Raw genomic sequence first — 113,758 nt, forward strand, 5'->3', positions numbered from 1 at the left:
GGGGGCCCCCCCCGGGGCGCGTTCCCGGCGGGTGACCGTGGGCGACGTCGGCCACGTCGGCGGATCGCGGCGATGCCACGCGCATCACGAGGCATGACAGGCCAAGATGGGGGCATGACCCGGTTCGTCGTCGTTCCGCAATGGCAGGGCTCGCCCTCGTCGCGCGCCATGCTCCTCATCGACGGGGCGGAGGCGATCGCCGGCGACCTGCCGCGCGCCGCGTGTACGCGCGTCGAGGTGCCGCTGGAAGCCGGCGAAGCACTCGGCAGCGCAGTGCAGCGGCTGAGCGCCCTCACCCGCATCCAGACGCTCCTGGCCGAGACCCTCGCGCCGATCGCCGAACCCGCGGTCGTCGTGGGAGGCGACTGCGCCGTCGCGGTGCCGGCGATCGCGCACGCCGCCGCGCGGCATCCGAACCTCGCCGTCGTCTGGTGCGACGCGCACGGCGACCTGCACGACCCGGCATCCTCCCCCTCCGGCGCCTACGCCGGCATGGCCCTGCGCGCCGTGCTGGGTGAGGTCGAGCCGCTCGCGACGACCGCCGTCGTCGCGCCCGAGCGCATCGTGCTCGCGGGGGCGCGCGACCTCGATGCCGCCGAGGAGGCATACCTGCTGAGCTCCCCCCTCACGTTCGTGCCCGCCGCGTCGTTCGACGACCCCGACGCCCTCGCCGACGCGGTCGCCGCGACCGGGGCCGATGCCGTCTACGTGCACGTCGACCTCGATGTGCTCGACCCGGCATCGATCACGGGCGTGGGGTCGGCCGTGCCGTTCGGGGTCGACGTGCCGGCGCTCGTGACCGCGATCGCGCGGCTGCGTGACCGGATTCCTCTCGCGGGCGCGTCACTGTCGGGATTCGCCCCGTCGTCACCGCGCGCCGCCGTCGACGACCTCGGCGCGATCCTGCGCGTCATCGGGGCGCTTGCGTGAGCCCGATCCCCACCCCGCCGGCCGACTGGCGCGAGAGGGCCGACCGGGTCGTGGCGCGCGGAAAGCGGCAGGACCGGTGGATTCCGGCGTTGCTGCGAGACTCCCCCCTCAGCCGTCTCGGCTACCTCTGGGGCACGGGGTTGGGTTGGATCTGGGGCGGCCTGTGGTCGACCGGCCGCGTGGAGCGCCGCGGTGGGCTGTGGGTCTTCCGCGGCATGCCGTCGTGGACCTACCGCCGGGGAGGTGTGTGCGTCGGCGGCTGCTTCCTCACCGGATCAGGACGCATCCCCGAGAGCCTCCTCACCCACGAGGCCGTGCACAAGCGGCAGTGGCAGCGCTACGGTGCCCTCATGCCGGTGCTGTACCTGCTGGCGGGACGCGATCCGCTCACCAACCGGTTCGAGATCGAGGCGGGCTTGGCGGACGGCCGCTACGTTCCCCGCGGGGCCTGAGTCAGCGGGCGGTCGCGAGCCCGAAGCGCTCGGGGGTGCGGATGCCGTCGGCGGGCATGCCGAGGTGACCGGTGAGGTGGTCGACGATGTCGGCGGTGCCGAGGTACCCGCCGAGCAGGAACACCCGGGTGGCGTGGTCGTCGGTGCACAGCATCTCGTCGGCCCAGCCGGTCACCGCACGGGTGAGCGCGGCGCCGGGTGCGCAGCCGCGGCCGGTGCCGGGTGTGCCGGAGCGACGGGATCGGTCGAGCCAGGTGACGATCATGCGCGGGGGCACCGCGAGGTCGGTGGGCCAGGTGTCGTCGGGCACCTCGATGAAGACGCGTCCGGTCGAGCACAGCGGCAGAGTCGCGATGAGCGCCTCGAGCTCGGCGAGCGAGTGCTCGTCGGCGGCGATGAGGTGCTGCACGCGGGTGTGCCGGGTCGCCCGGCAGGCGGCGGCGTTGTGATCGGCGGAGGTCATGGCACCACCACGGTACCACTGATGAGGGTTGCCTAACCTGAGTGGATCGGCCGAATCAGTCGCGGCGCACGAGCACCGCGGTGAGCTCCGCGATCTCGTCATCGCCCAGCCCGTGGGCCCGCAGGAACTCCACCGGTGCTCCGTAGCGCGCGCGGAGGTCGGCGAGGAGCGTCCGCATCGCGGCGGCGGGCGATCTGGTCGCCAGTTCCTCCAGGTAGCGCGCCTCGGGATGCTGCGCGCGCAGGTACGCCAGCACGCGGGCGTTGCGCTGCGCCGGCAGCAGAGCTTCGGTGCGTGCGTAGTCGGCGACGACGGCGTCTTCGTCCACCCCCGCGGCGGCGAGGGTGAGGGCGACCGTCACCCCGGTGCGGTCTTTGCCGACGGTGCAGTGCACGAGCACCGGCTGGTCGGCCAGCACCCCGCGGACCACCTCGACCACCCGGTCGGCGGCTTCGTCGAGCATCGAGCGGTAGAAGTCGTCGAGCCCCACGTCACGCTCGAAGAACGAGGTCGCCGAACCGAGGAACAGCGGCACCCGCTGCGTCTCCAGGTCCAGCCCGTCCACGAGCGAGGGTTCCAGGGCGATCTCGTCGTCGGCGCGCAGGTCGATCACGCGCCGCAGCCCCAGTTCGCGCAGCGTGGCCCGCCCGGCGTCGTCGAGCCGGGCGAGGTTGCCCGAACGGAACAGCACCCCCGACCGGGAGACCCCCGCCCCCGCCGGCAGCCCCCCGACGTCGCGGAAGTTCAGCGCGCCCGAGACGCTCCAGGCGGCATCGGTCACGCCTGCTCCCCCTCGCGCGGCGGCACGTCGTAGCGACCGGCGATCGCGACGCGGTTGAAGGAGTTGATCGCCACCAGGATCCAGCTGAGCGCGACGTACTCCCGCTCCGAGAGGATGCCGCCGACCCGGTCGTACACGTCGTCGGGCACGCCCGCCTCGTGGATGAACACGTGCGCCTCGGTCAGTTCGAGCGCGGCGCGCTCCCGCTCGGTGAAGACCCCCGAGTCACGCCACACCGCCACCTGCGCGATGACGTCGGCGGTGGCCCCCGCAGCTTCCGCACGGTCGACGTGCACGCGCACGCAGAACGAGCAGCCGTTGAGCTGCGAGGCGTGGATCTGCACGAGCTCGCGCAGCCGCGCGTCGAGCCCCGCGTCGTCGGCGATCGCCCCCACCGTCTTGGCGAACACGTCGAGGGCACGGTAGGCCTCGCGGGCGGACCGGGAGAGGTGGACGCGGGGAGCCTCGGTCATGGTCCGACCCTATGCCCGCCCCGACGCGAGCGGGCAGAATGTGCGGGTGAGCGATCCCGACGACGAGTTCTCGTTCCTGGCCGCCCAGGCCGCCGACCTGGGCATCGACGCGGTGCCGCAGGTCGACCGGCTGCGGCTGGCCCTCGACGACGGTCGCACCCTCAGTGCGCTGCGCTACGGCGCCCCCGCCGATCCGGCGGTGACGCTGCTGCACGGTGCGGGCCTGAACGCCCACACCTGGGATGCCACGGTGCTGGCGCTCGGCCGCCCCGCCCTCGCGCTGGACCTCCCCGGTCACGGCGACTCGTCGTGGCGCGACGACGCCGACTACTCCGCCCACACGCTCGCCCCCGATGTCATCCGCGCGATGCGCACGTGGACCGACCGACCGCAGGTGCTCGTGGGGCAGTCGCTGGGAGGTGTGACGGCGGCGGCCGTCGCCGCAGCGGCACCCGAGCTCGTGCGCGCCCTCGTCATCGTCGACATCACCCCGGGCGTCGAGCCGTCGGCCGGTCCGTCACAGCTGCGGGACTTCTTCGCGGGCCCCACCGATTGGGCCTCCCGCGACGAGCTCGTCGACCGGGCACTCGCGTTCGGCTTCGGCGGCGGCAGCCGCGAGGCCACCGCCCGCGGTGTCGCCCTGAACTCGCGCATCCGCCCCGACGGCCGTGTGGAGTGGAAGCACCACTACGCCCACCTCGCCGCCGCCCGCGCCGCCGACCCCGACGCTGCGGCCGCCGCGCGCGCGGGACGCGCCACCGCCGACCTCCCCCGCGATGTGCTCACCGCGGCGAGCTGGGGCGATTTCGCCGCGGCATCCGTCCCCCTCACGCTGGTGCGCGGGGAGCGGGGCTATGTGACCGAGGCGGATGCCGCAGAGTTCGTCCGCCGACTCCCCCACGCCGCGGTGATCACCCTCCCCGCAGGCCACAACGTGCAGGAGGAGCTGCCCCGTGAGCTGGGCGTGCTCGTGGCCGATGCGGTGGCGTCCTCGTGAGCGCGACGGCATCCAAGACGTCACCGATGCCCGACCACGGCCGCACGGAGCCTAGGCTGTTACGCGCACAAGAGTACGCGGGAGGCCCCGGACAGCGATGATGCCTCCCGCCCTTGCGAAAGGACCCCTCCACATGCTCCGCCGCACCTCCCTGGCTGCCGCGGCCCTGCTGGCCACCGGCGCCCTGCTGCTGACCGCCTGCAGCGCCGCCGAGGCCCCCGCACCCACCACCAGCGCCGTCGCCGACCCCGACGCGTCGGTGGCGGTGCGTCTGGTCTCCGAACCCGGCAACCTCGACATCCGCGAGACCGCCGGCGCGGCGCTCGATCAGCTGCTGATCGACAACGTCTACCAGGGGCTCGTCTCCCGCACCCCCGAGCAGGACATCGTCCCGGCGCTCGCGAGTGACTACGAGGTCTCCCCCGACGGCCTCACCTACACCTTCACGCTCCGCGAGGGCGTCGTCTTCCACGACGGGCAGCCGCTGACACCGCAGGACGTCATCTGGTCGCTCACGCAGGTGCGCGACACGGCGTCGTACCGCGACTCCGCGCGCCTCGCCGGTGTCACCGGCATCACCGCGAACGGGCAGGACATCGTGCTGACCCTCGCCGAGCCCGACTCGAGCCTGCTGTGGAACCTCACCGGGCGCGCCGGCCTCATCCTCAAGGAGGGTGACACCACCGACCGCAAGACCGCAGCCAACGGCACCGGCCCCTTCACCCTGGCGAGCTGGAAGCAGGGCGACAGCGTCACCCTCGCCCGATTCGCCGACTACTGGGGCGACCCGGCGGGCGCGGCGGAGGTCGTCTTCGCCTACATCCCCGAAACCCAGGCCGCACTCAACGCGGCCCTGGCGGGCGAAGTCGACGTCGTGACCGGATTCGATGCGAACCTGACCGAGCAGATCGAGGCGAACGGCGACTTCACGGTCGAGATCGGCGCGTCGACCGACAAGGGCACCCTGGCGATGAACGCCGGCGAAGGACCCCTCGCCGACGTCAAGGTGCGTCAGGCCATCCGCCAGGCGATCGACCACGACGCCATCGTCGAAGCCCTCGGCGCCGGGCAGACGATGTACGGCCCCATCCCCGAGCTCGACCCCGGCTACGAGGACCTCTCGGAACTGGTCCCCCACGACCCCGAGGCGGCGCGTGAGCTGCTGGCCGAAGCGGGCTACGACGAAGGGGACGACCTCGAGCTCACCCTCACGCTGCCGTCGTTCTACGGCACGACGGTCTCGCAGATCCTGGTGTCGAACCTGCACGACGTGGGCATCACCCTGAAGGTCAACGCCGTGGAGTTCTCGTCGTGGCTCAACGACGTCTACATGAACCGCGACTACGAGCTGAGTTTCGTCCTGCACACCGAGGCGCACGACTTCGAGAACTGGGCGAACCCCGAGTACTACTTCGCCTACGACGACGCCGAGGTGCAGGAGCTGTTCGCGCAGTCCCTCGCCGCCACCGACGAGGCCGAGGCAGCCGATCTGCTCGCCGAAGCCGCCCGCATCGTGTCCGAGGACCACGCCGCCGACTGGCTGTACAACGGCGCATCGGTCGTCGCGGTCGGCGCTAACATCACCGGTATGCCCACGGTGAACGTGAACGAGCGTCTCAACCTCGTCGAGCTGACCAAGAGCGAGGGGTGATCCGCTACGCGCTGACGCGGCTGGTCCTGCTGCTCGTGGGCCTCGTCGTCGCCAGCGCGTTGATCTTCGTCACCCTGCGGGTGCTCCCCGGCGACGTCGCCCAGATGGTGGCGGGCGTCGGGAGCACGCCCGAGCAGGTCGAGGCCATCCGCGCGCGCCTGGGTCTGGACCGGCCGCTGCCGCTGCAGTACCTCGACTGGATCGGCGGGATCTTCGGCGGCGACCTCGGCACGTCGCTGCTGACCGGGAGCGCAGTGACCACCGAACTCGCCGAGAAGGCGCAGGTGACCGTGCCGCTCGGCATCCTCTCGCTCGTGATCGCGCTGGCCTTCAGTGTGCCGCTGGGCGTCGTCTCGGCCCTCCGTCGCGGTCGTGCCGACGGCACGCTCATCACCGTCGGGGCGCAGGCGGTCGCCGCAGTACCGGTGGTGTGGGCCGGCATGATGCTCGTCGTCGTCTTCGCGGTGTGGCTCGGGTGGCTGCCGGCGCAGGGGTTCCCGCGTTCCGGCTGGGACGACCCGGCGACGGCGCTGCGCTCTCTGCTGCTGCCCGCGATCACGATCGGCATCGTCGAAGGCGCCATGCTGCTGCGCTTCGTGCGCTCGGCGACGCTGCAGGCGGTGGGGCAGGATTACGTGCGAAGCGCCGCCGCGAAGGGTCTCACCCGCACGCAGGCTCTGGTGCGCCACGGACTGCCCAACGTCGGGCTCTCGGTCATCACGGTGCTGGGCCTGCAGGTCGCCGGCATCATCGTCGGCGCCGTCGTCATCGAACAGCTGTTCTCGCTCCCCGGGATCGGCCGCATGCTCGTGGCAGACGTCGGCGCACGCGACCTGCCGATGGTGCAGGGCGAACTGCTCGTGCTGACCGGGTTCGTGCTGGTCGTCGGGTTCGCCGTCGACCTCTTCCACCGGGTCATCGACCCCCGGCAGCGGGAGGCGGGATGAGCGCTGACAGCGGGCGCCGCGCGTCCGAGGGCCGGTGGGGGTGGCTGCGCCGCCTGACGCAACTGACGACCGGTCGGGTGGGGTTGGCGGTCTTCGCCGTCGTGGGCGTCACCGCGCTCATCGCGGCGGTGTGGACGCCGTTCGATCCGCAACAGGTCGACATCGCCAACCGCTGGGCGCCGCCGGGCTGGCCGCACCTGCTCGGCACGGATGCCACCGGCCGCGACATCCTCAGCCTCATCATGGCCGGCGCCGTCACGACGGTGTGGGTCGCGCTCGGCGCCGGGCTCGTCGCGACGCTCATCGGCATCGTGCTGGCCTCGCTCGGTGCGCTCACCGCCCGGTGGCTGCGTGAGACGGTCGCCGTACTCGTCGACATCCTCATCGCCTTCCCGGTGCTGCTCATCGCGATGATGATCTCCGCCGTGTGGGGCGGGTCGCTGTGGGTCGTCATTCTGGCGGTCGGCATCGGCTTCGGGGTCAACATCGCCCGCGTCACCCGGCCGGAGCTGCGCCGCGTGCTGCAGAGCGAATTCGTGCTCGCCGGGCGCGCGGCAGGCCTGACGCCGCTGCAGAACCTGCTGCGTCACCTGCTCCCCAACGTCGCTCCGGTGTTCATCGTCCAGCTGTCGTGGGGCATGGCCGTCGCGGTGCTCGCCGAGGCGGGCCTGTCGTACCTGGGCTTCGGCGCCCCCGTGACCCAGCCGTCGTGGGGCGTGCTGCTGAGCGAACTGCAGACCTACATCACGGTGCACCCGCTGTCGGTGGTGTGGCCGGGCCTGGCGATCACGCTCACCGTGCTGGGGCTGAATCTGCTCGGCGACGGTCTGCGCGAGGCCACCGACCCCACCCTCAGCCGCCGCGGCAACGCCGCCCGCGCGCACGTGCCGGAGGTGGTGGCATGAGCCTCGAGGTGCGCGACCTCGCGATCGAGGTGGGTGGGCGCCGCGTCGTCGACGGCGTCTCGTTCGACGTGCCCGACTCCGCCCGCGTCGGGCTCATCGGCGAATCCGGGTCGGGAAAGTCCCTCACGGCGTTGGCCATCATGGGGCTGCTGCCGGATGCCGCGACGGCGACCGGCAGCATCCGCTGGAACGGGCGCGAGCTGATCGGGATGCCCGACCGCGACATGGCCGAGCTCCGCGGCGACGAGATCGGCATCGTGTTCCAGGAGCCGCGCACGGCGCTGAACCCCATCCGCACCGTCGGGCGGCAGATCGCCGAGTCGGTGCGCATCCACGAGCGCATCTCCCGTCGCGCGGCCAAGGAGCACGCGGTCGCGGAGGCCGCACGGGTGGCGCTGCCCGATCCGCAGCAGATCGTCACCCGCTATCCGCACCAGCTGTCGGGCGGTCAGCGCCAGCGCGTCGCGATCGCGATGGCGCTGGCGTGCCGCCCGCGGCTGCTCATCGCCGACGAGCCGACGACGGCCCTGGACGTGACGATCCAGGCCGAGATCCTGCAACTGCTCGGCGACCTCGTGACCGGCGACGGCATGTCGCTGGTGTTCATCACGCACGACCTGGCGGTGCTGTCGCAGATCGCGACGCACGGCATCGTGCTCGAACGGGGTCGCGTCGTCGAGTCCGCCCCGGTGGCGACGCTGCTCACCGCGCCGTCCTCGGCGGTCACCCGCGGGCTCCTGCGCGACGCCACCGCGACGCTGTGGCGCCCGGGAGGACGCGCATGAACGCGCTGCTGCGCGGCCGCGGGCTCACGCGGCGCCACCCGGTCCCCCGCGGGGGCCTGTTCGAGCCGCGCCGGTGGACGACGGCGCTGGAAGATGCCGACGTCGACGTCGCCGAGAATTCCGCCCTCGGCATCATCGGCGAATCGGGTTCGGGCAAGTCGACGCTCGTGCGGCTGCTGCTGGCGCTGGACACCCCCACGGCGGGCACCGTCGAGTTCGACGGCAAGGCGGTCGTGGCATCCGCGCCCGCCACGTCGCTGCATTGGCTGAGACGCCAGACCGGCATCGTCTTCCAGGACCCCTATGCGTCGCTGGACCCGCGCATGAGCGTCGGGCGCATCGTCGCCGAGCCGCTGTGGGCGCTCGGGATCGAGGGCGATCGCCGCGCCCGCGTGCGCGAGGTGCTCACCGATGTGGGGCTGGAACCGGCGATGGCCGACCGCTTCCCGCACGAGTTCTCGGGCGGCCAGCGCCAGCGCATCGCGATCGCCCGCGCCATCGTGCACCGCCCGCGCCTGCTCGTCGGCGATGAGCCGCTGTCGGCGCTGGATGTCACGGTGCGCGCCCAGATCCTCGAGCTGCTGCGGGACCTGCGCCGCCGCGACGGCCTGGCGCTCGTGCTGGTGTCCCACGACATCGGCATCGTGCAGAACCTGTGCGACGACGTGATCGTCATGAAGGACGGCCGCATCGTGGAGGAGGGCCCGACTGAGAAGGTGCTGCTGACCCCGCAGGTGGCCTACACGAGGCGTCTGCTGGCCTCGATCCCGGTGATCGATCCGACCGGTGGCGTTCCCGATGTCGGCGGCGGGCCCTAGCCTCGTGCCATGACAGCCATCGTCCCGCCGTACCTGCTGGCCCGCATCGCCGCGACCGATGCCCCGCACCTGGCGCGGGCGGCCCGCGCGGCGCGGGCGACCCTCGAAGCCGGGCACGGCTACGACCCCGACCTCACCCGCCTGCAGCTGTCGATCGACGAGGACGGAGCGCTCGTGGCGAGGGCGACCCCCTCGCCCGACCGCGTGATCTCCGACGCGCAGAACCGCGAGACCCTGCCCGGTGTGCAGGTGCGCACCGAAGCCGACCCGCCCGCCGGTGACGAGGCGACCGATGAGGCGTTCGACGGGCTCGGGGCGACGTTCGACTTCTTCTGGGATGCCTTCGGCCGCGCCGGCATCGACGCCGCGGGCGGCACACTGGCCGCCACCGTGCACTACGGCGTCGACTACGACAACGCGTTCTGGAACGGTGAGCGCATGGTGTTCGGCGACGGCGACGGCGAGGTGTTCACGGGGTTCACCAGCTCCCTCAGCGTCATCGCGCACGAGCTCGCCCACGGGGTCACCGAGTTCTCCGGCGGCCTCGTGTACGAGCGGCAGTCGGGCGCACTCAACGAATCGCTGTCCGATGTGTTCGGCGCTCTCACCGAACAGCACAGCCTCGGACAGACCGCCGATGAGGCATTGTGGCTGATCGGCGCCGGGATCTTCACCGACGCCGTGCAGGGCAAGGCGCTGCGATCGCTCGCCGCACCCGGCACAGCGTACGACGACGATGTGCTCGGCCGCGACCCGCAGCCGGGGCACATGCGCGATTACGTCGAGACCGAGGCCGACAACGGCGGCGTGCACATCAACTCCGGCATCCCGAATCGCGCGTTCCACCTCACCGCGATCGCCCTCGGCGGCAGAGCATGGGAACGCGCCGGCCTCATCTGGTACCGCACCCTCACCGCCGGCACCCTCTCGCCGACGGTGGACTTCGCCGGGTTCGCCCGGGCCACCCTGGAGACGGCGACGGCGGAGTACGGTGAGGGATCGGAGGAGGTCGACGCCGTCCGGGCCGGCTGGTCGGGCGTCGGCGTGATGGAGGATGCACCCAGCAGATGAGTCGACCGTTCGGGTGACCGTCGTGCGCACCGGCGGCATCGCTGGACTGCGCCGACGATGGGAAGCCTGTCCCGACGGTGAGGCGGCGCGCGAATGGGCGAGCCTCATCGATCGGTGCCCATGGGACGATCCGCCGAGCGACCCGTCGGGTGCTGACCGCTTCTGCTGGCGGGTGAGTGCCGAGGCAGGACCCCGGCGGCGCGAGGCGGAGCTGCCCGACGCCGACGTGCAGGGCCCGTGGCGCGCGCTCATCGACGCGGTGCGCGCGTGGCCCGCCGTCAGTTCTGACGGATCCGGCCGAACAGGCCCCGTTTCTTGACGGGGTTCAGCGACTTCTGCAGGTAGATCGTGCCGAGCCACCGCCCGAACTTGTGCCCGACGCGTCCCATGCGGCCGACTTCGACGAAGCCGAGCTTCTCGTGGAGGGCGACGGATGCCTCCGCTCCCCGATCACTGATGATCGCGACCATCTCGCGGATGCCGGCCTGCTCGCACGCCTCGATGAGCGCGACCAGCAGCGCCTTGCCGAGACCCTTGCCGGTGGCCGCCTGGCCGAGGTAGATCGAGTCCTCCACGCTGTAGCGGTAGCCGGATTTGCTCGACAGCGGCTGCACGTAGGCGTACCCGAGGATCTGACCCGACGGCGACTGCGCCACCAGGAACGGCAGCCCGAGTTTCTGCGCGTGGGACAGCTTGTCGCGCCATTGCGCGACCGACCACTTCTTCTCGTCGAAGGTGACGACGGAGTTGGTGACGTAGTGGTTGTAGATCTCGCGGATGTCGGCGACGTCACCGAGCTCGGCGGGGCGGATGTCGAACGAGAACGGCGCCTCGGGCTCGGCACGGCGCCGCAGGTGCCAAGGCAGCCGGCGGCGGTCGCGGTCGTATTCGTCCTGCAGCATGATCGTCAGCCTAGAACCGCGGCGGTCGGCAGACGCCAATCCACCGGTGCCGCACCCTGCTGCGCCAACAGCGCGTCGACGCGGGAGAACGGGCGGGAGCCGAAGAATCCGCGGGACGCGGACAGCGGCGATGGGTGCGACGACTCGACCCGCGGCGTCGCGCCCAACAGCGGCCCGAGGCCGGCGGCATCCTTGCCCCAGAGCACCGCGACGAGCGGTCCACCGCGCTCGACGAGCACGCGGATGGCATGCTCGGTCACGCTCTCCCATCCCCAGCCGCGGTGGGATCCGGCAGCCCCCGGCGCCACCGTGAGCACACGGTTGAGCAGCATGACGCCCTGGTCGCTCCACGCCGACAGGTCGCCATGGTGGGCGGGAGCGATGCCGAGATCGTCGGAGAGCTCACGGTAGATGTTGCCGAGGCTCCGCGGCAACGGGCGCACGTGCCGCTCCACCGCGAACGACAGCCCGATCGGGTGCCCCGGTGTCGGGTACGGGTCCTGTCCCACGATCAGCACACGCACATCGGCGAGAGGCCGCTGGAATGCCCGCAGCACAAGGTGGCCGTCGGGAAGGTAGCCGCGGCCGGCGGCCGTCTCGGCGCGCAGCCGCTCGCCGAGCACCGCGATGTCGTCGGCGACGGGCGCCAGGGCATCTGCCCACCCGGCGTCGATCAGACCCGCGTCGGCGAGTTCGGGCAGGGTCATCGCCGTCCGGTTCGCATCGTGCACCGGTCCAGCCTACGGACGGTGCGCGGCGATCCTCGCGCTCGATGGCGGCGGGTGGCGGCCGGTGGCGGCGGGTGGCGCCGCTCGGCGACGGGTGGGCGTGCGGGCGGGCGGTGAGGCTGCGGGTTCTGCGGGTGGGGGTGCGGGGGCGGCGGGTGCGTGGGCAGCGTGGGGCTTCCTCCCCAGGCAGACTCTTTCGAAGTTGTCCACCGTTTTCTCCGATTCTTACCTTGGTCTGGGGTTTGCGCGGCTGCAATGTCGGAGGGGGTCGGCAGGATTAGAGGTATGAACACCTCCTCGGTCAGCCCCCGCAGCGACACCCGGTCTCCGGGTGCGGTGCTGTCCGACCTGGCCGCGGCGCGGCGCCGGGTGGCGGCGGCGGAGGCCGATGTGCTGCACGCGCTGGCGCGGATGGATGCCATCGCCGCCGAGCAGACCGCCCGGGTGCCGTCGTCGGCGGGTCGGGAACGGGAGATGCCGTTGCGGGCGATCGCGGCCGAGGTCGGCGCCGTGCTGCAGCGATCCGACCGGGTGATGCAGGACCGCCTGCACCACGCCACGGTGCTGGTGACCGGGTTCGCGGCGACCGTCGGTGCGTTGCGGGCGGGGCGGATCGACATGGGGCATGTGCGGTTGATTCAGGATGCCGGGGCCCGCATCGCCGACCCCGAGGCCCGCGCCCGGTTCGAGCAGGCGGCGCTGGTGGTGTGTGAGCGGGAGACCCCGGGGCGGGCGAAACCGATCATCGCGATGATCGCCCAGAAACTGCACCCCGTTCCGCTCGAGGAGCGTCACACCGACGCCGCCACGGGCCGGCGGGTGTGGGTGCGGGACCTCGACGATGGCATGGCGGAGTTGGCGGCGGTGCTGCCGGCGGTGCTGGCGTACGCGATCCGCGACCGGTTGACCGAGTACGCGCGGGAGATCACGACCGCGCGGCGGAAAGCCGCTGCGGAAGCGAGTGCCGCGGGCCACCGTGGTACTGGCGCCGGCGCTGGTGCCCGCGGCGACGACGGTGCGAGCGTCGATGGTGCCGAAGCCACACCGCCCGACCCCGCCGAGGTCGTCGCGACCGACACCCGCACGACTGACCAGGTCCGCGCGGACGTCCTCACCGACCTGCTCCTCACCGGCGGCGCCACCGCACCCGCCACCACCGGTGCCGTCGCCGACGGCGGTGCGATCACAGCCCAAGTGCAGGTCATCATCCCCCTCGACACCCTCACCGGCACCGGCACCGCACCCGCCGAACTCATCGGATACGGGCCCATCGACCCCGACACCGCCCGCCGCCTCGCCGCGACCGCGGAACTGTGGGAACGGATCTTCGTCTCACCCACCACCGGAGCCGTGCAGTCGGTCGACACCTACCGGCCCAGCGCTGCACAGCGACGACATCTCGACGCCCGCGACGAACACTGCCGCTTCATCGGGTGCCGAAGACCCGCCCGCCACTGCGACCACGACCACACCCACGACGCCGCGCACGGCGGACCGACCGCGCTGTGCAACCTCGCCAACCTCTGCACAAGGCACCACCCGATGAAACACGCCACCGCGTGGTGCGTGATCCAGAAACCCCACGGCATCCTCGAATGGACCAGCCCCACCGGCCGGGTCTACCCCGACATCCCCCGACGCGTCCTCGAATTCACCGCCCTCGCCACCGCCACAGCCTTCGAACCCCCGCCGTTCTGAGCAGTCCGCTCCTTGCGAGGCGGCGCCCGCGCATCCGGGTGATCATCCGGCCTCAGCGGCCGGACTCACCGACTCAGTCCATGGGCAGGCGGGGCCGCAGCGGCCCGCGCGCCAGCAGATGCTGCGCCGACTGCGCCACCGGGCGCATCGTGACGAGATCGAGGTTCACGCGCCCCGGTGCATTCAGCGCGTAGGCGATGACATCGGCGACGTCGGAGGCCACGAGCGGCTCCGCTACCCCGTCGTAGACCTTCTCGGCCGCGGCACGGTCACCGCCCAGGCGGTTGAGGGTGAACTCCTCGGTGAAGACCATGCCCGGCGCGATCTCGACGACCCGGATCGGTTCGCCGTTGAGCTCCAGCCGCAGGGCCGCGGCGATCATCGACTCCCCCGCCTTCGCGGCGTTGTAGCCGCCACCGCCGGGGTAGGCACGCTGCGCCGCGGTCGACGTGACGAACAGCGTGTCGGCGTGACCATCTGATGCCGCAGCGCGGCGCAGCTGCGGCAGCAGCGCGGCCACCAGCATCTGGGCGGCCAGCACGTTGACCTCGAACATCCAGCGCCAGTCGTCGGCTCTGCCGTCTTCCACGCGGTCGGCACCCCGCGCGCCGCCGGCGATCTGCACGAGCGCGTGGACGGGACCGGTTTCGGCGAGCCAGGCGGCGAGCGCGTCGACGTCGGCCTGCTGCGTGAGATCTGCGGCGTACACGGCCGCACCGGTCTCGGCCTCCAGCGCCGCGAGACGGTCTGCGCGACGGGCCACCCCGACGACATCCCAACCCGAGGCGCGCAGTGCGCGCACCGTGGCCTCTCCGATCCCCGAGCTCGCCCCGGTCACCACCGCACGTCGTGTCATGCGTCCCACCGTACCCCCGCGCGTTACGTAACATTTCCGCGCCGTTGTTGACAACCAGCCTTGTCCGTAGCCTCGGACCAGGTCGCGGCAGCCGCGGTCCACCCGACATTCAGGAGCCATCATGTCCGCACCCGAGAACTGGCGCTTCGAGACCAAGCAGATCCACTCCGGCGCCCAGCCGGACCCGGTGACCAAGGCCCGCGCCACGCCGATCTACCAGACGACCTCCTATGTGTTCGACAACGCCGACCACGCGGCCAACCTGTTCGCCCTGTCGGAGTTCGGCAACATCTACACCCGCATCCAGAACCCCACGCAGGATGTCGTCGAGCAGCGCATCGCGGCGCTCGAGGGCGGCACCGGCGCGCTCGTGGTCTCCAGCGGCCAGGCCGCCGAGACCTTCGCGGTACTCAACATCGCCCAGGCCGGCGACCACATCGTCTCGTCCAGCTCGATCTACGGCGGCACGTACAACCTGTTCAAGTACACCCTCGCCAAGCTCGGCATCGAGACGACGTTCGTCGAGAACCAGGACGACCCCGAAGAATGGCGCCGCGCCGCCCGCCCGAACACCAAGCTGTTCTTCGCCGAGACCATCGGCAACCCGCAGATCAACGTGCTCGACATCCGCACCGTCGCTGACATCGCGCACGAGGCCGGTGTGCCGCTCATCGTCGACAACACGATCGCGACGCCGTACCTGATCCGTCCGTTCGAGCACGGCGCCGACATCATCGTGCACTCCGCGACGAAGTTCCTCGGCGGCCACGGCACCACGATCGGCGGTGTCATCGTCGACGGCGGCCGCTTCGCCTGGTCCGAGAACGTCGAGAAGTTCCCCGGTCTGACCGAGCCCGACCCGTCGTACCACGGCGCGTCGTACACGACCGCGGTCGGCGACTCGCTGGCCTACATCATCAAGGCCCGCGTGCAGCTGCTGCGCGACCTCGGCTCGGCGATCGCGCCCATCAGCGCCTGGCTGCTGCTGCAGGGCATCGAAACGCTGTCGCTGCGCATCGAGCGTCACGTGCAGAACGCACAGGAGATCGCGGAGTGGCTCGAGAACCAGCCCGACGTCGCGACCGTGAACTACTCGGGCCTTCCCACCTCCCCCTGGTACGCCGCCGCCAACACGTACGCCCCGAAGGGCGTGGGCGCAGTGCTGTCGTTCGAGCTCAAGGGCGGCGTCGGCGCCGGTCGCGCGTTCGTCGACTCGCTCGAACTGTTCAGCCACCTCGCCAACATCGGTGACGTGCGCTCGCTCGTCATCCACCCCGCCTCCACCACCCACTCGCAGCTCACGCCCGAGCAGCAGCTCACCGCCGGCGTCACGCCGGGTCTGGTGCGTCTGTCGGTGGGCATCGAGGCCGTGGAAGACCTCACCGCCGACCTCGCGCAGGCCCTCGCCGCCGCCCGCCGCGTCTCGGAGGCCGCCCGCGCCTGACCTGCCACCCCGACACCCCGACGCCCCGACGCCCCGGTCGACCCCTCACGGGGCGACCGGGGCGTCGTGCGTGGGACGGACGTCTCGGGCCGTCGCCGGGGCTACGCTGACCGGCGTGATCGAACGCATCGCCGCCGGCTACGACGACTTCGGCCGCCGCTGGGCGCACGGCACCTCGCCGCTCTATGAGGACTGGGCCACCGGCATCGCCGCCGACGACGACATCCTGCGGCGCCTGGACGCGCTCCCCACCGCCCAGCAGCAACCCAACCGCATCTTCGCGGCCGCCCGCTGGGCGGGTTGCCCGCTCACCCCCTACGCCTCGTGGCGCGCGTGGCTCGCAGACAACTGGGCACGGGTGATCGCCATCGCCGCCGACCGCACCACCCAGACCAACGAGCCCGCCCGGTGCGCGACTCTGCTGCCGCAGCTGGCGGCGATCCCCGGCCCCGTCGCCCTGCTCGAAGTCGGCACCGCCGCCGGGCTGTGTCTGCTCCCCGACCGCTATGCGTACGAGTACACCTCGCCGCGCGGCATCCATCGCCTGGGTGACGGGCCGGTCGTGCTCCGGTGCCGCATCGACGACGCCGCCGCGGTGCCGACGCGGCTGCCCGAGGTGGTGTGGCGGCGCGGCATCGACCTGGCGCCCATCGACGCCGCCGACGCCGCCGCGGTCGACTGGCTCGCGACCCTCGTGTGGCCAGGGCCCGACCACGATGCCCGGGTGACCCGGCTGCGGGCGGCCGCCGCGGTGGCCGCCGCCGACCCGCCCGACATCGTGCAGGCCGACCTGCTCGACGCCCTCCCCGACGTCGCGGCCGGCGCTCCCCGCGAGGCGACCCTCGTCGTCTTCCACAGCGCCGTGCTGCTGTACCTCGACCCAGCCCAGCGGCGCCGGTTCGTCGAGACCGTCGGCGCCGTGCGCAGCGCACACGGTGGCGACGTGGTCTGGCTGTCGAACGAGACGAGCGGCACGCTGCCCGGGATCGATGCGCGCCTACCCGAAGGCCTGGAGAGCGCCCACCGATTCGTGCAGACGCTCGACGGCACCCCCGTGGCCCTGGCCGGACAGCACGGTGCGACGTACGAGACGCGACCCTTCCGCGCACGCTGAGCCCGGCTCCGCGTGACACCGCCCGCGTAACACGGGCCCGGCCGCCGCCGCCGACCCACGACAATGGGGAGATGGACTGGCAGACCTCCGAAGACACCGTGCCCTCGGCACCGGTGACCGAGGCCGACGCCCGCCTGCTGCTGGGCCGACCGCCCGCCACCGGTGCGTGGCGTGACGGCGACCCCGTCGGCGACCGCCACTTCGCCGCATTCGGCGCGTTCCGCACCGAGAGCGGCCGCGAACTGCCGTCGGTGCGGCTCGCCTACGAAACCTGGGGCGAACTGAATCCCACCCGCGACAACGCCGTGCTGATCCTGCACGCCCTCACCGGCGACAGCCACGTGCGCGGTCCCGCGGCACCGGGACACCCGACCGCCGGCTGGTGGAGCGACATCGTCGGCCCCGGTGCGCCGATCGACACCGACCGCTGGTACGTCGTGGCCCCCAACATGCTGGGCGGATGCCAGGGCTCCACCGGTCCCGCCAGCGTCGCGCCCGACGGCTACGAGTGGGCCGCCCGCTTTCCGTACCTCACGATCCGCGACCAGGTCGCCGCGCAGACGCGCCTCGCCGATGCCCTCGGCATCGACCGGTGGGCGGCGGTCGTCGGCGGATCGATGGGCGGCATGCACGCCCTCGAGTGGGCCGTCTCGCTCCCCGACCGCGTCGAGCGCCTCGCCGTGCTGTCGGCGCCTCCCGCCAACACCGCCGACCAGATCGCCCTGAACTCCGTGCAGACCGAGGCGATCCAGATCGACCCGCGGTTCCAGGGCGGCGAGTACTACGACTCGGGCGACGGCGACGGTCCGCATCGCGGCCTCGCGCTCGCGCGGCGCATGGCGCTGCTGAACTACCGGAGCCCCACCGAACTCAACCAGCGCTTCCAGCGCTCCTGGCAGTCGGGCAAGAGTCCGCTCGGCCACGGTGGCCGGTTCGCGGTGGAGTCCTACCTCGACTTCCACGGCAACAAGTTCACGCGGCGCTTCGACGCCAACAGCTACCTCGTGCTCGTGGAGGCGATGGACTCCCACGACGTCGGCCGCGACCGCGGCGGCATCGAAGACGCCCTGGCGCGGGTGACTGCGACCACCCTCGTCCTCGGCATCGACAGCGACCGGCTGTTCCCCGTCGACGGCCAGCACCGCATCGCCCGCGGCATCCCGGCGACCCTCGACGGCGACCAGGCCGTCGTGCTCTCCAGCGACTTCGGCCACGACGGATTCCTCATCGAGACTCCCGCGGTCGGCCACCACCTGCGGCGACTGCTCGCCACCTGACGCGGCGGCGCCGTCAGTCGGTCGCGTCAGCCGCGGTGGCGCCCGCCGCGGCATCCAGTGCCGCTTCGAGACGCTGCACCTTGCCGTCGAGTTCCCCGGTGCGGCCGGGGCGGATGTCGGCTTTGAGCACGAGCGACACCCGCGATCCGAAGGGCAGCACCGCCTCGGTGGCGCGCTTGACGACGGCGAACACCTCGTCCCACTCGCCCTCGAGTTCGGTGAACATCGAGGTCGTGCGGTGCGGCAGGCCCGAGGCCCGCACGACCGCGACGGCGGCGGCGACGGCGTCGTGCACCGAGCCGTCGGCGCGTCCGGTGCCGCTGGGGGCGACGGAGAAGGCGATGAGCATGGGGACCTCCGGAGATCAGGGAGCGGGAGCGAGGATGCCGCGGCGCGCGGCGCGAGGCACCGGCACGCGTGCGAGGCGCACCAGCGCCCACGCGAGCAGCGCCACGTACAGCACGTTGCGGACGGTGAGGACGGCGATGGCGAACGGCTGGGTCGCCAGGACGCCGCCGTAGAGCACGGGATACACGAACTGCGTGAGCCCGGCGATGAGGAGCCCGAGCGTCGCGGGTCCCCACCAGCGGTGCCGGTCCAGCACGAGCCCGAGCACGAGGGGCGCGGCGATCCAGGCGGCGAACTGCGGGGAGCCGACCTTGTTCACGACGATGAAGGCCGTGACGAGGGCCAGCGCGAGCGGCGGGAACAGCACGACGTAGCGGGCCCCCAACCAGGCCTTTCGCACCCCGATCGCGGCGATCGCGGCGACGACGGCGGCCAGCAGCGGGGTCATGAGCGCGATGACCACGTCGACCTGCGGGCCGGTCACCTGGAAGGTGAGCAGCTCCCCGTCGTAGAAGACGTGGGACCCGGGCTCCCCCAGCGCCGCGCGCCACAGGTAGTACGCGCTCACCGGCGCCTCGATCTGCAGCCCGCGGTCGGTCTGCCCCGTGACGAACCCGAGGGCGTGCGCGCCGCCCCCGGCGACCACGACCACCCCGAGCACCGTCACGGTCACCGCGGCCGCACCCAGGACGACGGGCAGGCGCCGACGCCCCGCGATCAGCGCCGCGGCCAGCAGCGCCGCCGGCCACACCTTGATCCAGGTGCCGATCGCCAGCAGCGCTGACGCCAGCACGGGCCGACCGGCCAGCCACAGGCATCCGGCCACGGCGAGCGCGGCGGTGAGGCCGTCGAGCCGGTACAGGCCGACGGGCCCGAGCAGCCCGATCAGCGCGAGCCAGAACCACGCCGCCGTCGTACGCCCGCGGGACCGGGCGCGCCCCACGAGCAGGGCGAACGCGCACGCATCGACGAGGGTCACGAGCACGACCCACCCGACCGTGTACCCACCGGCCCACGCGAACAGCCACGCCATCACCATGGGCACGAGAGCCAGCTGCGGATAGACCCACGGCTGGGTGATGCCCATGATCTCCCGCGCCCCCGGGCAGAACCCGTCGACGTCGCCCCACAGCACACACGCCGACCACGGCTGGTACACGCGGTACACGTCGCCCATGGGCTCGTTGGGCAGCACGAAACCGAGCCACGCGACGCCCACGTGCACGACGACGAACGCCACCCAGAGCACCGCCCGCCTCGACACGCTCCTCATCCTACGGACGGCCCGCCTCGCGCCCGGCGCGGGCGACCCGCATGCGGGTCACGCGCGTCCCGACAGCACGGCGGCGACCACGCGGGGCAGCGCCTCGGCCACGTCCAGCGCCGTGATGGGGCCGCCGCCGACGTCGCGGGCGGCGAGGACCCCCGCCTGACCGTGCAGCCAGGCAGCGGATGCCGCGGCACGCACGAGGTCCGCGCCCGCGGGGCCGTCGGCGGCGACGGCGCCCGCCACGAGGGCGCCGAGCACCCCACCGAGCACATCGCCGGTGCCGGCGGTGGCGAGCCACGGGGTGCCGGCACGCACCCGCACGAGGGTCCCATCGGGCGCCGCGACGATCGTCTCGGCGCCTTTGAGCAGCACGACGCCCCCGAGGGCGGCAGCGGTCTGCGTGGCGGCCTCGGCGCGGGCCGCCGCGTCATCGGCCGCGTCGAACTCCGCAAGCCCGAGCGCGGCGCGCAGCCGGGCATGCTCACCGTCGTGCGGGGTCACCACGAGCGGCGCAGTCGCGGCGGGCGCGAGATCCAGCGCACCGGCGTCGACGACCACCGGCTGCTCCCCCGTCAGCACGTCGCGCAGCGCCATCGTCTCCGCCGCGGTGCGGGTCGCGGCATCCGTCCCCGACCCGATCAGCCATGCCTGCACGGCACCGGGCGCCGTCACCGTCTCGGGGCGGCGTGCCAGCACCGCGGCGGCGGCTCCCGCAGGGCCGAGGTACCGCACCATGCCGATGCCGGTGCGCCAAGCGGCTTCGACCCCCAGCACCGCGGCACCGGGGAAGAGATCCGATCCGGTGCGCACCCCCACGACACCACGGGAATACTTGTGATCGGCGTCCGTCGGCATCCGCAGGGTTCCGGCCACGTCCTGACCACTCCACGCGCCCGCTGAGATCATGGGCGCCACCCTACCCGTGCGGAGGCACCGTGAGCCTGCTGTTCACCCCCCTGACGATCGGCACCGACCCGGCGAGCGCGGTCACCGCGCGCAACCGGCTCTGGGTCGCGCCCATGTGCCAGTACTCGGCAAAAGACGGTCTGCCAGGCGAGTGGCATCACGTTCACCTCGCCCAGTTCGCCTCCGGCGGTGCCGGACTGGTCGTCGCCGAAGCCACCGCCGTGACGGCGGAGGGTCGCATCTCGCCCGACGACACCGGGCTGTGGAACGACGCGCAGCGCGATGCGTGGGCCCCCATCGCGGCCGCCATCCGCCGCCGAGGCGTTATCCCGGCGGTGCAGCTCGCCCACGCCGGACGCAAGGCCTCGACGTGGTCGCCGTTCTCGGGCCACCGCGGCAGCGTGCCGCCCGAGCAGGGCGGCTGGACCACCCTCGCCCCGTCGGCGATCGCGTTCGACGGCTTCGCGACCCCGCAGGCGCTGGATGCCCGTGGCATCGACCGCGTCGTCGACGCTTTCGCCGCCGCCGCGGTGCGCGCCGTCGCCGCCGGGTTCCAGGTGCTCGAAGTGCACGCCGCGCACGGCTACCTGCTGCACCAGTTCCTCTCGCCGCTGTCCAACCGACGCGACGACGCGTACGGCGGCTCGCTCGAGAACCGGGCGCGCCTGCTGCTGCGGGTGTGCGATGCGGTGCGGGAGGCCGCCCCCGGGGTGCCCGTGATCGCCCGCTTCTCCGCCAGCGACTGGGCCGACGGCGGCTGGGACGTCGCCGAGACCGCGACGGTGGCGCGGTGGGTCGTCGAGCGCGGCGTCGCGCTCATCGACGTCTCCAGCGGCGGACTCGTCGCCCACCAGCGCATCACGACGGGCCCGGGCTACCAGGTGCCGTTCGCTGCCCGGGTGCGCGAGGCCGTATCGGTGCCGGTCAGCGCCGTCGGCGAGATCTCCGATGCCGCCCACGCCGAGGCGATCCTCGCCGCCGGCGAGGCGGATGTCATCATGGCCGGGCGCGAATGGCTGCGCGACCCGCACTTCGCGCTGCGCGCCGCCGACGAACTCGGCGACGACATCGGCTACTGGCCGCCGCAGTACCTGCGCGCCCGCCGCCGCTGACCGGCGAGGGGCGGCCCGGGACGCACCCGGCCCGCCCCTCGCCCGCCCTCAGCGCAGGCGACGGGTGGCGTCCTGCACCTCGCCGACGAGCTCCTCGATGATGTCCTCCAGGAACAGCACCGCGGTCGTGCGACCCGACGAGTCGCGCACCTGGGCGAGGTGGCGACTGGAGCGACGCATGATCGCGAGCGCGTCCTCGAGGTCGGTGGTCTCCGACACCGGCACCATCTGGTGGATGCGCTTGGGCTTGACGGGCTCGTTCGCCACCGCGGCATCGGGGCCCTCCGACTCGCGCAGCACGTCCTTGAGGTGGACGTAGCCCAGCGGCATCCCCTCGCCGTCGACGATGACGTAACGGGAGAATCCGTGCTTGGCGACCGCCCGCTCGATCTCATCCGGCGTCGTGGTCTCCGGCAGGGTCACCAGCGCCGACAGCGGCACGGCGACGTCCTTGGCCTTCTTGTCGGTGAACTCCACCGCCATCGCCACGGTGCCGGCGGTGTCGTCGAGCACCCCCTCGATGCGCGACTGGTTGACGATCGTCACGACCTCTTCGAGGGTGAAGGTCGACGCGGCCTCGTTCTTCGGCTCGACCCGGAACAGCCGCACCACGTGGTTGGCGATCCAGTTGAGGGTCACGATGATCGGGTGGAACAGCTTCGAGGTCCACACGAGCGGCGTCGCCAGCAGCAGCACGGCACGGTCGGGCAGCGAGAACGCGAGGTTCTTCGGCACCATCTCGCCGAACACGACGTGCAGGTACGACACCAGCAGCAGCGCGATGACGAACGCGATGACATCCACCGCGGCCTCGCCCCAGCCGGTCAGCCCCAGCGGCCCCGCCAGCAGGTGGTGGATGGCGGGCTCGGAGACGTTGAGGATCAGCAGCGAGCAGATCGTGATGCCGAGCTGGCACGTCGCCAGCATGAGGGTCGCATGCTCCATCGCCCACAGCGCGGTCTTGGCGGGGCGTGAGCCCTTCTCCGCCAGCGGCTCGATCTGGGAGCGGCGCGCGGAGATGACGGCGAACTCGGCACCGACGAAGAACGCGTTGAACACCAGCAGCACGACCAGCCAGGCGATTCCGGCCCAGTCACTCATCGCCGGCTCCTTCCTCGGCGGCATCCGCGAGGGGGCGCGGGATGAACCTCACCCGATCCACGCGGCGACCGTCCATACGGTGCACGGTCAGGGTGCCGTCCTCCACGTCGACTTCGTCGCCCACGACCGGGATGCGCTCGAGCACGCTCATGATGTATCCGCCGACGGTGTCGTACACATCCCCTTCGGGCACGCGGATGCCGGTGCGGTCGCGCACCTCGTCGGGGCGCAGGTCGCCGGGGAACGTCACGGCGTCGGCGGTGCGCACGATGCCGGCGCGGCTGCGGTCGTGCTCGTCGAGCACCTCGCCCACGATCTCCTCGACGAGGTCTTCCAGCGTCACGACGCCGGCGGTGCCGCCGTACTCGTCGACGACGATCGCCATCTGGTAGCCGCGGGCGCGCAGCTCCGAGATGAGCGCATCCAGATGCACCGCCTCGGGCACCCGCAGCGGCTCCGATGCGATCGCCGCGGCCGGCACGTCGCCGCGCCGCTCCCGCGGCACGCTGACGGCGGCTTTGAGGTGCACGACGCCGGTGATGTCGTCCATCGAGTCGTCGTATACCGGGAAGCGACTGTGTCCGGTGCGACGGGCAAGCTGGATGACCTCCTCGACGGAATCGGAGGCCGCGACGGCGTGCACGCTGGGGCGGGGCGTCATGACGTCGGAAGCGGTGAGGCGGGCGAAAGTGAGCGAGCGGTGCAGCAGCGACGCGGTGTCCTGTTCGAGCACGCCCGCGCTGGCGGAGCGGCGCACGAGGCTCGACAGCTCTTCTGCGGTGCGGGCACCGGACAGCTCCTCCTTCGGCTCCACGCCCATGGCACGCAGCACGCCGTTGGCGCTGCCGTTGAGCACCGTGATCGCCGGCTTGAACACCGTCGTGAAGCCCACCTGGAACGGCATGACGAGCTTGGCCGTCTGCCGCGGGATCGCCAGCGCGAAGTTCTTGGGGACGAGCTCGCCCACGATCATCGAGAAGAGCGTCGCGATCGACACGCCGACGACGGCGGACACCGGGCGCGAGACGGCCTCGGACCAGCCCCACGCCGAGAACGCGGGAGCCAGCAGGTTCGAGATCGCCGGCTCCATCGTGTAGCCGGTGAGCAGCGTCGTGAGGGTGATGCCCAGCTGTGCGCTGGACAGGTGCGTGGAGGTGATGCGCAGCGCCGCGATCGTCAGCGCCAGCCGGGATTCACCCGCGGCCTGGCGGGATTCCAGGTCGGCACGGTCGAGGTTCACCAGGGCGAACTCGCTCGCCACGAACAGGCCCGTCCCCACCGTGAGAAGCAGCCCCACGCCCAACATGACGTAATCCATCAGACGTCACCCCCCGTGGCGTGGAGGAAGGGTCGGTGGGGCGAGCGTCTAGAACTGGGAGGGTCGTCCATCGTTCGAAGATTCTACGGTACGCGGGCGCACCTGATCCTGGGGGATTCCCGTCACCAGCTGACCGGCAGCGCCTTGCCCTCTTCGTAGCCCGCGGCCGACTGCACGCCCACCAGCGCGCGGTCGTGGAACTCGGCCACCGAGGCCGCCCCGGCGTACGTGAACGAGGAGCGCACCCCCGACGTGATCATGTCGAGCAGGTCCTCGAGCCCCGGCCGGAGCGGATCGAGGTAGATCTTCGACGACGAGATCCCTTCGGCGAACAGCTCCTTGCGGGCGAGCTCGTACGGATCGAGCCTGCCGAACCGGTCGTGCACCGCCTTGGTGGATGCCATCCCCCACGACTCCTTGTACGCCCGCCCGTCCGCGTCGAGCTGCATCTCGCCCGGTGCCTCGATCGTGCCGGCGAACCAGGAGCCGATCATGACCGACGCCGCCCCGGCCGCGAGCGCGAGGGCGACGTCGCGCGGATAACGCACCCCGCCGTCCGCCCAGACGTGCGCGCCCTGCTCGGCTGCGGCCTGCGAGGTCTCGAGCACGGCGGAGAACTGCGGCCGGCCGACGGCGGTCATCATGCGGGTCGTGCACATCGCGCCGGGGCCCACACCCACCTTCAGGATCGAGGCGCCCATCGCGACGAGGTCGGCGACACCTTCGGCTGTGACGACGTTGCCGGCCGCGATGGGGATCCCCAGGCCGAGGCCCGACACGGCGTGCAGCGCCCGCAGCATGCCTTCCTGGTGCCCGTGGGCGGTGTCGACGACGAGCACATCCACGCCCGCGGCGGCGAGGGCCTGCGCCTTGGCCGCCACGTCGCCGTTGATGCCGATGGCCGCGGCGACGATGAGACGTCCGTCGCGGTCGACCGCGGGCCGGTAGAGAGCTGAGCGCAGGGCGCTGCGGCGCGACAGGGTGCCGACGAGGTACCCGTGGTGCAGCACGCACACCACATCGGTCTCCGCCGCCACGAGCAGATCGAACGCGTGCCGCGGCGTCTCGACGTCGTCGGCGTCGATTGCGGGGGGCGCCCCCCGCACGAGGTCGCCGAGCCGCGCGTCGGGGAGCGCCGTGGCGAGCCGCACGGCGGGCACGACACCGAGCACGTCATCGCGGGCGATCTGCCCCGCCTGCCCGCTCCCGGCAGTGCGTGCGACGACGATGGCGTGGCCCTCGGCGGCCGGCAGCAGCCGGCGCCCGTCGGCGACCGTCGCCTCGGGCGGCAGCACGAGCGGACTGTCCCACTGCACCGGCTGCTGCTTGACCCAGCGGATCGCGGCATCCAGCTCTTGCAGGGGCATGTCCTGCGGCAGCACTCCCAGCCCACCGCGTCGGGCGAGCACCGATGCCAGCCGCGCCCCGGTGACGGAGTTCATGTTCGCCGACACGATCGGAATGGTCGCCGGCGTGCCGTCGCCGGGCGCGAGATCCACTTCGAGCCGGCTCTGCACCGCCGAACGGCGCGGCACGAGGAACACGTCGGAGTACGTCAGGTCCACCTGGGGCCGCTCGCCGGAGAATCGCATGCGTCCACGCTAACCGCGCATCCCGGCAACGTCGCAAGGGTCCTCTCTGAGGAATGCGCGGATCGGCACCGGAAGTCGACGCGGAAAAGGGGATACCCTTGATACCTGTGTGCACGCAGGCGATGACGAGGCGGCGTGCGATCGAATCTTCAGCGAAGAAAGCAGGCGATCCAGCGTGTCCAGCCAGGTGACCGGCGTCGGAACCTCCAGCGAAGGCGAGTTCGGCGCAAACGCGTGGCTCGTCGACGAACTCTACGAGCAGTTCAAGGCAGACAAGAACTCCGTGGACAAGGCGTGGTGGCCGGTTCTGGAGGCCTACCAGCCCGAGAACGCCGCCCCGGCAGCGGGAGGTGAGGCCACGAGCACCGCCGCCCCGGCCGCTGATCCGCACCCCGTCACCGCCCCGATCCCCGTGATCGGCGCTCAGCCGGTGGCGCGCACGACGGCCAAGCCGGCCGCGCCCCAGCCCATTCCTGCCCAGGCGCAGGATCGCGCGCCGCGCGAACCCGACGAATCGCGTGAGGACATCGTCACTCCGCTGCGGGGCATGCCCAAGACGCTCGCGGCCAACATGGACGAGTCGCTGACCGTCCCCACCGCCACGAGCGTGCGCACGATCCCGGCGAAGCTGATGATCGACAACCGCATCGTCATCAACAACCACATGTCCCGCACCCGCGGCGGCAAGGTGAGCTTCACGCACCTCATCGGGTGGGCGCTCATCCAGGCGCTGAAGGTCTTCCCGAGCCAGAACGTGTACTACGCCGAGATCGACGGCAAGCCCGCCGTCGTCGCCCCCGCGCACATCAACCTCGGCATCGCGATCGACATCCCCAAGCCCGACGGCACCCGCGCCCTCCTCGTGCCGAGCATCAAGCGCGCCGAGACCCTCACGTTCGGGGAGTTCCTCTCCTCCTACGAGGACCTCGTCGCCCGTGCCCGCGCCAACAAGCTCACCGCTGCGGACTTCCAGGGGACGACGATCTCCCTCACCAACCCCGGCGGCATCGGCACCGTGCACTCGGTGCCCCGCCTCATGAAGGGGCAGGGCTGCATCGTCGGCGCCGGCGCCCTGGAGTACCCGGCCGAGTTCCAGGGGTCGAGCGAGAAGACCCTCGTCGGTCTCGGCATCGGCAAGACCATCACCCTCACGAGCACCTACGACCACCGCGTCATCCAGGGAGCCGGCTCCGGCCAGTTCCTCAAGATCGTCCACGAGATGCTCACGGGCGGCCACGACTTCTACCGCGACATCTTCGCGGCGCTGCGCATCCCCTACGCCCCCATCAACTGGGCGAACGACATCAACGTCGACCTCGCCGAGCGTGTGGACAAGACCGCCCGCGTGCAGGAGCTCATCAACTCCTTCCGCGTGCGCGGTCACCTCATGGCCGACATCGACCCGCTCGAGTACCGGCAGCGCACGCACCCCGACCTCGAGATCGAGAGTCACGGGCTGACCTTCTGGGACCTCGACCGCGAGTTCGTCACGGGTGGCTTCGGCGGCAAGCGCACCATGAAGCTGCGCGACATCCTCGGTGTGCTCCGCGACTCGTACTGCCGCACCCTCGGCATCGAGTACATGCACATCCAGGACCCGGTGCAGCGCAAGTGGTTCCAGGACAACGTCGAGAGCAAGTACCAGAAGCCCACCCACGACGAGCAGCTGCGGGTGCTGCGCAAGCTCAACGAGGCCGAAGCATTCGAGACCTTCCTGCAGACCAAGTACGTCGGGCAGAAGCGCTTCAGCCTCGAAGGCGGCGAGTCGCTCATTCCGCTGCTGGACCAGGTGCTGCGCGGGGCCGCCGAGGCGGGCCTGGACGGCGCCGCGATCGGCATGGCCCACCGTGGCCGCCTCAACGTGCTGAGCAACGTCGCCGGCAAGACCTACGGTCAGGTCTTCCGCGAGTTCGAGGGCTCCGTCGCGATCGGCTCCAAGAGCGGCTCGGGCGACGTGAAGTACCACCTCGGCACCGAGGGCACGTTCGTCGCCGACAGCGGCAAGGAACTCCCCGTCGTGCTCGCGGCGAACCCTTCCCACCTCGAAACCGTCGACGGCGTGCTCGAGGGCATCGTGCGCGCCAAGCAGGACCGCAAGCCCATCGGCACGTTCTCGTGGCTGCCGGTCCTCGTGCACGGCGACGCCGCATTCGCGGGGCAGGGCGTCGTGGTCGAGACCCTGCAGATGTCGCAGCTGCGTGGCTACCGCACCGGCGGCACCGTGCATGTGGTCGTCAACAACCAGGTCGGCTTCACGACCCTGCCGCAGGATGCCCGCAGCTCGGTGTACGCCACGGATGTCGCCAAGACCATCCAGGCGCCCATCTTCCACGTCAACGGCGATGACCCCGAGGCGGTCGTGCGGGTCGCGGAGCTCGCGTTCCGCTACCGCGAGGAGTTCCACCGCGACGTCGTCATCGACCTCGTCTGCTACCGCCGACGCGGTCACAACGAGGGCGACGACCCCTCGATGACGCAGCCGCTGATGACGAACCTCATCGAAGCGAAGCGATCGGTGCGCCGCCTCTACACCGAGGCGCTCGTCGGCCGCGGTGACATCACCGAGGAGGAGTACGAGCAGGCCAAGCGCGACTTCCAGTCGCGTCTGGAGGTCGCCTTCGCCGAGACGCACGCCGCCGAGACGGGGTCCTCCCCCGTCGTCGACGCGGATGCCGGCGCCCTTGAGCCCGCCAGCGGCGAGCCGGAGACCACCGGTGTGTCGCGCGAGGTCGTGCACCTCATCGGCGACGCGTTCGTGAACAAGCCCGACGGCTTCACGGTGCACAACAAGCTGCAGCAGCTGCTGGAGAAGCGCCTGGACATGAGCCGCAACGGCGCCATCGACTGGTCGTTCGGTGAGCTGTTGGCATTCGGCTCGCTCCTGCTGGAGGGCACGAACGTGCGTCTGGCCGGTCAGGACGCCCGTCGCGGCACCTTCGTGCAGCGTCACTCGGTGCTGCACGACCGCGCGAACGGGCAGGAATGGCTGCCGCTGGCCAATCTCTCGGACAATCAGGGTCGCTTCTGGGCGTACGACTCGCTTCTCAGCGAGTACGCCGCGATGGCCTTCGAATACGGTTACTCGGTCGAGCGCCCCGACGCGCTGGTGCTGTGGGAGGCGCAGTTCGGCGACTTCGCCGACGGCGCGCAGACGGTCATCGACACCTACCTGTCGGCAGCCGACCAGAAGTGGGGCCAGCAGTCGAGCGTCGTGCTGCTGCTGCCGCACGGCTTCGAGGGACAGGGCCCCGACCACTCCTCCGCCCGCATCGAGCGCTATCTGCAGATGTGCGCGCAGGACAACATGACCGTGGCCCGCCCCTCGACCCCGGCGTCGTACTTCCACCTGCTGCGCCGCCAGGCCTACGCCCGCCCGCGCCGCCCGCTCATCGTCTTCACCCCGAAGGCGATGCTGCGTCTGCGCGGCGCGACGAGCCCCGTCGATGACTTCCTCACCGGCCGGTTCGAGCCTGTGATCGATGACGGCCGCGGGTTGGACAAGAATGCCGTCAAGCGGGTGCTGCTGCACGCCGGCAAGATCCATTGGGACCTGAAGGCGGAGCTGGAGAAGAACCCCAACCCCGAGATCGCCCTGGTGCGCGTGGAGCAGTTCTACCCGTCACCCATCGACGAGCTCAACGCGGTCATCGACAGCTACCCCCACGCCGAGCTGGTGTGGGTGCAGGACGAGCCGGAGAACCAGGGCGCCTGGCCGTTCTTCGCACTGGAGATCGTCAAGCACCTGCACGGGCGCACCATCACGCGCGTCTCGCGGGTGGCGGCGGCCTCCACGGCCACCGGATCGAGCAAGGTGCACGCCATCGAGCAGGCGGAGATCATGCGGGCGGCGCTCACGCTGTAAGCCCGCCGCACACGAAGAAGGGTGGATGCCAGACGGCATCCACCCTTCTTGTGTGCGTGGGGCGGGTCAGTGGGACGCCTGCACGGCGCGCAGTCGCGCGAGCACCTGGTCGCGCAGCTCCTCGGGAGCGGTCTCCTTGCAGGCCCGCGCCACCACCTCGGTGAGGGTCGTCGCCACCAGCGCCTCGTCCTGGCAGGCAGGACAGTGCTCCAGGTGCTCCGCGATGTCGGCGTGCTGGGTCTTGCAGACCTCGTTGCGCAGATACTCCTCAAGGTCGCGGCGAGCCTTCTCGCAGCCGCAGTCGGTCATTTCGCACTCCTTGTCGCGGTCGTGTCGATGCCGCGCTCACCGGCATAATCGGCGAGCAGTTCGCGAAGCATCCGCCTGCCACGGTGCAGACGGCTCATCACGGTGCCGATCGGGGTCTTCATGATGTCAGCGATCTCCTGGTAGGCGAATCCCTCGACGTCGGCGAAGTAGACCGCGAGGCGGAAGTCCTCGGGGATGGACTGCAGGGCGTCCTTGACCACCGATGCCGGCATGTGGTCGATCGCCTCGGCCTCGGCCGACCGCGCACTGGTGGCGGTCGTCGATTCGGCCCCGCCGAGCTGCCAGTCCTCGAGATCGTCGATCGTGCCCTGGTAGGGCTCCCGCTGCTTCTTGCGGTACGTGTTGATGTACGTGTTGGTGAGGATGCGGTACAGCCACGCCTTCAGGTTCGTCCCCTGCGTGAAGCTCGCCCACGAGGCGAACGCCTTCACGAACGTCTCCTGCACGAGATCGGCGGCGTCGGACGGATTGCGCGTCATGCGCATGGCCGCTGCGTACAGCTGGTCCATGAACGGCAGCGCCTGCTCCTCGAACTGCGTGCGTGCCTCGGTTGCGGAATCGACCTGGTCGCTCATCACGAGCCATTCTACGTCCGCATCGTCCACCACCCGCTGGGGAGCATCGAGCGTGATCATGCATCTCCTATCGCCGCACTTGACCTGCGGTTCGTTATGGTGGAACGCGATGAGCATCGCAGAGTATTCCCAGACACCGCCCGCGGAGAGCGCCGGCTGGCTCGCGCCGACCGTCGACGGCTCGCTGGACGTCGTGATCGCCGTGCCGGGCTCGAAGTCGCTGACCAATCGCGAGCTCATCCTGGCGGCCATCGCCGAGGGCCCGGGGCGCCTGATCGGGCCGCTGCATTCCCAGGACTCCGCCCGCATGATCGAGGCGCTGCGCGCGCTCGGGGTGGACATCCAAGAGGTCGAGGGCGACGGTGTCTTCGGACCCGACCTCGTCGTCACCCCGATGTCGCCGCTCGCCGGCGACGTGGTCGTCGACTGCGGACAGGCGGGCACCGTGATGCGATTCGTCGCCGCCATCGCCGGGCTCGCGTCGGGCGAAGTGACCCTCACCGCGCACGAGACGGCGCTGCACCGACCGATGGGCGCGATGATCACGGCGCTGCGGGCGGTGGGCTCCGACATCGACGACGAGGGCACCTGGGCGCTCCCGTTCGTCGTGCGCGGCCACGGCCACGTGCGCGGCGGCGAGGTGGAGATCGACGCCAGCGGCTCGAGCCAGTTCGTCTCGGGACTGCTGCTGGCCGCCCCCCGCTTCGACGTCGGCATGACGCTGCGCCACGTCGGCGGCCGTCTGCCGAGCATGCCCCACATCGACATGACCGTGGAGGCGCTCGGCCGCCGCGGCGTGCACGTGGAACGCCCCACGCCGACCGAGTGGATCGTGCCGGCCGGTCCCGTGCGGGCCAAGGACGTCACGATCGAGCCCGACCTCTCCAACGCCGCACCGTTCCTCGCGGCGGCCATGATCGCGGGAGGCCGCGTCACGGTCGGCGGGTGGCCGGCCCACTCCACCCAGCCCGGTGCCCTGCTCACCGAGATCCTCCCGGTCATGGGGGCACGGGCGCAGCGGCGAGGCGGGGCCCTCATGGTCACCGCCGGCACCACCGGCATCCACGGTGTCGATCTGGATCTGTCGGCCGCGAGCGAGCTGACCCCGACGCTGGTCGCCCTCGCCGCCTTCGCCGACGGACCGACGACCCTCACCGGCATCGGCCACATCCGCGGTCATGAGACCGACCGCATCGCGGCTCTCGTCGGCAACCTGCGAGCCCTCGGCGGCGAGGCGCACGAGCTGCCCGACGGCATCCGCATCGTGCCGCGCGAGCTCACCGGCGGGGTGTGGCGGGCCCATCACGATCACCGCATCGCCACGGCGGGCGCCCTCATCGGGCTGCGGGTCCCCGGCGTCGTCGTCGACGACATCGGGGCGACCGCGAAGACCCTGCCGGAGTTCCCGGACCTGTGGTCCTACCTGGTGCGCCGCGCCGGGGTCGACACCCCGCGATGACGATGCGCGCGCGAGGGCGGCGATGAGCTGGCTGGACATCGACGACGACGACGAGTCGGAGTACGACGAAGCGAGCATCCGCACCCGGCCCAACCCCAAGGCGAACCGGCCGCGCACCAAGCGGCGCCCTGCGCACGCAGACGCGCGCATCGCACGCGTGCTGGGGGTCGACCGCGGGCGCTACACCGTGCTCGTGGATGAGGACGCCCCCGACGAGCACACCGCGCTCGCGGTGCGGGCGCGCGAGCTGCGCAAGACCCCCATCGTCACGGGTGACCTCGTGCGGATCGTCGGCGACACCTCCGGCGGCGACGGCACGCTCTCGCGCATCGTCGGGGTGCAGGAGCGCACGTCGCTGCTGCGGCGCTCCGCCGACGACACCGACCAGGTGGAGCGCATCGTGGTCGCCAACGCCGACCAGATGCTCATCGTCGTGGCCGCCGCCGACCCCGAGCCCCGTGAGCGACTGGTCGATCGGTACCTGATCGCGGCGCTGGATGCCGGCATCCGCCCTCTCCTGGTCGTCACCAAGACCGACCTCGCCGACCCCACCGCGTTCCTGTCGCACTTCGACGGCGTGGAGGGGCTGCAGGTGTTCACCAGCGCCCGCGGGGCCATGCCGGTCGACGAGATCGGGCGGCACCTCACCGGTCACGCCACCGTCTTCGTGGGGCACTCGGGCGTGGGCAAGTCGACGCTCGTCAACGCGCTCGTGCCTGAGGCCCGCCGCGCCACCGGACACGTCAACGTCGTCACCGGACGCGGTCGCCACACCTCCAGCTCCACGGTGTCGCTGCGCTATCACGGCGAGGACGGCAGTGGCTGGGTCATCGACACACCGGGCGTGCGCTCGTTCGGGCTCGGACACGTCGACCCCGCGAACATCCTGGCGGCCTTCACCGACCTCGCCGCCGTCGCCGAGGAATGCCCCCGCGGCTGCACGCACCTGCCCGACGCCCCCGACTGCGCGATCGCCGAGGCGGTCGCCGAGGGCCGGCTCGGACCCAACGGACCGGCGCGGTTCGATTCGCTGCAGCGGCTGCTCGGGACCTTCGCCGACCGGTGAGGGCGGCAGGCCTGTCTAGGCTGGAGCGATGACTCGTCTTCAGCCCGGCATGCCCGCCCCCGACTTCACCCTCACCGATCAGGACGGCACCTCCGTCGCCCTTTCCTCGCTGCGGGGCCGGCGCGTGATCGTGTACTTCTACCCCGCGGCCATGACCCCCGGCTGCACGACCCAGGCGTGCGACTTCCGCGACAGCTTCCCCGCGCTGCAGGCCGCCGGCTACACCGTGCTGGGCGTCTCGCGCGACGAACCGTCGAAGCTGCGGGAGTTCCGCGAGCGCGATGGCCTCACCTTCGACCTGCTGAGCGACCCCGACCACGCGGTGCACGAGGCTTACGGTGCATGGGGCGAGAAGATGAACTACGGCAAGGTCGTCGAGGGCGTCATCCGCTCCACATTCGTCATCGACGAGGCGGGCACCGTCGAGCACGCACTGTACAACGTGCGTGCGACCGGCCACGTCGCGCGGCTGCGCGATCTGCTGCAGGTCGGCTGAGCGTCAGGCGGGGTCGCGGTCGCCGTCGCCCCGTGCGCCGGCGGCCCGCACCGTGAGCACCAGCACGACGAACACGACGAGCGCGGGGATCCCCAGGGCGACACCGATCAACGGGTCGGCGTAGGTACCCGTCACGGCACCCGATGCGACGGCCAGCAGCAGCAGCTGGGCGACGATGCCGCCGGAGCGACCCCACGATTCTCCCCGGAAGACCGCGAACGCGAAGCCCCCCATCGCGACGGCGGCCACCACGGTGAGCAGCAGCAGCGCGATCGCGCTCGCCAGTGACACGGTGTCGCCGGCGGTGAGCGCCACGATCTGCCAACCCACGAGGGCCGCGACTCCCAGCGCCTCGAGGGCGAGCAGTGCGGCACCGAAGCGTTCGATGCGAGTAGGCGCGGTAGGCAGGGGCATCCGTGTGTCAGCTTCCGTTTCGAGCGGTTTGTGCGAATCCTCCAGGTTTCGAGCAGATACTCAGCCACTCTTGCCGAACGCGCAGGAATGACCTCTTGCCGGGCCCGCTGCACTGTGAAACCATTGAGAAGTTGTGTGCTCCCACAGCGACGTGGGGCGAGCAAGAGGCTCGCACACCCTCAGAGTACCGGAACCCGTATCGGCGCTCTGAATCGCACGTGAACATTTCCCCCCCACCAAGGAGCACCCCAATATGGATTGGCGCGACAAATCCGCCTGCCTCACCGTCGACCCCGAGCTGTTCTTCCCCGTGGGCAACACCGGACCGGCCGTGGAACAGATCGAAAAGGCAAAAGCGGTGTGCGCACGTTGCACCGTGACGGAGATCTGCCTGCAGTACGCCCTCGAGACCGGCCAGGACTCGGGCGTGTGGGGCGGTCTGTCCGAAGACGAGCGCCGCGCGCTCAAGCGCCGCGCCGCGCGCGCCCGCCGCGCCAGCTGACACTGTTCCCGATGCGCGCACCGCTGCGGCGGTGCGCGCATCTGTGTGTGCCGACCTCAGCGCGCCTGACGCTCGATGTAGCGCAGGGGGATGTCGATGGTCACCTCGGTGCCGCTGCCGGTGATGGTGTGCCAGTCGATCGTGCCCCCCAACTCGCCCTGGATGAGGGTGCGCACGATCTGCGTGCCGAGCCCGCGCCCCACCTGACCCTCGGGCAGACCGCTGCCGGTGTCGCGCACGATCACCTGCAGCCGCTCGTCGCTGCGCTCGGCGGCGATCTCGACATCGCCCTCCTTGCCGGCGAGCCCGTGCTCGACGGCATTGGTGACCAGCTCCGTCAGCGCCAAGGCGAGGGGCGTCGCGTACTCGCTCGGGAGGGTGCCGAACCGCCCCGTCGTGCGCGTGCGTGCGCGGGTGTTGGGGGCGGCGGCGACTTCGGCGACGAGCTTGAGCACCCGGGCGAACACTTCGTCGAACGCGACGTTCTGCGCGAGTCCCTCCGACAGCGTGTCGTGCACGACCGCGATGGCCGACACCCGTCGCATGGCCTGCGTGAGCGCATCGCGAGCCTCGTCGGAGTGCGTGCGTCGGGCCTGGATGCGCAGGAGTGAGGCGACCGTCTGCAGGTTGTTCTTCACCCGGTGGTGGATCTCACGGATCGTGGCATCCTTCGTGATGAGTTCCTGCTCCTGGTGGCGGATCTCCGTCACGTCGCGACACAGCACGATCGCGCCGATGCGCTGGTCGTGGTCGCGCAGCGGGATCGTGCGCAGCGACACGGTGACCCCGCGCGCCTCGACGTCGGCCCGCCAGGGCGCGCGCCCGGTCACCACGACCGGCAGCGACTCGTCGAACTGACGGTTGGCGGGCAGGATGCCGGTGGTCACTTCCACCAACGACTCGCCCTCCAACTCGTCCTCGAACCCGAGCCGGTTGAAGGCGGAGAGCGCGTTGGGGCTCGCGAAGGTCGTGATTCCGTCGGGGTCGAGCCGGATGAGGCCGTCCGACGCACGCGGCGCGCCGCGGCGGGGTGAGGTGGGGGCGTTGAGGTCGGGGAAGTCGGCAGAGGCCACCATCGCGAACAGGTCGTCGGCGCAGTCGTTGAAGGTGATCTGCTGCCGCGACGGGGTGCGCGTCTCCCCCAGGTTGGTGTGGCGCGTCAGCACGCCGAGCACGTGCGGCGGGGCGTCGTCCTGCGCGCGGCGATTCACGATCGGCACAGCCCGCACCCGCGTGGGGGTCTCCTCGAACCAGTCGGGCGAGGCCGAATCGACGATGCGCGCGCCGGTGAAGGCGTCGCGCACCTGCGTGCGCCACTGCGGTCGCACCCCGTCGCCGACGATGTCGCGGTAGAACATGGTCGCCGCGCCGCTCGGGCGGGCGTGCGCGACCGCGATGAACGAATCATCGGCCGTGGGCACCCAGATGACGATGTCGGCGAACGCCAGGTCGGCCAGCAGCTGCCCGTCACCGGCGAGACGGTGCAGCCACTCCACGTCGTCGGCGGTGGCCCGCCCCTGGGCATAGACGAGATCGCTGAGCGTCGACATCCTTTCACCCTAACCGGGCGGCTCATGCGGTCCGTGCGAAGACCCCTCGACCAGACCGCGCCCGGCGCGTGCGCGGGGCCGGAGCGACCGCCGGGGCCGCGGGTGCCACCGCCTCCCCCACCAGTCGTCTCACGGCCGCCGACAGGGCGCTGCGACCCGCGACGAGCAGCACCGGGCGGGCGGCGAGCATCGCGGCATCCGTCGCCTTCTGGTCGTGCGGCAGGAACCACACGTCGTGGATCGAGCAGAAACGATCGAGCGTCGCGCGCACCTGGCCGCGCGCGTCGACCCCCAGCACCCCGCCGCGCAGCCGATTGACCACCACGATGACGGGTGTCGTGCCGATCGTCGCCCGCAGCTCCGCGTAGCCCCGCACGAACCGGGCGATGCCGACCGGGTCGGCCGAGGCCACCGCGACCACGAGGTCGGCGGACCGCACCGCCGCCAGCGTCGCGGCGTTGCGGCGCGGGCCCGACAGATCGCTCACGATCTCCTCGTCGCGCTCCAGCGATGCCGCCACGTCGACGACCGTCTCGTCGGCCCACGTGCGGCACACCCCCAGAGCCGCCGTCACGCGCTGCTCGCTGAGTTCGGGCCAGCGGCCGGGGCGGTTGAGCCCGGTGAGCACCTCGACGCCGCGGTCGAGGGGCACGCTCACCCTGCTGAGCTCGGCGGGGGTGAGGGTGTCGTGCTCGGCCTGGCGGCACGCCGCCGCGAACCCGGGCCCTTCGTCGGCGATACCGAGCGCCAGGGCGAGCGACGGCGCGTGCGTATCGGCGTCGACGAGACCGACATGCCGGCCGTCGCGGGCGAGTTCCACCGCGAGCTCCACGGCGACCGTGCTGCGCCCCGGCGCACCGGTGGGTCCCCACACCGCGATGACGCGTCCCGACCTGGGCGGTGCCGGCTCGGGAACCGGCGGGCCGGCGCCGTCTGCGGCGAGGGCGTCGGCGATGTCCGCGGCGTCGGCGAGCGGCAGGGGGCCCGGCAGCCCGTAGAGCGCGGCGAGGCGGTCGTCTCCGGCGGTGCCGAGGAGCGGCACGATCCGCACCCCGTGGCGGTCGCACAGCGACACCAGGGCCGGGCCGATCGTGTCGCGGCGCAGCTCGAGCAGCAGCAGATCGGCGCCGGTGACGGCTGCCAGCAGCTGCCTGCCCTCGTCGCCGAGCAGCGCGTCGGCAGCGGCCGCCGCCGGGGCGCCCGCCGAGACCGCCGCCGCCACGTGCACCCCGACGCGGTCGAGGCCCAGCGCGATGTCGGATGCCACGGCGGCGTCGACGGCGACGACGGCCGTGCTCATCGTGCACCCCCCGCCACCGGCACCACCGACAGTGCCGAGCCGCCCGCGATCGCGGCGAGGGTAGCGGCGACGTCAGCGCGCGGGATGACCAGTTCGAGCGCGGCGCTGTCGTCGCCGACCATCGAGTCGTTGCGGGTGACGGTGGCCACCGTCGCGTCGGGCACGAGGATGCGCGGCTGCTCGTACTGCCCGTGCTCGAGGGCTGCCGCCGCCCAGATCTCCACGCGCGCCCCGGCGACGACGGCCGCCGGCACGTCGGTCGCCGAGCGCAGCACCACCGAGGTCAGATCGCTCGCCGATGCGGCGCCGACGGCGCTCAGCGGCACCAGCTCGCCGGCATCGATCGTGCGCATGGCGATGGCACCGGGCTCGAGCAGCCCCGGCGCCGCGTACGCGTCACTCACCGGGCCCAGCGCCACATCCACCACCCGCAGCGCTGCGGCATCCACTTCTTCGCCCGGGACGATCGTGCGGGCCGCGGCGAACACCGGCACCGTCTGGCGTGCGGCGGCCACGACGAACCACACGCCCGCGACCGAGGCGACGATGAGCACGAGCCCGAGGAGGAAGCGCGTGTCGGCCCAGAAGGCGCGCGGGCGCGCGGGCGGGGAGTCCGGTGCGGTCATGCCCCCATGGTGACCGAGACCGCCCGGTCGGGCGGCGGTTTATCCACAGCCCGGCGCGGGGCGGTCAGGCGAGGTCGGCGGCCCTGATAATGGGGGCATGCCCGGCCCCGTTCCCCCCGATGCGCGCCTGCTCGCCCCCGCGCAGGTCGCCGAGCTGTTGAGCTTGTCCGTCGACGAGGTGGTCGCCCTCGTGCTCGACGGCCGGCTGCGGGGCATGAAGGTCGGCTCCCCCGCACAGTGGCGCGTCGAGCAGGAGAGCGTCGAGACCTACCTCGACGATCAGGCGGAGGAGGCCCGGCGCATGGCGCTGTGGCGGCAGTCGAACGCCGCGAGCTTCCCGGAGCTGTGGGGGCGCGGTTCAGTCCGCCGCCCCGACTGAACCGCGTCAGGCGAGGGTCGCGGCGGATTCCAGCCGCACCCACACCAGCACCGCGATCGGGACGATGCGGTGACCGCTGACGGCATCGGCGCGGCGCGGCTGGTCGCGTTCGTGCAGCGCCAGGTCGAGGTGATCGGCACCGGCGCGGTCGATCGTGCCCGACAGCTCGCGGCCGGCGGTGAGGGCGAGCGTGACCGGGATGCGCCGGCGCGAGAGGTCGCGCAGGACGAACCCGAGGGTCATCCGGTCGGCCAGGCGCGCGACGGCGGGCTCGGGTCGCGCGGTGCGCAGCATCGCCTCGTGGGACATGCCGATCGCCGCCGCGCCCGCGAACGGGACCAGCAGCGCCCCGCCTCGTCGGGTGGCGACGGCGAGGGCGAACCAGTCGGCGCCGACAGCCGAGACGGTGCCCCGAGCCCCCGTGCCGTCCACGCAGTCCAGCGAGACCGCGGCATCCGTACCCGCCAGCGCGCGCAGCCGTTCGCGCAGCGACAGCCCGGCCAGCCGCAGCCGCTCGGCCTCGGTGTCGAGGGCCGCGCGCTCGGCCTCCCACTCGGAGGCGAGCTGGTCTTCGAGGTCCTCGAACAGGCGATCCCAGCGCATCCGGCGAATGTAGCGCCCCGTCCCCGCGCGGCCCGCACGTTGTCCACAAGTTGGAGGATTCTCACCCGGCCGCCGTACGAGCTGTGGTTCACTCGGTGCCACTTCCTCGCCGAGAGAACGGACGACGCATGGTCCCCACACCCGCCCCCGCGCCGCGTCCCATTCCCACCTCGGTCGCTGTGGACGACTTCCTCGCCCCGCAGCGCACCTCCGCCGCCGATCTGCCCGATCCCGAGCCGCTGCTGCGCAACCTCACCCGCGGCGTGCTCGAGGTGCTCGCCGGGGTGCGGGAGGTCGATCAGCTCGCCCGCTGGTTCACCGAGGAGCCGTTCCGCGCCCTCGTCACGCGGGCGAACCTCGCCACCCGTGCCCGCAGCGCCCGCGGGGTCCCCGCCGCCCGGCCGGTGCACGTCATCGGCACGATCCTGCAGTCCTCGCCCCTGGACGGCGTCGTCGAGGCGGTGGTCATCGTCTCCGGTCCCGCCCGCACGCGTGCCGTCGCGATCCGCCTCGAGGGCATGGATCACCGCTGGCGGGCGACGTCGCTCGCTCTGCTGTGAGAGCGGCTACTGCTTGTAGGACGCCAAGAAGTTGCCGAGCCGCTCGATCGCCTCGGTGAGCACCCGGGCTTCGGGCAGCGTCACGATGCGCAGGTGATCGGGCGTCGGCCAGTTGAAGCCGGTGCCCGGCACCAGCAGCACGTGCTCGGCCACGAGGAAGTCGTAGACGAGCTTGCCGTCGTCGCGGATCTCGTACACCTCGGGGTCGAGGCGCGGGAACGCGTAGAGCGCCCCCGCGGGTTTGTGGCACGACACCCCGGGGATCGCCTCCAGGCCCGCCCACGCGGCATCCCGCTGCTCGTGCAGCCGCCCCGTCGGCGCGATGAGCGCGTCGATGGACTGCACGCCCGACAGCGCCGCCTGCACCGCATACTGGGCGGGGACGTTCGGGCAGAGGCGGGTGGATGCCAGCAGCTGGATGCCCTCGAGGAAGCCCGCCGCGTGCTTCTTGGGTCCCGTGATGACGAGCCAGCCCGAGCGGTAGCCGGCAACGCGGTAGGTCTTGGAGAGGCCGTTGAAGGTGAGGCACAGCAGGTCCGGCGCGAGGGTCGCGAGCGGGATGTGCTGAGCCTCGTCGAACAGGATGCGGTCGTAGATCTCGTCCGACAGCAGCAGCAGCGAGTGCTCGCGCGCGATCTCCACGATCCCCGCGAGCACCTCGCGGGTGTAGACCGCCCCGGTGGGGTTGTTGGGGTTGATCACGACGATCGCCTTCGTGCGGGGCGTGATCTTCGACCGGATGTCTTCGAGGTCCGGCTGCCAGCCGGCGGTGTCGTCGCACCGGTAGTGCACCGGCGTACCGTCGGCGAGGCTCGTCATCGCCGTCCACAACGGATAGTCCGGGGCGGGGATGAGGACTTCGTCACCTTCGTCCAGCAGCGCCTGCATCGTCATGGTGATGAGTTCGGACACGCCGTTGCCGAGGTACACGTCGTCGGGGTCGAACGAGGGGAAGCCGGGCGTCTGCTCATACCGCGACACCACGGCGCGCCGCGCCGACATGATGCCGCGGCTGTCGCTGTAGCCGTGCGCCTGCGGTACGGCCTCGATCATGTCGCGGACGATCTGGAACGGCGCCTCGAATCCGAACGCCGCCGGGTTTCCGGTGTTGAGCTTGAGGATCGTGTGCCCGTCGTCCTCGAGCCGGTCGGCCTCGGCGAGCGCCTGACCGCGGATCTCGTAGAGGACGTTCTTCAGCTTGCTCGACTGGTCGAGGGTGCGCAGCGGACTCATCGGTTCAGGATATCGCCGGTCCGGCCGGGCCGATGCCCGGCCGGTGGATCGGCCTGCCCGCTCGTGACGGGCTACTTCTTCTTGCCCGAGGCGCGGCGCTGCGCGCGATTCTGCGCGGCCGCAGCGGGTGCGGCACCGGCCGCGTCGGACGGCGTGCGCTGACCGAACGCGCCGCGCGCCTGTTCGGCGGGCTCGGCCGTCGGGGCCGCGGATCCGGCGGCGGCTGCGCGAGCCTGACGCGCCTTGGCAGTGGCTGCCTGCTGCACCTGGCCGCGGTCGTTGCGCACCTCGACATCGCCGGAATCGCCGGGCGCGGAGTACTCCAGGCCCTGCTGTTCGGGGGTGACGAGACCCTTGGCCTGGACCTCTGCCTCCTGGCCGTCGGTGCGACGCACCTCGACCTCGAGGTTGTAGAGGAAGCCGACCGACTCCTCCTTGATCTGCCCCATCATCGCCTGGAACATCTGGTACCCCTCGCGCTGGTACTCGATGAGCGGGTCACGCTGGGCCATGGCGCGCAGGCCGATGCCGTCCTTCAGGTAGTCCATCTCGTAGAGGTGATCGCGCCAGCGCCGATCGAGCACCTGCAGCACGACGCGGCGCTCCAGCTCCCGCATGGCGGGGGCACCGAGCTCCTCCTCGCGGCGGGCATAGGCGATCTTCGCGTCGGAGAGGATCTCGCGCTTGAGCACCTCGGGGGTGATGCGCCCCTTGTTGCCCGCCTCCGAGACGACCTCGTCGATGGTGACACCCACCGGGTACAGCGTCTTCAGCTCGGTCCACAGGGCATCGAAGTCCCAGCTCTCGGTGTGACCGGAGCCGGTGTGGTCGTCGATGACCGACCCGATGGCGTCTTCGATGAAGTGCGCCACGCGGTCGGAGAGGTCATCGCCTTCGAGCATGTGCCGGCGGTCGGCGTAGATCGCCTCACGCTGACGGTTGAGCACGTCGTCGTATTTGAGGACGTTCTTGCGGATCTCGGCGTTGCGCGACTCGACCTGCGACTGCGCGCTCCTGATGGCGCGCGACACCATGGTGGATTCGATCGCGACGTCGTCGGGGAAGTTCGTGCGCGCGAGGATGGCTTCGGCTGCCCCCGACTGGAACAGGCGCATGAGGTCGTCGGTCAGCGACAGGTAGAAGCGGCTCTCGCCGGGGTCTCCCTGGCGGCCCGACCGGCCGCGCAGCTGGTTGTCGATGCGACGCGATTCGTGACGCTCGGTGCCGAGCACGTACAGCCCGCCGGCGGCGACGACCTTCTCGGCCTCCTCCGCCACGGTGTCGCGCACCGCGCGGTACACGTCGTCCCACTCCGCCTCGTACTGCTCAGGGGTCTCGACCGGGTCGAGGCCCTTGGCCTTCATCTCCTGCACGGCGAGGAACTCGGCGTTGCCGCCGAGCATGATGTCGGTACCGCGGCCGGCCATGTTGGTGGCGACGGTGACGGCACCCAGACGCCCGGCGCGCGCGACGATCTCGGCCTCGCGAGCGTGGTTCTTCGCGTTGAGCACCTCGTGCTTGACGCCCTTCTTCGCGAGCAGGCGCGAGAGGTACTCGCTCTTCTCGACGCTCACCGTGCCGACGAGCACCGGCTGCCCCGCGGCGTGACGCTCCGCGATGTCCTCGACGACCTGGGCGAACTTGGCCTGCTCGTTCTTGTAGACGAGGTCGGGCTGATCCTTGCGGATCATCGGCTTGTTGGTGGGGATCGGGACGACGCCGAGCTTGTAGGTCGACATGAACTCCGCCGCCTCGGTCTCGGCGGTACCCGTCATGCCGGCGAGCTTGTCGTACAGGCGGAAGTAGTTCTGCAGCGTGACGGTGGCGAGCGTCTGGTTCTCGGCCTTGACCGGCACCCCTTCCTTGGCCTCGATGGCCTGGTGGATGCCCTCGTTGTAGCGGCGTCCGACCAGGATGCGGCCGGTGTGCTCGTCGACGATCATGACCTCGTCGTTCATCACGACGTAGTCCGCGTCGCGCTTGAACAGCGCGAGGGCTTTGATCGAGTTGTTGAGGAAGGAGATGAGCGGGGTGTTGGCCGACTCGTAGAGGTTGTCGATGCCGAGGTAATCCTCGACCTTCTCGATGCCGGGCTCCAGCACGCCGATGGTGCGCTTCTTCTCGTCGACCTCGTAGTCCACGCCCGCTTCGAGGGTCTTGGCGATCTTCGCGAACTCCACGAACCAGCGGTTCGCCTCGCCCGACGACGGGCCGGAGATGATGAGCGGGGTGCGGGCCTCGTCGATGAGGATCGAGTCGACCTCGTCGACGATCGCGAAGAAGTGACCGCGTTGCACGAGGTCCTCCTTGCGCCAGGCCATGTTGTCGCGCAGGTAGTCGAAGCCGAACTCGTTGTTGGTGCCGTAGGTGATGTCGGCGGCGTACTGCTCGCGACGCACCTGCGGGTTCTGGCCGGCCACGATGGTGCCGTAGGTCATGCCCAGCGCCCGGTACACGCGGCCCATCAGCTCGGCCTGATACGAGGCAAGGTAGTCGTTGACCGTGATGACGTGCACGCCCTTGCCCGCGATGGCGTTGAGGTAGACCGGAAGCGCGGCGGTCAGGGTCTTGCCCTCACCGGTCTTCATCTCGGCGATGTTGCCGAGGTGCAGCGCCGCCCCGCCCATGACCTGCACGTCGTAGGGGCGCTGTCCGAGGGTGCGCTTGGCCGCTTCGCGGACGGCGGCGAACGCCTCCGGCATGAGCTGGTCCAGCGTCTCACCGGCCTGGTAGCGGGCGCGGAGTTCGACGGTCTCGCCGCGCAGCTCCTCATCGGTCAGCTGCGCGTAGTCCTCTTCGAGGGCCCCCACGGCTTTGACGACCTGCTGCAGGCGCCGCAGCACCCGCCCCTCGCCGGCGCGGAGCAGTTTCTCGAGAGGGTTGGCCACGGGGCATCTCCATCTATGGGTCGGGCACGGTTGCGCCTGCGCCCTCACGCTCGGGCGCGCGGGCATACATCGCCATGTTATCGGGCCGTGACCTCAGCGTCGCCTGTGGGGCGATTCCCGGCCGCTCGCCCTGAGCGAACCGGGGGTCGGCGCAGGGTCACGGCTCTAGGATCGTGGCATGGCTGGATTCTGGGGCAGACGCAAGCGCGAGCAGCAGGAACTGCAGGAGCACGACGCGGACCTCGCCCGCCGCGCGGGCGCCGCACTGGTCGCCACCGATGAGCGTGTGCGGGTCACGACCGACGAGCTGGTCTTCGCCGACGCCGAGCTCGGCACCGATGCCACCCAGGAGCTGCGTGAGGCGCTGGACGCCGTGCGCCACCACCTCGGCGAGGCCTTCCACCTCAACCAGCTCAACCACGACGAGATCCCCGACACCGTCGAGGAGCTGCGCACCCGCAACGCCCGCATCGTGCAGCTGTGCGAGTGGGCGGACGATCTGCTGGACGACCGCACCAGCGCGCTAGAGGCGCGCATCGAGCGCGCCCGTCGCGCGCCCGAGATCCTCGCCGGCATCCGTGCCGACGTCGATCGTCTCACCGCCCGCATCCCAGCCGCCCGCACGGTCGTGGAGCGGGTCGCCCAGCGTTACGCCCCCGAGGCCGTGCAGCGCATCGCCGGCAACCCCGACGAGGCGGCGGGGCTGCTCGACTTCGCCGCGCACGGCGCGGACGTCGCCGAGCGACGCCGCGAGGCCGGCGAGCGGGGCCCCGCGAATGTGGCGTTGGAGGCGGCGACCGAGGCGGTGCGCCGCGCCGGCACGCTGATCGACGCCGTCGACGACTTCGAGGTCGAGGCCCTGCGCGCCCAGTCGACGCTCGCCGCGGTCGTCGCCGATTCCCGTGAAGACATCGTCGAGGCCCGCAACGCCCCGCAGGTGCCGGCTGTCACGACCGCGGTCGCCGAACTCGAGCGTGCACTGGCGAGTCTGTCCCCCGCCGGCGGCAGATCAGATCCCTTCGCCGAGCTGACGGTGCTGCGCGAGAAGAACGCCGCGCTGGATGCCGTCATCGCCAAGGCACGCGAGCGCGCGGCCCGCCCCGTCCCCGCCGAGGCGCACGTGCGTCACGCTGTCGACGACGCCGATCGCCAGCTGTCGGTGGCTCGTTCGGTCATCGCCGGTCACCGCGGCTGGATCGGCGCCGACGCCCGCACGCGTCTGGCCGAGGCCGAGAGCCTGCGGCTGAACCTCGCCCCCGTGATCGCGGCTGCCGCGATCCCCGAGGACGACCGTGAGAAGGCGATGGCCGACGCCCGCCGCTGCGGTCTGCTCGCGTCGGAGGCGCTGCAGTACGCGCAGCGCGACATCGACTCGTCGCGTCCCGACGACCCGGGCTGGGGCGGTCCGCAGGGCGGCCGCGGCGGCCCCGGCGGGAACAACATCATGGGCGGGATCCTCGGCGGGCTCGTCATCGGAAGTCTTCTGGACGGCATGTTCGACTGAGCCGGCGGCGCCGCCCGGCGCACGGCGCAGAAAGCGGATGCCGCGTGGATTCCTCCACGCGGCATCCGCTTTCTGCTGCGTTCGCTACGACGCGAGCTTCGCGGCAGGCGGGGCCTGGGTCGCGAGCGAGATCACACCGTAATCCCAGCCCTTGCGCCGGTACACGACGCTCGGCTGGTCGGAGCGGGCGTCGATGAAGAGGAAGAAGTCGTGGCCGACCAGCTCCATGCGGTCGACCGCCTCTTCAACGGTCATCCACTCCGCCTCGAAGTTCTTCGTGCGGATGACGACGGGGGAGTAGTCCGGCTCTTCCGCGGTACCCGTCTGCACGGGGATCGTGCCCGTGGCGACGGCCTCGATCATGTCGACCGATGCCGGCTGCACGTCGATCCCCTCGAGCGCGCCGTTCGCCTTCTTGAACGTCGCCCCCCGCGGGTGGTCGCGCGCATCGAGGCGCTTCTCCTTTGCTCGGCGCAACTGCTCGGCGAGCTTGTCGACCGCCAGATCCAGCGCGGTGAACTTGTCGCCGTCGGTGGCCTCGGCCCGCACGAGCGGACCTTTGCCCGTGAGCGTCAGCTCGACGGTCTCGTCTTCGACGCGACCGTTGTGGTACGCCCGGTGGGTCACCTTGACATCGAGCCGCTGGGCCCGGGGAGCGAGGTGTTCTACACGGAGGGCCTTCTCTTCGACCACGGTGCGGAAGCGATCTGTGATCCCCACACCCACGCCGACGATACTGGTATCCATCCTTGACCTCCTTGTTCCGGTCCGCCCGGCCAAGGGCGGACCATCAGTCGCCTTGTGGTTGCCACGCTACTGCGCCGGGACGCTCGTGTCACTTCGCACGGCATGTCGCCGGCGCGGCGTCGCCGCGATGGTGGCCGCCCCCACCACGACCGCCCCCGCCGACCGCAGCGCCCGCGCGGCTTCGGTCAGCGTGGCGCCGGTCGTGACAACGTCGTCGACCACGACGACACGCACTCCCGCCGCCACGTCGCGCGCCCGCATGCTGCCGGTGATGTTGGCCACGCGTGCCTCGCGCGGCAGCCCCCGTTGGTCGGCGGTGGGGCGCACCGCCTGCAGCAGACGCTCGGGCGCGAGCCCGGCGCGACGGCACACCAACTCCACCGGGCGGTAGCCCCGCCGGCGCATCGCCGCGCGTGAGGCGGGGACCGGAACCACGATCGCCCCTCCCGCGCACGACCCCACGGCCGCCGCGAGGGCGGGAGCCAGTGCCGCGGCGAGCGCGGTGCGGCCGTCCTCCTTGAATGCGCGCACGACCCGCGCGACGACGCCGTCGAACACCAGCGCGCTGTGCACCCCGACCGTGTCGATGCGACGCACGCTGACGGTCGAGCTCAGCCCCTCCCGGCACGAGGGGCAGAGGACCGCGTCGGGCAGGTCACACCCCGCGCACCAGACCGGGAAGGCGAGCGCGAGCGCCGCGGCGAGCGCATCGCGCACCGGTGCCGAAGACATGGGTCCCAGTCTCGACTGCCGCCGGCGTGCCCGCACCGCGATCGCACGCGCCGGGGGTGCCGCAGGGCGTTTCCTGCGCTGTGGAGGAGGCGACGTCAGCCGGATGTGCCCTGCACCGTGCCGAGCACCCCGATGCCGCTGGCGCTCGTGGCCCAGTTGGTCCCGCGCCGCACGTACAGCGTCCCCTGATCGTCCAGCAGCCGCACGTCGGAGACCTGGTTGGTCGGTGCGATCGAGCGGGTGCCCGCCGGGGCGCTGATGACGGTGTTCCCGCCGCCCACGACCTGTTCCACGATGCGCGCGTCGCCGGCGACGTCGACGACGACGCCGAGGTGCGTGGCATCCAGCCAGCCGACATCCGCACCCACACCGGGGAGGGATGCCAGCGCGTGAGGCACCCCGAGCTCCACCGGCACACCGCCCTCGCGGATGATGCCGGCGACCCAGATCGCCGGCTGCCCGCCGTCGAGCACCGCCGCCGCGACCCGCGTGCCGTCGCGGGAGACCTCCATCGCGGTGATCCTCGTGACCTCCGGCCACGCCCCGGCGACGTCGACGACCTCGCCCTGCGGTCCGAACACCCGCACCGCGGTGGGTGTCGCCCGCGGCACGCTCCACACCCAGCCGCCGGTGTCGATCGAGGGGGCGACGAGCTCGGGCCGGGTGTCCACATCGCCCCAGCCTGTCGTGGCGTCGACGCGGGCCACAGCACCGGTGCTGCGCAGCACCGCCGCGGCATCCTGATCGGCGGCCACCTGAACCGCGACGGCACCCGAGTCGAGGACGGCATCCGACAGCGCCAGCGGTTCGAGGGTGTCTGCGGAGAGGTAGCCGAACCCCTCATCATTGAGCACGAGGGCCTGCGGGGGGACTCGTGTGGAGGCTGTGGGGACGACGGATGCCGCCAGCGGCTGCCCGTCGACGGTCAGCTGCACCGTGGTGACCCCGGCCCCGGCGAGGCTCTCCACGAGCTGCGTCTGCAGGCGGTCGAGCGTCGTGCGGTCGAGATCCAGGGCGCCCGCGGTGAGTTCGACGCGCGCCGTGCCGTCGTCCTGCACCGGCACGGTGCGGGCGGCGAGGGTGACGTCCCTCGGCACGGCGCTGGCCACCGCACCCTCCAGCCACGGACTCGGGTCGCCCTCGAGCAGGGCGCTGGCGACGCTCGTGGCGGGGTTGGTGGTCGTGAACCAGCGGACGTCGGGAATGAGGTAGGTCCAGGTCGGGTCGAAATACGCCAGCGTGTAGCTGCGGAAGACGACATCGAACCAGGCGTCGTCCAGCACGATGCCGTCGGGCGCCTCGCTGATGCGCCACTGCCCGTCCTCCTGGGCCAGCCGGAAGGGCAGCCCCAGCGCCGCGCCGTCGACGTCGTTGTAGGCGCCGGCCTGGTCGACGACCGCGTCGGCGGTGACGTTGAGGGTGATGGTGTCCTCGGCGCTCTCGACGTACTCACGGTCGGCGAAGTCGTCGACGGTCACCCCGGCGAACGGGTTCCACACCTCGCGCGCATCGGTCGTGAGGTACTCCCGGGCGGTGGCCCATTCGCCGCGGGTGCCGGAGCCGGCGCGGATGAAACCCTCCACGATCTCGCGCGGTGTCGCCCCGGGCTGCGGGGGGTCGGCGACGAAGGAGATGTCCGGCGGCCGGGTGTCGTCATCCAACGCCATGCCGGGGTTGACCGGACCGCTGGTGGGCAGGCCGGCGCAGGCGGACAGCACCCCGATGCAGGCCGTGACGGCGATGACGGCGATGATGCGGGCGGGACTCCTCATCACTTCTCCCTCCGGTCGGCCTGGGGGATCTCGATCGGCTGGGTGAGGCCCAGCGCGTCCAATGAGCCGTCCTCACCCGGGTCGGCGGGGATGGGCGAGGTCCCGTCGAAGTCGGTCCCCTGCCGCGGGATGGTCAGCACGAAGTGGGTGCCGCGGCCGAGCGCCGACCACACCGCGAGGGTGCCGCCGTGCAACCGTGCATCGCCCAGGGCGATCGAGAGGCCGAGACCGGTGCCCCCGATCGTGCGCCGACGCGACGGGTCGGCCCGCCAGAACCGGTCGAAGACCCGTTCGGCGTCGCCGGCGGTCATGCCGAGCCCGTAGTCGCGCACGCCCAGGGCGACGGCGCGCTGGTCGCTGTCGACCGTCACGACGATGGGCCGGCCCTCGCCGTGCTCGATGGCGTTGCCGAGCAGGTTGCGCACGATGCGGCGCACGCGGCGCGGATCCATCTCGACGAGGGAATAGCCACCGGGGGCGATGAGGCGCACGTCGGTGCCGTGCTGGTCGGCGAGCTGCTGCATCGAGGCGATGACATCCTCGGCCAGCTGCGCCATGCTCGTCGGCTCCGTCTCCAGCTGCACCGACCCGGCGTCGTAGCGACTGATCTCCAGCAGGTCGGTCAGCAGCGTCTCGAACCGCTGCACCTGGGCGTGCAGCAGCTCGGCGGCCCGCGCCGTGGTGGGGTCGAAATCCGCACGGTGGTCGTTGAGCATGTCGGAGGCGAGCCGGATGGTCGTCAGCGGGGTGCGCAGCTCGTGCGAGACGTCGGAGACGAACCGCTGCTGCACGAGCGAGAGATCGGCCAGGTCCTTGATCTGCGATTCGATGCTGTCGGCCATCGCGTTGAACGAGCGTGCCAGGGTCGCCAGCTCATCCTCGCCACGCACCTGCAGCCGCACACCCAGCTCGCCGTTGGCGAGCCGCTCACTGGTCTGCGCGGCCAGCGCGATGGGGCTCGTCACCGAGCGGAGCACGACCCACGAGATGGCGCCGATGAGCATCACCAGCGCTGCCCCCACGATCCACAGGGTGACCTGCACGAACGAGAGCGTCTGAGCGGCATCGGCGAGGTCGTACCCGAAGTACAGCTCGTACGGGCCGGCCTGCGGCACCTCCAACTGCTGGCCGACGATGATGCCCGGCACCGTGCCGCCGTCTCCGTCGGGGAGGGCGGAGGACTGCCACCATTGCAGGTCGCCGGTGTCCTGCACCGATGCGCGCAGTCCCGGGGACAGCAGGTCCTCGGTGAGCCCGCCGGTGGTGAACCCCTGCGGGGCCAACGGCGACGTCGTCTCGGTGCGCAGCGCCGCCGTCATGTCGGTGGCCGCCTGCCGGGCGACCGTGCTCACATTGACCAGCAGGTTGTCCACCGCGACGGCGTCGCCCTCGACCTCGGCCGAGTCCAGCGTCGCCTGGGCGGTCTGCGTGGTGCGGGCGGCGTCGCCCAGCACCTGCTCCAGCCGGGACTGGAACAGATCGTTCTGGATCGCCAGCGCCATGAACACGAAGGCCGCCAGCACCGCCAGCGCGGTGAGCCCGAGCGTGAGCAGCACGGTGCGGAAGCGCAGCGACCCGCGCCACGCGGACGCGGCCTCTTCGGGCCAGCGCCGCCAGTCGCGCAGCCGCGCGATCGCGCGTCGTGACGCGCTCGCCGTGGACAAGAGCCCCCTCAGACCACCGCGCCGGCACGATAGCCGACGCCGCGCACCGTCGTGACGATCTTGGGGTTGTCGGGATCGAGCTCGACCTTCGCGCGCAGTCGCTGCACGTGCACGTTCACCAGACGCGTGTCGGCCTTGTAGTGGTAACCCCACACCTGTTCGAGCAGCATCTCGCGGGAGAACACCTGCTGCGGCTTCGCGGCGAGCGCGACCAGCAGTTCGAACTCCAGCGGAGTGAGACCGATCACCTCATCGGCACGGCGCACCTCATGGGCGGCGACGTCGACGCTGAGGTCGCCGATGCGCAACGTGTCGCCCGACGACTGCGCCGCGGGGCGCAGGCGGGTGCGGATGCGAGCGACGAGCTCTTTGGGATTGAACGGCTTGACGATGTAGTCGTCGGCACCCGATTCGAGGCCGCGGACCACGTCGGCGGTGTCGGTGCGCGCGGTGAGCATGATGATCGGCACCCCGGATTCGGCCCGGATGCGGGTGCAGATCTCGATGCCGTCCATGCCCGGGAGCATGAGGTCCAGGAGCACGAGCTCGGGGCGTTCCGCACGCCACACATCCACAGCCACCGCGCCGTCGGCGCAGAAGACGGTGTCGAAGCCTTCGGTGCGCAGAACGATGCCGATCATCTCGGCCAGCGCGGTGTCGTCGTCGACCACCAGGATGCGTGAGGTCATGGGTACGTGCTCGTCCTCCGGGTTCCCCAGCCCGCGCACGAGGCGGTGGGGCTCCGCCCAGAGTAGCCGACACCGCAGGCAGGATGCCGCATCAGGTCCCTGCCGCGCCGCGGCATCGGTGCCGTATGACACGATAGTGACCACCTCAGCCGCTCAGGGAGAGTCATGACCGCGTATCCGGCCTGGACACCTGCCGCCCGCCCAGGAATCATTCCGCTGCGGCCGCTGTCGTTCGGGACGATTCTGGGCCGCTCGTTCTCGGCGCTGCGGCAGAACCCGCGCGTGCTGCTCGGCTTCGCCGTCGGCGTGCAGTCGGTCGCGACGTTCGTCGGGACGGTCGCGATCGTCGCCGTCACCGTCGCCTCCTTCCTGCGGCTCGACACGCTGCGCCCCGGCACGCCGGAGTTCGACGAGGTCGCGGCGGGTTCCGTCGCCGTCAGCCTCATCACCGCCGTCGTCATCGGCCTGGCCCTCGGGACCCTCGGCGTGCTCGTGCAGGGTGTGGTGGTGAGCGAGGTCGCCCACGCCGCCGTCGCCGAGAAGCTCACCCTCGGCGCACTGTGGGCCCGGGTGAAGCCGGTCGCCTGGCGCCTCGTCGGCTACACGCTGCTGGTGACGCTGGTGGTGCTCGTCGGCATCGCCCTGGTCGTCGTCGGCATCATCGCGCTGTGGGCGGCGGCTCCTGCCGGCGGCATCGCACTGACGATCGCGGTCGTGCTGGCCTCCCTCCCCCTCGGGCTCTGGCTGACGGTGAAGCTGCTGCTCGCCCCGGCCGTCATCATCCTCGAAGGCGCGACGATCACCGGCGCGATCAGACGGTCGTGGCGGCTCACGCGTGGCCGGTTCTGGTCGACGCTCGGCATCGTGGTGATCATCTCCCTCGTCTTCGGGGCGGTGGCGCAGCTGGTGAGCATCCCCTTCTCGTTCGCCACGACCGCCATCTCGACGGTCTTCTCCCCGACCGGCGAGCCGCAGACCGGCGCGATCGTGGCCCTCATCGTCGGCGGAGTGCTGACCCAGATCGTCACCGTGCTGCTGCAGGTGGTCGCCCTCATCGCCCAGTCCACCGCGACCGCGCTCATCTACATCGACTGCCGCATGCGCCATGAGGCGCTGGATCAGGACCTGCTCGCGTACGTCGAGCAGCGGGATGCCGGGGTGCGGGAGCTCGCGGATCCGTACCGGCAGCACATCGGTCGCGTCGCCGCGCCGCGAGCGCCCCTGGCCCACCCCGGCTACGGCTATCCCCCGCCTCCCGGCCCCGGCTACGGCTATCCCCCGCCTCCCGGCCCCGGCTACGGCTATCCCCCGCCTCCCGCGGGGACGGCGGCACCGCACGACGCCGGCGACCCGCCCGCACGGGCGACCCCGTGGGTGCAGCCCTGACCGTGGCCGCACCCCTGATCCCCGACGCCGACGAGGCGCGCGAGTGGGCCGAGCGCGAGCTCGCCGACCGCATCTACGAGATCGCCGAGCCGACCCCACTGGACCGGTTCGCGCTCGGGGTCGCACAGTTCTTCGAGGATCTGTTCACACGGGCGCTCCCCGCAGCATGGGGACCGTGGCTGGCGGTGCTGGTGACCGTCGTGATCGTCGGCGTGGTCGTCGTCGCGATCCTGGTGTGGGGGCTCCCTCGCGCCTCGGGTCGCTCCCGCGGCGGCAGCGAACTGTTCGGCGAGGCGCAGCGACGCACGGCCGCGGAGTTGCGCGCCGCCGCCGCCGACCACGCCGCGCGCGGCGAATGGGATGCCGCGATCACCGAGCGTTTCCGGGCCCTCGCCACCGGGCTCGGCGAGCGCGGGGTGGTCGACGCCGTCCCCGGGGCCACCGTGCACGCCTTCGCGCGCGACGCCGCCGCGGCTTTCCCCGGCTTTGCGGACGATCTCGAACAGGCCGCGACCGTGTTCGACGACGTCCGTTACCTCCGCCGGCCCGGAACCGCCGAGCGGTACGCCCAGGTCGCCGCCGTCGACGACGCCGTCGCCACCACCGTGCCGCGCCGCACCGACCTCGCCCCCGCCGCGCCGTGACCGCGCCGGCAGCGATCGACCCCGCCACCCGTCGCCGACGTGTGGGCGGCTGGGCCGTCATCGCCGCCGCGATCGTGCTCATCGGCGCAGGCTCGGCGGCACTGCTGAGCGTGGGTGAGTGGACCGAGCGAGAAGCGCTCGATCCCGACTCGGCGGGTCCGGGCGGTGCCCGCGCACTCGTCGAGGTGCTTCGCGACGAGGGTCTCACCGTCGATGTCGTGCGTGATCGAGCCGCCGCCGAACGCGCCGTCGCAGCGGGACCGGCGACGCTCGTGATCGGCGACACCACTCCGCTGGACGACGCCACCCTGGGCGAGGTGGCGCTGCTGGGCGACGACGTCGTGCTCGTCGACCCGCGCTCACGGGACCTCCGCGTGCTCGTGGACGGCTCCGCCGCGGCCGGTGTCGGCGACGACGTCATCGCCGAGCCGGGCTGCGCGCTGCCCGCGGCGCAGCGCGCCGGCGGCATCCTGCCGGGTGCCGTCTTCCGCGGCGCACCCGGGGTCACCGCGTGCTACCCGTCGGGCGAGGGGGACGCGCTGCTGGTGACGACGCGGGACGAGCGGAGCCTGGCTGCCCTCGACGCCGTTGACCTGTTCGCCAACGCCCACCTCGCCGACAACGGCAACGCCGCCCTTGCGGTGAATCTGCTCGGCGCACACCCGCGGGTGGTCTGGTACCTGCCCTCGCTCGCCGACGGCGCGCTGACCGACTCCTCGCCGACGCTGGGGGCTCTCACCCCTGACTGGGTCACCCCCTCGCTGGTGGTGCTCGCCGCCGCAGGAGTGACCGCAGCGCTGTGGCGCGCCCGGCGGTTCGGGCCGCTGGTGAGCGAGAACCTGCCGGTCACGGTGCGGGCCGCGGAGACCACCGAGGGCCGTGCCCGCCTGTACGCGCGCTCCCGCGACACCGTCCACGTCGCCGACCAGCTGCGCTACGGCGCGCTCGATCGCCTCGCCCGCGATCTGGGGCTCGGGCCCACGGCCGCCGCGGAAGAGACCGCGGACGCCGCCGCGGCGCGCCTGGGCATGGACCGCGCGCGCGTCCGCGGCATCCTGATCGATGATCGACCCACCACCGACGCCGAGCTCGTCCGGCTCGCCGACGCCCTGCAGCACCTCGAGACGGCTGTCCGTCTCGCCGTCCGACCCGGGAGGAACCCGCAGTGACCGACGCCGAAACCGCATCCCCCACCGCCGCCGCCGTCACCGACGATGAGGCCTTGCGCGACGCCATGAACCGCGTGCGGCTGGAGGTGGGCAAGGCCGTCGTCGGGCAGGACGGGGCGATCACGGGTCTGCTCATCGCGCTGCTCGCCCGCGGCCACGTGCTGCTGGAAGGCGTGCCCGGCGTCGCCAAGACCCTGCTGGTGCGCGCGTTCAGCCGCGCGATCGGCCTCGACACCAAACGCGTCCAGTTCACCCCCGACCTCATGCCCGGCGACCTCTCGGGCTCACTCATCTACGACGCCCGCACCGGCGAGTTCGAGTTCCGCCCCGGCCCCGTGTTCACCCACGTGCTGCTGGCCGACGAGATCAACCGCACGCCGCCGAAGACCCAGGCAGCGCTGCTGGAGGCCATGGAGGAGCGGCAGGTCTCCGCCGATGGTGTCACCCGGGCCCTCCCCGACCCGTTCCTCGTCGCCGCGACGCAGAACCCCATCGAGCACGAGGGCACCTACTCGCTGCCGGAAGCGCAGCTGGACCGGTTCCTGCTGAAGATCGTCATCGACATGCCCGCCCGCGACGCCGAGCTCGCGGTGCTCCGTCGCCACGCCGACGGGTTCCGGCCCGGTGACCTGCAGGCGGCGGGCCTCTCGGCCGTCGTCGGGGCGGCGCAGATCCGTGCCGCGCAGCAGGCGGCGGCATCCGTCGCCGTCTCCGACGACGTGCTGGCCTACGTCGTCGACCTCGCCCGCGCCACGCGTCAGGCCCCGTCGGTGCAGCTGGGCGCGAGCCCGCGCGCGGCGACGGCGCTGCTGGCCGCGGCGAAGGTGTGGGCGTGGCTGCAGGGCTACCCCGCCATCACCCCCGACCACGTGCAGGCGATGCTCGTTCCGGCCTGGCGACACCGGCTGCGGCTGCGGCCCGAGGCCGAGATCGAAGGGGTGTCGGTCGAGGCGATCCTCACCTCGGTGCTGCAGCAGACCCCCGTCCCGAAGTAGACCGTGTACATCACCGGTCGCCTCGCCGCCCTCGTCGCCCTCGGCGTCGTGCCCGTCGTGCTGCTCGGCGCCGCCGGCATCGCGCCGTGGCCGGTCGCGGTGTTCTGGCTCATGGGATGCGCGGCGCTGGCCCTGACGGATGCCGCGGCGGCCGCCGCCCCGCAGCGCCTCCACCTCACCCGCACCGGCCCCACCCGCACCCGCCTGGGTGAGGCGATCCAGACGCGACTGGTGCTGGAGAACACCGGCTCCCGCCGGGTGCGCGGCCGGCTGCGCGATGCGTGGCAGCCCACCGCGGGCGCCCCCGCAGAGCGCGCGGCGGTGGATGTGTCTCCCGGCGAACGGCGCACGGTCACCGTGCCGCTGCTCCCCCGGCGTCGGGGCGAGCTGCGCAGCCTCTTCGTCGCGGTGCGCTCTCACGGCCCGATCGGGCTGGCGGGGCGCCAGGCGCGCCTGGACGTGCCGGGCACCGTGCGCGTGCTCCCCGCCTTCACCTCGCTGCGGCAGTTGCCCTCGCGACTGGTGCGACTGCGAGAGCTCGACGGCAACACCAGCCTGCAGGTGCGGGGACAGGGCACCGAGTTCGACAGTCTGCGCGAGTACGTGCGCGGCGACGACGTGCGCTCCATCGACTGGCGCGCGACGGCCCGTGCCGGCACGACGATGCTGCGCACGTGGCGGCCCGAACGCGACCGGCACGTGGTGATCGTCGTCGACACCGGACGCACCGCCGCCGCGCGCGTGGGCGACGGCGTGCGCCTGGATGCCGCCATGGAGGCGGCGCTGCTGCTGGCGGCCCTGGCCGCCCGTGCGGGCGACCACGTGCATCTCGTGATGTTCGACCGGGTGCTGCGCGCACGCGTGACGGGCTTGGACGGTGCCGCGCTGCTGCCGGCGATGATGGAGGCGATGGCCCCCGTCGAGGCGCAGCTGATCGACACCGACTGGGATGCCGCGTTCGCGCAGGTGCGCGCGGTGACGTCCCGTCCCGCGCTCATCGTGCTGCTGACGGCGCAGGATGCGCCGGAGGCGTCGCGGGGGTTCCTCGGGTCGCTCCCGGCCCTCACGAGGCGCGCCCACGTGCTCGTGGGCACGGCGACCGATGCCGCACCCGATCCGTCCACGCCTGCGCCCGGCCGCCGCCGGACCGCCGACGACGTCTACCGCGCCGCGGCGGTCGAGCGCACCGCGCGCGACGCCGCGCGGGTCGCCGCGGCGGTGGCGCGCGCGGGTGGGGAGGCGCTGGCGGCGCCCGCGGAGGATCTCCCCCCGCGCATCGCGGACCGCTACCTCGCGCTCAAGGCAGCGGGCAGGCTCTAGCGGCAGGCCACCGGAATCCGCGTCGCGCGTGCGCTTCCGGCACGGCGGGCGTGCGGATACTGTGAGCGCGAAAGGAGCTGTCACCATGAGCAACGACCCCCGCCCTGCACAGCCCGTCGCCCCCACCCCCCTCGACCACACCCCCTCACCCACCGGGCCCCGCATGCCCGCCCGGCTCACCGCCGAGGCGATGGGGACGTTCCTGCTCGTGTTCGGCTCGATCAGCGCGGCGCTGTTCGCCGCCGACTTCGGCGTCGGCGCGGGGGGCACCTCGCTCGGCATCGGGTTCGTGGGCGTCGCGCTCGCCTTCGGCCTCACCGTCGTCGCCGGCGTCTACGCGTGGGGCCCGATCTCCGGCGGTCATTTCAACCCGGCCGTGACACTGGGGCTGGCCGCCGCCGGACGCTTCCCGTGGAAGGACACCGTCGGATACATCGTCGCCCAGATCGTCGGTGGCGCCATCGGCACGACCCTCATCGTGCTGATCGGGCTGTTCGGCCCCGACGGCTGGCTGCGTTCGGCGCAGGACGGCGGCTTCGCCAGCAACGGCTACGGCGCCCACTCCCCCGGCGGGTTCGGCATGGGCTCCGCGATCGTCGCGGAGATCCTGTTCACCGCGATCTTCGTGTTCGTCATCCTGGGCGTCACCCACCCCACCCGGGGGACGAAGCTGGCCGGTCTCGTGATCGGGCTGACCCTGACCCTCATCCACCTGGCATCCATCCCCATCGACAACACCTCGGTCAACCCCGCCCGTTCCATCGCGACGGCCATCTACGGCGGCGGAGACGCCCTGCTGCAGCTGTGGGTGTTCCTGGTGTTCCCGATCGTGGGCGCGCTCCTGGCCGGGTTCGCCAACCGGGCGCTGTTCGACGGACGCACGCTGGGGTGAGGGCCGCGGCGCGAACGACACGACGGCCCGCCCCTCGAAGGGGCGGGCCGTCGTTGCGTCAGGGCGCGGTCGCGCTCAGCGCAGGTCGAACCGGTCGAGTTCGGTGACCTTGCCCCACGCGGCGACGAAGTCGCGCACGAACTTCTCCTTCGCGTCGTCGCTCGCGTACACCTCGGCGAGGGCGCGCAGCTCCGAGTTCGAGCCGAACAGCAGGTCGACGCGGGTGCCACGGCCCACGCGCTCGCCCGAGCCGTCCTTGATGCCCTCGAACGCCTGCGAACCCGGGTCGAGCGGGCGCCAGGTGGTGCCGAGGTCGAGCAGGTTCACGAAGAAATCGTTCGTCAGCACACCGGGGCGGTCGGTGAACACACCGTACTCGGAACCGTCCCAGTTGGCTCCGAGCACCCGGAGACCCCCGACGAGCGCCGTCATCTCGGGCGCGGTGAGCGTGAGCAGGTTGGCCTTGTCGATGAGGTGGTGCTCCTGCGGGAGGAACGCCTTCGGGCCGTAGTAGTTGCGGAACCCGTCGGCCGCCGGCTCCAGGTAGCCGAACGACTCCACGTCGGTCTGCTCCTGGGTGGCGTCGGTGCGCCCGGGGTGGAAGACCACCTCGGCCTCGACACCGGCCGCCTGGGCGGCCTTCTCGACCGCCGCGTTACCGGCGAGCACGATGAGGTCGGCCAGCGACACCTTCTTGCCGTCGGTGCGGCCGTCGTTGAAGGCGGACTGCACCTGCTCGAGCTTGTCGAGCACGAGGGCCAGCTGCGGCGGGTTGTTGACCTGCCAGTCCTTCTGCGGCGACAGGCGGATGCGGGCGCCGTTGACGCCACCGCGCTTGTCGCTGCCGCGGAACGACGAGGCCGCCGCCCACGCCGTGGACACGAGCTGCTCGGTGGTCAGTCCGCTCGCGAGGATCTGCTGCTTCAGTTCGGCCGCGTCGGCGGCATCGATGAGCACGTGATCCACGGCCGGAACCGGGTCCTGCCAGATGAGCTCCTCGGTGGGCACCTCGGGACCGAGGTACCGGGCGACGGGGCCCATGTCGCGGTGGGTCAGCTTGAACCAGGCGCGGGCGAACGCGTCGCCGAAGGCCACCGGGTCGTCCTTGAACCTGCGCGAGATCTTGTCGTACTCGGGGTCGACGCGCAGCGCGATGTCGCTCGTGAGCATGCGGGGCTCCCGACGGCCGTCGGAGTGGGCCAGCGGCACCATGTCCGCGCCCATGCCGTTCTTCGGACGCCACTGGTGCGCACCGGCGGGGCTCTTCATGAGCTCCCACTCGTAGGCGTAGAGGATGTGGAAGAACTCGTTGTCCCAGCGGGTGGGGTGGTAGGTCCACGTCACCTCGAGCCCCGACGTGATCGTGTCGTCGCCCTTGCCGGTGGCGTGGTTGTTCTTCCAGCCGAGGCCCTGCATCTCCAGACCCGCGGCCTCGGGGTTGTCCTCGAGGTTCGAGTCGGGGGCGGCGCCGTGGGTCTTGCCGAACGTGTGACCACCGGCGATGAGGGCGACGGTCTCCTCGTCGTTCATGCCCATGCGTGCGAACGTCTCGCGGATGTCGCGCGCCGAGCCGAGCGGGTCGGGGTTGCCGGCCGGACCCTCGGGGTTGACGTAGATGAGACCCATCTGCACGGCCGCGAGCGGCTTCTCGAGGTCGCGCTCCCCGGTGTAGCGCTCGTCACCGAGCCACGTGGTCTCGGGGCCCCAGTACACGTCGTCGTCGGGCTCCCAGACGTCGGGGCGGCCGCCGCCGAAGCCGAAGGTCTCGAACCCCATGGACTCCAGCGCGACGTTGCCGGCGAGGATCATGAGGTCGCCCCACGACAGCGACTGACCGTACTTCTTCTTCACGGGCCACAGCAGCCGGCGGGCCTTGTCGAGGTTGACGTTGTCGGGCCAGCTGTTCAGGGGCGCGAAGCGCTGCTGACCGGTGCCGGCGCCGCCGCGACCGTCGGTCGCACGGTAGGTGCCGGCGCCGTGCCAGGCCATGCGGATGATGAGCGGGCCGTAGTTGCCGAAGTCGGCCGGCCACCAGTCCTGCGACGTCGTCAGGGTCTCGGCGATGTCGGCCTTGACCGCGGCGAGATCGAGCGACGCGAACGCCGCCTTGTAGTCGAAGTCGCCGCCCAGGGGGTCGGCCTCGGCGGGGTTCTTCTTGAGGATGCGCAGGTTCAGCTGATTGGGCCACCACACGTTGTTGGCCGTGCCGGTGGTCGGGTGCGGCTGGCCGGTGGGGTTCGCCAGGCCGGCGCCGGCGCCGTGCACGACGGGGCAGCTGCCCGCGGCATCCGCCTTCGCCGCCTGCTCGGCGTGCGCGCTGTCGGTGTCGGTGACGGTGACGGACTGGTCGATGCCGGTCGCGTCTTCACCGATCTCGGGGATGGTGTCGTCTGTCATGGGGGGGTCCTTCCAATGTGGGTTTCAGGAGGCCAGCGGGTCGGGGAGTGTCAGCGGGTCGGGGGTGTCAGGCGGACGCGGTGCACGTGGCGCAGCGGCCCCAGAACGTCACCTCGGCGGCGGCGACGTCGAAGCCGTGCGTCTCAGACGGATGCAGGCACGGAGCATGCCCCACGGTGCAGTCGACGTCTTCGACCCGGCCGCATGACGTGCAGACGAGGTGGTGGTGGTTGTCGGCGACGCGCAGTTCGAACAGCATCGGCCGGCCGGCCGGCTCGATACGGCGCACGAGTCCGGCGTCGGCGAAGTCGCCGAGCGCGTTGTAGACGGACTGCCGACTGGTGCGGGGCACGATCGGCGCCACGCAGGCATAGACGTCGTCGGCGCTGGCGTGCGGGCGCACGGCGAGCGCGTCGTACACGGCGCGGCGGGAATCGGTGACCCGCAGCCCCGCGGCGCGGATCGCGCTCGCGGCATCCGGGATCGTCGTCTGCCGTGTCATGCCCCCAGCATACAGTTGTTTTGACTAAGACAAAACAACTGTATGCTCAGCCGGCCACCAGCCGCGCGGTGCCGCGCTCGTACTCGGGGAGATCGCCCGTCTCACCGCGCCGCGTCGCGCGCCCACCGACCACGAGCATGTAGACGAGGAACGCGGCAAGGGCCAGTGCGCCGATGCCGATCTTCAGCGCCCACGGCCAGGGCTGGGCGGTGACGAAACCCTCGATGAGACCCGAGACCGCCAGCGCCAGCGCCAGTCCGACCGCGACGGTCACCAGCGACCGGCCCGCGGCGGCGAGCGCGACGCCCCTCCCCCGGCGGCCGGGGGCGACCCAGGCCCAGAAGATGTGCAGGCCCGCGGCGCCCGCGACGAAGATGCTCGTGAGCTCGAGCAGGCCGTGGGGGGCGATGTAGAGCAGGAAGACGTCGCCGCGGCCGAAGGCGAAGAGCACCGCGGCCGCCGTCCCCACCCCGATCGCGTTCTGCATCAGCACCATGAGCGGCCAGATGCCCGTGATGCCGAACGCGACGCACTGCGCGGCGATCCAGGCGTTGTTGGTCCACACGGTCCCCGCGAACACCGCCGCCGGGTTCTCGCTGTAGTACTGGGTGAACTCGCCCTCGGCATACTGTTCCAGCTGCGCCTGACTGCCCAGCGTCGCCAGCACCGCGGGGTCTCCCGCGATCCAGCTCGCCGCGAGGGCTGCGACGATGACGAAGCCGACCGCGATGGCCAGCGTCGTGTAGCGAAGGCGATACAGCGCCGCCGGCAGCTGCAGGACGAAGAAGCGCGGCAGCTGCCGCAGCACGTTGTCGGGGGTGCCGGTCAGGCGCAGGCGCGCGCGCGAGAGCAGCGTCGAGAGGTAGTCGCCCTCCGGCGTGCGTCCGGCGGAGGTCTTCAGGTCCGCCAGGTCTGCGGATGCCGCGCGGTAGCGGGCGACCAGCTCGTCGGCCTCGGCGCCGTCGAGCCTGCGGCGACGGCCCAGTTCGTCGAGGCGGGCCCACTCCTCGTGCCGGGCTGCAGCGAGGGCGTCGGCATCCATGTGATTCACTGTAGACGTGCCGCCCCCCGGACCCGCCGTCGAGATCCGCCAGGACGAGATCCTCACCGGCGAAGCCGTCGCCTTGGACGTGCAGCCGATCGGCTACTTCCTGCGGGCGCTGGGCACCCTCATCGACATGGTCGCCGGCGTGCTGCTGTTCGCCCTGCTGGCGCTGGTGACCTCGTGGATCGCCGGGCAGAGCGTGCTGGGCAGCCAGCTGTCCACCGTCTTCACCATCGCGGTGCTGGTACTCGTGACGGTCGTCGTGCCGACCCTCGTCGAGACGCTCACCCGCGGCCGCAGCCTGGGCAAGCTCGCGATCGGTGCGCGCATCGTGCGCGCCGACGGGGGCGCGTCGGGGTTCCGGCAGGCGTTCATCCGCGCGCTCGTGGGTGTGTTCGAGCTGTGGTTCACGATCGGCGCGGTCGCCGGCATCGTCGGCGCATTCACCCCGAGGGCCGAGCGACTGGGCGACCTCATGGCCGGCACCTACAGCGAACGCACCCGCACACCGAAGCTGCCGCCGCCGCCCCCCGGCATGCCGCCCGCGCTCGCGGGGTGGGCGACGGTCGCCGACGTGGGGCGGCTGCCCGACCAGCTGGCGCGTCGCGTGGCCCAGTTCGCACGGCAGGCGACGGCGCTGGATCCCGCCGCCCGGGCCCGCACCGCCCACGCGCTCGCAGCCGAGGTGCGGGCGTTCGTGGCGCCCGTGCCGCCGGTCGACCCCGAGACCTTCCTGGTGGGCGTGATCGCGGCGCGCCGCGAACGGGAGCTGCGGGCCCTGCGCGGCGAGGACGAACGCACCGCCGCACTCACCGCCGGCACCGGCATCGCCCCCCGCGGCTTCCCCGCCCGCTGACCCGCCGCGCCCGCACCGGGTCCGCCCCGCGCCGCGCTGCCGGCCCGGGCTGCTCGAGTGTCACTTCCGCGCAATGCGCGGGCCCCACACCCACCACAAGCGACACCGGAACAGCGCGTGCCCGCGCGGACCGCGGGCGCGGGGCGGCGGGCGCGGGGCGGCGGGCGGCGGGCGGCGGGCGGCGGGCGGCGGGCGGCGGGCGGCGGGCGGCGGGCGGTTCGGGTGTCGCCACCGCACGGTGCGCGGAAGCAACACCCGCCATACGCGACACCGGAACGGCGCGCCCGCAGCGTCGCGGGGACAGGTGCGCCGCGGGCTGGTTCGCGTGTCCCTTCCGCGCAGTGCGCGGGCGCACACCCACCACACGCGACACCGGAACGGCGCCTACCCGGCCGCGGGCGGGAGCGGGGCTCGCGCGGGCCGGTTCGCGTGTCGCTTCCGCGCAGTGCGCGGGCGCACACCCACCACACGCGACACCGGAACGGCGCCTACCCGGCCGCGGGCGGGAGCGGGGCTCGCGCGGGCCGGTTCGCGTGTCGCTTCCGCGCAAGTGCGCGGGCAACACACCCACCCCAAGCGACACCGGAACAGCGCTTCCCGGCGCTGGACCGGGCGCGGGCCCTTCGGGTGTCACTTCCGCACAGGACGCGGCCGCGACACTCACCACTCGCGGCACCGGAACCGCGCGCGAGCCGCGGCGACGCGGCGCGGCGGCGCGGCGGCCCGGCGACGTCAGTAGCGGTAGTGGTCCAGTTTGTACGGGCCGTCCACGGGCACGCCGATATAGGCGGCCTGCGCGGGGGTCAGGGTGGTCAGTCGCACCCCGAGCGCGTCGAGGTGCAGCCGCGCGACCTTCTCGTCGAGGTGCTTGGGCAACGTGTACACGGCGGTCGGGTACTGATCACGCCGGGTGAACAGCTCGATCTGCGCGAGTACCTGATTCGTGAAGGACGCGCTCATGACGAACGACGGATGCCCCGTGGCGTTGCCGAGGTTCAGCAGCCTCCCCTCGCTCAGCACGAGCACGCTGCGCCCGGTCGGCAGGCGCCATTCGTGCACCTGCGGCTTGATCTCCACCCGCTCCGCCCCGGGCAGTGCCTCGAGCCCCGCCATGTCGATCTCGTTGTCGAAGTGCCCGACGTTGCCGACGATCGCGAGGTGTTTGAGCGCAAGGAGGTCGTCCACCGTGACGACGTCCTTGTTGCCCGTCCCGGTGATGAGCATGTCGACCTGACCGGCCACATCGGCCAGCCGCGCCACCTGATACCCGTCCATCGCCGCCTGCAGCGCGCAGATGGGGTCGACCTCGCTCACGATGACGCGCGCCCCCTGACCGCGCAGCGCCTCCGCGGCCCCCTTGCCGACATCGCCGTACCCGCACACGAACGCGACCTTGCCGCCCATCAGCACATCGGTCGCCCGGTTGATGCCGTCAGGCAGCGAATGACGGATGCCGTACTTGTTGTCGAACTTGGACTTCGTGACCGAGTCGTTGACGTTGATCGCGGGGAAGAGCAGATGACCGGATGCCGCGAGCTCGTACAGCCGGTGCACACCGGTGGTCGTCTCCTCCGTGACGCCGAGGAGGTCCTCGGCCATGCGCGTGAAGCGCTGCGGGTCACGCTCGAGACTGCGCCGCAGCAGCTCGAGGATGACGCTGTACTCGGCGGGGTCGTCGGGTGCGGCATCCGGCACGGCCCCGGCCTTCTCGAACTCGACGCCCTTGTGCACGAGCAGGGTCGCATCTCCGCCGTCGTCGAGGACGAGGTTCGGTCCGTCGAACCCCTCGTCGCTCCAGTCGAAGATGCGGTCGGCGAGGTGCCAATACTCCTCGAGCGTCTCGCCCTTCCACGCGAACACCGGCACGCCTCGCGGGTCCTCGGCCGTGCCCTCGGTGCCGACGACGACGGCTGCGGCCGCTTCGTCCTGCGTGGAGAAGATGTTGCAGCTGGCCCAGCGCACCTGCGCCCCGAGGGCCACGAGCGTCTCGATGAGCACGGCGGTCTGCACCGTCATGTGCAGGGAGCCGGCGATGCGGGCGCCGGCAAGGGGCTGCGACGGGCCGAATTCCTCGCGCAGCGCCATCAGGCCGGGCATCTCGTTCTCGGCCAGCCTCAGCTGGTGGCGTCCCGCCTCCGCGAGCGACAGATCGGCGACGGCATAGGTGAGCGCGGGGGTCCGGGTCGGCATGGCGACATTGTGCCACGCGGGCACGGCCGCGGGTGCCGCCTCAGACTCGCAGCGTCTCGTGACGCACGACGACCCAGCCCTTCGGCACCGACAGCCGGTCGGTGTGGATGGCGCACAGGTCGTGGGCGTGAGGATCGCGACCGAGGCCCAGCGGTCCGAGGGCGGCCATCTGGTCGCCGTAATCGAACGTCAGCGTGGTCACGGCCTCGCGGGCGCAGCCCACCTTGGAACACAGTCTCTCGCGCATCGGCACCACGCTAACGCGTGAGGCGGCTGAGACGAGGGATCCCGCGCGGCGCGCTCAGAAGCGGAAGCGCTCCGGGCCCAGATCCCACGGATCCTTGTCGAGGTAGTCCGCCGCGGCGCGGAACACGCAGCTCTCGATGATCATGCGCCGGTGCAGCTCGTCCTCGTGGTGCGGACGGCTGAGGCGCTCGATCGGCAGCCGGTACAGGATGATGCGCTTCTCGTCGGGATGCACGCTCCAGCGCGGGATGCCGTCGGCATCGGTCGCTTCGGGCATCTCGCCCACGTCGAAGCGCACGTCGCGCAGGTCCTCCCAGGCGCTGCGGAGGAACTCCGCGGCACTGCCCACGGCGAGGTCGAACCGTTCCGCGCGGGTGTCCAGCGGCGGCAGCGGCGGACGCACCACGGGGCTGCGTCCCTCGCGGCCGTGACGGCCGTGCCGCGCCGGCCGGGGACGGGCGACCGTGGCGCTTCGGAAACGACGCCGCATCATGTGCCCATCCTAAGTCGAGCACCGCGACCCACCGAAGTCGCGCTGCGGGAGCGAGCCGTCACGGGTGGACGAGCAGCGGGGATGCCGCGGCGTCGGCCGGCCACAGCGGATAGGAGGCGAGCGCACCGTCGCCGGTGTAGCCGACGGCGGCCCGCACGGGTCCCGATGCCTCGAGCCGATAGACGCGCTCTGGATCGACGGCGACGCGCACCGTGGATCCCGCAGGCACCGAGATCTCCTCGGCCGCGCCGGCGCCGGCGTCTGCGGTGAGGCTGACCGCGACGGCGTCGGCCCCGTCGTTGGCGATCGCGATCGTCGGCGACGGCCCGGCGGCGACCGCCACCAGCGTCGCACCCTCGACGCGCGGGGCCGCGGCATGCCAGGCGAAGTCGTCTCCTTCGCCGAACCCGGTGGTCGACCATACGGCTGCGACGACGGCGGCATCGGACTGCACATGCACCGAGTAGGTGCCCACCTCGAGCCCGCCGAGGTCGAGCTCGAGCGGTACGCCGGCCTGCAGCGGCACCTCGCTGGTCGAAACGGTCTGCCCGGCGCTGCGCACCGTGACGGTCGCGGCGGACGATGTCGACGGCGCCAGCAGGCGCACGATCGTGGCAGGGTCCGACGCCCCCTCCACCCCGGGCGGGGCCGTGACGACGACGGCGGGGATGGTCTGCTCGGTCTCGGGTGCGATGACGGGGGCCACCTGGTCGACGCCGCCGGCCAGCAGCGTGCGGGTGATGCTCGACTGCAGCGTCGCCTGCACCGGGGCGCCGGTGGAAATGACCTGCAGGACGGGGCTCTTCTCATCGCGCGCGAGGGCCGCCAGCGGAACGACGCGCTGCGTGCCGGGTGCGACGACGAGTCGGCCTGCGGGCGGTGACTGCGGTCCGGCCGCGCCGTACGCCGTGATCTGCACGTCGGCGGGGACGCTGCCGGGGTTGGACAGCAGCAGCAGGCCGGAGTACCCGGTGGCGGTCGCGCCGCCGACGATCCACGATTCCAGCAACGGGGGCAGACAGGATGCCGCGGCGAAGCCGGAAAGGTCCTCGGCTGCGACCGTCGCCGACGTCGCCGCCACGAGATCGGTGCGGGTGGCGCCAGCGGGTGGGGCGGTGAAGGCGTCGGGAGTGGAATCCGCCACGGCGGGGGCGACGAGCGGTTCGGCGGTCGCCTCGGGCTGCCCTGCACCGGTGTCGAAGACGACCCGGGGGGCGGTCACGAGTGTGACCGCTGCTGCCACGCCGGCATCGCGGCCGATGGCGAGCAGGCCCCCGGGGCAGGCGGCCACCGATTCCGAGGGTGCCGGCACGGCCAGCACCGAGACGGGTTCACGGTCGTGCGTCGGCCAGACCACGGCGGCGGCGGTGACGGTGCCGGCGACCAGCGCCACGGCGGCGACCGTCCCGCCGACCAGGCGCGCGCTCGTGGCCGCCCACGTCGGTCGCTTCGTCATCGGCTCTCCCCTGCTCGTAGCCCCACGATCCGCGGCGCCCGGCGCGCGTCGCGGCGGGTCTGTGCGGTCGGGATCGCCAGCAGCAGCGCGATCGTCAGCACGATCAGCTGCACGGTCGCGATGCCACGGGCGGTCGCGGCGACCAGCGTCGTCTCGTCCTGCCGCGCCGAGGCCCCACCCGCGACGAGCCACAGCGATCCGCGCAGGGTCTCCTCACCCACCGACTCGAGGCGGTCGCGCTGGTCGAGAGCGATCGCCGCGGTGCGCCGCACGGTCTCGGCGGCTTCTGTCGGTGCGGCGGAGGGCGCGAGCAGCACGAAGCCGATGCCCCGCTCGGCGAGCGGGGTGACGGCGTCCTCGGCGGCATCGGTCATGAGGTCGGCGACGAGGGCGGCGGTCTCTTCATCGGCCGCCGTGGCCTCCACCCGCGTGTCGCGCGCGGTGCTCTGGCCGCCGAGCGTCTCGCTGGCTCCCCAGACCACTTCGGCGTCGACCGAACCGTCACCGAGCGGCGTCAGCACGATCGTGCCGACATCCCCGTTGCCGCGGCCCTCGGCCGCGACGTAGGCCGGAAGCGTGCTGGCACGGCCCTCGACGAGCGCGGTGGCCTGGCGGGCCTGCGCGGTCAGTGCCGGCACGGCGCACACCGCCAGCACGAGCATCACGGCGGTCGCCGCGAGGGTGCGGGCGAGGGGGACGGAGGGGACGACATCGAGGGTGATCAGCGCCGCGCCGAGCACGCCGATCCACGCGAGACTGAGCGCGGCGCCCGGCCACACCGGCACGGGCTGGGCGGCGGTGATCGCCACCGAGATCGCGACGGCCGCGAACGCCGTCGCGATACCGAGGGCCGCCACCGACAGCAGTACGACACCGGCCGCCCACCGCACCGTGAGTGGCGCGAGGAGGGCGAGCACCGTGGGAAGCACCATCAGCAGCGGCACCCACCAGGTCGGTGCCCCACCGAGCAGCTGCCCCCAGCCGCCGGGGTCGGAAGTGGGGAAGCCGGCGGCCAGCAGCGCGCGGCCCGCGGCATCCGCACTCACGATCGGTCCGTTCCAGGTCACCCCCGGGTCGGCGAGCAGCCCCCAGGCGTTCCCCCCGACGAGCTGCTGCCAGACGAGCGGTGCGAACAGCGCCGCAGCGGGCACGATCAGCCAGGCCACACGCCCGATGCCCGCGCCGGAGCCGCGGACCGAGGCGATCACGAGCGCGATCAGCCACAGCACCAGCAGGGCGGGCACGATCGACGGCGCGCAGGCTGCGACGACGGCCACGAGCAGCGACGCCACGCCCGCCGCAGCCCAGGACCGGTGCGCGACGCTGGCGGCGAAGAACAGCCACGGCAGCACCAGGTGCACGATCACGGCGGCCGGCCGCGGGTGCACGAGCGCCGTGAGGAACGTGGGCGCCAGGGCCCAGGCGACGCCGCCGGTGATGCGCAGCAGCGAACGGTCGGTGACGCGGGTGGCGGCGAACCAGCCGCCGAGCACCGCCAACGGCAGCGCGAGCACCCAGAGCACCACCATCGCCTGCGACGGCGCCGCGGGCGAGAGGCTGCCGAGCGCGGCCACGACGGTCGCGAACGGGTCGGCGGCACCCACCGTGTCAAGACCCAACTGGCGCTGCCCGTAGGCGGCATCCGCCCACAGCTGGGCGACCGTGTCGCGCAGCGGCGCGAGGGCGCCGCCGCCGAGCACGGGCCACGCCAACAGCGCGGGGAAGGCGGCGATCGAGACGAGGAGGGCCGCCAGTACCGCCCACGCGCCGCCGCCGCTGAAGAAGTGCAGCTCGGAGCGGCGCACGTGAGCGAGTCGGTCGGATTCGTCGGTGAGCGCCAGGTTGGTGCGCAGGTCCGCGCGAGCGACCCGCAACGGGGTGAGGGACTGCCACGACACGGTGCGGGTGCGCCGGATGCGGGCGCGGGCGCGGGCGACGGTGGGGATGCGCGCCATGGCGACCGCGGCGGCCGCCCACTCCGTCCAGATCAGGCTCGGGCGCTTGGCGACCAGGTGCGCGACGGTGCGCCACAGCGCGATCGGCAGGATCGCCAGCCACTGCAGCGGCAGCGCGGCGGCGGGGGCGTAGACGAGGCGGCGGTGCAGCTGGGCCGTGCGCGTCGCGAACGCCCGGCGCAGGCGCCGGCGCGAGCCGTAGGTGTCGGGCAGGCCCGCCACGCCGTCGCCGGCGACGGCGACCCGGGCGGCGGGGACGAGGGTGACCCGTCCGCCGGCGAGACGCGCGCGCACGCCGAGATCGAGTCCTTCGTCGGCGCCCGACAATCCGCGGTCCAGGCCCTGCAGCGCCCGCCACAGCGGCGTGCGCACCAGGAGGCCCCGCACGTCCGCGGCGAGCACGTCCTGACCGGCGTCGTGCTGCCCCTGGTCGAGTTCACCGTCGGCGAGCCCCACCGTCCGCCCGAGGGTCGTCATCGAGACGCCGAGCGAGACGATTTCGGTGCGGTCGTCCCAGCGCACCAGCTTGGGGGCGGCGAAGGCGACGGAAGGGGCGAGTTCGAGAGCACCCGCCAGCCGTGCGAGGGCATCGGGCTCGGGGGCGGTGTCCTGTGCCAGCAGCCACACCGCGTCGCCCTGCACGCGATGGGTCGCCAGCGTCGCCGCCTCGGCGTAGCCGGTCGTGCGGGGCGCCGCGATGACACCCTCGGCCCGCGAATCGGCGGCGAGTTGGCGGAGGTTGTCGTCTTCGCCGCACAGCACGATGGTGAGCGCGTCGACAGGGCGCGTCTGCGCTTCGAGCGCCGCAAGCGTGCGCCGCAGATGGAATGCGGCGGGGGTGCGGCCGTCGGGGCGCACGACGAGGATGGCGTGGACTCGGGCGGGCATGACGGGGAAAGCCTAAGCGGCGGGCGCCGTCAAGCCGCGCTCATGCGCGCGGGTCGTCCGGATCCGCGTCAGGAGGCCTGGCGCTTGAGCTTGCGGCGCTCGCGCTCGCTGAGCCCGCCCCAGATCCCGAAGCGCTCGTCGTTGTGGAGCGCATACTCGAGACATTCGGTGCGCACGTCGCACGATGCGCAGATGCGCTTGGCATCGCGGGTCGAGCCGCCCTTCTCGGGGAAGAAGGCCTCGGGGTCGGTCTGCGAGCACAGTGCGTCTGTCTGCCAGGCCAGCTGGGTGTCGTCGCCCTCGACGACACGACGGACTCCGGGGACTCCCAGCTGAACCGGATCGACGAACCAGTTGTCGGGAACGCCCGAGCGATACTGCGATCCAGTCATCTCGTCTCCCGCCTTGCTGAATGAATGTCCGCACGGTGTATGCGATTCCTTAATTACACCGGTGTCATTCGCTGCGGTCAAGTCGCAGATCGTAAACCCTCAACCGCGACTTCAACGTTCACCGCGTGTTTTGCGGCGTGTCGCGGGGTCGATCCACCCAGAATCTCCTCAGCCGATGCCGGGTTGCGCGAGGAACACTTCGCCCGCGCCCCGGAAGACGAGTTCGCGCTCGTCCGCGTCGGCGTAGGCCGCCATGCCGGGGTGCAGCGTGAACGATGTGCCCGAACCCGCGCCGGCCACCTCGACCTCGCCACGGACCGTCAGCGCGATCGCGGGGCCGTGAAGCGCGACACGCGCCTCGCCGTCGACCAGTGCACGGGTGACGACGAAGTCCGGGATGCCGACATCGAGCACGTCACCGGAGGGCACCACCACCGGCGCCGGTCCCGGCGTCGTGTCGACGATGCGCAGGAGCTCGGCGACGTCGATGTGCTTGGGCGTGAGACCGCCACGCAGCACGTTGTCGCTCGCAGCCATGACCTCCAGCCCCAGGCCGTCCTGGTAGGCGTGCAGCACCCCGGCCGGCGCGTACAGCGCCTGTCCCCGCTGCAGCTCGACGAGGTTCATCAGCAGCGCCACCACGACACCGGGGTCGCCGGGGAAGTCATCCGCGATACGGCGCAGCGCCGCCAGCTCCGCTGAGAACTCGGGGGCTGCCGCCTGGCGCACCGCGGCGATGATGTCCTCGACCTCGGCCTGCGCATCGCCGCCGAGCACCCAGGCGAGCGTCGTGCGCATCGCCGCCGACTCATCCTCACCGGCGAGATGCTCCGCCAGCGCTGCGGGCCCTGCCGACGAGCCGAGCGCGGCGACCAGCCGTCGCGTCTGTGCGAGCGGGCGCAGCCCGACGAGGGCACGGAACGTCTCGCTGACGGCGACGACGATCTCGGGCTTGTGGTTGTCGTCGCGATAGAGGCGCTCGGGGGCGTCGCGGGCGATGCCGGCGGCCTCCTCCCGCGCGAATCCTTCGCGCGCCTCGGCGACCGAAGGGTGCGCCTGGATCGACAGCGACGATCCGGCGGCGAGGAGCTTCACCAGATACGGCAGGGGCGCGGCGCCCCGCTCCCCCAGCCACACGTCCAGCGTCCGGCCGGAGCCGTCGTCGACCGTGCTCGGGCAGCCGGGGTGGTCACCGAACCAGATCTCGGCCTCGGGGCTGCCGGACGGGGTGCGTCCGGTGAAGTCTGCCAGGAGTGTGGGCGAGCCCCAGGCGTAGTCGCGAGGGCTGTTGGAGAGCGGAACCAGCACGCCCTCAGCCTAGGCCCGCACCACAGCGCCGACGCGGAGCCGGGCGGTAACCTGAACACACCATGGCCGTCCACACCCAGCATCCGGTTTCCGCGCCCCCGGCGGCGCCGGTGCGCGAGCGGACCGGCGAGCTGCTGCTGCGTGCCTGGTGCGTCTTCGTGCTGTTCACGACCATGGCGGGCACCGCCTGGGTCCTGGCGACGGGGGAGATCGTCACGACGGTGGTGGCGATCGGATCGGGCGTCGTGTCGGCGATCGTCTGGGCGGTCGCGCGCCCGCCGGTGCAGTGGCGCAGGCTCCCCTGGTTCGCGTTGGCCTACGTCCTGTTCGCCCTGCTGTCGCTCCTGTGGAGTGCGTGGCCGGCGACGACGGCGGTGACGCTGCTGCTGCTGGCCATCACGACCCTGCAGGGGATGTTCGTGGCTGCCGCGCTCACCTGGCGGGAGCTCGTCCGCGCGATCGCGTCGGCGTGCAAATGGGTCGTGGCCCTCTCGATCCTCTTCGAGGTCTGGGTGTCGGTCTTCATCGGCGGCCCGCTGCTGCCGAGGTTCGTCATCCCGGTCGAGAATGCCGAGGACCCGATCGTGTACTGGTCGCGGGACAACCTGTTCGACGGCGGCCGCATCCAGGGCATCTTCGGCAACGCGAACCTGCTGGCCTACGCCGCCCTGCTGGCGCTCATCGTCTTCGCGATCCGCTACGCCGCCCATGCGCCGCGCCGGCCCCTGCTGATCGCCTGGATGGCCGCCGCGCTGTACCTCTTCGTGCGTGCGGGGTCGGCCACCGCCTTCCTCGCAGCGGCCGTCGTGCTCGTCGTGCTCGTCACGGTGCTGCTCATGCGCACCGCGAAGCGCCCGGGCGGGCGCACCCGCTACTACCTCGGATACGCGGTGATCGCCGTCGGTGGCCTCACCGCGGCGTGGGTGCTGCGGGACCGCATCTTCGAGATGCTCGGCCGCTCCGCCGACCTCACCGGCCGCGAGCGCATCTGGGGCGACGTGCTCGAGCGGGCGGGCGAGCGCCCCGTGGCCGGGTGGGGCTTCGCGAGTCCGTGGATGCCGTGGGACGCGGCATTCGACGGCTGGATCGTCGACCACGGCCAGACGGTCATGCAGGCCCACAACATGTGGATCGACGTGTTCCTGCAGCTCGGTGTCATCGGGGTCGTGCTCATGGCGATGACCTACCTCGCCTTCATCTGGCGCTCGTGGTTCTTCGCCGTCGACCGGCCGCGCTGGGACCTGCGCGCCGACCGCCCCTACTCGCCGCTGACCCTGCTGCCCACCCTGACCGGCGCCATGCTGCTCGTGCAGGGCCTGGCCGAGTCGGGCCCGCTGGTGCTGTGGGGGTGGCTCGCGGTGGTGATGTTCGGCTTCAAGATCAAGCAGTCGCCGCTGGTGGGGGTCGGACCCGCCGAGCAGACCTTGGCACTCGAGCGCGGCGAGCGCGTCGAGCGGGTGACATGACGGGCGGTGCACGCGCAGGCGGCCGCGAGCGGGGGTTCGCTGCCATGCTGTCGTCGGCGGCGATGGCCAGTGCCTTCACCTACGCCGCCCTCGGTGCCGTCTTCGCCGGGTTCGCGATCGAGCGGATGACCAGCCGCATCACCTACGTCACGATCCTCGCGGGCCTGTGCGTGGTCGGCGCGGCCATGCTGAGCGCCAGGCGACGCGAGATCTCGGTGCTGCGGCTCGCTCCGACGACGCTCATCGTCTTCCTCGCCTGGGTGCTCGTCAGCGTCACCTGGAGTCAGGATGCCGCCGCCACCCTGGCCGGGTGGACCGCTCTGGTGGCGCTCGCGTTCCTCGCCGTGGTCATCTCCCACGTGCGCGACACCCTGCAGACCGCCCGTGCCCTCGGTGATGTGATGCGAGTCCTCCTCACGGTGTCGCTGGCGGTCGAGGTGCTCGCGGGCATCCTGCTGGACATGCCCATCCGGTTCCTCGGAATCCAGGGGAACATCGCCGCGCTCGGCCCCGTGCAGGGCATCTTCGGTACCCGCAACTCGCTCGGCTTCATCGCGGTCCTCGCCCTCATCACCTTCCTCGTCGAGTACCGCACGATGTCGGTGCGGCCCGGGGTGTCGCTGTACTCGGCGATCCTCGCCGGTGTGCTGGCCGCACTGTCGGACTCCCCCACCGTGCTGGTGCTGGCCGTCGCCGTCGCCGCCGCGACCGGCGCGCTCGCCATCGTGCGCCACACCCCGCCGATCCGCCGCCGCACCGTGCAGTGGGTCTTCGGCGGGGCGCTGATCGTGGGGCTGGCCGTCGCGTACCTCGCGCGGCATACGATCATCGCCTGGATCGGGGCGGCGCGGGACTTCTCCACGCGGGCAGACCTCTGGGCCCAGATCGTCGTGTTCGTGCGGGCCCGCCCCATACAAGGCTGGGGCTGGAGCGGCACCTGGAACGACGAGTTCCCCTACGGCACTCTCAACTACATCCTGCGCGAGAGCCACCGCTCCGCGCTGAACACGTACTTCGACGTGCTGCTGCAGGTCGGCTGGGTGGGGCTCATCCTCTTCACCGTCTTGGCCGGAATCGCGTTCGTGCGATCGTGGCTGGTCGCCAGCGAGCGCCGGTCGATCGTCTATGCCTGGACTCCGCTCATCCTCGTGGCACTGCTCGTGGATTCCATCTTCGAGAGCTTCACGATCGCCGGCTACGGCTGGCTCATGCTCGTTCTCTGCGCTGTCCGCGCCGGCCAGTCCCGCTCGTGGCGGGAACGCATCGACGAGGCGGCGCGGGGCACCGGCCTGCCTCCGCTCGGGGACCTCCCGCAGGGATCGGACAGACGGCCGGGGTAGGATCGTCGGGCCATGCCGCTTCCCTCCCACACCCCCGCCGCCACGCCGTTCGACCCTGCGTCGGCGACGATCGCCGTCGTGACGTTCAACCGGTCGTCGCTGCTGACCAGGCTGCTGGCGAGCATCGTGGCTATGGACCCGAAGCCGGGGCACGTCGTCATCGTCGACAACGCCTCCACCGACGACACCACCGCGGTGGTCGAGTCGTTCCGAGAGCGCATCGGCACCGAGATCGTCTACACGCGACTCGACACCAACACCGGCGGCTCGGGCGGTTTCAGCGAAGGCATGCGCATCGCCTACGATCTGGGCTCCACGTGGATCTGGATGATGGACGACGACGTCGAGGTCCTGCCCGACGGTCTCGCCCGCATGGGCGCCTGGGCACCGCGGTTCAAGTCCATCCAGGGGCGGCGCTACGACTACGACGGCAGCGAGTTCTACTGGCAGTACCGCATCGCCGAGCCCCTCGCCATCCCGATCCCGTTCGCCCCGGCAGGATTCGATGAGTCAGGGTACAAGGAGATGAACTCCGGTTGCTTCGAGGGCATGTTCATCCACCGCGACATCGTCGCGCAGATCGGCCTGCCCGACCCCCGGTTCTTCATCTACTGGGACGACCAGATGTACGGCTGGCTCGCGTCGCGCAAGACCACCGCCGTGATCGTCGACGAGTTCGTGCTGCGCCGCACGCGCGAGATCAAGCAGTGGGACATGGGCATCCGCCACATGAACGCGTCGAGCAACGCGTACCGCTACTACATCATGCGCAACCGCGGCTACATCAAGCAGTACTACCGCTCGCTCGGCGTCTACAACCCGGTGCTGTTCGGGCTCGGCACGGCGCTCACCTTCGGCAAGGAGATCATCCGCCTGCTGTTCGTCGAGCGCACCGTGCGGGGAACGTCGAACCTCTTCCGCGGCATCCGTGACGGGCGGCGCATCGCGAAGGACCGCTCCTGGAAGCCGATGCCGCCGCTGCCGCGCCTTCAGCCGTAGAGCGACTCAGCCAGGGCGGCCTTGCGGGCCGCCAGTCGGGGCACGTCCAGCTTCGCGAACCCCGGGTTGACGCCGGGTTCGGGCAGTCGGCCGTTCATCCACTGCTCCGCGGATTCGATCGGCCATCCGGTGCCGGTCCGCTGCATCGACGCGTGCTTGACGTCGTAGTATCCCGGCGCCCCGCTGATGGCGACCCCCTTCGCTCCTGCTGCGGCCGCGAGGAAATGGAAATGGAATCGCGACGCGAGCCAGGTCTGTCCGGGGCGAGCAGGGACGCCCTCCTGCCACATCCGCATGAAGGGGAACACGAGCGTGTCGGACGATGTCGTGACGAAACGGGCATCGTCCGGGGGAAGCGCCTCGGCGAAACCGATCGAGCGACCACGCGCGTATCGACTCGCGAATGCGTCGATGGCGCGAACCACACGCTCCTCGCTGCCCGGCGCAAAGAAGTCGCCTTGGACGAGCACCATCACGTCGGGCGTCTCGTATTCGGCGAACACCGCTCTCTTGTTCGCGAACGCGAGGAACGCGTCGTCCAGACCTTCGCGCACATCGAAGAGTTGTGCTCCTTCAGCATCCCGCGATTCGACATAGTCGAACTGAGCGAGGAGCGGTCTGATGAGCTCTGCACTGGCCACGTTCTGGGGCAGGAACCCCTGCCCGGTGGCGAAAAGGGGTGTACCGAACGTCGACTTTAGCGATGCCAACGCAGAGAGGATGGAGAGGTTCAGCGGCCATAGCGTATTCAGGTACCCGCCGCCGAGGACATGGATCGACGACATGGAGCGCATCGCCTCCAGGCCGAGGTCGAGACGGGGGGTCCCCAGCTCGACGACAGCATCCCGCGCACGCTGCGCGTCGGTCTTGAGCACGCCGGCGGCGTTCCCGTGTGCTAACTGCCAGAGGGTGTTGGTCACCCGCAACCGGGGGTGCGTGTCGCGGAAGAGGTGAGCCGCCCTGCCCGGCTCGATGCAGTCGAGCCAGACGTCCGCCTGCGGGTGTCGCGCGGCGAGCCAATCGAGCCATGCTCGCGCGAGCAACTCATCCCCGAAGTTCGGGACCCCCGCGGGGGAGACGAGGTAGAACTGCCGCCGCGGCTCGCCGGCGCGCAGCAGATTGAGCCGGGTGCGCGCCACCCCCGTCAACGATCGAATATTCACGCGTTCATCAGCCATCCACTCAGAAACACAGCAAAGATCAAGGCTACCCCCAGCGACATCCGCGATCAGACCGCGTTGTAGTCGGCGTTGTACCGATCCAGTACGTCGTTTATCGGGGCGTCGAGCACCAGTCGCCCCTTGTCCAGATAAAGCCCGCGTGTGCAGAAACGCCGCAGGTCGCGTTCATTGTGGCTGACGAAGAAGAGGGTGCGCCCGTCGGCCAGCAGTTCGTCGATTCGGCGATAGCACTTCTCACGGAAGGCCTTGTCGCCCACGGCGAGCACCTCATCGACGAGCAGAGTCGGTTCCTCCAACTGTGACACCACGGCGAAGGCCAGGCGAACTTTCATCCCGCTGGAGAGGTGCTTGTAGGGGGTGTCCACGGAGTCGGCCAGTTCGGCGAATTCGATGATGCGGTCGAAACGGCGGTTCACCTCGGCGCGAGTCATTCCGTGTAGCCCCGAGGTCAGGTAGACGTTCTCGCGCACCGTCAGGTCGCCGACGAACCCCCCCGTGATCTCGATGAGGGGCGCCACGCCGCCGTTCACGGTCACGGCGCCGACGTCGGGCAGCAGCACGCCCGCGACGAGCTTGAGCAGCGTGGACTTGCCCTGACCATTGCGCCCGACGACGCCGATCGCCTCGCCGGGCCGGACCGTGAAGGAGACGTCGCGCAACGCCCAGAACTCTCCCGCACGGATGCGGCGAGACCTCCCTGCGAACAGGTCCTTGACGTTGCGTCCGCCGCGCCTGCCGCGGCGGAAGCGCACCCCGAGGTCCCTCGCCTCGATCGCGAACTCCTGATCCATCACAGCTCCTTCAGAACTGCGGGCTCAAGACGGCGGAACACCAGTATGCCCACTCCCAGCACGAGCACGCTGACGCACACCGATCCGACCACGGCGGGGGTGTCCCACTGGTCGGGGAAGAACCCGGCACGGTACAGCGTGAAGATGCCGGCGAGTGGGTTGATCACCGCGATGTCGGCGAAGGCAGCGGGCAGGTCGTGGACACTGTAGATGACCGGGGACGCGTAGAAGAGCGCGCGCAGCACGAGACGGGTGGTGCGTTCCAAATCCGCCCACAGCACGCACAGGGGCGCGATGATGAGCCCGAGTCCGACCAGCAGCATCGCTTGCAGCAGCACCGCCAATGGGAACCACAGCAACCCCCAGCCCGCCTGCGCGCCTGCGAAGGCCGCGAATCCGATCAGCACCGGGAGCGAGCACAGGAACTCGATGCCCTTGCTCAGGACGATTCGATTCACCCAGATAGAACGCGGGATCGCGGTGGACCTCACCAGCCGCGCGTCCTTGTTGAACGCGCGGGTGAAGTCGTTCACCGACGCGTTGAACCAGACCCACGGCAGGAGCGCGGTGATGAGGAACACGATGTAGGGGTCCTCACCGACGCCGCGGTTGAAGATCTGCGTGAAGACGAACCAGTAGATGCCACTCATGACGAGCGGATCGAGGACCGACCACAGGTAGCCGAGCGCGCTCGTCGCGTAGCGCACCTTCAGATCGCGTGCGGTCAGCAACCACAGCGAGTGCAGGTAGCGCCGGAGCGACCCGGGGGCGCCGACTGTCCGCACTGAGCTCACAGGGTCGATCCTATTGCGCGCAATCTGGCGAATCGCTCCGCGGTCCGCCTCAGAGGGACGCGAGCGCGTAATCTGAAGTGCTTTCGTCCCTCGACCTTGCGGATGCCTGTGACCCGGTTCGATCTCCCCCTCTCTCCCCTGCGCCACCCCACGCGCAGGTCCGTCGCCCCACCTTCGGCGCGCAAGGAGATCCAGGCCCTCCGGACGCTCGCGGTGCTCGGCGTCCTGCTGTTCCATCTGTGGCCTCACCGCCTCACCGGCGGGTACGTCGGAGTCGACGTCTTCTTCGTGGTGTCCGGCTACCTCATCACCGACCATCTGCTGCGGGAGTACCGCACCCACGGGCGCATCTCGCTGCCGGCGTTCTGGGCCCGGCGGGCGCGGCGCCTGCTTCCGGCATCTCTGCTCGTGCTGGCGGTCACCGCGGCAGCGGTGTACCTGTGGGTGCCGCTCACCCGCTGGTCGCAGTTCGGGTGGGAGATCGTCGCATCGGCGTTCTACGTGCAGAACTGGGCCATGGCCGCCCAGTCGGTCGATTACATGGCGATGTCCAACGCTGCCTCGCCCGTGCAGCACTTCTGGACGCTGGGGGTGGAGGAGCAGTTCTACGTGGTGTGGCCGGTGCTGCTGGTCTGCGGCGCGGCGCTCGCCATGCGGCTGCGGCGCGGTGGTCTGCAGGGCATGACCAGCGCCATCGTGGTCGTGACGGTAGCGAGCTTCGCGTACTCTGTCCTGTTCACCGCGGCGAGCCCGGACGTGGCGTACTATTCCACGTTCACCAGGGCGTGGGAGTTCGGTGCGGGAGCTCTGCTCGCACTGGGCCTGCGGCGCCGACCGGTCTGGTTCCGCCCGCGCACCGCCGCGGCGGTCTCGTGGCTCGGCTTCGCCGCCATCGGGGCGACGATGATGCTCTTCGACGCCTCGACACCATTCCCCTCCTCCACCGCCGCTTTGCCCGTGCTGGCCACAGCGCTCGTCATCGCCGCGGGGACGCCCTCCGCCGTCGGCGCCCCGACCCGCCTGCTGGCCCTGAGGCCGGTGCAGTTCGTCGGCGACATCTCCTACGGCGTCTATCTCTGGCATTGGCCGCTCATCGTCCTCCTGCCGTACCTCACCGGCCATCGCATCTCGGTTCCCGAGGCGATCGCGATACTTTGCGCCTCCCTACTGCTCGGCTGGGCTTCCAAGCGGTTCGTGGAGGACCCCGTCCGCAGCCTGCCATGGCTGGCCCGTGGTGCGCCGCGGCGCTCCCTGCTGTCGACGCTCGCCGCCATGGGCGCGGTGACGGCAGCCTCCCTGCCCCTCGCGCTCTCGACGGTTCCGCCGCCGCCGACGCCGCCGGCCCAGCCGGTCGCGTGCTGGGGAGCGGAAGCCATGGCCGATACCGAGGGCTGTGGGCCGGCCGACGAGGTCGCAATGGCGGCGCCGGTCGTGTCCTTCGCCGCCGACCTGCCCACCGAGGAGGTGCGGGCATGCGAGATCACCGTAGAGGTGACGTCATACCGCCGGTGCGACCTCGTGGCGGCGGAAGGGACCACCCGCCTCGCACTGGTGGGTGACTCTCACGCGACGCGCTGGGTGGAGGCGTTCGAACGGGCGGCGCGGAGCGAAGGATGGGGGCTGACGACCTACCTGGTCTCCGGCTGTCCACTGGTGTCTGCCGCGCCCATCGGCGGCGCGTGGGGATTCGACCCCGTCGGCGGCCAACTGTGTCCGCAGCCGACCGCCGCCGTGGTGGCGGAGCTCCTCGCCGACCCCACGATCACAGACGTGGTCTTCACCAACCGCACCCGGCTGTACATCTCAGAGGACCCTGCAGACCATCCGCTGAGCGCCGCCACCGTCGAAGAAACGATCCGCGCGCTCCAGCAGGCAGGGAAGAACGTGGTCGTCCTGGCGGATCCACCGGAGGTGCGCGGCGTGCCCGAGTTGGGCGCTCCCGGCGCGATCGACTGCCTGGCCAGCCCTGGCGCACGAGACTGCGACCTGCCGCGAGAGGCCGCCGGCTTCGCGGACCCCATGCGGGCAGCTGCCGACCTGGCGGGCGCGCCGGTCGTGGACCTCACGGATATGTTCTGCACCGACGAGCGCTGCCTGTGGCGTATTGGAGGGCTTGTCGTCTACACCGACGACAACCACCTCACGCGATCGTTCGCGGCGAGCTTGGCCCGCCCCCTCACGGAGCGGCTCATCGGCTCCGGGGTGGGCGACGGTTGAGGATCACCAGCCGGTGAGACGGGCGATCTCCTCGCGGAGCCGCGGCGCGAGCGTCTGGGCGTACGAGCGAGTGAGGTGGTTGTCGTCCAGGTACACGACGACACCGCCGATCACCGCGGGGCAGGCACCGTCCGGGCACAGGTAACCGGTGAGGTCCGCGACGGCGACGTGCTCGTCGGCCACGCGGCTCGCGGGGTTCACGGGCGCCATCACATCGGCGAGATCCCGAACGCACGCCGGCGAGTCGCGTCCGTGCTCCTCGACGCACAAGAACATGTCGTCGTCGAACCTCGGGTTGTCCCGCAGCGCCAGCACCGCTGCCCCGGAGTCACGCAGGCGCTCGATCGTGCGGTCGAGTCCGCGCAGCATCCTCTCGTCATCGGAGTCGGGCACTGACTTCGTCCCCATGAGCACGACCAGGTCAGGGCGCAGATCCGCCGCGTACTGCACCACGGCCTCACGCCAGTTCTCGCAGCCTTCGACCCCGGGAATGGGGGCTTCGTCCTCGGCGAGCGCGCATCCTGCTTTCAGCAGGGCGACGATGCGCCAGCCCTCCTCCTTCGCGAGCGGCTCGAGGGCTCCCATCCACTGCTGAGCGTGCGAGTCCCCCGCGACCAGGACGGTTCGCTGCGGGTCGGCGACGTCCGTCGCGAGGCAGGATCCGTCGAGCGCGTCGGCCGTAGGCGCCAGCGCGCCCGTGCATTCGCCGTCAAGCGCGACCCACTCCGCACCGACGTCGGTACCGAGCGGGAGCAGCGGCGCATCCGCGGCCGGCTCCGGCGCTGGCGGGTCGTAGAGGACGGCAGCCCCCGGGTTCGGCTGCGCCGAGAGCGCGTTCGCGCGCACCGTCTCAACGATCTGCCACGACGTCAACGGGAGCGCGACGACAGCGACGCAGACGGCGATCGCGACGGCGGCCCGCCGCAATGGGGCGTCAGCGAGCGCGCGCGCCACCGGCCTCTCTACGCCGCGGGTGATGAGGGATGCCAGCAGCAACGAGAGCGCGACGATCCCGGCTCCGGGGAGCAGCCCCACCTCCGTCGATTCGGTGATCAGCATGTAGGTGATGAGTACGGGCCAGTGCACGAGGTACAGCGCATAGGCGACCCCCGAGAGTCGCTGCAGCGGCCGGGTCGAAAGCAGGCGGGCCGGACCCGAGAGCGGCGCGGCGTCACCGGCGACGATGATCGCCGCCGCGGCGAGCGTCGGCCACAGCGCGAGATAGCCCGGGAACCCGCCCTGGACATCGAGCACGACCCCGCACAGCACCAGCGCCGCCAGCCCCAGCCACCCCAGGGCGGCAGCGACGATGTCCGGAAGCTTGAGCCACGGTGCAAGCAGAGCTAGCAGGGAGCCGAGGGCGAACTCCCACAGGCGCGCGAAGGTGTCGAAGTAGGCGAACGTCTGGTTGGTCGCGGTCGTGATGACCGAGTAGGTCAGTGACCCGACGAACACTGCTGCGAACAGCACCACGAGCGCAGCCCGCGGCGACGCGGACAGCCGCCGGGCCACCGCCAGGCAGAGCAGGATGAGCAGCGGCCACAGCAGGAAGACCTGGCCCTGCACCGACAGGGACCAGAAGTGCTGCAGCGGGCTGGGCAGCACCGTGTCGCGCGCGTAGTAGTCCACGGCGGACGCCGCCAGGTCCCAGTTCTCCACGTACAGCAGGGACGCCCACACCTGGCGCCGCAGATCCGGCCACTGCGCCGACGGGAAGAACGCCCACACCAGCGCCAAGACGCCCACCAGGGTCGCGGCGGCGGCGGGCAGGAGGCGACGAAAGCGCCCCAGCCAGTAGGTGCCGAGTCGCAGTGGTGCCCCAGACTCCGCCCGGCGGATGAACGACGCGGTGAGGAAGTACGCCGAGATCATCAGGAAGACGTCGACGCCCCCCGACACCCGCGTCGTCCACACGTGGTACACGACCACGAGCGCGATGGCCAGGGCCCGCAGCCCGTCCACGTCACGGCGCCGGGGCGTCGAGGGCTGACTCCGCGCCCTCCGCGATGCGGAACGGGTGGCGAGGACGTCGGACATCACGCCAGCTGGTTGTTCCACATGGACAATGCCGAACCGATCGCCATGTGCATGTCGAGGTACTGGTAGGTACCGAGGCGCCCGCCGAAGTGGACGCCCTGCTCACCCTTGGCCAGTTCGCGGTACCGTCGCAGCCGCTCTCGGTCCGTCGCCGTGTTCACGGGGTAATAAGGCTCGTCCTGGTCCGTCGCGAACCGCGAGTACTCGCGCATGATGACGGTGCGATCCGCGGGGTAGCGTCCCGACCGCTCCGGGTGGAAATGCTTGAACTCGTGGATGCGGGTGTACGGGACATCGGCATCGGCGTAGTTCATGACGGAGGTGCCCTGGAAGTCCCCCACCTCGAGCACCTCCTCCTCGAAATCGAGTGTGCGCCACGAGAGCTCGCCCTCGACGTTGTCGAAGTAGCGGTCAACCGGACCGGTGTACACGACGGGGACGCGACCGACGGTGGCCTGTTTGTTGAGCGGCTGTGTCGCGTCGAAGAAGTCGACGTTCAGCTTCACGTCGATGTTCGGGTGATCGGCCATGCGCTCAAGCCAGGCGGTGTAACCGTCGACCGGCAGACCCTCCCATGTGTCATTGAAGTAGCGGTTGTCGTACGTGTAGCGCACGGGGAGCCTGCTGATCACCTCGGCCGGCAGATCCTTCGGATCCGTCTGCCACTGCTTCGCTGTGTAGTCGCGGATGAACGCCTCGTACAGCGGGCGCCCGATGAGCCCGACGGCGCGTTCTTCGAGGTTGCGCGCGTCACGCGGGTCGAACTCGCCGGCGAGCTCCTGAACCAGCGCCCGTGCTTCGTCGGGTGAGTACGCCGCCTGGAAGAACTGGTTGATCGTGCCGAGATTGATCGGCAGGGGGAACACGACGCCCTTGTGATTGGTGTAGACGCGGTGCACGTAGTCCGTGAACGCGGTGAACCTGTTGACGTACTCCCAGACTGTCGCGTTGGACGTGTGGAACAGGTGCGCACCGTACCGATGGACCTCGATCCCCGTCTGGACCTCGTTCTCGCTGTAGGCGTTGCCCCCGATGTGGTGGCGACGGTCGATGACGGTGACTCGGCGGCCGGCGGATGCGGCCCGCTCGGCAATCGTGAGGCCGAAGAAGCCGGAGCCGACGATCAGGAGGTCCATGGCGGAGTGCTTTCGGGTCGGGGCGACGGCGGTTCGCCGATCCCGGTCAGTCTATCGGGCGCCGATTTCGTAGGCTGGGAACGCCATGACTCTCGAAATCTTCATCCCCTACTGGGGCGACCCCGATCTGCTATTCCGCACCGTCGATTCGGTGCGTGGCCAGCGCAACCCCGATTGGCGTCTGGAAGTGATCGACGACTGCTATCCGGACGAGTCGGTTCCCGCCTGGTTCAGGGACCTCGACGACGATCGGGTGACGTACACCCGCAACACGCAGAACCTCGGGATCACCGAGAATTACCGCGAGGCGATCCGGCGAGCCACACAGCCCTACATCACCATCCTCGGATGCGACGACCTGCTGCACCCCGACTACGTCGACGTGATCAACCGGACGATCGCGGCGGTCCCGGATGCCGACGTGATCCAGCCAGGCGTCGATGTCATCGACGAGCACGGCGAGCTCGTCCGCCCCCTCGTCGACCGGGTCAAGCAGGGGATGCTCGCCCCGAGGGGCGCCTCCGGCATCGCGGTCCTCCGAGGGGAGGCGATGGCCACCAGCCTGATCCGCGGCGACTGGCTCTACTGGCCGTCGCTCACCTTCCGCACTTCCACGCTGCGCCGGATCGACTTCCGCGATGGATTGCCGATCATCCAGGACCTGGCCCTGCTCATGGATATCGCCTTCGAGGGCGGCACCCTCGCGTACAACCCGACGGTGGCGTTCTCATACCGCAGGCACGGCGGGTCCGCCTCGCAGAAGGCGCTGCTCGACGGGCGGCGCTTCCGCGACGAGCGCTCGTACTACCGGCAGGCACGCCTGCTCGCGCAGGCGAAGGGCTGGCGGCGCACCGCGGCCACCGCGCGACTGAGGCTGTTCTCGCGCCTGCACGCGATGGCGGAACTTCCCGGCCTCCTGCGGCACGGCACACCCGCCGGGATAAGATCGACGCTGGCCCACGTCTTCCTCTGACGCGGCGGAACGCGAGAGCAGAAACCAGGAGCACCAGATGGCGGAGCATGTCCTGATCACCGGCGGGGCCGGCTTCATCGGATCCCGCCTGGCGGCGCGGCTGGCCGGCAGCGGACACACGGTAACGGTGCTCGACGCCCTCATCCCGCAGGTCCACGGCGAGGACCCCGAGCGGACCTCACCGCTGCTGCGGTCCCTCGATGGGGTCGCGGAGGTCATCCGCGGCACCGTCACCTCGACCGACGACCTGCGTCGCGCACTGCGCGGCGCCACGGTGGTCGTCCATCTTGCCGCGGAGACGGGCACGGGACAGTCGATGTACGAGATCGACCGCTACGTGGACACGAACATGGCCGGCACCGCCAAGCTGCTCGACCTGCTCGCCAACACCGAGCACGCCGTGCGGCGCGTCGTCATCGCCTCGTCCCGCTCCATCTACGGCGAGGGCTCGTACCTCACTGAGGACGGACGCACCGTCTTCCCTCCGCACCGCTCGGACGTGGACATGGCAGCGGGCGATTTCGAGGTGCACATGGCCGGCGAGGGGCCGCTGACGGTCGTGCCGACGGCGGAGGACGCCAAGCTCCACCCGTCGAGCGTCTACGGCATCACCAAGCAGATGCAGGAGTCGCTCATCATGACGGTGTGCCCGACGATCGGGATCGAGCCGGTCGCCCTGCGCTATCAGAACGTCTACGGGCCCGGGCAATCACTCAAGAACCCCTACACCGGCATCCTCTCGATCTTCTCCACCCTGATCCGCCAGGGCAAGGAGATCAACATCTTCGAGGACGGCCTGGAGTCGCGGGACTTCGTCTACATCGACGATGTCGTCGAGGCCACGTTCCTGTCGTCCACACGTCCCGAGGCAGCCGGTGGAGTGTTCAACGTCGGCTCCGGGGTCCCGACCACCGTCCTCGACGTCGTGCAGGCGCTCTTCGCCGCGTACGGCACCGAGGTCCCCACGCGCGTCTCCGGCAACTACCGGCTCGGCGACATCCGCCACAACATCGCCGACACCACCCGCCTGCGCGAGGTCTTGGGCTACACCCCCGCCGTCGCCTTCGAGGAGGGCGTCCGGTCCTTCGCTCAGTGGGTGCTGCAGGAGCCGGTCGAGGGCGACACGTACCAGCGGTCGTTGGACGAGATGGCGGCGCGGAACCTCCTCAAGTGAACGCGCGCACCCTGCTGCGAGGCTCGCCCTATCCCTACCGCGCGAACAGCCTGAACATGTTCCGGCTGATCCTGGCAGCCCTGGTCCTCGTGGCCCACTCGTACTACATCGCAGGCGCCGGCGAGGGTCCCCACCTCCATGGCGAGAATCTGGGTGGCTGGGCGGTCGCCGGGTTCTTCGTGCTCAGCGGCTTCCTCATCACACGCAGCCGACTGCGCACCACGGCGGCGTCGTATCTGCTGCACCGCATCGCTCGCATCTTCCCGGCGTTCCTGGTCTGCCTCGTCGCGACGGCCTTCGTCTTCGCCCCGCTTGCCGCGCTGATCGAGCACGGCACGCTCGCCGGCTTCCTCACCACGCCGGTCACGCCGCTGCAGTACGTCTGGGCGAACCTCACCCTCTACATCGACACCTACACGATCGGCGCGACGCTGCAGTCGGTGCCCTACCCCGGGGCATGGAACGGCTCGCTGTGGACGCTGTTCTACGAATTCTGCTGCTACATGATCGTCTGGCTGCTCGGGGGTCTGGCGCTCTTCCGGCGCAACGCCGCGCTGGCAGGCGTCGTGTACGTCCTGAGCCTGATCATGTGGATCGCGATCCCTGCTGCGGATCGGCTTGGGCTGGACGGGAGCTTCGTGCTCCTGGCCAAGCTCGCTCCGTTCTTCCTGGGAGGGGCGTTCGTGTACTTCATCGTCGAACGCTCCGGCATCAGCGCGGTGCTGGGGGTCGCGAGCCTGGTGCTGGCCACGCTGCTGATCGTCGGCGTGCCCCACTGGGGCGGGCAGGCGGCGGCGCCGCTGCTCGCCTACGGCCTGCTCTGGCTCTCGGCGGTGGTGCCGCAACCGGGCGTCATCGCCCGCGACGACGTCAGCTACGGCTTCTACATCTACGCGTGGCCGGTGCAGCAGCTCCTGGTGCTGGTCGGCGTGGCCACGTGGGGCCTGGGCCTCTACATGCTCGCCGCGGCGCTCGTCACGCTGATCCTCGCGTGGCTGAGCTGGGTGCTCGTCGAGCGCAGAGCCATGCTCTGGGCCCGACCCCGCAACGCCGTCCCCCGCCCTCCGGAAGGACTGCCCGGCGACATCCAGCGCGTCTGATCGATCCCAGGCAGGATTGGTAGGCTGATGCACCATGCCTCGCGTTCTGGTCGACCTGCTCTCGTACTCCGGAACCAAAGGGGGGATGGAGACCTACACGCGCGAGCTGTACCGCGCGCTGGGGTCCCTCGGCGGCGACTGGGAGTACGTCGGCTACCTCAGCAAGGAAGGCGCGCTGCTGGACCGCTCGTGGTTTCCCGGCCGCATCATCGAATCGGGGATCAGCGGCGAGAACCGCTTCGCCTGGGCGTGGGGAGAGCTGACGCAGGTCTCCCGCGCAGCACGCGACGCCGGTGCCGACCTCGTCCACGCGCCGGCCACCTTGGGCCCGCGCAAGACATCGATGCCCACGGTGGTCACGATGCACGACATGCTCTACTGGAGCCATCCCGCGTACATGTCGACGCCCCTGTATACGGCGCCGGTCAAGCTGATGGAGAAACTCGCCGCGCGTAACGCCGAGCGCATCATAACCATCAGTCCGGAGTCCGCCGACGAGATCGTGAAGTACCTCGGCGTCGACCGCGGCCGGCTCGATGTGATCCCGCTCGCGGGATCGACGCCCGAAGGCGTCGATCGCTCCCGCGCAGGTTCCGAGGGTCCGCTCGTCATCGCGATGGGCAATCGCCGGCCGCACAAGAACTGGGGCGGGCTTGTTCGCGCCGCTGCGCTGCTGCCGCCTGCAGAGCGCCCCCGCGTCGTGATCACGGGCGGACGTGGAGAAGACCCGCTCATTCCTCTCGTGAGGGAACTCGGCATGCAGGACAGCGTCGACCTGCGTGGCTGGGTGGACGATGACGAGATGCGCCATCTGTATTCGACCGCCGACGCCCTGGTGATTCCCTCCTACGCCGAGGGGTTCTCCCTCCCCACGCTGGAGGCGATGGGAGCAGGCATCCCGGTGCTGCTCAGCGACATCCGCGTGCACCGCTACGTGGCGGGAGACGCGGCGCGCTTCTTCGCACCCGACGACCACGCCGCCCTCGCCGCGCTGCTGCGTCAGGTGACCTCCGACTCGGCGATGCGCGAATCGATGACCGCCGACGGCCGCGCACGGGCCGCCGGATTCACCTGGCAGCGCACCGCAGCGGAGACGCGGCGGAGCTTCGAACGAGCGCTCGGGATGACGATGTCAGGAGACGCCGCAACCGACCACGCGGTATAGCGCCGTGTCGCCGATCCTCTCGACGAGTTCCACGTTCTCCGATTCGTCGAGAGCGTCGAGCCCTTCGTAGACCTCTTGCTGGTTGTTGATCTGCTGATCCCCGAAGTCGAGGATCCACCTGACGTCGAGCCGCTCCGCCGCCTCGCACGCCGGGTCGTCGGCAGCGGCCGAGTCGAACCCCTCGAGGAAGAGCCGCATGTCGGGATCGACATCCATCAGCAAGTGCGGCATGAGGACCGGGCGTCCCGCGAACGCGTAAGCCAGCCCGGCACCGGTCCAGGGGCTGCCGGCCACCAGCTCGTCTTCCGGCACGGTGTCGGCCACGACGCGGAACATCTCGATTTCATCCGGGGTGAGCATCCATGACTCGTCCGAGATCGCGTAAACGCTCTTGGCCTGGTCCATGGCGTCTCGAATCGCGCTGCCCTGCGTTCCCACCGCCAGCGCTGCGGCTGCCACGACGGCGACGGCGGCCACCGCGGGACGAGGCAGCGGCTCCCGGCGCCGCTCCCATGCGCGCTTCGCCGCATCCCACGTGCTCTGCACTCCGAGAGCCGCCAGCGGGAGGGTCGCCAGCGGATACAGCGCTGCGAGCCTCGGGATGTTGTTGTACCAGGGCCCGGTGATCATCAGCCGCAGCAATTCGCTGGTGCTGGCCGCGACGATGACGTACAGCACCCCCGCCATCAGCCACAGCCCCAGCGCGGTCCAGGCCAGCGCATCACGGCGGCGCACCGCGGCGACGATGCCGACCACGGAGAACACCGCGACGACCGTCGCGACCGGCATGAAGTACACCGACGCCGTCAGCACCTCTCCGACCGCCTGCCCGATGCTCTCAGCGATGGGCCAGTAGATCTGGTCCGCCGGCGGGCGAACGATCCCCAGTGCGATGAACCCCAGCACCGCATAGACGGCCAGCGCGCCGCTGAGCAGCCACGCGCGCGCACGGCCGAGCCCGGAGCGGAAGGCTTGGACGGCCGCGACGACGACGACGGGTACCGAGAATGCTAGGAGCGAGACAAGACCACCTGGATGCGCCACCGACATCCCCGGAACCACGCCCACCAGCACCAGAAGCGCGGCCCACCGCCCGAGCCCGTCGCGAGGGCGCACCACGCCGACCAGACGCACGAGCCCGGCTACCGCCACCGGAAGAACGGCGTAGGAGAGGAACATCGGGTACAGGACACCGTAGTTCAGCAGCAGCAGGGGGAATGTCGGGAACGCGGCGGCGAAGACCCCGGCCGCGACAGTGAGGACCGGCCGAGACCCGAACAGTGTCCGCGTGAGCAGAACGGCCCCGAGGGGCCAGATCGCGCAGGCCGCGACGAAGCTCACCGCGTTGATCGCGACGGGGATCGAAACCCCTGTGAGCTCCACGACCAGCGCGGTGAGCCCATGCCAGGCGCTCGGATAGAACCCCAGGGCGCCCTCAGGCGATGTCATCCGGCCGAGGGTGAAGGGCGAAGCACTCTCCGTATCGATCACCCAGCGCACCGCGTTCAGATGGAACACGTTGTCATACGACTGCGAGAAGGCCTCCGGCGAGCCTGTCACACGCACGAGCTGGAACGCGACGAGCGCACCGCCGATGAGCACGGCGACCACGACGGGCCACCAGTCGCTCCGGCCACCGGTCCGCGCTTGACGGGTGGCGGGGACTACAGCGACGAAGACCGCGATCACCACAGCGGCGAGGGCGGTGACGGCGAGGACCGGCAGCGGTCCCCAGGGAATGCCCAGCGCGGGCGCTGCGATCGCTGCTGCCGCCAGGGCCGTCAGGCCGAGCGGAGCGGCCGCCGCGGCGAGCCAGAGGCCGCGCAGCCGCAGAGCGACACCGAGCACGAGGCCGGGCACAGCGAGCACGAGAGCACAGACCACCACGGCGGGCACGAATGCGACATACGACAATGCGGGAACTCCTCAGCTCGTGACCCCGAACGACTTTACTGCACCGCGTCGTCGGTTCCCTGTGCGCGTCCCCGCTGCAGCGCTGCCCGCCACAGCACGAGGCAGTGCCAGGTCACTCCGGCGAGGGGGGCGATGATCATCGCCATCACGAGACGCTCCTCGTACCGTCCGGGCAGGAGCAGGAAGACGACCGTCAGCACAGCGGACGCGATCCAGCCGACCGAGTACGCCGCGTGGCGCCCTGCGCTCAACAGAGCCGCGCCGGTCACCGTCAGGAGCCCGACGAGAGCGGCCCCGGCCACGACGGCGGATACGAGGTACGGCGTCACCTCGAATCTTCCGGACGTGATGACGGCGATCACGGGCGGGCCGATCACACCGCCCGCGAGGGCGAGCACGCCCGTGGCTCCCAGTGCCGCCGCCAGCAGCGCCGCCAGTCTGCGCGGCACGAGCCCTCCGCCGTCCCTCAGCCGGGCGACCAGATAACTCTGCAGCGCCTGGAGCGGTACGACGATCGGCGCCCGCGTCACCGTGATGGTGAAGATCAGCGCCGCCGTGACGCTCGCAGGCTCCGTGGAGAAAGCGACCTGCAGCAGCAGTGGCAGACCGGTGATCATCAGGCCCATGGCCGTAGCGGCTACGACGGTGTGGGTCGTGTTGCGCAGCAGTCGCGGCGTGTCGACATCGATCACCAGTCGCCCTGACACGCGGCCGCGGTAGAGCAGCCACACTAAGCCCGCCGCCAGCACGAACGGAACCGACACCAGTACTTCGAGCACCGCGGAAGGCGCGCCCAGCAGGAGTGCGCCGACCACCAGCGCCGCCCGCAGCACCGCGTCCACGAGGGTGAGCAGAGCCGCTGCTGCCCAGAGGTGCAATCCGTAGACCACGCCGGACAGGATGGCGACGGCGAGGTATCCCAGGGAACCCACCAGCAGCGCCGCGCCGGTGACCATCCCGCGGGACGGACCGACCGTGAGGATCTGCGCGACGGTGATCGCGAGGACCACCAGGAGAAGCGCGCCGATCAGCGGCATGCTGTATCGACCCAGCACCGTGCCGGCGGCGTCAGAAGCGCCCGCGGACCGCCTCGGCGCGGACGCGCGCGTCACCTCCTGCTGAACGCCCGACATCGCTGAGACGAGCAGGTAGAGGAGCGACCAGTACGCCGCGAATGCCACGTACTGCTGGGCGTCGACGAGCAGGATGCCGGCCGTGAGTTGGATGACGTATCCGAGGACCCCTGCGATGCCGGTCGCCGCCAGGATGCCGACCAGTCCCCGCCGCAGGGCCGACCCGGGCTTCATCCCGGGTTGCTCTGGGTGCCGGAATCAGAATCGTTCGGCGCCGGCGCCGAACGGAGCTGCTCGACCTCGGCGCGCAGGATGGCCACATCCTCGGCGACGCGGCGCACCTCATCCTCGGCGTGGGACAGCTCCCACGAGAGATGAAGGGCGACGCCGATCAGCAGCACGATCGCGAGCGCGAACAGCAGGTTGGACGGCACCGCTACGCCCAGGGCTTCGGAGAGTCCCACGAGAAGGCCGGGGAAGAGGGCGAGGACGAGGAACGCGATGCCGATCAGCAGCCACAGCGTCGCATACTTTTCGCGCAGCTGACGGCGCAGCAGGAGCACGAGGATGAGGCCGAGGACGGCCAGCCCGAAGACCAGACCGGAGATGACGAGGATCACGCGGGCACCTCCTCTGCACTGCGTCGGCCGCGCATCAAGGCGAGACTGAGGGCGAAGACGGACCGCACGAGGTACACGGCAGCGCCCAGCGGTCGCTGACTCGGGGTCCCGTGCGCGCGGGGTCTCATCGCCACGGGGACCTGGGTCACCGTCAGACCGGCGTGGAGCGCGCTGACCAGGGAGTCCACCGTGTCCCCGAGGTACTCAGCGGGGTAATAGTGCACGTACTGGTCGATCGCCCGCGGCCCTGCGGCGCGGAATCCGCTGGTCACATCGGTGAGACGAGTGCGTGCCACACGCGAGACCGTCGCCGCCAGAAAGCGCATCGCCCAGCGACGAGGTCCGCGGGCCTCGTAGTCCCCAACGTCGGCGAACCGTGCGCCGATCGAGATGTCGGCGGTCTGCAGTCCTGCCAGCACCTTCTCGATGTCGGCCGGATTGTGCTGGCCGTCGGCGTCGACCTGGATCGCCCGACGGTAACCGCGACGCTGCGCGTAGGTGAACCCGGTGCGCATTGCTCCCCCGACGCCCATGTTGAACGGCAGCGGCAGCACGACCGCACCGGCCGCATGCGCCTGCGCCGCAGTGTCGTCGGTGGATCCGTCGTCGATCACCACGACGTCGTACGGGCCGTCGGTGGCGAGGATCTCACGCACCGTGGTGCCGACGATCCCCGCCTCGTTCCACGCGGGCACGATGACGAGGACGCGGTCGGTCGAAGAGGATGACATCAAAGCCAGCGTACCAATTCGATCCCGTACGCCCGGTCACCGCACCTCATACGTTCCGTTCGCGCGCAGCACGAGGATGCCGTTCTGGAACCGCTGCTGCCAGAAGCCCGCGCCGGACGTCTCGTTGCCCAGCGGCCACCCCAGAGGACCGGTCTCGCCACCTCTGCGCAGGTACTCCGCACCGAGTGCGCCGCGGGCGACGAACGCGCCTGTTCCGGAGACGAAGAGCGAACCGCCGTTGAAATCCTGACGGAACCCCCCTGCTGTAGCGTACTCGTTGCCCTTGGGAACCCCGAGCACGCCCCCTGAGGCACCCAGCGAGTCATAGAAGGTCCGGAGGTATCCCCTCGTGTAAAACGCGCCGGAGCTCGTGATGTACATCGTGGCCTGCGTGAACGGCTGGTATCTCACTCCCGTGCCGGTCCGAGCGATCGGACCGAGCGAGAACCCGAGGAACTCGACCCCACCCGCCGCAGTGAACGTGTCGTACACGGCTCCGCTCACGACCGACGCCGGCGCTCCACGGGGGACGAAGACCACACTCTTCTCGAATACCTGGGACCACCCAGGTGTGCTCTCGACTTCCGCCGCCAGGGGGAAGCCGAGGGCCGACGGACCGCCTGCGTTGAGATAAGTCCGCAGCGTGACTCCGACCACCGCAGCCCCGGTCCGTCCGTCGGGGGCGACGAAGATGTCGCCCCCGACGTACGACTGCTTCCACCCGCCCGCCAGCGTCGCACTCGCCGCCGTGGTGGGCCAGCCCAGTCGGCCCGTCGGACCGCCCGCTGCATCGTGGGCGGTGGCCACTGCCGAGGGAACGGCCACCGTCGCCTTCGTGCTGCAAACGATGCGCCCGCCCTCGAACTCCTGGACGAAGCCGCCGTTCACGGTCGTCTCCGGCCCTGTCGCGGCCCCGAGGTAGCTTCCTGCCGCGCCCATCGCGCGGTAGGAATTGCCGATCGCACCGGCCACCGTGAAGGCTCCGCCGCGTCCGGTCGTCAGCGTCGTGCGGCCGAAGTCCTGCGAAAGCGACGCTCCCGCTCCACGCTGCGGACCCGTCGGGTAGCCGAGCACCGCGGTCCCGCCGCCGGACTCCAGAGCGGCCGCGAGGGCGGTGACCGCGTAGGTGCCGGCAGACGTCGAATAGATCGTGCCACCCTGGAAGGTCTGCACGCGGGCCGTGCCCTCCGACTTCTCGGCGCCGGTGGGTGCGCCCAGCGCACCGGTGATGCCGCCCGCCGCTGCGTAGGCGTCGTGGATCGCCCCCCGCACGGTGAGCGTGACCCCACCCGACCGCAGCAGCAGTGCCTGCTCAAGTGCGATGTGCTGTCCGGCAGCCGTCGTGCCGACGCTGACCGGCCAGCCGAGCTGCGAAGGCCCGCCCGCTCCGACATAGGCGGAGGTCAGGGCCGCATCCAGCGCCACGGTCGCCGTGGGCCCCTGGAAGATACTGCCACCATCGAAGTCCTGGCGCGAGCCGTCCTGGTAGCGGTACGCACGGTTGGAGGGCCATCCGAGCGTCCCGCCGATGTTCCCTGCGGCCTCGTACACCTCGTTGATGGGAGAGGCGACCGCGAAACCCCGACCATCCGACGGACGCACGTAGACGCGGCCGCCGCGGAAGTCCTGGTACCAGCCGCCGGCGGCGGCGTAGACCCCGCCTGCGGGCCACCCCAGTCCGCTCGCCGCCTCACCGACGAGCCGATACTCGTCACGAGTTCCACCGATCGTCGGAAAGACCTGGGTGCCGTTGACGGCGAAGTACAAGTCCGCGCCCGCGAACCGCTGCGACCACCCCAGCGACGGCCACGAGCGCATCGCAGCGGTCGCCGACCCCACCCATCCCTCGTCCGCGCCCTGTGCCTGCCAGTACGTCGCGATCGCGCCTTCCACGGCGTACACAGGCGTCCCGAACCAATCGGTGAACAATTGGTAGAAGTTCCGATTGCCGTAGCTGGAACAGCCGTCGCCCTCGCCGTACCCCGCGCGCAGAGCGGCGGCATTGGGCTGGTACGGCGTGTAGTAGTACAGCGCGGCGGTGGCCTTGTTCGCGACGTAGACCGGAGAAGATCCGCACGAGACGTTCGGGTGGTACCGCACGTTCCAGGTCTTGCCCGGCGCGTACCAAGTGAAGTAGTTGCTCGTCCCCGGAGGGTTGGCGTACCGCTTGAGCTGCCAGGCTGCCCCGTGCACCTGGTTGAAGAATCCGAAGTAGCGAGAGTCGCACGCGGCGGTATCGGGACAGCCCTGTCCCATCGCGATGCGGTATTGCGAGTCGTACGGCCACGTATCGGAGACCAGACTCTGCTCTTTCTCCAGCATCACCAGCAGCGCCTGCGGGTTGATGCCGCATGCCTGGGCGACCTTGTGGATGATGCGCGCGGACGATTCGACGCCGCCCCCCGCGTACGCGTTGCACATCGCGTCGGCGGGAATGCTTCTCGTGATGTCGGTCTTGCTCTTGAGGCAGACGTAGCCGGAGCGGCAGGTGGGCACCTTGCCGTTGAGGAAGGACTGGATCTGCGCCTCCGTCATCGTGTTCGGGTTGTAGAACACGGCATCGGAGATGATGTTTCCGGGCTGGAACTTCGTCAGGTCAGCAGTCTTCACCACCGTGGCTCCCGCCGCGGGCGCGGCTCCTGCCGCTGGAGACATGACGAGTCCACCAGCGAGCACCAGGAGCGCCGCGAGAACGGCCGCTACCGCGCGGAAGCGCGGTGTGGCGCGCGAAGAGGAGGGGGGCATGAGTCAAGTGTTGCGGAAGTTACGAAATATCACCAACGATGCGGCGCCGTAAAGGGCCCGCGACGAAGTAAACGTCCCTCGACCGGCGCATCCGTCTCGTCGGTATGCCGGGGTGTGGAACGATGGACGCGTGAAGGGCATCATCCTCGCCGGCGGTTCCGGCACGCGTCTGCATCCGATCACTCTCGGCGTCTCCAAGCAGCTGATCCCGGTGTACGACAAGCCCATGGTCTACTATCCGCTGTCGACACTCATGCTCGCGGGCATCGACGAGATTCTGATCATCACAACCCCGCACGACGCCGCTTCCTTCGAGCGCCTGCTCGGCGACGGGTCGCAGTTCGGCATCTCGCTGACGTTCGCTCAGCAGCCCTCCCCCGACGGACTGGCGCAGGCCTTCACGATCGGCGCGGACTTCATCGGCGACGACACGGTCGCCCTGGTCCTCGGCGACAACCTGCTCTACGGTCCCGGGCTCGGTTCGCAGCTCAAGCGCTACGCCGACATCGACGGCGGGGCGGTCTTCGCCTACTGGGTAGCCGAGCCCTCGGCGTACGGAGTGGTGGAATTCGACGACGCCGGAGTCGCCGTGTCCCTGGAGGAAAAGCCCGCATCACCCAAGAGCAACTACGCCGTTCCCGGCCTGTACTTCTACGACAACGACGTCGTGCAGATCGCGCGCGATCTCCAGCCCTCCGCCCGCGGCGAATACGAGATCACCGACATCAACAAGGCCTACCTCGAGGCGGGCAAGCTCCAGGTAGAGGTGCTGCCGCGCGGCACCGCCTGGCTCGACACCGGCACGTTCGACCAGATGCTCGACGCCGGGGAATACGTGCGCACGATGGAACGCCGCACCGGGATGCGCATCGGCGTGCCCGAAGAAGTGGCATGGCGCCAGGGGTTCCTCTCCGACGCGCAGCTGCGCGAGCGGGCGGAGAAGCTCGTGAAGTCCGGATACGGCAGGTACCTGCTCGACACCCTGGAGAGAGGCCGCTAAGACATGTCGCGCAGACTGCTCGTGACCGGCGGTGCCGGTTTCATCGGCTCCAACTTCGTCCACCACGTCGTGGAGCACACCGACGACCACGTCACGGTGCTCGACAAGCTCACCTACGCCGGCAACCGCGCGTCACTCGCGGGACTGCCCGAGGACCGGGTGCGCTTCGTTCAGGGCGACATCGCTGACGCGCCGCTCGTGGACGAGCTGTTCGCGCAGACGGATGCCGTCGTGCACTACGCCGCCGAGTCGCACAACGACAACTCCCTGCACGACCCGCGGCCGTTCCTCGACACGAACATCGTGGGTACCTACACGCTGCTCGAAGCCGCCCGCAAGCACGACGTGCGCTTCCACCACATCTCCACCGACGAGGTGTACGGCGACCTGGAGCTGGACGACCCGGAGCGGTTCACCGAGAACACTCCGTACAACCCGTCTTCCCCTTACTCCTCCACCAAGGCGGGAAGCGACCTGCTGGTGCGCGCCTGGGTGCGCTCCTTCGGCGTGCAGGCCACCCTCAGCAACTGCTCCAACAACTACGGGCCCTATCAGCACGTGGAGAAGTTCATCCCGCGCCAGATCACGAACGTGATCCGCGGCATCCGCCCCAAGCTCTACGGCAAGGGCGAAAACGTGCGCGACTGGATCCACGCCGACGACCACTCGTCAGCGGTGCTGACCATCCTCGACAAGGGCGTCATCGGCGAGACCTACCTGATCGGCGCCGACGGCGAGAAGAACAACAAGGACGTCGTCGAGCTCATCCTGACCCTCATGGGGCAGCCCGCCGACGCGTACGATCATGTCACCGACCGGGCCGGGCATGACCTGCGCTACGCCATCGACTCCACGAAGCTGCGCACGGAGCTCGGCTGGATGCCGCGCTTCGAGGACTTCGAGGCGGGCCTTGCGTCGACCATCGACTGGTACCGCGAGAACGAAGCCTGGTGGGCACCGGCGAAGGACGGCGTCGAAGCGTTCTACGCGGCGAAGGGTCAGTGATGACCGAGTACGGCAAGGCGCTCGCACCCACCGAGACGCCGATCCCCGGGCTGGTCATCTGGGATCTCCCCGTGCACGGCGACAACCGGGGCTGGTTCAAGGAGAACTGGCAGCGGGAGAAGATGACGGCGGCGGGGCTCCCCGACTTCGGGCCCGTCCAGAACAACATCTCCTTCAACGACGCCGTCGGCACCACCCGCGGCATCCATGCCGAGCCCTGGGACAAGTGGGTCTCGGTCGCCACCGGTCGCATCTTCGGCGCCTGGGTCGACCTGCGCGAAGGACCGACGTTCGGAGCGGTCTTCACCGCCGAGCTCGACCCGTCGAAGGCGATCTTCGTCCCGCGTGGTGTCGGCAACTCCTACCAGACGCTCGAGCCCGACACCGCGTACACGTACCTCGTCAACGACCACTGGTCACCCGAGGCGAAGTACACCTTCCTGAACCTCGCCGACGAGACCGCGGCCATCGACTGGCCGATCCCGTTGGACCAGGCCGAGCTGTCCGCGAAGGATGCCGCGCACCCCCGGCTCGCGGACGTGGTGCCGGTCTCGCCGAAGAAGATGCTCGTGCTGGGAGCAGGCGGCCAGCTCGGACGCGCCCTGCGCGCCGAGTTCGGCGAGGCCCCGCACATCGAGTACGCCGATCGCGCCGAGCTGGATCTCGCCGCTGCCGGCCTCGACACGGCCCGTCGCTGGCGCGACTACGACACCATCATCAACGCCGCCGCGTACACCGCCGTCGACCGCGCCGAGACGGCGGAGGGGCGAACGGATGCCTGGGCGGCGAACGTGACCGGCGTCGGCGCACTATCCCGCGTGGCGGCCGCGAACGGCATCACCCTTGTCCACGTCTCCAGCGACTACGTCTTCGACGGCACGAAGACGGTGCCCTACACCGAGGATGACGCCGTGTCGCCGTTGGGCGTGTACGGGCAGACCAAGGCCGCCGGCGACGCGCTCGTCGCGACCGTCCCCCGCCACTACATCGTCCGTACCAGCTGGGTGATCGGCGACGGGGGAAACTTCGTGCGCACCATGGCCTCGCTCGCCGAGCGCGGGATCGATCCGAAGGTCGTCGACGATCAGGTGGGTCGCCTGACGTTCACCGACGATCTCGCCCGCGGCATCCGGCATCTGCTGTCGTCACGCGCACCATTCGGGCTGTACAACGTGACCGGCACCGGCGCGCCCCTGAGCTGGGCCGATGTGGCCCGTCACATCTTCACGCTCAGCGGGCATGAGCCTGCGCGCGTCTCCGGGGTGAGCACCGAGGAGTATTTCCGCTCCGCCGATGCACCGGTGGCCCTGCGCCCTCGCAACAGCGTCCTGGATCTGAGCAAGATCCAGAGCACCGGGTTCACCCCCAGTGACGTCAGCAGCATGCTCGCGGCGTACCTGCGCGGCTGACCCGCGTCCGATCCTCGGCGCTAGGTCGCGGTCGTCGGGAGCGGCTCGGGGTAGCGGACCTGAGGGTTGAAGGTGATTCCCGCCAAGAACTTTCGCGCCAACGCCCAGCGCAGCCGCCAGGGCACGCGACCTCGGTGCAGACTGACGAAGAGTCGCGCACCGAATTCCAGGAAGTAGAGCAGGCTGCGGTGGTGCAGCTGGTAAGACGCCTCGTTGCGGACACCGTACGCGAACTTCCACAGCGTCTGCGGAGTGACCATCGCGAAGTTCACGCCCTTGTTGTCGCCCATGTCGTGGACGACAACGCTGTCCAACACTTGAACCCCCGGGCAGCGCGCGGTCAGCCGGAGCGTGTACTCCCGGTCGTCGAACCAGATGAAGTACTCGGAATACGGCAGCCCGTACTGAGAGATCACCCATCGAGGGATCAAGACGGAGACGAACGAGCAGGTCGAGACCATGACGTTCTGTTGACCACGGACCAGCAACCGCCCCCAATCCCATGTGGGCACCGGGTTGTTCATCTCGCAGATCTCGCCGTCGGTGAACTTCACGACGGAGCAGGCGAAGGGCACGTCGGCTCCGAGTTCGGCGACGGCGCCCTCGAACCCCCGCACCAGAGCTTCAAGCGCGCCCGGCTCTGGGTAGCAGTCGTCATCCATGATCCAGACGTGGTCGGCACCTGCCGTATAGCCACGCAGCATCCCTTCCGAGAAGCCGCCGGCTCCGCCGGTGTTCTCCCGCATCGTCACGATCTCGATCGGCAGGTCGAGCTCGAGAGATGCCAGGTAGTCGGCCGTCCCGTCGGTGGACGCGTTGTCGACGACGATCAGTCTCTCAACGGGATGGGTCTGCGCCTCGATCGACGCCAGCACCGTTCGGAGCTTCTCGAGACGATTGAACGTCACCACGACAGCGGCCACGGTCACCACGTACTTACCTCCTCCGCGAACCACTGGCTCGCTGACGTCACTTCGTGAAGATGCTTCTCCGCCGCGCGCTCATCGAGCCACAGCTGCTCTCGTGCCGCTTCGTCCCCCGCCAGCCAGGCGACACGCTCCGTCAACTCGCGCACGGCACGATGCGCCCTGCGCGCGACGAGCGCTCGCGGGGGGAGGACATCGCGCTGGGCACCGACATCCGTCGAGACGACCGGAACCCCATGGGTGAGCGCTTCGAGAGTGGTCAAAGTCAGGCCCTCATTGTGCGAGGACACGACGAGCAGATGCGAGCGCTCGAGAGTGGCCGCAACGGGATCCGCCGACGAGCGTCGTTCGATGACGTCCTGCAGTCCGCCGGCGGCGATCATGCCATCGACCCAGCCCGCCAGTTCGCCGTCGCCATGCATGATGAAGCGGATGTCGCGGTGTCCCCGCGCGCGCAGCCGGGAGACGGTCTTCACGAACAGTTCGGGGCCCTTCTGGCGTGCCATCCTGCCGACGAAGGCGACGGTGAACGGCTCGCCGGGTTGCCGACGACGGAACGACATGTCGCTTTCCCCAGCGGTGAGGCCGGCCAGCGGTGCCATGAGGACCTTCTCCGCCGGCAGCGCCTGCACGTCGACGAGGAAGTCCTTCAGAGACGGGGAGATCACGTGGTGGGTGGTCAGGTATGCATCGACGATTGCGCTGCTCACGGGGTAGCCGCCGCCGCGATATTCCACGATGTGCGTCGAATCGACGATCGGGATCGAAGGACGCGACAGTCGCATCCAGGCCACCCGGTCGTACATCCACTGGTTGTGGTGCACCACGACACCCCGGACATCGAAGTTGGCGAAGATGCCGCGCAGTACTTCCTCCACCCCGGGGGTCTGCGACGACGTGGTCGCCTCCGAGAAAGGCACCAGCACCGCACCGTCGAGCTCCTGCCGCTGAATCCACGGCTGGTGCGAATCACGGCTGGTCATGACGATGGGAAGGAATCCGGCTTCACGCGCCAGTCGGATGGATTCGAGGGCCCAGTGCTCCGCACCGCCGAGTTCGAACCAGTGCAGGCCGAAGATCACGGCGCGCGGTGCACCCTCGGGTGCGGAAGGTGCCATCACGATCTCGGAGTCTTCGTGGATGCCGCCGGGTGCGAACAGTGATGGATAGTCGAGGCGCGCGATGGGAGCGTGCAGGGGCTTCCGATGGCGCAGCAGCTCGATGTCGCGGAGCGTGTCGTACGCCAGCGGCCAGCGGGTGCGCACGGCCCGCGCCGCTCGGCGCAGGCGCCCCCGCGCGACGTCGCGCGGGGGATCGGCGCTCAGAACAGCGTCGCGCGTAAGGCGGATGTGCCTCGTGCGTCCCGCCCGCAGCTCTTGCGCCGGACCTTCGGCGGCGATGGGCTGCCGGTTCTCGGCGGGAACCAGACTCTCGATCTCGAGGCTGAAGAGCCGGTTGCGATATGACGTCGCCAGACCATGGAATGTCGTGTCGTCCGTCGTCCGCGGCAGCTGGTGTGCATCCCCGTCGTAGACGTGGACCTCGAGCACACGCGATGGCGCGACGAGCGCGTGGAAGTTGAGCGCGCCGACGAGCAGACGGCGCTCGCGTTCGGAGAGGTCGTTCGGAATGTCACTGCCACTCACGATGCGGAAGAGCGCGGGCTGGCCGAGTTCAGAAGTGGGGTTCACTGGGGTCCCGGTGGAGCGTCGATGGGCGGCGGAGGTCAACTTGGGGAGCTTACCAGCGCCCTGACTCAGCGACCTGTGAGCGGGTGCGCATAGTATGTAACGGCCGCCGGCGCCGTATGACTCGAAGGAAGCGATGCCCCCCTTGGTTCCCGATTCCTCGCTGATGCAGGATCCCGGTCGTAGTCTCGGAGTGGCGGACGTTTTCCGTCGCCGCTACTTGCTCTCCCTGCTCGTGCGCAAGGAAGTGCAGATTCGCTATCGCGGGTCGGTCCTCGGTTGGGTGTGGTCTTACGTCAAACCGCTGGTGCAGTTCGCGGTGTTCTTCGTCGCACTCGGTGTGTTCCTCGGCTTGAACAAGCAGATCGATTTCTATCCGATCTACCTGCTCGCAGGAATCACCGTCGTGACGTTCTTCAACGAGGCGTTCTCCAACGGAACACGATCGCTCGTCGACAACGCGGCGCTCATCAAGAAGATCTTCCTTCCCCGGGAGATGTTCCCCATCGCGAGCGTCCTTGTCGCGACCGTCAATGTGCTCCCGCAGATCATCGTGGTCGTTGTGATCGCGCTCATTTTCGGTTGGGCGCCGACTGTCGCCCACATCGCTGCGCTTGTCGTGGCGCTCATGATCATCGCTGTACTCGCGACAGGCCTCGGTCTGCTGTTCGGTTCCATCAACGTCACGTTCCGCGATGCGCAGAGCTTCGTCGAGATCATCGTGATGATGGCGGTGTGGGCCTCCCCGGTGATGTATCAGTGGCACATGGTGGCCGACCAGATGCCGGAATGGCTGTTCGTGCTCTACCGGCTGAATCCGTTGACTGCGGCCGTCGAACTGTTCCACTACGGGTTGTGGTCCCCCCTCGATCCGCGCGGGGCCGAGATGCTTCCGGGTCTCTGGCAGTACGCGGGCTACGCTGCGCTCCTGTCCGCTGCCGTGCTGGTGATCGGCCAACTGGTCTTCCGTCGTCTGGAGGGACGCTTTGCGCAGGATCTCTGAGCAGCCAGGACTTCCCAGCATCGTCATCGACGGTGTGCACAAGAAGTTCTCGCTCCGACACACCCACTCGTTCAAGGAGACGTTCGTCGCTGCGGTTCGCCGCAAGCCGCTGTCGACGAGCTTCCATGCACTGGCGGGGGTTTCCTTCGAAGTAGCCGAAGGCGAGGCAGTCGCACTGCTCGGTCTCAACGGATCCGGCAAGTCGACACTGCTCAAGCTCATCTCGGGCGTGCTCCGCCCCGACTCGGGCAATGTCCTCACCCGCGGTCGCGTCGCCGGCCTCATCGAGGTGGGCGCGGGGTTTCATCCCGACCTCTCCGGCCGCGAGAACATCTACCTGAACGCCGCCATCTTGGGCATGTCCAAGAAGGAGATCGATGCACGGTTCGATGAGATCGTCGCGTTCAGCGAGATCGAACGTTTCATCGACACCGAGGTCAAGCACTACTCCTCCGGCATGTTCCTGCGCCTGGCCTTCTCCGTGGCCATCCACACCGAGCAGGACGTGCTGCTGATCGACGAGATCCTCTCTGTGGGAGACGAACCCTTCCAGAAGAAGTGTTTGGCCCGGATCCGGGAGTTGCGCGCGGAGGGCAAGACACTCGTGGTCGTCTCACACGACCTCGAGATGGTGTCTGCGCTGTGCGACCGCGGCATCCTCCTGCGCAACGGAAAGGTCCTCTACGACGGTTCCTCCACGGACGCGGTCGAACGACTCCGCCGACTGGGCACGTCGCCGTTCGCCGACGTGCCACGCGATCACGCGCTCCTCCCCGAGATCCTCGACATGACGGAACGCGGAGTGCTGGATGTGAGCGAGGATGCCGCCGGACGCCGGCTCTTCCGCCCGGCCGATCCCATCTCGCCACGCACGCTCAGCGAGGCACTGGCTGCGCTCGGCGCCGCCCCAGCAACATCGGCGGTCGCGCACAGCGTGGCATCCGACGCGGCAGACACCATCATCGACCGCGGAACGCTCGCTGAGCTCCTCTACCTCGCCGCCGGACGCCCCCGAACCGCCGCTGGGACGAGCTCACCATTCCATGACGTCAGCGTCTCGCACCCGGCGTTCACGGCGATCAGCTGGCTCCGTGAGGTAGGCATCACGAGCGGTTGGGACGACGGCTACATTCTTCCGAGCTTCCGTCCGGAGACCCCCGCCACTCGCGATGCGGTCGCCGCCTTCCTGGCCCGGTGGGAGCCGATCGCGCTACAGCGCGAAGACTGACCCGCGACGGCGCTAAAGCTCCGCGTGCAGCTGCCACACCCGCTCGGCGGCCCCGAGCCACGAGAACGCCCTCCCGCGGTCGCCCGCGAGCACCGCGAGCCGGGTGCGGGCGGCATCGGACCCGATGGCCTCGGCCAGCCCCCCGGCCAGCCCATCGGCTGAGGCGGCCACGAGCAGCCCGCCCTCCACGATCACCTCGCGATGCGCACCGCTGTCGGCTGCGATCACCGGTGCACCGACCGCGAGGGCCTCCACGACCGTCCACGGGAAGCCGGTGAGGCTCGAGGGCGCCAACACCGCTTCGGCGCCCGCCAGCACGGCGGCGCGGTCACCGGCATCCAATCGCCCCCTCACGTGCACCCGCGATTCGGCCAGACCCGCTGCCACCGCGGCGGCGGCCACGGTCGCCACAGCCTCGTCGCCGACCTCGGTCACGACGACCGACAGGTCGCCGCCCTCGCGCGCGACGGCGGCGAACGCGTCGTCCAAGCCGGCACGGCGCGCACCGTCGACGAGCACGTACTGCGCCGGCAGACCATGCGTGCGTCGGCGCCCGGCCTCGTCAGCCGGAACCGCGAACCCTGCCGGCGGCGCGCCCGCGATGACCCGCAGCCGGTCACCGAGCTTCGGAGCGATTCCGCGCAGTGCCTCGGCATGGGTGTGGGTGGGCACGACGACGGCGTCGGCATGCTTCACCGCACGCTTGAGCATCGCCTTGTGCCAGAGCACATGCGTGCGCGACAACTCATCCGGTGCCTCCCACGCGGCGAGGTCCCACACAGTCACGACGGTCTGGTCGTGGTCGTACACGCGGTCGTGACGCACGAGCGGGGCCAGCAGGCTCGGCGAGTGGATCATGCCACCGCCGGTTCCCGCCGCGATCCCCAGCTGCCACGACGCCGCCAGCTCGCGACGCGCCAGCGGCGCGGTGTCGGCCCGAGCGATGCCGGGAAGATCCGCCCGCACGGCGGCGACCACGTCGTCAGCGGCGGCGGGGAGCAGCACCGCCACTTCGCACCCCGACGGCGCGGTGCGCACCAGCCCTCGCGCGAGCTCCCGTGAGGCTTCGGCGATCGGCCCGATGGCGGCGTCGTCATCCAGCACGACACGCAGTGTCGTCGTCATCGCTCAGTCCTCCGGCGTCGAGGTGGGTGTGGGCGGATGCAGCGTCGACTGCACGATCTCGTGCACGTAGTCGTAGTCCGGCTCCTCCGGATCGATGCCGATGCCCTGCGGCGTCAGCTCCAGGGTCGTCACCGGCTGCTCCTTCGCCTTCAGCGCCAGTTCGACGAACGCGGGGAACATCGACTGCGGCAGGTCGGTCTGGATGAGGTCCTGCCCGGCCGCGGCGATCTCGTTGAACCGCGTGAGCACCGTTGTCGGGTCCAGCTGCGCGAGCATCGCCTGCTGCAGCTGGCGCTGACGCTGCATGCGGTCCCAGTCGCTCGTGGTGTAGCGCGATCGGGCGTACCACTGGGCGGTGTCGCCGTCCATGTGCTGCTCTCCCGCCTCGATCCACCCGGACGCCCACTCCTCGGCCGGCTGGCCGTCGTAGGCAGGGCCCCCACCCTTGGGCAGGCGTTCGGCGACGGTGATGTCGACACCACCGAGCGCGTCGATCATGGCCGCGAACCCGTGCATGTCGACGAAGACGTAGTACGGGATCTCGATGCCGAGGATCCCCTCTGCGGCATCCTTGGTCGCCTCCACCGCCGGGGTGGATCCGAGCGATTCCGCATCGGGGTACAGGCCCGACCCGTCGCGGCACACCTCGACGGCATTCATGAGCTGGTTGATCCCCGAGCCCCACCCGCACGTGGGGTCGCCGTGACCTTCGAAGCCCGCGGGGTACAGGTCCTGCATGGGCCCCTCCGAGAACGGCGCGTTCTGGATGTCGCGCGGGATGCCGGTGATCGTCACGGCCCCGCTTTCGGCGTTGACGGAGACGACCGAGATGCTGTCGAAGCGCATCGAGTCGCGGCCGTCGCCGCTGTCGGCGCCGAGCAGCAGGATGTTGTAGTAGCCGTCCGACGGCGGCACGCTGGGGCCGCTCTGCCCGAAGATGGCGCCGAAGGCACCGCGCAGGGTGCCGACCGAGTACGCGGCGTACGCCGTGCCGCCGCCGGCGAGCACCAGCAGCACCACCGCGAGTCCCGCAACGCCCGCCCGGGCGGCTGGGCGCACCCGCACCAGACGCACGAGGCGCAGGGTGTCGACCGTGAGCACCACCCACAGCACGACGTAGGCGATCAGCACGACCTGCGCCACGGTGAGCACGAACCAGTTGGAGGCGGCCGCGGAGACCAGCGGGCGCCACAGCAGCGCGGCGAGCACGCCGACGACGACCAGTACCCACATGACGAGGGTCGCGGCGATCCCGAACCGCCCCAGCCGCCGGTTGCCGGCGAGCACCTGGGCCGACCCCGGCAGCAGGAAGTTCAGCAGCACGAGCCACCATGCGCGGCGGGTCATGACATCGGGAGATGTGGCATCCGGATGCCGCATCGGCCGGTCCTGCACGAGTCGCGACCGCGACGCCGCGGGGCGCGCCGGGCTGCGCGGCGGACTCGTCACGCTCACAGCGAGTCCTTCAGCCGCCGGTTCTTCTCCTCGACCTGCGCCTCGAGGTCGCGCGCGTACGCCTCGACCCGGTCGGCGAGCCGGTCATCGCCGGTGGCGAGGATGCGGGCGGCGAGGAGGCCGGCGTTCTTGGCGCCGTTGATCGAGACGGTGGCCACCGGGATGCCGGCGGGCATCTGCACGATGCTCAGCAGCGAGTCGAGCCCGTCGAGGGTGGCCAGCTGCACCGGCACCCCGATGACGGGAAGGCCGGTGACCGAGGCGAGCATGCCCGGCAGGTGGGCGGCCCCGCCGGCGCCGGCGATGATGACCTTGAGTCCGCGTGCGCGCGCCTCGCGCCCGTAGCGCAGCAGCTTGTCGGGCGTGCGGTGGGCGGAGACGACCTCGACCTCGTGGGGTACGGCGAACTCCGACAGCACCTGTGAGGCATCGCTCATGATGCGCCAATCGGAGTCGGAGCCCATGACGACGCCGACGAGGGGTGCTTCGGAGGAGTGCAGCGGTCGGGTCACCCGTCAAGGCTAGGGCGCGCGCCTGCGAGTTGCCCGCAACGGCGCGCTCCCTGCTGCGTCCGACCGTGGAGCGCGGGCTCAGTCGTCGAAGTGCACGGCCGCGGCGCGGGCCTCGTAGGCGGTCTCGTCCAGCTCATCGCCGGCGACCGTCACGTGCCCCACTTTGCGGCCCGGACGCGGGTCCTTGCCGTAGGTGTGGATCTTCGCCGCGGGGTGCTCGGCCATCGCGGCCGCGAACCGGTCGCTCAGGCCGCCCGCCACCGGGCCGCCGAGGATGTTGACCATGACCGACCACGCCTCCCGGGGCGTCGTGTCGCCCAGCGGCAGGTCGAGCACCGCGCGAAGGTGCTGCTCGAACTGACCGGTGACGGCGCCGTCCTGGCTCCAATGTCCACTGTTGTGGGGGCGCATCGCGAGCTCGTTGACGAGCACCCGCTCGTCGCTCGTCTCGAACAGCTCGACGGCGAGCATGCCGGTGACCCCGAGACCCTCGGCGATCGCCTCGCCGATGCCCCGCGCGACGTCTGCGAGACGCTCGGCCGCGTGGGGAGCGGGGGCGATGACCTCGGCGCAGACACCCTCGCGCTGCACGGTCTCCACGACGGGGTACGAGCGCATGTCACCGGACGGCCGGCGCGCCACCTGCTGCGCGAGCTCGCGGGTGAACTCCACCAGCTCCTCCACGAGCAGCGCGCCGCCACGGGCGTCCTCGGCCAGCACGGTGAACCAGTCATCGGCCTCGGTCGCCGCCGAGACGACACGCACACCCTTGCCGTCGTACCCCCCGCGCGGGGTCTTCACGACCGCGCGCCCGCCGTGCGCGTCGAGGAAGTCCTGCAGTTCGGTGGCGTCGGCCACCGCCGCCCAATCCGGCTGCGGCATGCCGAGTTCTTCCAGCCGCGCGCGCATCAGCAGCTTGTCCTGCGCGAAGCGCAGCGCATCGGCGCCGGGGCGCACCGCGACGCCCGCCTCCTCGAGCGCGTGCAGCACCGGCTGCGGGACGTGCTCATGATCGAACGTGACGACGTCGACGTCGCGGGCGAAGGCGAGCACGGTCTCTGCGTCGCGGTAGTCGCCCACCGCGGTCGCGGCGAGCGAGGCCGCCATGCCCGGCTGCTCCGCGAGCACGCGCAGCTCGATGCCGAGCTCCACCGCCGGCGCGATCATCATGCGGGCCAGCTGCCCGCCTCCCACGACTCCGACTCGCAGCGTCATGCCGATCCTTCCGTCCGTCCGTCCGTCCCCTTCATCTTCGCGCATCGGCGTCGCGGCGCGCGGCAGTCGGATCAGCGGCCGGGCAGGGGCGGGGGCGGACCGGGGTCGTGGGTGATCGTGGGGATGGCGTGGGAGTCGCGGTGGGCGAGGATCTGGCTCACCTCGACCTGGTCGGCCAGCACCTCGTGCACGAGGGCTATGGAGGGGATGTCCTTCATCACCAGGGGTGCATCGACGCCGTTGACGAGGATGAGGGTGCCCGTGCCCCACAGTCGCTGCAGCGGGCCACGGCGCTCGCGGATCGCGTATCCCCGGGCGTGGGTGAGCTCGGTGCGGTGGGTGGTGAACAGTCCCGAGCGGGCGATGACGCGCCGCGTGGTGATCGTGTAGGTGCGGGAGAGCCACGCGAGGAAGGGCAACACGACCAGCAGCAGCACGATCACGGCGGCCGCGGTCGGCAGCATCCAGTTCTCCAGCGGCGCCGGCAGATTCTCCCAGAAGTACCCGACGGCTCCGGCGACGGCGATGAGCACGAGTGCGGGCCACGCCATGCGGCGGGCGTGGCCGCGCAGGCGCGCGACGCGCAGTTCGGGCGTGGGCGCGCCGGGCGCCGGGGTGAGGGGGCGCCCCGCGAAGCTCATCGGCTGGGTCACACGACCATTGTGTCGGGCGCGGGCGACCTCGGCGGCGTGACGCGCCCGAGCGGTCTCAGCGCACGTGCACGACGTCGCCGGCGGAGACGACGGTCTCCACCCCGGCGACCTCGACCACCAGACGCCCGTCCGCGTCCAGTCGCACGGCCCGCCCCACGAGCACGCCACCGTCGGGCATGGCCACCGAGACGTCCCGCCCGAGCGTGTCGCATCGCGCGGAGACCTCGTCGCGCACCCCGGATGCCGCCGCGTCACCGCCCGCAGCCACGAGCGTGCCCAGCAGCCGGTCGTACTCCCGCAGGTAGCGCGCCAGCAGGTCGTCGAGGTCGACGGTGACCCCCACGGCGGCGAACGAGGTCGCCGTGGGCACGGGGAGGTCGGCGGGGGTCATCGTCGTGTTCACGCCTGCTCCCACGACCACCGCTCCCGCGTCACCGGGCACCGCCTCGGCAAGGATGCCGCACACCTTGCCCCCGTCCAGCAGCACGTCGTTGGGCCATTTCATGCGCACCTCGTGCGAGCGTCCGCGCAGTGCGTCGGCGATCGCGGCGGTCATGGCGGTCCCGGCGAGCAGGGGGATCCAGCCGCGGGCATGAGCCGGCAGCGTGGGCACGCGCAGCAGCACCGAGACCGCGAGCGCCGTGCCCGGCGGGGTCGTCCAATGGCGGTCCAGGCGACCGCGGCCGGCGCGCTGGTCGTCGGTCAGCAGCACCGACAGGTGCGGGTGCCCCACCGGGTCGCGCTGCGCGTCACGGACGAGGTCGGCGTTGGTGGAGCCGGTGGATCCGACCACCTGCAGCCGCGGCGAGACGGCGGCGGCCAGCGGGAACCCTGCGGTGGGGAGCGTCATGGCGACACCCTACGCCGAAGGCGGGTTGCCACAGCAGATGCCGACAGCCCTTGTGCGCACCCTCCAACTCCCCCGGGGGTCTCATCGGTAGTGTGGAACGGTGACGGATCAGCCCGACCTTTCCACGACCGCCGGCAAGATCGCGGACCTCCGCAATCGCTACCAGGAGGCGGTGCTCGACGCGGAGACCACCGCGCGCGACAAGCAGCACGCCAAAGGCAAGCTCACCGCGCGCGAGCGCATCGAGCTGCTCGTGGATCCCGGCTCGTTCGTGGAGTTCGACGAATACGTGCGCCACCGCACGACGGCATTCGGGATGGAGCGGTCCCGCCCGTACGGCGACTCCGTCGTCACCGGCACCGGCACGATCCACGGCCGCACCGTCGCGGTGTACGCGCAGGACTTCTCCACCTTCGGCGGTTCGCTGGGTGAAGTGGCCGGCGACAAGATCATCAAGGTGATGGAGTTCGCCCTGCGCGGCGGCATGCCCATCATCGGCATGCTCGACTCCGGCGGCGCGCGCATCCAGGAGGGGGTCGTCGCCCTCGGCAAGTACGGCGAGATCTTCCGCCTCAACACCGCCGCCTCCGGCGTCATCCCGCAGATCTCGATCATCATGGGGCCCGCAGCCGGCGGTGCGGTGTACTCCCCCGCGCTGACGGACTTCGTGATCATGGTCGACAAGACCAGCCAGATGTTCGTCACCGGCCCCGATGTCATCAAGACCGTCACCGGCGAGGACGTCGGCATGGAAGAGCTGGGTGGCGCCCACACGCACAACACCCGCTCGGGCGTCGCGCACTACCTGGCCGAAGACGAGGACGACGCGCTGGACTACGCGCGCACGCTCATCGGCTTCCTGCCCGACAACAACATGGCAGAACTCCCCCGCTACGAGAACGAGTTCGAGTGGGAGACGACGGATGCCGATCGTGGCCTGAACACACTCATCCCCGATTCCGCGAACCAGCCCTACGACATGCACCAGGTCATCTCGCGCCTGGTCGACGCGGGGGACTTCCTCGAGGTGCAGCCGCTGTTCGCCCCGAACATCCTGATCGGGTTCGGTCGGATGGAGGGCCGCACGATCGGCATCATCGCCAATCAGCCGTCGCAGATGGCCGGCACGCTCAACATCGAGGCCGGTGAGAAGGCCAGCCGATTCGTGCGCTTCTGCGACGCGTTCTCGATCCCCATCGTGACCCTCGTCGACGTGCCGGGCTACCTCCCCGGCACCGACCAGGAATGGACCGGGGTCATCCGCCGCGGCGCGAAGCTGCTGTACGCCTACGCCGAGGCCACCGTGCCGCTGGTGACGGTGATCCTGCGCAAGGCCTACGGCGGCGCCTACATCGTCATGGGCTCCAAGCAGCTCGGCGCCGACGTCAACCTCGCCTGGCCGACCGCCGAGATCGCGGTCATGGGCGGTCAGGGCGCGGTCAACATCCTCTACCGCGGCGAGATCAAGCGCGCTGAGGCCGCGGGCGAAGACGTCGCCGCGGTGCGCACGCGCCTGGCCACCGAGTACACCTACAACGTGGCCTCGCCGTTCCTGGCGGCGGAGCGAGGAGAGCTCGACGGCATCATCGAGCCGGCTCAGACCCGCGTATCGGTGGCGAAGGCCCTGCGCTCGCTCCGCGGCAAGCGAGCGAGCCTGCCCCCCAAGAAGCACGGGAACATCCCCCTGTGAGCACGCCCGACACCGACCCGATCCGCGTCGAGGTGCGCCGCGGCGCGCCCGACGACATCGAACTGGCCGCCGTCGTCGCCGTCGTCACCGAGGCGTACGACCGCGAGGCCGCGACCGCCGTGGTCGATGATCCCCCGGTGCGCGGCGGATGGGAGATGTCCGCCCGCGGGCTGCGCCGGCCGTTCGACCGCGATGCCGGCTGGGTCCGCGGCATCGGCTGATCCCCGCGCGGTGTCCCCCAAAATACCTACAGACATCCCTCGCACCCCCGGCGGATACTTAATCTGCTGAACGCAATTCTGCGTCGGTCGACCCGCTCCGTTCTTCGGATCCGGGGATCGACCCCCTGCGGAGTGGTTTTCGGGTAACCGCTCCGCAAGGCGAGGGGCAGGCGGCTTCGCCGCCCCTCGCCTCTTCTTCTGTCTGCGCAGACGGAGCCGTCTGTGCGGCTCAGCGCTGCCGGGCGGGCAGCGAGATCTCCTGCCAGAGGTCGACGGTGTCTTCGCCGTCGGCACGGGAGCGGCCGACCACGGTGACCGCGACGGTGTCGTGCGGCGCGGTGCGGATGTAGATGCGCTCGGACCGGGCGTTGCGCAGCACCTCGGCCAGCTCGGCGCGGACGACCCGCAAGTCCCGCTCACCGACGCCGTCCAGGCCCCCCTCATCGAGGACGGTCACATTCGCGCCGCGTTGGCGCGCCGACTCCAGCACGCCGCGCACGTCGTCGTCGAGCAGCCGCCGCCCGCGCAGTTCGTCGCGCAGTCTCCCCTCGGCCAGGCGTGCCATCTCCCGTTCGTGGGGAGCGAGGTCGCCGCCCGCGTCGATCGTGCGGGTGAGCACGGGGCCGGCCACCGCGAGAGCGCGCCGGACCTGCACCCGGCGTTCGCGCTGACGCCCCGCCTGTGAGGCGAGCCATTCCGACGCCGCCCGCTGCAGGCTCTCGAGCTGCTCGCTCTCGCGCGACGCGCGATCGGTGGACCACATCAGCAGCTGCGCCATCGCCGTCCACACCGCCGAACCGACGAGCCCCAGCGACAGCGTGGGGACGATGCCGATCCACAGCGCGCCCTGCACACCCAGCAGCACGATGCCGATGCAGGCGACGACCGGCCGCCGGCGCACCACCACGATCGCCATGAGGGCGCCGATCGCACCGATCGTCCACGTGGCGAAGGGAAGCTGCCGCGATGCGACGTCGACGTTGGCCCAGATGAGGGAGGGGACGACGGCCGCGGTCACGAGCGCGAGGCCCGCCACCCACGCCGGCGCCACGGTGGGCCCACTGACCCCCGAGGTCATGAGCGACGGCACCGCCACAGCGCCGGCGTCATCCTCGACCTCGCCGCCGTCCCCCACGGTCTCGGACCGGTCGAGCTCGCCGGGGGCAGGATGCCCGCGCCGGTCTTCCCAGAAGATGCAGATCCACGACGTCACCAGGTACAGCGAGACGGCGAAGACCACGACACCCCAGGGGGCGGCGAAGCCCTCGTCCCACCAGGGCCAGCCGAGACCGAGGTAGGAGGTGAATGCCACCCCGAGGGCGGACAGCACGACGCGCGGATTGAGGGTCATGCCGGCGGGCTCCACTCGAGCGTGATGGTGGTGCCGCGCGCGGTGGGCGCCACGTGCGCCCGACCGCCGACGGCGGCCACCCGGGCGTAGATGGAGGCACGGATGCCGAGCCGGTCGTCGGGAACCGTGGTGAGGTCGAACCCGGTGCCGTGGTCGCGGATGACGATGACGACGCCGCCCGGTTCGTCACCGTCGGAGACGGTGACCTCCAATCCCGCGGAGGCGGCGTGCTCGACGGCGTTCGCGACGGCCTGGGTTGCGGCGAGCGCCAGGGCGCGCCCGACGCGGCCGGGGATGGTGAGGGTCTCGTCGACGAGGATCCGGTCGGCCTGCAGCTCGATCCCCACCTCGCGCGCCCCGCGCTCGAGACGCTCCACCAGCTCCCCCACTCCGATCGGGGCGTCCGGCCCCTCGCCGACGTCCTGCTCGGCGTTGGCGAGGCGGGTGAGGGCTTCGCGGGCCATCGCGACGGCGAGTCCGTGCTCGCGCGGCGAGTCGGCACGCTCGGCGGCGATGAGCGCTGCCAGCACACTGTCGTGCATGAGCGCCGCCACCGCGATGCGCTCGCGCTCGGCCGCGTCGGCGGCGGCCGCGGCGGCGTACGAGGCCACGGCATCCACCCTCGCCCGGTCGACGCGCGTCGCCACCGCCCGGTAGACCCGGTCCAGCGTCAGCAGCACGGTGGCGAGGATGATGGCGTAGACGACGTCGAGGATCACCGGCGCCCAGAACTCCGGCGCGAATTCGGCCTGAGCCAGCCGCACGACCCCGTACTGCACGGGAACGAGCACCGTCCAGGCGATCTGGAGGGGGAACGGGAACGCCAGCACCGCAGCGACGGTGGCGATGTTCAGCAGCAACCAGATCCACGGGCCGTCATCGGGTGCCGGCTGGGATCCCGCGGTGGCCAGCGGCCACGCCAGCAGCGCGATCGGGTAGGCCACCGCGAACACGCCCGCAGCCAGGTGCACGCCGCGTCCGACCAGGCACGCCACGATCATGGCCGCCAGCGGCACGAAGACGACGATCATGAGCGCGATGCGCCAGTCGCCCTGCTCCTCGGTGGAACCGAGCGCGGTCAGCAGAGCGTGCACGCCCAGGGCGATGCAGCCCGCTCCCACGGCGAGCGTGGTGAAGCGCACCACCCGCGCGCGGGTGAACGTCGCCATTCCCGCTGCCGTGTCGGCGGTGTGACCGAACGTGCCGTGCGCTTCGGCGAGCACACGACGGCTGGTCTCAGAAGGCACCGGGGGTCTCTGAGGGTCGGGTGAGCAGTCCGTCTTCCATGGCGCGGCGCGCCAGATCCACTTTCGTGGGGGCGGGACGGCCGACTTCCACGTACTTGAACCGCACCCGGGTGATGTTCTCCTTGGCGGTCGAGTACGCCACTCCCAGCCGGTCGGCGACGACCTTCAGCGGAAGACCCGCGGCGTACAGGCGCAGCACGTCCCGCTCGCGCGCCGAGAGCTGCGCGTCGGCGAAGGCCCTGTCGCCGTCGACGGCGCTGGCCCACTCGACGTTGTCGAGGGGATGGCCGTCGGCGACCGTCTGGATGGCCTCGACGACCTCATCGATGCGACTCGCCTTGCTGATGACGCCCGCCGCTCCCGCCGACAGCGCCTCGCGGACGGTCGCGGGGCGGTCGGCGACGCTGTGGATGATGACACTGGAACCGTCGCCGACCAGGCGCGAGACGTTCTCGGTGACCGTCGTCCCGTCGCCGAGGGTGAGGTCGAGGACCACCACATCGGCCGGGGCCTCCCGGCTGTACAGGCGCCAGTCGAGGTACTCGGTGACCGTGCTGCCGGAGAAGACGACGTCTTGGGTTCCGGCGCGCAGACAGGCGGCCTCGAGCCCGAGTCGGACCGACTCGTGATCGTCGATGAGTGCCACACGGATCATGCTCGTCATGTTATCGGTGCGGGTCCTCGCGGATGAGCGTGGCCA

General features: G+C 70.8%; 103 protein-coding genes and 1 pseudogene (1 of these 104 cut by a window edge). 46 read left to right on the forward strand and 58 right to left on the reverse strand.

Translation table 11 applies throughout. From position 1 onward, the window contains the following. Positions 1-114: 114 nt before the first annotated feature. Both H9651_RS05825 and H9651_RS05830 read left to right on the forward strand, forming a co-directional pair. Positions 115-930: an arginase family protein gene (locus H9651_RS05825; protein WP_191718276.1), complete on the forward strand. Its 816-nt coding sequence runs from the start codon at positions 115-117 to the stop codon at positions 928-930. Further along, a complete protein-coding gene (locus tag H9651_RS05830) occupies positions 927-1,382 on the forward strand; it encodes a Fe-S oxidoreductase (protein WP_191718278.1) in 456 nt (151 codons plus the stop codon). Before H9651_RS05825 ends, H9651_RS05830 begins: the two co-directional genes overlap by 4 nt. Position 1,383: 1 nt before the next feature. Here the strand turns inward: H9651_RS05830 and H9651_RS05835 are convergent, their stop codons facing one another. From H9651_RS05835 to H9651_RS05845, 3 genes are read right to left on the reverse strand one after another with little or no spacing between them, the layout of a single operon-like run. Beyond that, positions 1,384-1,845 carry an SIP domain-containing protein gene (locus H9651_RS05835; protein ID WP_191718281.1) on the reverse strand — a complete coding sequence of 154 codons (462 nt, stop codon included), beginning with the start codon at positions 1,843-1,845 and terminating at the stop codon, positions 1,384-1,386. A 55-nt stretch (positions 1,846-1,900) separates the two neighbouring features. Beyond that, complete coding sequence (locus tag H9651_RS05840) at positions 1,901-2,626, reverse strand: tyrosine-protein phosphatase (protein WP_191718283.1); 726 nt, start codon at positions 2,624-2,626, stop codon at positions 1,901-1,903. Further along, on the reverse strand, positions 2,623-3,099 hold the full coding sequence (locus tag H9651_RS05845; protein WP_191718284.1) for a carboxymuconolactone decarboxylase family protein: 477 nt from the start codon (positions 3,097-3,099) through the stop codon (positions 2,623-2,625). The genes H9651_RS05840 and H9651_RS05845 overlap by 4 nt, the downstream gene beginning before the upstream one ends. 40 nt (positions 3,100-3,139) lie before the next feature. On the opposite strand from H9651_RS05845, the gene H9651_RS05850 reads away from it, so the two are divergent. From H9651_RS05850 to H9651_RS15000, 8 genes are all read left to right on the forward strand, one after another. Further along, positions 3,140-4,096, forward strand: coding sequence for an alpha/beta fold hydrolase (locus tag H9651_RS05850; protein ID WP_404803000.1), 957 nt, complete (start codon positions 3,140-3,142; stop codon positions 4,094-4,096). Positions 4,097-4,229: 133 nt separating this feature from the next. After that, positions 4,230-5,747 carry an ABC transporter substrate-binding protein gene (locus H9651_RS05855; protein ID WP_191718288.1) on the forward strand — a complete coding sequence of 506 codons (1,518 nt, stop codon included), beginning with the start codon at positions 4,230-4,232 and terminating at the stop codon, positions 5,745-5,747. Continuing rightward, entirely contained in the window at positions 5,744-6,694 is a 951-nt protein-coding gene (locus H9651_RS05860) for an ABC transporter permease (protein WP_191718290.1), read from the forward strand. The genes H9651_RS05855 and H9651_RS05860 overlap by 4 nt, the downstream gene beginning before the upstream one ends. Then, positions 6,691-7,599, forward strand: coding sequence for an ABC transporter permease (locus H9651_RS05865; protein WP_191718292.1), 909 nt, complete (start codon positions 6,691-6,693; stop codon positions 7,597-7,599). Before H9651_RS05860 ends, H9651_RS05865 begins: the two co-directional genes overlap by 4 nt. Beyond that, a complete protein-coding gene (locus H9651_RS05870; protein WP_191718294.1) occupies positions 7,596-8,384 on the forward strand; it encodes an ATP-binding cassette domain-containing protein in 789 nt (262 codons plus the stop codon). The genes H9651_RS05865 and H9651_RS05870 overlap by 4 nt, the downstream gene beginning before the upstream one ends. Continuing rightward, positions 8,381-9,202, forward strand: a complete 822-nt coding sequence (locus H9651_RS05875) for an ATP-binding cassette domain-containing protein (protein ID WP_191718295.1) — start codon at positions 8,381-8,383, stop codon at positions 9,200-9,202. The genes H9651_RS05870 and H9651_RS05875 overlap by 4 nt, the downstream gene beginning before the upstream one ends. A gap of 9 nt (positions 9,203-9,211) precedes the next feature. After that, a complete protein-coding gene (locus H9651_RS05880; protein WP_191718297.1) occupies positions 9,212-10,273 on the forward strand; it encodes a M4 family metallopeptidase in 1,062 nt (353 codons plus the stop codon). Then, a complete protein-coding gene (locus H9651_RS15000; protein ID WP_318244776.1) occupies positions 10,257-10,592 on the forward strand; it encodes a protealysin inhibitor emfourin in 336 nt (111 codons plus the stop codon). Before H9651_RS05880 ends, H9651_RS15000 begins: the two co-directional genes overlap by 17 nt. On the opposite strand, the gene H9651_RS05885 is transcribed toward H9651_RS15000, so the two are convergent. Together H9651_RS05885 and H9651_RS05890 are read right to left on the reverse strand one after the other, a co-directional pair. Next, a complete protein-coding gene (locus tag H9651_RS05885; protein WP_191718299.1) occupies positions 10,552-11,175 on the reverse strand; it encodes a GNAT family N-acetyltransferase in 624 nt (207 codons plus the stop codon). The two genes, H9651_RS15000 and H9651_RS05885, sit on opposite strands and share 41 nt — an antisense overlap. Positions 11,176-11,180: 5 nt before the next feature. Continuing rightward, positions 11,181-11,882, reverse strand: coding sequence for a uracil-DNA glycosylase (locus H9651_RS05890; protein WP_191718559.1), 702 nt, complete (start codon positions 11,880-11,882; stop codon positions 11,181-11,183). 306 nt (positions 11,883-12,188) lie between these two features. On the opposite strand from H9651_RS05890, the gene H9651_RS05895 reads away from it, so the two are divergent. After that, positions 12,189-13,601 carry an HNH endonuclease signature motif containing protein gene (locus tag H9651_RS05895; protein WP_191718301.1) on the forward strand — a complete coding sequence of 471 codons (1,413 nt, stop codon included), beginning with the start codon at positions 12,189-12,191 and terminating at the stop codon, positions 13,599-13,601. Between the two features lie 73 nt (positions 13,602-13,674). On the opposite strand, the gene H9651_RS05900 is transcribed toward H9651_RS05895, so the two are convergent. Next, on the reverse strand, positions 13,675-14,457 hold the full coding sequence (locus H9651_RS05900) for an SDR family oxidoreductase (protein WP_191718303.1): 783 nt from the start codon (positions 14,455-14,457) through the stop codon (positions 13,675-13,677). A 121-nt stretch (positions 14,458-14,578) separates the two neighbouring features. Between H9651_RS05900 and H9651_RS05905 the strand changes: the two genes are divergently transcribed. The 3 genes from H9651_RS05905 (at position 14,579) to metX (ending at position 18,292) form a co-directional block, all read left to right on the forward strand. Further along, complete coding sequence (locus tag H9651_RS05905; RefSeq protein WP_191718305.1) at positions 14,579-15,901, forward strand: bifunctional o-acetylhomoserine/o-acetylserine sulfhydrylase; 1,323 nt, start codon at positions 14,579-14,581, stop codon at positions 15,899-15,901. A gap of 115 nt (positions 15,902-16,016) precedes the next feature. Then, a complete protein-coding gene (locus H9651_RS05910) occupies positions 16,017-17,015 on the forward strand; it encodes a DUF2332 domain-containing protein (protein ID WP_318244777.1) in 999 nt (332 codons plus the stop codon). Positions 17,016-17,086: 71 nt separating this feature from the next. After that, positions 17,087-18,292 (forward strand): homoserine O-acetyltransferase MetX, encoded by a 1,206-nt coding sequence (metX, locus tag H9651_RS05915; protein ID WP_191718307.1) that lies wholly within the window; start codon positions 17,087-17,089, stop codon positions 18,290-18,292. Between the two features lie 13 nt (positions 18,293-18,305). On the opposite strand, the gene H9651_RS05920 is transcribed toward metX, so the two are convergent. Genes H9651_RS05920 through H9651_RS05930 form a run of 3 tightly spaced genes read right to left on the reverse strand, consistent with a single transcriptional unit; the run spans position 18,306 to position 20,816 of the window. Next, positions 18,306-18,641: a thiamine-binding protein gene (locus H9651_RS05920; RefSeq protein ID WP_191718308.1), complete on the reverse strand. Its 336-nt coding sequence runs from the start codon at positions 18,639-18,641 to the stop codon at positions 18,306-18,308. A 15-nt stretch (positions 18,642-18,656) separates the two neighbouring features. Next, positions 18,657-19,904 carry a glycosyltransferase 87 family protein gene (locus H9651_RS05925; protein ID WP_191718310.1) on the reverse strand — a complete coding sequence of 416 codons (1,248 nt, stop codon included), beginning with the start codon at positions 19,902-19,904 and terminating at the stop codon, positions 18,657-18,659. Positions 19,905-19,961: 57 nt separating this feature from the next. Continuing rightward, positions 19,962-20,816: an ADP-dependent NAD(P)H-hydrate dehydratase gene (locus H9651_RS05930; RefSeq protein ID WP_191718312.1), complete on the reverse strand. Its 855-nt coding sequence runs from the start codon at positions 20,814-20,816 to the stop codon at positions 19,962-19,964. A gap of 29 nt (positions 20,817-20,845) precedes the next feature. On the opposite strand from H9651_RS05930, the gene H9651_RS05935 reads away from it, so the two are divergent. Further along, complete coding sequence (locus H9651_RS05935; protein WP_191718314.1) at positions 20,846-21,928, forward strand: NADH:flavin oxidoreductase/NADH oxidase; 1,083 nt, start codon at positions 20,846-20,848, stop codon at positions 21,926-21,928. A gap of 48 nt (positions 21,929-21,976) precedes the next feature. Here the strand turns inward: H9651_RS05935 and H9651_RS05940 are convergent, their stop codons facing one another. The 3 genes from H9651_RS05940 to guaB1 form a co-directional block, all read right to left on the reverse strand. Then, a complete protein-coding gene (locus H9651_RS05940) occupies positions 21,977-23,029 on the reverse strand; it encodes a hemolysin family protein (protein WP_191718316.1) in 1,053 nt (350 codons plus the stop codon). Continuing rightward, on the reverse strand, positions 23,022-24,347 hold the full coding sequence (locus H9651_RS05945; protein ID WP_191718318.1) for a hemolysin family protein: 1,326 nt from the start codon (positions 24,345-24,347) through the stop codon (positions 23,022-23,024). The genes H9651_RS05940 and H9651_RS05945 overlap by 8 nt, the downstream gene beginning before the upstream one ends. A 122-nt stretch (positions 24,348-24,469) precedes the next feature. Continuing rightward, positions 24,470-25,939, reverse strand: a complete 1,470-nt coding sequence (gene guaB1, locus H9651_RS05950) for a GMP reductase (RefSeq protein ID WP_191718320.1) — start codon at positions 25,937-25,939, stop codon at positions 24,470-24,472. Positions 25,940-26,114: 175 nt separating this feature from the next. On the opposite strand from guaB1, the gene H9651_RS05955 reads away from it, so the two are divergent. After that, a complete protein-coding gene (locus H9651_RS05955; protein ID WP_191718322.1) occupies positions 26,115-29,801 on the forward strand; it encodes a multifunctional oxoglutarate decarboxylase/oxoglutarate dehydrogenase thiamine pyrophosphate-binding subunit/dihydrolipoyllysine-residue succinyltransferase subunit in 3,687 nt (1,228 codons plus the stop codon). A 66-nt stretch (positions 29,802-29,867) separates the two neighbouring features. Here H9651_RS05955 and H9651_RS05960 read toward each other — a convergent pair whose 3' ends face one another. Together H9651_RS05960 and H9651_RS05965 are read right to left on the reverse strand one after the other, a co-directional pair. Beyond that, complete coding sequence (locus H9651_RS05960) at positions 29,868-30,110, reverse strand: zf-HC2 domain-containing protein (protein WP_191718324.1); 243 nt, start codon at positions 30,108-30,110, stop codon at positions 29,868-29,870. After that, entirely contained in the window at positions 30,107-30,706 is a 600-nt protein-coding gene (locus H9651_RS05965; RefSeq protein WP_225216476.1) for a sigma-70 family RNA polymerase sigma factor, read from the reverse strand. Before H9651_RS05965 ends, H9651_RS05960 begins: the two co-directional genes overlap by 4 nt. A 109-nt stretch (positions 30,707-30,815) precedes the next feature. On the opposite strand from H9651_RS05965, the gene aroA reads away from it, so the two are divergent. From aroA to bcp, 3 genes are read left to right on the forward strand one after another with little or no spacing between them, the layout of a single operon-like run. Then, entirely contained in the window at positions 30,816-32,165 is a 1,350-nt protein-coding gene (aroA, locus tag H9651_RS05970) for a 3-phosphoshikimate 1-carboxyvinyltransferase (RefSeq protein WP_191718328.1), read from the forward strand. Positions 32,166-32,187: 22 nt separating this feature from the next. Continuing rightward, a complete protein-coding gene (gene rsgA, locus H9651_RS05975) occupies positions 32,188-33,231 on the forward strand; it encodes a ribosome small subunit-dependent GTPase A (RefSeq protein WP_191718330.1) in 1,044 nt (347 codons plus the stop codon). A gap of 28 nt (positions 33,232-33,259) precedes the next feature. Beyond that, entirely contained in the window at positions 33,260-33,727 is a 468-nt protein-coding gene (gene bcp, locus H9651_RS05980) for a thioredoxin-dependent thiol peroxidase (protein WP_191718332.1), read from the forward strand. Between the two features lie 3 nt (positions 33,728-33,730). Here the strand turns inward: bcp and H9651_RS05985 are convergent, their stop codons facing one another. Beyond that, positions 33,731-34,141, reverse strand: coding sequence for a histidine kinase (locus H9651_RS05985; RefSeq protein ID WP_191718333.1), 411 nt, complete (start codon positions 34,139-34,141; stop codon positions 33,731-33,733). Between the two features lie 253 nt (positions 34,142-34,394). On the opposite strand from H9651_RS05985, the gene H9651_RS05990 reads away from it, so the two are divergent. After that, a complete protein-coding gene (locus H9651_RS05990) occupies positions 34,395-34,643 on the forward strand; it encodes a WhiB family transcriptional regulator (RefSeq protein ID WP_191718336.1) in 249 nt (82 codons plus the stop codon). Between the two features lie 56 nt (positions 34,644-34,699). Here H9651_RS05990 and H9651_RS05995 read toward each other — a convergent pair whose 3' ends face one another. From H9651_RS05995 to H9651_RS06005, 3 genes are read right to left on the reverse strand one after another with little or no spacing between them, the layout of a single operon-like run. Beyond that, entirely contained in the window at positions 34,700-36,193 is a 1,494-nt protein-coding gene (locus H9651_RS05995; RefSeq protein ID WP_191718338.1) for a sensor histidine kinase, read from the reverse strand. Between the two features lie 22 nt (positions 36,194-36,215). After that, positions 36,216-37,493, reverse strand: a complete 1,278-nt coding sequence (locus H9651_RS06000) for an AAA family ATPase (protein WP_191718340.1) — start codon at positions 37,491-37,493, stop codon at positions 36,216-36,218. Further along, positions 37,490-38,119, reverse strand: a complete 630-nt coding sequence (locus tag H9651_RS06005) for a CpaB family protein (RefSeq protein ID WP_191718342.1) — start codon at positions 38,117-38,119, stop codon at positions 37,490-37,492. Before H9651_RS06005 ends, H9651_RS06000 begins: the two co-directional genes overlap by 4 nt. A 97-nt stretch (positions 38,120-38,216) precedes the next feature. Here H9651_RS06005 and H9651_RS06010 point away from each other — a divergent pair, with 97 nt between their 5' ends. Continuing rightward, the gene (locus H9651_RS06010; protein WP_191718344.1) at positions 38,217-38,498 is read left to right on the forward strand and encodes a helix-turn-helix domain-containing protein; all 282 of its coding nucleotides are present in this window, start codon (positions 38,217-38,219) and stop codon (positions 38,496-38,498) included. A gap of 6 nt (positions 38,499-38,504) precedes the next feature. Here the strand turns inward: H9651_RS06010 and H9651_RS06015 are convergent, their stop codons facing one another. After that, on the reverse strand, positions 38,505-39,101 hold the full coding sequence (locus tag H9651_RS06015; protein ID WP_191718346.1) for a hypothetical protein: 597 nt from the start codon (positions 39,099-39,101) through the stop codon (positions 38,505-38,507). 128 nt (positions 39,102-39,229) lie between these two features. Between H9651_RS06015 and H9651_RS06020 the strand changes: the two genes are divergently transcribed. Continuing rightward, a complete protein-coding gene (locus H9651_RS06020) occupies positions 39,230-39,661 on the forward strand; it encodes an Rv3235 family protein (RefSeq protein WP_191718348.1) in 432 nt (143 codons plus the stop codon). 6 nt (positions 39,662-39,667) lie between these two features. Here H9651_RS06020 and H9651_RS06025 read toward each other — a convergent pair whose 3' ends face one another. Further along, positions 39,668-40,894, reverse strand: a complete 1,227-nt coding sequence (locus H9651_RS06025; RefSeq protein ID WP_191718350.1) for a pyridoxal phosphate-dependent aminotransferase — start codon at positions 40,892-40,894, stop codon at positions 39,668-39,670. Positions 40,895-40,965: 71 nt separating this feature from the next. Next, positions 40,966-43,782, reverse strand: a complete 2,817-nt coding sequence (gene secA / locus H9651_RS06030; RefSeq protein ID WP_191718352.1) for a preprotein translocase subunit SecA — start codon at positions 43,780-43,782, stop codon at positions 40,966-40,968. Positions 43,783-43,960: 178 nt separating this feature from the next. Between secA and H9651_RS06035 the strand changes: the two genes are divergently transcribed. Beyond that, positions 43,961-45,286 carry a hypothetical protein gene (locus tag H9651_RS06035; protein ID WP_191718354.1) on the forward strand — a complete coding sequence of 442 codons (1,326 nt, stop codon included), beginning with the start codon at positions 43,961-43,963 and terminating at the stop codon, positions 45,284-45,286. A gap of 84 nt (positions 45,287-45,370) precedes the next feature. On the opposite strand, the gene hpf is transcribed toward H9651_RS06035, so the two are convergent. The 5 genes from hpf to mtrA all read right to left on the reverse strand — a co-directional run bounded on the left by hpf (position 45,371) and on the right by mtrA (position 50,890). Continuing rightward, positions 45,371-46,033 (reverse strand): ribosome hibernation-promoting factor, HPF/YfiA family, encoded by a 663-nt coding sequence (gene hpf, locus H9651_RS06040; protein WP_191718356.1) that lies wholly within the window; start codon positions 46,031-46,033, stop codon positions 45,371-45,373. A 66-nt stretch (positions 46,034-46,099) separates the two neighbouring features. Beyond that, the gene (locus H9651_RS06045) at positions 46,100-46,765 is read right to left on the reverse strand and encodes a ComF family protein (protein WP_191718358.1); all 666 of its coding nucleotides are present in this window, start codon (positions 46,763-46,765) and stop codon (positions 46,100-46,102) included. Positions 46,766-46,860: 95 nt separating this feature from the next. Beyond that, the gene (locus tag H9651_RS06050; RefSeq protein ID WP_191718360.1) at positions 46,861-48,537 is read right to left on the reverse strand and encodes a GerMN domain-containing protein; all 1,677 of its coding nucleotides are present in this window, start codon (positions 48,535-48,537) and stop codon (positions 46,861-46,863) included. After that, positions 48,537-50,201, reverse strand: coding sequence for an MtrAB system histidine kinase MtrB (gene mtrB, locus H9651_RS06055; RefSeq protein WP_191718362.1), 1,665 nt, complete (start codon positions 50,199-50,201; stop codon positions 48,537-48,539). The genes H9651_RS06050 and mtrB overlap by 1 nt, the downstream gene beginning before the upstream one ends. Before the next feature lie 8 nt (positions 50,202-50,209). Then, the gene (gene mtrA / locus H9651_RS06060) at positions 50,210-50,890 is read right to left on the reverse strand and encodes an MtrAB system response regulator MtrA (RefSeq protein ID WP_191718363.1); all 681 of its coding nucleotides are present in this window, start codon (positions 50,888-50,890) and stop codon (positions 50,210-50,212) included. 165 nt (positions 50,891-51,055) lie between these two features. On the opposite strand from mtrA, the gene H9651_RS06065 reads away from it, so the two are divergent. The 6 genes from H9651_RS06065 (at position 51,056) to aqpZ (ending at position 57,296) form a co-directional block, all read left to right on the forward strand. Next, positions 51,056-52,276, forward strand: coding sequence for a glycerophosphoryl diester phosphodiesterase membrane domain-containing protein (locus tag H9651_RS06065; protein ID WP_191718365.1), 1,221 nt, complete (start codon positions 51,056-51,058; stop codon positions 52,274-52,276). Next, positions 52,261-52,920 (forward strand): DUF4129 domain-containing protein, encoded by a 660-nt coding sequence (locus tag H9651_RS15005; protein ID WP_191718368.1) that lies wholly within the window; start codon positions 52,261-52,263, stop codon positions 52,918-52,920. Before H9651_RS06065 ends, H9651_RS15005 begins: the two co-directional genes overlap by 16 nt. Further along, a complete protein-coding gene (locus H9651_RS06075; RefSeq protein ID WP_318244778.1) occupies positions 52,917-54,089 on the forward strand; it encodes a DUF4350 domain-containing protein in 1,173 nt (390 codons plus the stop codon). The genes H9651_RS15005 and H9651_RS06075 overlap by 4 nt, the downstream gene beginning before the upstream one ends. Positions 54,090-54,154: 65 nt before the next feature. Further along, positions 54,155-55,084: an AAA family ATPase gene (locus tag H9651_RS06080; RefSeq protein WP_191718562.1), complete on the forward strand. Its 930-nt coding sequence runs from the start codon at positions 54,155-54,157 to the stop codon at positions 55,082-55,084. Positions 55,085-55,087: 3 nt separating this feature from the next. Then, positions 55,088-56,404 carry a DUF58 domain-containing protein gene (locus H9651_RS06085; RefSeq protein WP_191718370.1) on the forward strand — a complete coding sequence of 439 codons (1,317 nt, stop codon included), beginning with the start codon at positions 55,088-55,090 and terminating at the stop codon, positions 56,402-56,404. A gap of 163 nt (positions 56,405-56,567) precedes the next feature. Further along, positions 56,568-57,296, forward strand: coding sequence for an aquaporin Z (gene aqpZ, locus H9651_RS06090; RefSeq protein WP_191718563.1), 729 nt, complete (start codon positions 56,568-56,570; stop codon positions 57,294-57,296). Between the two features lie 75 nt (positions 57,297-57,371). Here the strand turns inward: aqpZ and katG are convergent, their stop codons facing one another. The 3 genes from katG to H9651_RS06105 form a co-directional block, all read right to left on the reverse strand. Further along, a complete protein-coding gene (gene katG, locus H9651_RS06095; RefSeq protein WP_225216426.1) occupies positions 57,372-59,693 on the reverse strand; it encodes a catalase/peroxidase HPI in 2,322 nt (773 codons plus the stop codon). A 67-nt stretch (positions 59,694-59,760) separates the two neighbouring features. Beyond that, a complete protein-coding gene (locus H9651_RS06100; RefSeq protein WP_191718372.1) occupies positions 59,761-60,195 on the reverse strand; it encodes a Fur family transcriptional regulator in 435 nt (144 codons plus the stop codon). A gap of 46 nt (positions 60,196-60,241) precedes the next feature. Next, on the reverse strand, positions 60,242-61,237 hold the full coding sequence (locus H9651_RS06105) for a stage II sporulation protein M (protein WP_191718374.1): 996 nt from the start codon (positions 61,235-61,237) through the stop codon (positions 60,242-60,244). A 16-nt stretch (positions 61,238-61,253) separates the two neighbouring features. Between H9651_RS06105 and H9651_RS06110 the strand changes: the two genes are divergently transcribed. Continuing rightward, on the forward strand, positions 61,254-62,096 hold the full coding sequence (locus tag H9651_RS06110) for an RDD family protein (RefSeq protein ID WP_191718376.1): 843 nt from the start codon (positions 61,254-61,256) through the stop codon (positions 62,094-62,096). Positions 62,097-62,828: 732 nt separating this feature from the next. Here the strand turns inward: H9651_RS06110 and ahcY are convergent. The 7 genes from ahcY to manA all read right to left on the reverse strand — a co-directional run bounded on the left by ahcY (position 62,829) and on the right by manA (position 71,024). Continuing rightward, positions 62,829-64,286 carry an adenosylhomocysteinase gene (ahcY, locus tag H9651_RS06115; RefSeq protein ID WP_191718378.1) on the reverse strand — a complete coding sequence of 486 codons (1,458 nt, stop codon included), beginning with the start codon at positions 64,284-64,286 and terminating at the stop codon, positions 62,829-62,831. Positions 64,287-64,326: 40 nt separating this feature from the next. After that, positions 64,327-64,533 carry a DUF3499 family protein gene (locus H9651_RS06120; protein ID WP_191718380.1) on the reverse strand — a complete coding sequence of 69 codons (207 nt, stop codon included), beginning with the start codon at positions 64,531-64,533 and terminating at the stop codon, positions 64,327-64,329. Between the two features lie 54 nt (positions 64,534-64,587). Then, positions 64,588-65,025, reverse strand: coding sequence for a metallopeptidase family protein (locus H9651_RS06125; protein ID WP_404802997.1), 438 nt, complete (start codon positions 65,023-65,025; stop codon positions 64,588-64,590). 58 nt (positions 65,026-65,083) lie between these two features. Next, entirely contained in the window at positions 65,084-66,481 is a 1,398-nt protein-coding gene (locus H9651_RS06130) for a DUF5719 family protein (RefSeq protein WP_191718382.1), read from the reverse strand. Beyond that, the gene (locus tag H9651_RS06135; RefSeq protein WP_191718384.1) at positions 66,478-69,324 is read right to left on the reverse strand and encodes a glycosyltransferase; all 2,847 of its coding nucleotides are present in this window, start codon (positions 69,322-69,324) and stop codon (positions 66,478-66,480) included. Before H9651_RS06135 ends, H9651_RS06130 begins: the two co-directional genes overlap by 4 nt. Before the next feature lie 68 nt (positions 69,325-69,392). Beyond that, positions 69,393-69,716, reverse strand: coding sequence for a WhiB family transcriptional regulator (locus H9651_RS06140; RefSeq protein WP_191718386.1), 324 nt, complete (start codon positions 69,714-69,716; stop codon positions 69,393-69,395). 168 nt (positions 69,717-69,884) lie between these two features. Beyond that, on the reverse strand, positions 69,885-71,024 hold the full coding sequence (gene manA, locus H9651_RS06145; protein ID WP_191718387.1) for a mannose-6-phosphate isomerase, class I: 1,140 nt from the start codon (positions 71,022-71,024) through the stop codon (positions 69,885-69,887). A gap of 62 nt (positions 71,025-71,086) precedes the next feature. Here manA and H9651_RS06150 point away from each other — a divergent pair, with 62 nt between their 5' ends. From H9651_RS06150 to H9651_RS06160, 3 genes are read left to right on the forward strand one after another with little or no spacing between them, the layout of a single operon-like run. Beyond that, entirely contained in the window at positions 71,087-72,490 is a 1,404-nt protein-coding gene (locus tag H9651_RS06150) for an O-antigen ligase family protein (RefSeq protein ID WP_191718389.1), read from the forward strand. Next, a complete protein-coding gene (locus H9651_RS06155) occupies positions 72,487-73,830 on the forward strand; it encodes an O-antigen ligase family protein (RefSeq protein ID WP_191718391.1) in 1,344 nt (447 codons plus the stop codon). The genes H9651_RS06150 and H9651_RS06155 overlap by 4 nt, the downstream gene beginning before the upstream one ends. A gap of 12 nt (positions 73,831-73,842) precedes the next feature. After that, entirely contained in the window at positions 73,843-74,829 is a 987-nt protein-coding gene (locus H9651_RS06160; RefSeq protein ID WP_191718393.1) for a glycosyltransferase family 2 protein, read from the forward strand. Here the strand turns inward: H9651_RS06160 and H9651_RS06165 are convergent. From H9651_RS06165 to H9651_RS06175, 3 genes are read right to left on the reverse strand one after another with little or no spacing between them, the layout of a single operon-like run. Then, a complete protein-coding gene (locus tag H9651_RS06165) occupies positions 74,820-76,007 on the reverse strand; it encodes a polysaccharide pyruvyl transferase family protein (protein WP_191718395.1) in 1,188 nt (395 codons plus the stop codon). The genes H9651_RS06160 and H9651_RS06165 overlap by 10 nt on opposite strands. A gap of 50 nt (positions 76,008-76,057) precedes the next feature. Then, the gene (locus tag H9651_RS06170; RefSeq protein WP_191718397.1) at positions 76,058-76,801 is read right to left on the reverse strand and encodes an ABC transporter ATP-binding protein; all 744 of its coding nucleotides are present in this window, start codon (positions 76,799-76,801) and stop codon (positions 76,058-76,060) included. Beyond that, the gene (locus tag H9651_RS06175) at positions 76,801-77,586 is read right to left on the reverse strand and encodes an ABC transporter permease (RefSeq protein WP_404803001.1); all 786 of its coding nucleotides are present in this window, start codon (positions 77,584-77,586) and stop codon (positions 76,801-76,803) included. Before H9651_RS06175 ends, H9651_RS06170 begins: the two co-directional genes overlap by 1 nt. A 117-nt stretch (positions 77,587-77,703) precedes the next feature. Here H9651_RS06175 and H9651_RS06180 point away from each other — a divergent pair, with 117 nt between their 5' ends. Then, entirely contained in the window at positions 77,704-79,812 is a 2,109-nt protein-coding gene (locus H9651_RS06180; protein ID WP_318244780.1) for an acyltransferase family protein, read from the forward strand. A 3-nt stretch (positions 79,813-79,815) separates the two neighbouring features. Here H9651_RS06180 and H9651_RS06185 read toward each other — a convergent pair whose 3' ends face one another. Further along, positions 79,816-81,774 (reverse strand): acyltransferase family protein, encoded by a 1,959-nt coding sequence (locus H9651_RS06185; protein ID WP_191718401.1) that lies wholly within the window; start codon positions 81,772-81,774, stop codon positions 79,816-79,818. Positions 81,775-81,848: 74 nt separating this feature from the next. After that, positions 81,849-82,985, reverse strand: coding sequence for a UDP-galactopyranose mutase (glf, locus tag H9651_RS06190; protein WP_191718402.1), 1,137 nt, complete (start codon positions 82,983-82,985; stop codon positions 81,849-81,851). Between the two features lie 85 nt (positions 82,986-83,070). On the opposite strand from glf, the gene H9651_RS06195 reads away from it, so the two are divergent. From H9651_RS06195 to H9651_RS06210, 4 genes are read left to right on the forward strand one after another with little or no spacing between them, the layout of a single operon-like run. Continuing rightward, the gene (locus H9651_RS06195; RefSeq protein WP_191718403.1) at positions 83,071-83,958 is read left to right on the forward strand and encodes a glycosyltransferase family 2 protein; all 888 of its coding nucleotides are present in this window, start codon (positions 83,071-83,073) and stop codon (positions 83,956-83,958) included. A 37-nt stretch (positions 83,959-83,995) separates the two neighbouring features. Further along, a complete protein-coding gene (locus tag H9651_RS06200) occupies positions 83,996-85,132 on the forward strand; it encodes an NAD-dependent epimerase/dehydratase family protein (RefSeq protein WP_191718404.1) in 1,137 nt (378 codons plus the stop codon). After that, the gene (locus tag H9651_RS06205) at positions 85,129-86,232 is read left to right on the forward strand and encodes an acyltransferase family protein (protein WP_191718405.1); all 1,104 of its coding nucleotides are present in this window, start codon (positions 85,129-85,131) and stop codon (positions 86,230-86,232) included. Before H9651_RS06200 ends, H9651_RS06205 begins: the two co-directional genes overlap by 4 nt. Before the next feature lie 34 nt (positions 86,233-86,266). After that, positions 86,267-87,397, forward strand: a complete 1,131-nt coding sequence (locus H9651_RS06210) for a glycosyltransferase family 4 protein (protein ID WP_191718406.1) — start codon at positions 86,267-86,269, stop codon at positions 87,395-87,397. On the opposite strand, the gene H9651_RS06215 is transcribed toward H9651_RS06210, so the two are convergent. The 5 genes from H9651_RS06215 to H9651_RS06235 are packed head-to-tail and all read right to left on the reverse strand — an operon-like array spanning position 87,365 to position 94,345. Then, positions 87,365-89,311, reverse strand: a complete 1,947-nt coding sequence (locus tag H9651_RS06215) for a DUF6541 family protein (RefSeq protein WP_191718407.1) — start codon at positions 89,309-89,311, stop codon at positions 87,365-87,367. The two genes, H9651_RS06210 and H9651_RS06215, sit on opposite strands and share 33 nt — an antisense overlap. Positions 89,312-89,346: 35 nt before the next feature. Next, complete coding sequence (locus H9651_RS06220; RefSeq protein ID WP_191718408.1) at positions 89,347-90,618, reverse strand: hypothetical protein; 1,272 nt, start codon at positions 90,616-90,618, stop codon at positions 89,347-89,349. Further along, positions 90,615-91,001, reverse strand: a complete 387-nt coding sequence (locus H9651_RS06225) for a DUF2304 domain-containing protein (protein ID WP_191718566.1) — start codon at positions 90,999-91,001, stop codon at positions 90,615-90,617. Before H9651_RS06225 ends, H9651_RS06220 begins: the two co-directional genes overlap by 4 nt. Beyond that, positions 91,001-91,735 carry a glycosyltransferase family 2 protein gene (locus tag H9651_RS06230; protein ID WP_191718409.1) on the reverse strand — a complete coding sequence of 245 codons (735 nt, stop codon included), beginning with the start codon at positions 91,733-91,735 and terminating at the stop codon, positions 91,001-91,003. Before H9651_RS06230 ends, H9651_RS06225 begins: the two co-directional genes overlap by 1 nt. A 36-nt stretch (positions 91,736-91,771) precedes the next feature. Next, complete coding sequence (locus H9651_RS06235; RefSeq protein WP_318244782.1) at positions 91,772-94,345, reverse strand: LGFP repeat-containing protein; 2,574 nt, start codon at positions 94,343-94,345, stop codon at positions 91,772-91,774. A gap of 265 nt (positions 94,346-94,610) precedes the next feature. Between H9651_RS06235 and rfbA the strand changes: the two genes are divergently transcribed. The 3 genes from rfbA to H9651_RS06250 are packed head-to-tail and all read left to right on the forward strand — an operon-like array spanning position 94,611 to position 97,894. Then, positions 94,611-95,480: a glucose-1-phosphate thymidylyltransferase RfbA gene (gene rfbA / locus H9651_RS06240; RefSeq protein ID WP_191718411.1), complete on the forward strand. Its 870-nt coding sequence runs from the start codon at positions 94,611-94,613 to the stop codon at positions 95,478-95,480. A 3-nt stretch (positions 95,481-95,483) separates the two neighbouring features. Continuing rightward, entirely contained in the window at positions 95,484-96,485 is a 1,002-nt protein-coding gene (gene rfbB / locus H9651_RS06245) for a dTDP-glucose 4,6-dehydratase (RefSeq protein ID WP_191718412.1), read from the forward strand. Continuing rightward, positions 96,485-97,894, forward strand: coding sequence for a sugar nucleotide-binding protein (locus H9651_RS06250; protein WP_191718413.1), 1,410 nt, complete (start codon positions 96,485-96,487; stop codon positions 97,892-97,894). Before rfbB ends, H9651_RS06250 begins: the two co-directional genes overlap by 1 nt. A 20-nt stretch (positions 97,895-97,914) precedes the next feature. On the opposite strand, the gene H9651_RS06255 is transcribed toward H9651_RS06250, so the two are convergent. After that, entirely contained in the window at positions 97,915-98,826 is a 912-nt protein-coding gene (locus H9651_RS06255) for a glycosyltransferase family 2 protein (protein WP_191718414.1), read from the reverse strand. Beyond that, the gene (locus tag H9651_RS15010) at positions 98,820-100,511 is read right to left on the reverse strand and encodes a glycosyltransferase (RefSeq protein WP_191718415.1); all 1,692 of its coding nucleotides are present in this window, start codon (positions 100,509-100,511) and stop codon (positions 98,820-98,822) included. The genes H9651_RS06255 and H9651_RS15010 overlap by 7 nt, the downstream gene beginning before the upstream one ends. Before the next feature lie 133 nt (positions 100,512-100,644). On the opposite strand from H9651_RS15010, the gene H9651_RS06265 reads away from it, so the two are divergent. From H9651_RS06265 to H9651_RS14695, 3 genes and pseudogenes are all read left to right on the forward strand, one after another. Further along, positions 100,645-101,511 (forward strand): ABC transporter permease, encoded by an 867-nt coding sequence (locus tag H9651_RS06265; protein ID WP_191718416.1) that lies wholly within the window; start codon positions 100,645-100,647, stop codon positions 101,509-101,511. After that, positions 101,495-102,232 (forward strand): annotated as a pseudogene (locus H9651_RS14690) (ABC transporter ATP-binding protein); the annotation flags it as partial. The gene H9651_RS06265 and the pseudogene H9651_RS14690, both read left to right, overlap by 17 nt. 66 nt (positions 102,233-102,298) lie before the next feature. Continuing rightward, positions 102,299-102,739: an S-layer homology domain-containing protein gene (locus H9651_RS14695; RefSeq protein WP_225216491.1), complete on the forward strand. Its 441-nt coding sequence runs from the start codon at positions 102,299-102,301 to the stop codon at positions 102,737-102,739. 12 nt (positions 102,740-102,751) lie between these two features. Here H9651_RS14695 and H9651_RS06275 read toward each other — a convergent pair whose 3' ends face one another. The 6 genes from H9651_RS06275 to H9651_RS06300 form a co-directional block, all read right to left on the reverse strand. Then, the gene (locus H9651_RS06275; RefSeq protein WP_191718418.1) at positions 102,752-103,864 is read right to left on the reverse strand and encodes a glycosyltransferase; all 1,113 of its coding nucleotides are present in this window, start codon (positions 103,862-103,864) and stop codon (positions 102,752-102,754) included. Between the two features lie 3 nt (positions 103,865-103,867). Further along, a complete protein-coding gene (locus H9651_RS06280; RefSeq protein ID WP_191718419.1) occupies positions 103,868-105,319 on the reverse strand; it encodes an LCP family protein in 1,452 nt (483 codons plus the stop codon). Continuing rightward, positions 105,316-105,783: a 5-(carboxyamino)imidazole ribonucleotide mutase gene (purE, locus tag H9651_RS06285; protein WP_191718567.1), complete on the reverse strand. Its 468-nt coding sequence runs from the start codon at positions 105,781-105,783 to the stop codon at positions 105,316-105,318. Before purE ends, H9651_RS06280 begins: the two co-directional genes overlap by 4 nt. A 126-nt stretch (positions 105,784-105,909) precedes the next feature. Further along, on the reverse strand, positions 105,910-107,046 hold the full coding sequence (locus H9651_RS06290; RefSeq protein WP_191718420.1) for a 5-(carboxyamino)imidazole ribonucleotide synthase: 1,137 nt from the start codon (positions 107,044-107,046) through the stop codon (positions 105,910-105,912). Between the two features lie 71 nt (positions 107,047-107,117). After that, the gene (locus H9651_RS06295) at positions 107,118-107,699 is read right to left on the reverse strand and encodes a PH domain-containing protein (RefSeq protein WP_318244783.1); all 582 of its coding nucleotides are present in this window, start codon (positions 107,697-107,699) and stop codon (positions 107,118-107,120) included. Positions 107,700-107,754: 55 nt separating this feature from the next. Further along, a complete protein-coding gene (locus tag H9651_RS06300; RefSeq protein WP_191718421.1) occupies positions 107,755-108,549 on the reverse strand; it encodes a biotin--[acetyl-CoA-carboxylase] ligase in 795 nt (264 codons plus the stop codon). A gap of 100 nt (positions 108,550-108,649) precedes the next feature. Here H9651_RS06300 and H9651_RS06305 point away from each other — a divergent pair, with 100 nt between their 5' ends. Both H9651_RS06305 and H9651_RS06310 read left to right on the forward strand, forming a co-directional pair. After that, the gene (locus tag H9651_RS06305) at positions 108,650-110,239 is read left to right on the forward strand and encodes an acyl-CoA carboxylase subunit beta (protein ID WP_191718422.1); all 1,590 of its coding nucleotides are present in this window, start codon (positions 108,650-108,652) and stop codon (positions 110,237-110,239) included. Next, positions 110,236-110,460 (forward strand): acyl-CoA carboxylase epsilon subunit, encoded by a 225-nt coding sequence (locus H9651_RS06310; protein WP_191718423.1) that lies wholly within the window; start codon positions 110,236-110,238, stop codon positions 110,458-110,460. Before H9651_RS06305 ends, H9651_RS06310 begins: the two co-directional genes overlap by 4 nt. A gap of 229 nt (positions 110,461-110,689) precedes the next feature. Here H9651_RS06310 and H9651_RS06315 read toward each other — a convergent pair whose 3' ends face one another. The 4 genes in view from H9651_RS06315 to H9651_RS06330 are tightly spaced (at most 10 nt apart) and all read right to left on the reverse strand, a layout consistent with a single transcriptional unit that may run on beyond the window. After that, positions 110,690-111,811 carry a hypothetical protein gene (locus tag H9651_RS06315; protein ID WP_191718424.1) on the reverse strand — a complete coding sequence of 374 codons (1,122 nt, stop codon included), beginning with the start codon at positions 111,809-111,811 and terminating at the stop codon, positions 110,690-110,692. Beyond that, the gene (locus H9651_RS15015) at positions 111,808-113,058 is read right to left on the reverse strand and encodes a sensor histidine kinase (RefSeq protein ID WP_318244784.1); all 1,251 of its coding nucleotides are present in this window, start codon (positions 113,056-113,058) and stop codon (positions 111,808-111,810) included. The genes H9651_RS06315 and H9651_RS15015 overlap by 4 nt, the downstream gene beginning before the upstream one ends. Beyond that, positions 113,048-113,713, reverse strand: coding sequence for a response regulator transcription factor (locus H9651_RS06325; RefSeq protein ID WP_191718425.1), 666 nt, complete (start codon positions 113,711-113,713; stop codon positions 113,048-113,050). The genes H9651_RS15015 and H9651_RS06325 overlap by 11 nt, the downstream gene beginning before the upstream one ends. A 10-nt stretch (positions 113,714-113,723) precedes the next feature. Next, positions 113,724-113,758: the 3' portion of a class I SAM-dependent RNA methyltransferase gene (locus H9651_RS06330; protein WP_191718426.1), read on the reverse strand. The gene runs 1,324 nt beyond the window's last position; the window shows 35 of its 1,359 coding nt (coding positions 1,325-1,359); its start codon lies off the right edge, out of view; it ends in the stop codon at positions 113,724-113,726.

It is taken from the genome of Microbacterium pullorum (assembly GCF_014836535.1).
In the GTDB taxonomy this organism is placed as follows: domain Bacteria; phylum Actinomycetota; class Actinomycetes; order Actinomycetales; family Microbacteriaceae; genus Microbacterium; species Microbacterium pullorum.

What these genes read in the sequence shown, in the direction of transcription:
- H9651_RS05825 (WP_191718276.1), top strand. Translation starts at nt 115, where the DNA reads ATGACCCGGTTCGTCGTCGTTCCGCAATGGCAGGGCTCGCCCTCGTCG.
- H9651_RS05835 (WP_191718281.1), bottom strand. Translation starts at nt 1,845, where the DNA reads ATGACCTCCGCCGATCACAACGCCGCCGCCTGCCGGGCGACCCGGCAC.
- H9651_RS05845 (WP_191718284.1), bottom strand. Translation starts at nt 3,099, where the DNA reads ATGACCGAGGCTCCCCGCGTCCACCTCTCCCGGTCCGCCCGCGAGGCC.
- H9651_RS05855 (WP_191718288.1), top strand. Translation starts at nt 4,230, where the DNA reads ATGCTCCGCCGCACCTCCCTGGCTGCCGCGGCCCTGCTGGCCACCGGC.
- H9651_RS05865 (WP_191718292.1), top strand. Translation starts at nt 6,691, where the DNA reads ATGAGCGCTGACAGCGGGCGCCGCGCGTCCGAGGGCCGGTGGGGGTGG.
- H9651_RS05870 (WP_191718294.1), top strand. Translation starts at nt 7,596, where the DNA reads ATGAGCCTCGAGGTGCGCGACCTCGCGATCGAGGTGGGTGGGCGCCGC.
- H9651_RS05875 (WP_191718295.1), top strand. Translation starts at nt 8,381, where the DNA reads ATGAACGCGCTGCTGCGCGGCCGCGGGCTCACGCGGCGCCACCCGGTC.
- H9651_RS05880 (WP_191718297.1), top strand. Translation starts at nt 9,212, where the DNA reads ATGACAGCCATCGTCCCGCCGTACCTGCTGGCCCGCATCGCCGCGACC.
- H9651_RS15000 (WP_318244776.1), top strand. Translation starts at nt 10,257, where the DNA reads ATGCACCCAGCAGATGAGTCGACCGTTCGGGTGACCGTCGTGCGCACC.
- H9651_RS05885 (WP_191718299.1), bottom strand. Translation starts at nt 11,175, where the DNA reads ATGCTGCAGGACGAATACGACCGCGACCGCCGCCGGCTGCCTTGGCAC.
- H9651_RS05890 (WP_191718559.1), bottom strand. Translation starts at nt 11,882, where the DNA reads ATGACCCTGCCCGAACTCGCCGACGCGGGTCTGATCGACGCCGGGTGG.
- H9651_RS05895 (WP_191718301.1), top strand. Translation starts at nt 12,189, where the DNA reads ATGAACACCTCCTCGGTCAGCCCCCGCAGCGACACCCGGTCTCCGGGT.
- H9651_RS05900 (WP_191718303.1), bottom strand. Translation starts at nt 14,457, where the DNA reads ATGACACGACGTGCGGTGGTGACCGGGGCGAGCTCGGGGATCGGAGAG.
- H9651_RS05905 (WP_191718305.1), top strand. Translation starts at nt 14,579, where the DNA reads ATGTCCGCACCCGAGAACTGGCGCTTCGAGACCAAGCAGATCCACTCC.
- metX (WP_191718307.1), top strand. Translation starts at nt 17,087, where the DNA reads ATGGACTGGCAGACCTCCGAAGACACCGTGCCCTCGGCACCGGTGACC.
- H9651_RS05920 (WP_191718308.1), bottom strand. Translation starts at nt 18,641, where the DNA reads ATGCTCATCGCCTTCTCCGTCGCCCCCAGCGGCACCGGACGCGCCGAC.
- H9651_RS05930 (WP_191718312.1), bottom strand. Translation starts at nt 20,816, where the DNA reads ATGATCTCAGCGGGCGCGTGGAGTGGTCAGGACGTGGCCGGAACCCTG.
- H9651_RS05940 (WP_191718316.1), bottom strand. Translation starts at nt 23,029, where the DNA reads ATGAGTGACTGGGCCGGAATCGCCTGGCTGGTCGTGCTGCTGGTGTTC.
- H9651_RS05945 (WP_191718318.1), bottom strand. Translation starts at nt 24,347, where the DNA reads ATGGATTACGTCATGTTGGGCGTGGGGCTGCTTCTCACGGTGGGGACG.
- guaB1 (WP_191718320.1), bottom strand. Translation starts at nt 25,939, where the DNA reads ATGCGATTCTCCGGCGAGCGGCCCCAGGTGGACCTGACGTACTCCGAC.
- H9651_RS05960 (WP_191718324.1), bottom strand. Translation starts at nt 30,110, where the DNA reads ATGACCGACTGCGGCTGCGAGAAGGCTCGCCGCGACCTTGAGGAGTAT.
- H9651_RS05965 (WP_225216476.1), bottom strand. Translation starts at nt 30,706, where the DNA reads ATGAGCGACCAGGTCGATTCCGCAACCGAGGCACGCACGCAGTTCGAG.
- aroA (WP_191718328.1), top strand. Translation starts at nt 30,816, where the DNA reads ATGAGCATCGCAGAGTATTCCCAGACACCGCCCGCGGAGAGCGCCGGC.
- rsgA (WP_191718330.1), top strand. Translation starts at nt 32,188, where the DNA reads ATGAGCTGGCTGGACATCGACGACGACGACGAGTCGGAGTACGACGAA.
- bcp (WP_191718332.1), top strand. Translation starts at nt 33,260, where the DNA reads ATGACTCGTCTTCAGCCCGGCATGCCCGCCCCCGACTTCACCCTCACC.
- H9651_RS05985 (WP_191718333.1), bottom strand. Translation starts at nt 34,141, where the DNA reads ATGCCCCTGCCTACCGCGCCTACTCGCATCGAACGCTTCGGTGCCGCA.
- H9651_RS05990 (WP_191718336.1), top strand. Translation starts at nt 34,395, where the DNA reads ATGGATTGGCGCGACAAATCCGCCTGCCTCACCGTCGACCCCGAGCTG.
- H9651_RS05995 (WP_191718338.1), bottom strand. Translation starts at nt 36,193, where the DNA reads ATGTCGACGCTCAGCGATCTCGTCTATGCCCAGGGGCGGGCCACCGCC.
- H9651_RS06000 (WP_191718340.1), bottom strand. Translation starts at nt 37,493, where the DNA reads ATGAGCACGGCCGTCGTCGCCGTCGACGCCGCCGTGGCATCCGACATC.
- H9651_RS06005 (WP_191718342.1), bottom strand. Translation starts at nt 38,119, where the DNA reads ATGACCGCACCGGACTCCCCGCCCGCGCGCCCGCGCGCCTTCTGGGCC.
- H9651_RS06010 (WP_191718344.1), top strand. Translation starts at nt 38,217, where the DNA reads ATGCCCGGCCCCGTTCCCCCCGATGCGCGCCTGCTCGCCCCCGCGCAG.
- H9651_RS06015 (WP_191718346.1), bottom strand. Translation starts at nt 39,101, where the DNA reads ATGCGCTGGGATCGCCTGTTCGAGGACCTCGAAGACCAGCTCGCCTCC.
- H9651_RS06020 (WP_191718348.1), top strand. Translation starts at nt 39,230, where the DNA reads ATGGTCCCCACACCCGCCCCCGCGCCGCGTCCCATTCCCACCTCGGTC.
- H9651_RS06025 (WP_191718350.1), bottom strand. Translation starts at nt 40,894, where the DNA reads ATGAGTCCGCTGCGCACCCTCGACCAGTCGAGCAAGCTGAAGAACGTC.
- H9651_RS06035 (WP_191718354.1), top strand. Translation starts at nt 43,961, where the DNA reads ATGGCTGGATTCTGGGGCAGACGCAAGCGCGAGCAGCAGGAACTGCAG.
- hpf (WP_191718356.1), bottom strand. Translation starts at nt 46,033, where the DNA reads ATGGATACCAGTATCGTCGGCGTGGGTGTGGGGATCACAGATCGCTTC.
- H9651_RS06045 (WP_191718358.1), bottom strand. Translation starts at nt 46,765, where the DNA reads ATGTCTTCGGCACCGGTGCGCGATGCGCTCGCCGCGGCGCTCGCGCTC.
- H9651_RS06050 (WP_191718360.1), bottom strand. Translation starts at nt 48,537, where the DNA reads ATGAGGAGTCCCGCCCGCATCATCGCCGTCATCGCCGTCACGGCCTGC.
- mtrA (WP_191718363.1), bottom strand. Translation starts at nt 50,890, where the DNA reads ATGACCTCACGCATCCTGGTGGTCGACGACGACACCGCGCTGGCCGAG.
- H9651_RS06065 (WP_191718365.1), top strand. Translation starts at nt 51,056, where the DNA reads ATGACCGCGTATCCGGCCTGGACACCTGCCGCCCGCCCAGGAATCATT.
- H9651_RS06080 (WP_191718562.1), top strand. Translation starts at nt 54,155, where the DNA reads ATGAACCGCGTGCGGCTGGAGGTGGGCAAGGCCGTCGTCGGGCAGGAC.
- aqpZ (WP_191718563.1), top strand. Translation starts at nt 56,568, where the DNA reads ATGCCCGCCCGGCTCACCGCCGAGGCGATGGGGACGTTCCTGCTCGTG.
- katG (WP_225216426.1), bottom strand. Translation starts at nt 59,693, where the DNA reads ATGACAGACGACACCATCCCCGAGATCGGTGAAGACGCGACCGGCATC.
- H9651_RS06100 (WP_191718372.1), bottom strand. Translation starts at nt 60,195, where the DNA reads ATGACACGGCAGACGACGATCCCGGATGCCGCGAGCGCGATCCGCGCC.
- H9651_RS06105 (WP_191718374.1), bottom strand. Translation starts at nt 61,237, where the DNA reads ATGGATGCCGACGCCCTCGCTGCAGCCCGGCACGAGGAGTGGGCCCGC.
- ahcY (WP_191718378.1), bottom strand. Translation starts at nt 64,286, where the DNA reads ATGCCGACCCGGACCCCCGCGCTCACCTATGCCGTCGCCGATCTGTCG.
- H9651_RS06120 (WP_191718380.1), bottom strand. Translation starts at nt 64,533, where the DNA reads ATGCGCGAGAGACTGTGTTCCAAGGTGGGCTGCGCCCGCGAGGCCGTG.
- H9651_RS06125 (WP_404802997.1), bottom strand. Translation starts at nt 65,025, where the DNA reads ATGATGCGGCGTCGTTTCCGAAGCGCCACGGTCGCCCGTCCCCGGCCG.
- H9651_RS06130 (WP_191718382.1), bottom strand. Translation starts at nt 66,481, where the DNA reads ATGACGAAGCGACCGACGTGGGCGGCCACGAGCGCGCGCCTGGTCGGC.
- H9651_RS06135 (WP_191718384.1), bottom strand. Translation starts at nt 69,324, where the DNA reads ATGCCCGCCCGAGTCCACGCCATCCTCGTCGTGCGCCCCGACGGCCGC.
- H9651_RS06140 (WP_191718386.1), bottom strand. Translation starts at nt 69,716, where the DNA reads ATGACTGGATCGCAGTATCGCTCGGGCGTTCCCGACAACTGGTTCGTC.
- H9651_RS06150 (WP_191718389.1), top strand. Translation starts at nt 71,087, where the DNA reads ATGGCCGTCCACACCCAGCATCCGGTTTCCGCGCCCCCGGCGGCGCCG.
- H9651_RS06155 (WP_191718391.1), top strand. Translation starts at nt 72,487, where the DNA reads ATGACGGGCGGTGCACGCGCAGGCGGCCGCGAGCGGGGGTTCGCTGCC.
- H9651_RS06160 (WP_191718393.1), top strand. Translation starts at nt 73,843, where the DNA reads ATGCCGCTTCCCTCCCACACCCCCGCCGCCACGCCGTTCGACCCTGCG.
- H9651_RS06165 (WP_191718395.1), bottom strand. Translation starts at nt 76,007, where the DNA reads ATGGCTGATGAACGCGTGAATATTCGATCGTTGACGGGGGTGGCGCGC.
- H9651_RS06170 (WP_191718397.1), bottom strand. Translation starts at nt 76,801, where the DNA reads ATGGATCAGGAGTTCGCGATCGAGGCGAGGGACCTCGGGGTGCGCTTC.
- glf (WP_191718402.1), bottom strand. Translation starts at nt 82,985, where the DNA reads ATGGACCTCCTGATCGTCGGCTCCGGCTTCTTCGGCCTCACGATTGCC.
- H9651_RS06195 (WP_191718403.1), top strand. Translation starts at nt 83,071, where the DNA reads ATGACTCTCGAAATCTTCATCCCCTACTGGGGCGACCCCGATCTGCTA.
- H9651_RS06200 (WP_191718404.1), top strand. Translation starts at nt 83,996, where the DNA reads ATGGCGGAGCATGTCCTGATCACCGGCGGGGCCGGCTTCATCGGATCC.
- H9651_RS06210 (WP_191718406.1), top strand. Translation starts at nt 86,267, where the DNA reads ATGCCTCGCGTTCTGGTCGACCTGCTCTCGTACTCCGGAACCAAAGGG.
- H9651_RS06220 (WP_191718408.1), bottom strand. Translation starts at nt 90,618, where the DNA reads ATGAAGCCCGGGTCGGCCCTGCGGCGGGGACTGGTCGGCATCCTGGCG.
- H9651_RS06230 (WP_191718409.1), bottom strand. Translation starts at nt 91,735, where the DNA reads ATGTCATCCTCTTCGACCGACCGCGTCCTCGTCATCGTGCCCGCGTGG.
- rfbB (WP_191718412.1), top strand. Translation starts at nt 95,484, where the DNA reads ATGTCGCGCAGACTGCTCGTGACCGGCGGTGCCGGTTTCATCGGCTCC.
- H9651_RS06250 (WP_191718413.1), top strand. Translation starts at nt 96,485, where the DNA reads ATGACCGAGTACGGCAAGGCGCTCGCACCCACCGAGACGCCGATCCCC.
- H9651_RS06265 (WP_191718416.1), top strand. Translation starts at nt 100,645, where the DNA reads ATGCCCCCCTTGGTTCCCGATTCCTCGCTGATGCAGGATCCCGGTCGT.
- H9651_RS14695 (WP_225216491.1), top strand. Translation starts at nt 102,299, where the DNA reads ATGACGGAACGCGGAGTGCTGGATGTGAGCGAGGATGCCGCCGGACGC.
- H9651_RS06275 (WP_191718418.1), bottom strand. Translation starts at nt 103,864, where the DNA reads ATGACGACGACACTGCGTGTCGTGCTGGATGACGACGCCGCCATCGGG.
- purE (WP_191718567.1), bottom strand. Translation starts at nt 105,783, where the DNA reads ATGGGCTCCGACTCCGATTGGCGCATCATGAGCGATGCCTCACAGGTG.
- H9651_RS06290 (WP_191718420.1), bottom strand. Translation starts at nt 107,046, where the DNA reads ATGACGCTGCGAGTCGGAGTCGTGGGAGGCGGGCAGCTGGCCCGCATG.
- H9651_RS06300 (WP_191718421.1), bottom strand. Translation starts at nt 108,549, where the DNA reads ATGACGCTCCCCACCGCAGGGTTCCCGCTGGCCGCCGCCGTCTCGCCG.
- H9651_RS06315 (WP_191718424.1), bottom strand. Translation starts at nt 111,811, where the DNA reads ATGACCCTCAATCCGCGCGTCGTGCTGTCCGCCCTCGGGGTGGCATTC.
- H9651_RS06325 (WP_191718425.1), bottom strand. Translation starts at nt 113,713, where the DNA reads ATGATCCGTGTGGCACTCATCGACGATCACGAGTCGGTCCGACTCGGG.